At 69.7% G+C, this 110252-nt stretch carries 106 protein-coding genes, 1 tRNA gene, 1 pseudogene and 1 riboswitch (2 of these 109 only partly in view); of the genes and pseudogenes, 48 read left to right on the top strand and 60 right to left on the bottom strand.

Annotated features, from left to right (window positions below; all coding sequences use genetic code 11):
• From ACXJY8_RS23130 to ACXJY8_RS23120, 3 genes are all read right to left on the bottom strand, one after another.
• Positions 1–673, bottom strand: the 5' portion of a protein-coding gene (locus tag ACXJY8_RS23130) for an N-acetylmuramoyl-L-alanine amidase (protein ID WP_463774417.1). Its footprint begins 83 nt before the window's first position; only the first 673 of its 756 coding nucleotides appear in the window; it begins with the start codon at positions 671–673; its stop codon lies off the left edge, out of view.
• On the bottom strand, positions 670–1395 hold the full coding sequence (locus ACXJY8_RS23125) for a TerB family tellurite resistance protein (RefSeq protein ID WP_463774413.1): 726 nt from the start codon (positions 1393–1395) through the stop codon (positions 670–672). The genes ACXJY8_RS23130 and ACXJY8_RS23125 overlap by 4 nt, the downstream gene beginning before the upstream one ends.
• Positions 1396–1552: 157 nt before the next feature.
• Positions 1553–2443 carry a collagen-like domain-containing protein gene (locus ACXJY8_RS23120; RefSeq protein WP_463774410.1) on the bottom strand — a complete coding sequence of 297 codons (891 nt, stop codon included), beginning with the start codon at positions 2441–2443 and terminating at the stop codon, positions 1553–1555.
• A 368-nt stretch (positions 2444–2811) separates the two neighbouring features.
• On the opposite strand from ACXJY8_RS23120, the gene ACXJY8_RS23115 reads away from it, so the two are divergent.
• Both ACXJY8_RS23115 and ACXJY8_RS23110 read left to right on the top strand, forming a co-directional pair.
• Positions 2812–3534, top strand: coding sequence for an ImuA family protein (locus ACXJY8_RS23115; protein ID WP_463774407.1), 723 nt, complete (start codon positions 2812–2814; stop codon positions 3532–3534).
• Positions 3431–5017 (top strand): Y-family DNA polymerase, encoded by a 1587-nt coding sequence (locus ACXJY8_RS23110; protein ID WP_463774405.1) that lies wholly within the window; start codon positions 3431–3433, stop codon positions 5015–5017. Before ACXJY8_RS23115 ends, ACXJY8_RS23110 begins: the two co-directional genes overlap by 104 nt.
• Before the next feature lie 50 nt (positions 5018–5067).
• Here the strand turns inward: ACXJY8_RS23110 and thiC are convergent, their stop codons facing one another.
• Positions 5068–6960, bottom strand: a complete 1893-nt coding sequence (gene thiC / locus ACXJY8_RS23105; protein ID WP_463774403.1) for a phosphomethylpyrimidine synthase ThiC — start codon at positions 6958–6960, stop codon at positions 5068–5070.
• A 79-nt stretch (positions 6961–7039) separates the two neighbouring features.
• Positions 7040–7148, bottom strand: a riboswitch (TPP riboswitch).
• 149 nt (positions 7149–7297) lie between these two features.
• Between thiC and ACXJY8_RS23100 the strand changes: the two genes are divergently transcribed.
• Positions 7298–8020, top strand: a complete 723-nt coding sequence (locus ACXJY8_RS23100) for a BA14K family protein (protein WP_463774401.1) — start codon at positions 7298–7300, stop codon at positions 8018–8020.
• A 99-nt stretch (positions 8021–8119) separates the two neighbouring features.
• Here the strand turns inward: ACXJY8_RS23100 and ACXJY8_RS23095 are convergent, their stop codons facing one another.
• The gene (locus ACXJY8_RS23095) at positions 8120–8374 is read right to left on the bottom strand and encodes a hypothetical protein (protein ID WP_056354828.1); all 255 of its coding nucleotides are present in this window, start codon (positions 8372–8374) and stop codon (positions 8120–8122) included.
• Positions 8375–8576: 202 nt separating this feature from the next.
• Entirely contained in the window at positions 8577–9314 is a 738-nt protein-coding gene (locus ACXJY8_RS23090; protein WP_463774397.1) for a zinc metalloprotease, read from the bottom strand.
• Positions 9315–9635: 321 nt separating this feature from the next.
• On the opposite strand from ACXJY8_RS23090, the gene ACXJY8_RS23085 reads away from it, so the two are divergent.
• From ACXJY8_RS23085 to ACXJY8_RS23075, 3 genes are all read left to right on the top strand, one after another.
• A complete protein-coding gene (locus tag ACXJY8_RS23085; RefSeq protein WP_463774394.1) occupies positions 9636–10481 on the top strand; it encodes an alpha/beta hydrolase in 846 nt (281 codons plus the stop codon).
• Between the two features lie 25 nt (positions 10482–10506).
• On the top strand, positions 10507–10881 hold the full coding sequence (locus tag ACXJY8_RS23080; RefSeq protein WP_463774391.1) for a restriction endonuclease: 375 nt from the start codon (positions 10507–10509) through the stop codon (positions 10879–10881).
• A gap of 142 nt (positions 10882–11023) precedes the next feature.
• Positions 11024–12136: an acyltransferase family protein gene (locus ACXJY8_RS23075; RefSeq protein WP_463774389.1), complete on the top strand. Its 1113-nt coding sequence runs from the start codon at positions 11024–11026 to the stop codon at positions 12134–12136.
• Between the two features lie 4 nt (positions 12137–12140).
• On the opposite strand, the gene ACXJY8_RS23070 is transcribed toward ACXJY8_RS23075, so the two are convergent.
• Positions 12141–12998 (bottom strand): glutamine amidotransferase-related protein, encoded by an 858-nt coding sequence (locus tag ACXJY8_RS23070; protein ID WP_463774387.1) that lies wholly within the window; start codon positions 12996–12998, stop codon positions 12141–12143.
• Positions 12999–13143: 145 nt separating this feature from the next.
• Between ACXJY8_RS23070 and ACXJY8_RS23065 the strand changes: the two genes are divergently transcribed.
• Positions 13144–13431 (top strand): hypothetical protein, encoded by a 288-nt coding sequence (locus tag ACXJY8_RS23065; protein WP_463774385.1) that lies wholly within the window; start codon positions 13144–13146, stop codon positions 13429–13431.
• Between the two features lie 24 nt (positions 13432–13455).
• Here ACXJY8_RS23065 and ACXJY8_RS23060 read toward each other — a convergent pair whose 3' ends face one another.
• Positions 13456–13665 carry a hypothetical protein gene (locus tag ACXJY8_RS23060; RefSeq protein WP_463774382.1) on the bottom strand — a complete coding sequence of 70 codons (210 nt, stop codon included), beginning with the start codon at positions 13663–13665 and terminating at the stop codon, positions 13456–13458.
• A 178-nt stretch (positions 13666–13843) separates the two neighbouring features.
• Between ACXJY8_RS23060 and ACXJY8_RS23055 the strand changes: the two genes are divergently transcribed.
• From ACXJY8_RS23055 to ACXJY8_RS23045, 3 genes are all read left to right on the top strand, one after another.
• A complete protein-coding gene (locus ACXJY8_RS23055) occupies positions 13844–14167 on the top strand; it encodes a hypothetical protein (protein ID WP_463774379.1) in 324 nt (107 codons plus the stop codon).
• Positions 14168–14277: 110 nt separating this feature from the next.
• On the top strand, positions 14278–14727 hold the full coding sequence (locus ACXJY8_RS23050; RefSeq protein WP_463774375.1) for a GNAT family N-acetyltransferase: 450 nt from the start codon (positions 14278–14280) through the stop codon (positions 14725–14727).
• Positions 14728–14978: 251 nt separating this feature from the next.
• Positions 14979–17183, top strand: a complete 2205-nt coding sequence (locus ACXJY8_RS23045) for a transglycosylase domain-containing protein (RefSeq protein WP_463774373.1) — start codon at positions 14979–14981, stop codon at positions 17181–17183.
• A gap of 18 nt (positions 17184–17201) precedes the next feature.
• On the opposite strand, the gene ACXJY8_RS23040 is transcribed toward ACXJY8_RS23045, so the two are convergent.
• From ACXJY8_RS23040 to ACXJY8_RS23030, 3 genes are all read right to left on the bottom strand, one after another.
• Entirely contained in the window at positions 17202–18719 is a 1518-nt protein-coding gene (locus tag ACXJY8_RS23040; protein WP_463774369.1) for an FAD-dependent oxidoreductase, read from the bottom strand.
• A 119-nt stretch (positions 18720–18838) separates the two neighbouring features.
• Complete coding sequence (locus tag ACXJY8_RS23035) at positions 18839–20101, bottom strand: OprO/OprP family phosphate-selective porin (RefSeq protein ID WP_463774365.1); 1263 nt, start codon at positions 20099–20101, stop codon at positions 18839–18841.
• 84 nt (positions 20102–20185) lie between these two features.
• Entirely contained in the window at positions 20186–21025 is an 840-nt protein-coding gene (locus ACXJY8_RS23030; RefSeq protein ID WP_463774359.1) for an aldo/keto reductase, read from the bottom strand.
• Between the two features lie 270 nt (positions 21026–21295).
• Between ACXJY8_RS23030 and ACXJY8_RS23025 the strand changes: the two genes are divergently transcribed.
• Entirely contained in the window at positions 21296–22360 is a 1065-nt protein-coding gene (locus ACXJY8_RS23025; RefSeq protein WP_463774356.1) for an adenylate/guanylate cyclase domain-containing protein, read from the top strand.
• Positions 22357–22839, top strand: coding sequence for a YaiI/YqxD family protein (locus tag ACXJY8_RS23020; RefSeq protein WP_463774354.1), 483 nt, complete (start codon positions 22357–22359; stop codon positions 22837–22839). The genes ACXJY8_RS23025 and ACXJY8_RS23020 overlap by 4 nt, the downstream gene beginning before the upstream one ends.
• A gap of 64 nt (positions 22840–22903) precedes the next feature.
• Here ACXJY8_RS23020 and ACXJY8_RS23015 read toward each other — a convergent pair whose 3' ends face one another.
• The 19 genes from ACXJY8_RS23015 to ACXJY8_RS22925 all read right to left on the bottom strand — a co-directional run bounded on the left by ACXJY8_RS23015 (position 22904) and on the right by ACXJY8_RS22925 (position 43616).
• The gene (locus tag ACXJY8_RS23015; protein ID WP_463774351.1) at positions 22904–23161 is read right to left on the bottom strand and encodes a BrnA antitoxin family protein; all 258 of its coding nucleotides are present in this window, start codon (positions 23159–23161) and stop codon (positions 22904–22906) included.
• A 23-nt stretch (positions 23162–23184) separates the two neighbouring features.
• Positions 23185–23409, bottom strand: coding sequence for a hypothetical protein (locus ACXJY8_RS23010; protein WP_055956977.1), 225 nt, complete (start codon positions 23407–23409; stop codon positions 23185–23187).
• A 304-nt stretch (positions 23410–23713) separates the two neighbouring features.
• Positions 23714–24643 (bottom strand): DMT family transporter, encoded by a 930-nt coding sequence (locus tag ACXJY8_RS23005; protein WP_108035166.1) that lies wholly within the window; start codon positions 24641–24643, stop codon positions 23714–23716.
• Between the two features lie 73 nt (positions 24644–24716).
• The gene (locus tag ACXJY8_RS23000) at positions 24717–25985 is read right to left on the bottom strand and encodes an arsenic transporter (RefSeq protein WP_463774346.1); all 1269 of its coding nucleotides are present in this window, start codon (positions 25983–25985) and stop codon (positions 24717–24719) included.
• Between the two features lie 50 nt (positions 25986–26035).
• Positions 26036–27151, bottom strand: a complete 1116-nt coding sequence (locus tag ACXJY8_RS22995) for a metallophosphoesterase family protein (protein ID WP_463774344.1) — start codon at positions 27149–27151, stop codon at positions 26036–26038.
• 5 nt (positions 27152–27156) lie between these two features.
• Positions 27157–28482 (bottom strand): MFS transporter, encoded by a 1326-nt coding sequence (locus ACXJY8_RS22990; RefSeq protein WP_463774340.1) that lies wholly within the window; start codon positions 28480–28482, stop codon positions 27157–27159.
• Between the two features lie 167 nt (positions 28483–28649).
• Positions 28650–30182, bottom strand: coding sequence for a glucosamine inositolphosphorylceramide transferase family protein (locus ACXJY8_RS22985; protein ID WP_463774337.1), 1533 nt, complete (start codon positions 30180–30182; stop codon positions 28650–28652).
• 66 nt (positions 30183–30248) lie between these two features.
• A complete protein-coding gene (locus ACXJY8_RS22980) occupies positions 30249–31556 on the bottom strand; it encodes an NAD(P)/FAD-dependent oxidoreductase (protein WP_463774334.1) in 1308 nt (435 codons plus the stop codon).
• 84 nt (positions 31557–31640) lie between these two features.
• Positions 31641–32120, bottom strand: a complete 480-nt coding sequence (locus ACXJY8_RS22975; RefSeq protein WP_463774328.1) for a DUF2721 domain-containing protein — start codon at positions 32118–32120, stop codon at positions 31641–31643.
• A 310-nt stretch (positions 32121–32430) separates the two neighbouring features.
• Complete coding sequence (locus tag ACXJY8_RS22970; RefSeq protein ID WP_463774324.1) at positions 32431–34317, bottom strand: TniQ family protein; 1887 nt, start codon at positions 34315–34317, stop codon at positions 32431–32433.
• Positions 34314–35414, bottom strand: coding sequence for an ATP-binding protein (locus ACXJY8_RS22965; protein ID WP_463774320.1), 1101 nt, complete (start codon positions 35412–35414; stop codon positions 34314–34316). The genes ACXJY8_RS22970 and ACXJY8_RS22965 overlap by 4 nt, the downstream gene beginning before the upstream one ends.
• Entirely contained in the window at positions 35411–37582 is a 2172-nt protein-coding gene (locus ACXJY8_RS22960; RefSeq protein ID WP_463780923.1) for a transposase, read from the bottom strand. The genes ACXJY8_RS22965 and ACXJY8_RS22960 overlap by 4 nt, the downstream gene beginning before the upstream one ends.
• Before the next feature lie 5 nt (positions 37583–37587).
• Positions 37588–38487 carry a Tn7 transposase TnsA N-terminal domain-containing protein gene (locus ACXJY8_RS22955; RefSeq protein ID WP_463774316.1) on the bottom strand — a complete coding sequence of 300 codons (900 nt, stop codon included), beginning with the start codon at positions 38485–38487 and terminating at the stop codon, positions 37588–37590.
• Between the two features lie 106 nt (positions 38488–38593).
• Positions 38594–38878, bottom strand: coding sequence for a hypothetical protein (locus ACXJY8_RS22950; protein ID WP_463774313.1), 285 nt, complete (start codon positions 38876–38878; stop codon positions 38594–38596).
• A 220-nt stretch (positions 38879–39098) separates the two neighbouring features.
• Positions 39099–39278 carry a hypothetical protein gene (locus tag ACXJY8_RS22945; protein WP_463774309.1) on the bottom strand — a complete coding sequence of 60 codons (180 nt, stop codon included), beginning with the start codon at positions 39276–39278 and terminating at the stop codon, positions 39099–39101.
• Between the two features lie 335 nt (positions 39279–39613).
• A protein-coding gene (locus ACXJY8_RS22940; RefSeq protein ID WP_463774306.1) for an IS3 family transposase occupies positions 39614–40965 on the bottom strand; the annotation gives its coding sequence in 2 pieces (ribosomal slippage) (positions 39614–40629 and positions 40629–40965; 1353 coding nt in all).
• A gap of 475 nt (positions 40966–41440) precedes the next feature.
• Entirely contained in the window at positions 41441–42289 is an 849-nt protein-coding gene (locus ACXJY8_RS22935) for a metallophosphoesterase (protein ID WP_463774300.1), read from the bottom strand.
• A complete protein-coding gene (locus ACXJY8_RS22930; RefSeq protein WP_463774296.1) occupies positions 42286–42837 on the bottom strand; it encodes a metallophosphoesterase in 552 nt (183 codons plus the stop codon). The genes ACXJY8_RS22935 and ACXJY8_RS22930 overlap by 4 nt, the downstream gene beginning before the upstream one ends.
• Before the next feature lie 272 nt (positions 42838–43109).
• Complete coding sequence (locus ACXJY8_RS22925; RefSeq protein ID WP_463774292.1) at positions 43110–43616, bottom strand: DUF1003 domain-containing protein; 507 nt, start codon at positions 43614–43616, stop codon at positions 43110–43112.
• Between the two features lie 365 nt (positions 43617–43981).
• On the opposite strand from ACXJY8_RS22925, the gene ACXJY8_RS22920 reads away from it, so the two are divergent.
• From ACXJY8_RS22920 to ACXJY8_RS22900, 5 genes are all read left to right on the top strand, one after another.
• On the top strand, positions 43982–44998 hold the full coding sequence (locus ACXJY8_RS22920) for a sensor histidine kinase (protein WP_463774288.1): 1017 nt from the start codon (positions 43982–43984) through the stop codon (positions 44996–44998).
• A gap of 919 nt (positions 44999–45917) precedes the next feature.
• On the top strand, positions 45918–46457 hold the full coding sequence (locus ACXJY8_RS22915; RefSeq protein WP_463774283.1) for a hypothetical protein: 540 nt from the start codon (positions 45918–45920) through the stop codon (positions 46455–46457).
• 21 nt (positions 46458–46478) lie between these two features.
• Positions 46479–46790, top strand: a complete 312-nt coding sequence (locus ACXJY8_RS22910) for a hypothetical protein (protein WP_463774279.1) — start codon at positions 46479–46481, stop codon at positions 46788–46790.
• A 525-nt stretch (positions 46791–47315) separates the two neighbouring features.
• Positions 47316–47513, top strand: coding sequence for a polyhydroxyalkanoate synthesis regulator DNA-binding domain-containing protein (locus ACXJY8_RS22905; protein ID WP_463774273.1), 198 nt, complete (start codon positions 47316–47318; stop codon positions 47511–47513).
• 241 nt (positions 47514–47754) lie between these two features.
• The gene (locus ACXJY8_RS22900) at positions 47755–48012 is read left to right on the top strand and encodes a hypothetical protein (protein WP_463774270.1); all 258 of its coding nucleotides are present in this window, start codon (positions 47755–47757) and stop codon (positions 48010–48012) included.
• Between the two features lie 127 nt (positions 48013–48139).
• Here the strand turns inward: ACXJY8_RS22900 and ACXJY8_RS22895 are convergent, their stop codons facing one another.
• The 5 genes from ACXJY8_RS22895 to ACXJY8_RS22875 form a co-directional block, all read right to left on the bottom strand.
• Positions 48140–49531 carry a TAXI family TRAP transporter solute-binding subunit gene (locus ACXJY8_RS22895; RefSeq protein ID WP_463774267.1) on the bottom strand — a complete coding sequence of 464 codons (1392 nt, stop codon included), beginning with the start codon at positions 49529–49531 and terminating at the stop codon, positions 48140–48142.
• A gap of 125 nt (positions 49532–49656) precedes the next feature.
• Positions 49657–50097 carry a hypothetical protein gene (locus ACXJY8_RS22890; protein WP_463774265.1) on the bottom strand — a complete coding sequence of 147 codons (441 nt, stop codon included), beginning with the start codon at positions 50095–50097 and terminating at the stop codon, positions 49657–49659.
• Between the two features lie 7 nt (positions 50098–50104).
• On the bottom strand, positions 50105–50479 hold the full coding sequence (locus ACXJY8_RS22885) for a glycosyl hydrolase (protein ID WP_463774261.1): 375 nt from the start codon (positions 50477–50479) through the stop codon (positions 50105–50107).
• Between the two features lie 76 nt (positions 50480–50555).
• Entirely contained in the window at positions 50556–51017 is a 462-nt protein-coding gene (locus tag ACXJY8_RS22880) for a hypothetical protein (RefSeq protein ID WP_463774259.1), read from the bottom strand.
• Between the two features lie 273 nt (positions 51018–51290).
• Positions 51291–51494: a CsbD family protein gene (locus ACXJY8_RS22875; RefSeq protein WP_463774257.1), complete on the bottom strand. Its 204-nt coding sequence runs from the start codon at positions 51492–51494 to the stop codon at positions 51291–51293.
• 154 nt (positions 51495–51648) lie between these two features.
• On the opposite strand from ACXJY8_RS22875, the gene ACXJY8_RS22870 reads away from it, so the two are divergent.
• A complete protein-coding gene (locus ACXJY8_RS22870; protein ID WP_463774255.1) occupies positions 51649–52050 on the top strand; it encodes a PRC-barrel domain-containing protein in 402 nt (133 codons plus the stop codon).
• A gap of 36 nt (positions 52051–52086) precedes the next feature.
• Here the strand turns inward: ACXJY8_RS22870 and ACXJY8_RS22865 are convergent, their stop codons facing one another.
• Positions 52087–52314 (bottom strand): hypothetical protein, encoded by a 228-nt coding sequence (locus tag ACXJY8_RS22865; RefSeq protein ID WP_463774251.1) that lies wholly within the window; start codon positions 52312–52314, stop codon positions 52087–52089.
• Between the two features lie 269 nt (positions 52315–52583).
• On the opposite strand from ACXJY8_RS22865, the gene ACXJY8_RS22860 reads away from it, so the two are divergent.
• The 3 genes from ACXJY8_RS22860 (at position 52584) to ACXJY8_RS22850 (ending at position 53891) form a co-directional block, all read left to right on the top strand.
• Entirely contained in the window at positions 52584–53030 is a 447-nt protein-coding gene (locus ACXJY8_RS22860; RefSeq protein ID WP_463780920.1) for a phospholipase A2 family protein, read from the top strand.
• Positions 53031–53193: 163 nt separating this feature from the next.
• The gene (locus ACXJY8_RS22855) at positions 53194–53439 is read left to right on the top strand and encodes a hypothetical protein (RefSeq protein ID WP_463774248.1); all 246 of its coding nucleotides are present in this window, start codon (positions 53194–53196) and stop codon (positions 53437–53439) included.
• 35 nt (positions 53440–53474) lie between these two features.
• Positions 53475–53891 carry a DUF1236 domain-containing protein gene (locus tag ACXJY8_RS22850; RefSeq protein WP_463774245.1) on the top strand — a complete coding sequence of 139 codons (417 nt, stop codon included), beginning with the start codon at positions 53475–53477 and terminating at the stop codon, positions 53889–53891.
• 76 nt (positions 53892–53967) lie between these two features.
• Here the strand turns inward: ACXJY8_RS22850 and ACXJY8_RS22845 are convergent, their stop codons facing one another.
• The 3 genes from ACXJY8_RS22845 to ACXJY8_RS22835 form a co-directional block, all read right to left on the bottom strand.
• Positions 53968–54633 carry a sigma-70 family RNA polymerase sigma factor gene (locus ACXJY8_RS22845; protein ID WP_463780916.1) on the bottom strand — a complete coding sequence of 222 codons (666 nt, stop codon included), beginning with the start codon at positions 54631–54633 and terminating at the stop codon, positions 53968–53970.
• A gap of 413 nt (positions 54634–55046) precedes the next feature.
• On the bottom strand, positions 55047–56177 hold the full coding sequence (locus ACXJY8_RS22840) for a nickel/cobalt efflux transporter (protein ID WP_463774241.1): 1131 nt from the start codon (positions 56175–56177) through the stop codon (positions 55047–55049).
• Positions 56178–56190: 13 nt separating this feature from the next.
• Complete coding sequence (locus ACXJY8_RS22835; protein WP_463774239.1) at positions 56191–56469, bottom strand: metal/formaldehyde-sensitive transcriptional repressor; 279 nt, start codon at positions 56467–56469, stop codon at positions 56191–56193.
• Between the two features lie 91 nt (positions 56470–56560).
• Between ACXJY8_RS22835 and ACXJY8_RS22830 the strand changes: the two genes are divergently transcribed.
• From ACXJY8_RS22830 to ACXJY8_RS22805, 6 genes are all read left to right on the top strand, one after another.
• On the top strand, positions 56561–56773 hold the full coding sequence (locus ACXJY8_RS22830; protein ID WP_463774236.1) for a DUF1289 domain-containing protein: 213 nt from the start codon (positions 56561–56563) through the stop codon (positions 56771–56773).
• Between the two features lie 55 nt (positions 56774–56828).
• Positions 56829–57029, top strand: a complete 201-nt coding sequence (locus ACXJY8_RS22825; RefSeq protein WP_463774234.1) for a heavy-metal-associated domain-containing protein — start codon at positions 56829–56831, stop codon at positions 57027–57029.
• 88 nt (positions 57030–57117) lie between these two features.
• Complete coding sequence (locus tag ACXJY8_RS22820; RefSeq protein ID WP_463774230.1) at positions 57118–57561, top strand: hypothetical protein; 444 nt, start codon at positions 57118–57120, stop codon at positions 57559–57561.
• An 81-nt stretch (positions 57562–57642) separates the two neighbouring features.
• The gene (locus ACXJY8_RS22815) at positions 57643–58047 is read left to right on the top strand and encodes a FixH family protein (protein WP_463774228.1); all 405 of its coding nucleotides are present in this window, start codon (positions 57643–57645) and stop codon (positions 58045–58047) included.
• Positions 58044–59561, top strand: a complete 1518-nt coding sequence (locus tag ACXJY8_RS22810; protein ID WP_463774223.1) for an efflux RND transporter periplasmic adaptor subunit — start codon at positions 58044–58046, stop codon at positions 59559–59561. Before ACXJY8_RS22815 ends, ACXJY8_RS22810 begins: the two co-directional genes overlap by 4 nt.
• Complete coding sequence (locus ACXJY8_RS22805) at positions 59558–62731, top strand: efflux RND transporter permease subunit (protein ID WP_463774220.1); 3174 nt, start codon at positions 59558–59560, stop codon at positions 62729–62731. Before ACXJY8_RS22810 ends, ACXJY8_RS22805 begins: the two co-directional genes overlap by 4 nt.
• 73 nt (positions 62732–62804) lie before the next feature.
• On the opposite strand, the gene ACXJY8_RS22800 is transcribed toward ACXJY8_RS22805, so the two are convergent.
• Positions 62805–62963, bottom strand: coding sequence for a hypothetical protein (locus tag ACXJY8_RS22800; protein ID WP_463774218.1), 159 nt, complete (start codon positions 62961–62963; stop codon positions 62805–62807).
• A gap of 290 nt (positions 62964–63253) precedes the next feature.
• Here ACXJY8_RS22800 and ACXJY8_RS22795 point away from each other — a divergent pair, with 290 nt between their 5' ends.
• Positions 63254–63454: a hypothetical protein gene (locus ACXJY8_RS22795; RefSeq protein ID WP_056477376.1), complete on the top strand. Its 201-nt coding sequence runs from the start codon at positions 63254–63256 to the stop codon at positions 63452–63454.
• Between the two features lie 83 nt (positions 63455–63537).
• On the opposite strand, the gene ACXJY8_RS22790 is transcribed toward ACXJY8_RS22795, so the two are convergent.
• Positions 63538–64770, bottom strand: coding sequence for an adenylate/guanylate cyclase domain-containing protein (locus tag ACXJY8_RS22790; RefSeq protein WP_463774216.1), 1233 nt, complete (start codon positions 64768–64770; stop codon positions 63538–63540).
• 161 nt (positions 64771–64931) lie between these two features.
• Here ACXJY8_RS22790 and ACXJY8_RS22785 point away from each other — a divergent pair.
• Positions 64932–65869 (top strand): annotated as a pseudogene (locus ACXJY8_RS22785) (pirin family protein).
• Positions 65870–65904: 35 nt separating this feature from the next.
• Here the strand turns inward: ACXJY8_RS22785 and ACXJY8_RS22780 are convergent.
• The 9 genes from ACXJY8_RS22780 to ACXJY8_RS22740 form a co-directional block, all read right to left on the bottom strand.
• Complete coding sequence (locus ACXJY8_RS22780; RefSeq protein ID WP_463774212.1) at positions 65905–67482, bottom strand: gamma-glutamyltransferase family protein; 1578 nt, start codon at positions 67480–67482, stop codon at positions 65905–65907.
• Between the two features lie 20 nt (positions 67483–67502).
• Positions 67503–68432 (bottom strand): ABC transporter ATP-binding protein, encoded by a 930-nt coding sequence (locus tag ACXJY8_RS22775; RefSeq protein WP_463774210.1) that lies wholly within the window; start codon positions 68430–68432, stop codon positions 67503–67505.
• Positions 68429–69460, bottom strand: a complete 1032-nt coding sequence (locus tag ACXJY8_RS22770; RefSeq protein ID WP_463774208.1) for an ABC transporter ATP-binding protein — start codon at positions 69458–69460, stop codon at positions 68429–68431. The genes ACXJY8_RS22775 and ACXJY8_RS22770 overlap by 4 nt, the downstream gene beginning before the upstream one ends.
• Positions 69461–69462: 2 nt before the next feature.
• Positions 69463–70371, bottom strand: coding sequence for an ABC transporter permease (locus tag ACXJY8_RS22765; RefSeq protein ID WP_463774204.1), 909 nt, complete (start codon positions 70369–70371; stop codon positions 69463–69465).
• A gap of 313 nt (positions 70372–70684) precedes the next feature.
• Positions 70685–71629 (bottom strand): ABC transporter permease, encoded by a 945-nt coding sequence (locus ACXJY8_RS22760; protein WP_055957014.1) that lies wholly within the window; start codon positions 71627–71629, stop codon positions 70685–70687.
• A 16-nt stretch (positions 71630–71645) separates the two neighbouring features.
• Positions 71646–73136 (bottom strand): ABC transporter substrate-binding protein, encoded by a 1491-nt coding sequence (locus ACXJY8_RS22755; protein ID WP_463774199.1) that lies wholly within the window; start codon positions 73134–73136, stop codon positions 71646–71648.
• A 135-nt stretch (positions 73137–73271) separates the two neighbouring features.
• Complete coding sequence (locus tag ACXJY8_RS22750; protein ID WP_463774197.1) at positions 73272–74891, bottom strand: gamma-glutamyltransferase family protein; 1620 nt, start codon at positions 74889–74891, stop codon at positions 73272–73274.
• Between the two features lie 92 nt (positions 74892–74983).
• The gene (locus tag ACXJY8_RS22745; RefSeq protein ID WP_463774195.1) at positions 74984–76039 is read right to left on the bottom strand and encodes an EthD domain-containing protein; all 1056 of its coding nucleotides are present in this window, start codon (positions 76037–76039) and stop codon (positions 74984–74986) included.
• 48 nt (positions 76040–76087) lie between these two features.
• On the bottom strand, positions 76088–77164 hold the full coding sequence (locus ACXJY8_RS22740; RefSeq protein WP_463774191.1) for an SDR family oxidoreductase: 1077 nt from the start codon (positions 77162–77164) through the stop codon (positions 76088–76090).
• 97 nt (positions 77165–77261) lie between these two features.
• On the opposite strand from ACXJY8_RS22740, the gene ACXJY8_RS22735 reads away from it, so the two are divergent.
• The 3 genes from ACXJY8_RS22735 to ACXJY8_RS22725 all read left to right on the top strand — a co-directional run bounded on the left by ACXJY8_RS22735 (position 77262) and on the right by ACXJY8_RS22725 (position 78751).
• On the top strand, positions 77262–77639 hold the full coding sequence (locus tag ACXJY8_RS22735; protein ID WP_463774188.1) for a winged helix-turn-helix transcriptional regulator: 378 nt from the start codon (positions 77262–77264) through the stop codon (positions 77637–77639).
• A gap of 149 nt (positions 77640–77788) precedes the next feature.
• Positions 77789–78061 carry a hypothetical protein gene (locus tag ACXJY8_RS22730; protein ID WP_463774186.1) on the top strand — a complete coding sequence of 91 codons (273 nt, stop codon included), beginning with the start codon at positions 77789–77791 and terminating at the stop codon, positions 78059–78061.
• A gap of 63 nt (positions 78062–78124) precedes the next feature.
• Entirely contained in the window at positions 78125–78751 is a 627-nt protein-coding gene (locus ACXJY8_RS22725) for a DNA-3-methyladenine glycosylase family protein (RefSeq protein ID WP_463774184.1), read from the top strand.
• Here ACXJY8_RS22725 and ACXJY8_RS22720 read toward each other — a convergent pair whose 3' ends face one another.
• Together ACXJY8_RS22720 and ACXJY8_RS22715 are read right to left on the bottom strand one after the other, a co-directional pair.
• Positions 78752–80323: an amidase family protein gene (locus ACXJY8_RS22720; protein ID WP_463774182.1), complete on the bottom strand. Its 1572-nt coding sequence runs from the start codon at positions 80321–80323 to the stop codon at positions 78752–78754.
• A 127-nt stretch (positions 80324–80450) separates the two neighbouring features.
• Positions 80451–83633, bottom strand: a complete 3183-nt coding sequence (locus ACXJY8_RS22715; RefSeq protein ID WP_463774179.1) for an autotransporter domain-containing protein — start codon at positions 83631–83633, stop codon at positions 80451–80453.
• A 331-nt stretch (positions 83634–83964) separates the two neighbouring features.
• Between ACXJY8_RS22715 and ACXJY8_RS22710 the strand changes: the two genes are divergently transcribed.
• From ACXJY8_RS22710 to ACXJY8_RS22685, 6 genes are all read left to right on the top strand, one after another.
• Positions 83965–84903: a 2-hydroxyacid dehydrogenase gene (locus ACXJY8_RS22710; RefSeq protein ID WP_463774174.1), complete on the top strand. Its 939-nt coding sequence runs from the start codon at positions 83965–83967 to the stop codon at positions 84901–84903.
• An 84-nt stretch (positions 84904–84987) separates the two neighbouring features.
• Positions 84988–85311, top strand: coding sequence for a hypothetical protein (locus ACXJY8_RS22705; protein WP_463774172.1), 324 nt, complete (start codon positions 84988–84990; stop codon positions 85309–85311).
• 110 nt (positions 85312–85421) lie between these two features.
• Entirely contained in the window at positions 85422–87164 is a 1743-nt protein-coding gene (locus ACXJY8_RS22700) for an NAD(P)H-dependent oxidoreductase subunit E (RefSeq protein WP_463774169.1), read from the top strand.
• Between the two features lie 87 nt (positions 87165–87251).
• Positions 87252–90218: a formate dehydrogenase subunit alpha gene (fdhF, locus tag ACXJY8_RS22695; protein WP_463774165.1), complete on the top strand. Its 2967-nt coding sequence runs from the start codon at positions 87252–87254 to the stop codon at positions 90216–90218.
• Positions 90219–90456: 238 nt separating this feature from the next.
• Complete coding sequence (locus ACXJY8_RS22690) at positions 90457–91524, top strand: HD domain-containing phosphohydrolase (RefSeq protein ID WP_463774163.1); 1068 nt, start codon at positions 90457–90459, stop codon at positions 91522–91524.
• 82 nt (positions 91525–91606) lie between these two features.
• The gene (locus tag ACXJY8_RS22685; RefSeq protein ID WP_463774160.1) at positions 91607–92992 is read left to right on the top strand and encodes a TadE/TadG family type IV pilus assembly protein; all 1386 of its coding nucleotides are present in this window, start codon (positions 91607–91609) and stop codon (positions 92990–92992) included.
• 46 nt (positions 92993–93038) lie between these two features.
• On the opposite strand, the gene ACXJY8_RS22680 is transcribed toward ACXJY8_RS22685, so the two are convergent.
• Together ACXJY8_RS22680 and ACXJY8_RS22675 are read right to left on the bottom strand one after the other, a co-directional pair.
• Positions 93039–93686: a TadE/TadG family type IV pilus assembly protein gene (locus ACXJY8_RS22680; RefSeq protein ID WP_463774155.1), complete on the bottom strand. Its 648-nt coding sequence runs from the start codon at positions 93684–93686 to the stop codon at positions 93039–93041.
• 3 nt (positions 93687–93689) lie between these two features.
• Positions 93690–94364, bottom strand: a complete 675-nt coding sequence (locus ACXJY8_RS22675) for a TadE/TadG family type IV pilus assembly protein (RefSeq protein ID WP_463774150.1) — start codon at positions 94362–94364, stop codon at positions 93690–93692.
• 371 nt (positions 94365–94735) lie between these two features.
• On the opposite strand from ACXJY8_RS22675, the gene ACXJY8_RS22670 reads away from it, so the two are divergent.
• Together ACXJY8_RS22670 and ACXJY8_RS22665 are read left to right on the top strand one after the other, a co-directional pair.
• Positions 94736–97585: a hybrid sensor histidine kinase/response regulator gene (locus ACXJY8_RS22670; protein WP_463774146.1), complete on the top strand. Its 2850-nt coding sequence runs from the start codon at positions 94736–94738 to the stop codon at positions 97583–97585.
• Positions 97586–97711: 126 nt separating this feature from the next.
• A complete protein-coding gene (locus tag ACXJY8_RS22665) occupies positions 97712–97924 on the top strand; it encodes a hypothetical protein (protein ID WP_463774140.1) in 213 nt (70 codons plus the stop codon).
• A 13-nt stretch (positions 97925–97937) separates the two neighbouring features.
• Here ACXJY8_RS22665 and ACXJY8_RS22660 read toward each other — a convergent pair whose 3' ends face one another.
• From ACXJY8_RS22660 to ACXJY8_RS22645, 4 genes are all read right to left on the bottom strand, one after another.
• A complete protein-coding gene (locus tag ACXJY8_RS22660) occupies positions 97938–98732 on the bottom strand; it encodes an amino acid ABC transporter ATP-binding protein (RefSeq protein WP_463774136.1) in 795 nt (264 codons plus the stop codon).
• A 38-nt stretch (positions 98733–98770) separates the two neighbouring features.
• Positions 98771–99412, bottom strand: coding sequence for an amino acid ABC transporter permease (locus tag ACXJY8_RS22655; protein WP_463774131.1), 642 nt, complete (start codon positions 99410–99412; stop codon positions 98771–98773).
• Between the two features lie 9 nt (positions 99413–99421).
• Positions 99422–100084, bottom strand: a complete 663-nt coding sequence (locus ACXJY8_RS22650) for an amino acid ABC transporter permease (protein ID WP_463774130.1) — start codon at positions 100082–100084, stop codon at positions 99422–99424.
• A gap of 71 nt (positions 100085–100155) precedes the next feature.
• Entirely contained in the window at positions 100156–100944 is a 789-nt protein-coding gene (locus ACXJY8_RS22645; protein WP_463780914.1) for a transporter substrate-binding domain-containing protein, read from the bottom strand.
• Between the two features lie 198 nt (positions 100945–101142).
• Between ACXJY8_RS22645 and ACXJY8_RS22640 the strand changes: the two genes are divergently transcribed.
• The 6 genes from ACXJY8_RS22640 (at position 101143) to ACXJY8_RS22615 (ending at position 105507) form a co-directional block, all read left to right on the top strand.
• Positions 101143–101439, top strand: coding sequence for a hypothetical protein (locus ACXJY8_RS22640; RefSeq protein WP_463774129.1), 297 nt, complete (start codon positions 101143–101145; stop codon positions 101437–101439).
• Between the two features lie 105 nt (positions 101440–101544).
• Positions 101545–101727: a DUF3606 domain-containing protein gene (locus ACXJY8_RS22635; RefSeq protein ID WP_463774126.1), complete on the top strand. Its 183-nt coding sequence runs from the start codon at positions 101545–101547 to the stop codon at positions 101725–101727.
• Between the two features lie 76 nt (positions 101728–101803).
• Positions 101804–102070 (top strand): DUF6894 family protein, encoded by a 267-nt coding sequence (locus ACXJY8_RS22630; protein ID WP_463774121.1) that lies wholly within the window; start codon positions 101804–101806, stop codon positions 102068–102070.
• A gap of 82 nt (positions 102071–102152) precedes the next feature.
• Complete coding sequence (locus ACXJY8_RS22625) at positions 102153–102968, top strand: FkbM family methyltransferase (RefSeq protein WP_463774119.1); 816 nt, start codon at positions 102153–102155, stop codon at positions 102966–102968.
• Between the two features lie 227 nt (positions 102969–103195).
• Positions 103196–103447 (top strand): hypothetical protein, encoded by a 252-nt coding sequence (locus ACXJY8_RS22620; RefSeq protein WP_463774114.1) that lies wholly within the window; start codon positions 103196–103198, stop codon positions 103445–103447.
• Between the two features lie 1205 nt (positions 103448–104652).
• Entirely contained in the window at positions 104653–105507 is an 855-nt protein-coding gene (locus ACXJY8_RS22615) for a hypothetical protein (RefSeq protein ID WP_463774112.1), read from the top strand.
• Between the two features lie 903 nt (positions 105508–106410).
• Here the strand turns inward: ACXJY8_RS22615 and ACXJY8_RS22610 are convergent.
• Positions 106411–106495, bottom strand: a tRNA-Leu gene (locus tag ACXJY8_RS22610).
• Positions 106496–106643: 148 nt separating this feature from the next.
• Positions 106644–108059, bottom strand: a complete 1416-nt coding sequence (gene leuC / locus ACXJY8_RS22605; protein ID WP_463774108.1) for a 3-isopropylmalate dehydratase large subunit — start codon at positions 108057–108059, stop codon at positions 106644–106646.
• A gap of 257 nt (positions 108060–108316) precedes the next feature.
• Here leuC and ACXJY8_RS22600 point away from each other — a divergent pair, with 257 nt between their 5' ends.
• Both ACXJY8_RS22600 and ACXJY8_RS22595 read left to right on the top strand, forming a co-directional pair.
• A complete protein-coding gene (locus tag ACXJY8_RS22600; protein WP_463774102.1) occupies positions 108317–109282 on the top strand; it encodes a 2-hydroxyacid dehydrogenase in 966 nt (321 codons plus the stop codon).
• Positions 109279–110252: the 5' portion of an AprI/Inh family metalloprotease inhibitor gene (locus tag ACXJY8_RS22595; protein WP_463774099.1), read on the top strand. 16 nt of this gene lie beyond the right edge of the window; 974 of the gene's 990 nt are visible here — the first part of the coding sequence; the start codon lies at positions 109279–109281; its stop codon lies beyond the right edge, outside the window. Before ACXJY8_RS22600 ends, ACXJY8_RS22595 begins: the two co-directional genes overlap by 4 nt.

Here is a 110252-nt window from a genome sequence, read left to right as displayed (position 1 = left end):
GGAAATGGCGCTGGAACGCCGTCACCACCGCGCCCATGCAAGCATCGAAGGTGGCGCTCACCGGCAGGTCGTAGCCGTAGAGGGCGAACATCGCCTGCAGCGCCTCGATCGGCGGGCCGGCATCGCCCTGCGCGAAGAAGCGGCCGTCGCGGATCGGCGCCGGCGGCACCCAGTGGCCGATGCCGGCGCGGGCGAGGCTCTCCCAGGGGAAGTGCTCGCCCGGGTCCTCCTTGCGCTCGGGCGCGATGTCCGAATGGGCGAGGATCCGGTGCGGAGCGAGGTTCCAGCGCCCGGCGAGGTCGCCGCACAGGGCGATCACCGCCTCGATCTGCGCCGGCGGATAAGGCGGCAGGCCGCCGGCATGGCCGCCATTGACGATCTCGACGCCGAGCGAGCGCGAGTTCACGTCGCTGATCCCGGCCCAGGAGCCCTGCCCCGCATGCCAGGCCCGGCGCCCCTCGGGCACCATCTGCACCACGCGGCCATCCTCGAGCACCACGTAATGGGCCGAGACCTCCGCCACGGGGTTGGCGAGGCGCTGCAGGGCGGCCGCCGCGCTCTCCATGCCGGTGTAATGCAGGACGAGGAGGTCGACCGGGTCGGAGCGGCGCTCGCCGTGGTTCGGCGACGGGTGGACGCTGGTGGCGACGGGGCTCTCGGGGGTGGGTTTCACGTCAGGCCCCGCTCGGTGCTGATCCGGTCATAGGCGGCGTTGATGGCCGCGAGCCGGCGGGTGGCGATGGCCACCGCCTCCGGCGGCAGGCCGCGGGCGATGGCCCGGTCGGGATGGTTCTCCCGCACCAGGGCCCGGTGGGCCGCCTTCAGCCCGGCATCGTCGACGTCGTGGTCGAGGCCCAGCACGAGGTAGGGATCGTCGGAGAGGCGGACATGCCGGGCGGCGATGCGGCGGAAGGCGGCCTCGTCGTAGCCGAAGGTCTCCGCCACCGCGCGCAGGTAGCGCTCCTCCGCCTCGTGGATGGCGCCGTCGGCCTTGGCGATGTGGAACAGGCCGTCGAGGACGTCCTCCAGCAGGGCCGGCTCGTCGTGGAAGGTGGTGGCCAATTGCCGGGCATAGGCCTCGAAGCCGTTCGCCGTGCCCTTGGCGAGGTCGAACAGGCGCTGCACGCCGGGCCGGGCGCGCTCGTCCACCTGCACCACCTTGGCGAAGGCCTCGACCTCGGCGGGCGTCACCACGCCGTCGGACTTGGCCATCTTGGCCGCCAGCGCCACGAGGCCGGTGGTGAAGACCACGTCGCGCGGCGTCGCGCCGAACAGCGCGCCCTCGCGGTCGACCAGGAAATGCCCGGCCACCCCGCCGACGAGTCCGCCGAGGGGACCGCCGATGGCGAGGCCGAGGCCGGCCCCTCCGAGCTTGCCCCAGATGCCCACGCTCATCGGGCGACCCCGCGGGCACAGGGAACGGGGCCGGAAGAGTGAGGAAGCATAGACGGTATCGACACGGGCGGGATCGGCTTCGGCGCGGAACGAAGCGCGTCCTTACACCGGACGGCTCCGTTTCGGCGAGGGGCGATCGCCCGGGCCGGCCGGCTCCTCAGCGCCGGGCGCAGAGGCCGACGAGGCCTTGGGCTTCGCTGGGACAGGTCGCGCTCAAGGAGCCGTCGGCGCCCGCCGTCACGATGGCGCTGCCTCCCTTCAGGCACAGGGCCGAGGCCAGGATCTCGGTGCCCTCGCAGGTGATCGCGCAGCCCGAGGCCGGGCAGGTGTCCTGGCGCACCACCCGGAACGGGGATGCGGGTGCGGCGGCCGGCAGGGCGGCCGGACCGGCCTCGCCCTTCTGACCCGCCGGGCCGCGCTCGCCGGGCGACCCTTTCGCGCCGGCATCGCCCTTCGCGCCCATCTCGCCCTTCGCGCCGGCATCTCCCTTCGGACCCGTATCTCCCTTGGGACCCGGCTCACCCTTGGCACCCGGCTCACCCTTGGCACCCGGCTCGCCCTTCGGTCCCTGGGGACCGGGCAGGCCGGCGACGCCCTGCGGGCCGGCGGGGCCGGTCTCGCCCCTGTCGCCGGTCTCGCCCTTCTGGCCCGTCTCGCCCTTCGGTCCGGGCTGCCCGGCGGGGCCGCAATTGGCGATGACCGCCTCGCGCTCGTCCTCGCCCGCCTTCAGGGTGGCGATGCAGTTGGTGGGCACGTAGGGCAGGCGGAAGACGAAGCGGCCCCGGCTGTCGGCGATGATCGAGATATCCTCGTCGAGCACCACCACCGTGCCGGGCTTGCGCACGCTGCCCGAGATGCGCAGGTCGCCGTTCTCGAAGCGGGCATCGTAGACCTGGATCGGCTGCGACACGGCCTGGGGCCGGCGCGCCTTGGACGCCGCCCTGGAGTCTTCGCCCCTGGGTTGGGCCGCCGTCTGCGCGGCGGCGGGGAGCCCGCCCGCGACGGTGAGGAGGCCCGACAGGACCACGAGGGCACGAGCGAGACGCATGGAGTTCTCCCGGCTGATCCGCGTCTGCTGCGCGGCAGGCGAGGAGTGCTGCCCTGCCGCCGTCACAGGGTCAAGCGTGACCTGAATGCCGCCGCGGCGCCCGCTATCCACAGGCGTCCACAGCCTTCCACAGGCCAAGTCCCTGAGCCCAGGCGAAATTCCGAATCCCCCCGGAAACCGATTGAGTGTGTTCCTGTTTTGTTCTTAGCGTAGCGGGATGGAGCGCAGCCGATGAGACAGAGCCCTGAAGATCCTCCCGACGGAGAAACCGAGATCCTGCCGGCGGACCGGTCCGATGCGGATGGGCCGTCCCGGAACACGGCATCGCAGGATTCTCCCCCCTCGATCTGGCGGCCCTGCGCGACCTCGTGGCCGGCCGCGGGGGCGCCTCCGTTCTGCGGGGTGCCCTGCCCTTCGGCATCCACGACGTCGATTCGCGGCTCGCGCAGGGCGGCCTCGCCCTCGGGCAGCTGCACGAGATCGCCCCGGCCCAGGTCGGGGACGAGCCGGCGGCCCTCGGCTTCGCCCTGGCCCTGGTGGCGCGCCACCTCGCCCGGGTACGGGGCGAGGCCCTGCTGGTGGTGGGCCAGGGCCACCCCCTCCCCTACGGACACGGGCTCGCCGGCCTCGGCCTCGACCCGGGGCGGCTCCTGCTGTTCGAGGTCGCCAGCGACGGCGACGCCTACCGGGCCCTGGAGGAATCCCTGCGCGCGCAGGGGCTGGCGGCCGTGGCGGGTCTCGTCGACGCCGCCCTGCCCCTGGCCCAGAGCCGCCGGCTCCACCTCGCGGCCGGGCGGACCGACCTGCTCCTCCTCGTCCTGCGGCCTCCGGAGGCCGAGAGCCCCAACGTGGCCGCGACCCGCTGGCGGATCGCCGCCGGCAAGGCCCTGCGCGACCGCTTCGGCTGCATCGAGCGGCCGTGCTGGCAGGTGACCCTCGACCGAAGCCGCAACGGGCGGACCGGACACTGGCTTCTGGAGTGGGATCATGCCGCGCATCGTTTCGGTCTGGCTGGAGCATTGGCCGGTCACGCGGCTGAGGCGGGCCCGGGCGCGGGCCTGCCCGACCGACGCGTCCAGCGCTCGGGTTGAGGGCGCCCACGACGACGCTCCGCTCGATGACGGCCCCCTGGTGGTGGCCGCGATGGAGGCCAACGGCCTGCGCCTGGTCGCGGTGGACGCCGCCGCCCGCGCCCTCGGGCTCGAGCCCGGCGAGACCCTGGCCCGGGCCCGGGCCCGGATCGGCACGCCCGTCGCCGTCCATCCCGCCGACCCGGAGGCGGATGCCGCCGCCCTGCACCGGCTCTGCCTCTGGGCCAAGCGCTACACCCCCGTCGTCGCGCCCTACGGCCCCGCGGAGGGCGCCGACGGGTTCTTCCTCGACATCGCGGGGGCGAGCCACCTGTTCGGCGGCGAGGCGCAGCTGCTGGCGGATCTCGCCCGGCGCCTGTGCGAGGGCGCGATCCCGGCGCGGATCGCCCTCGCCGATACGCCCGCCTGCGCCTTCGCCCTGGCGCGCCACGGCGGAGGCGGCTTCGTGGCGCCCGGATGCAACGGCGAGGCCCTGCAGGCCCTGCCGGTCGCGGCCCTGCGCCTCGATCCCGGCACGGCGCAGGCCCTGGCCCGCCTCGGCCTGCGCCGGATCGGCGACCTCGCCGCCGCGCCCCGCGCGCCGCTGGCCCGTCGCTTCGGCGAGTCCCTGCTGCTGCGCCTCGACCAGGCGCTCGGCCGCCGGCCCGAGCCCCTCGTCTCGGCCGAGGACCCGCGTGATTTCGAGGCCGTGCGCGGCTTCCTCGAGCCGATCGGGCGGCCGGAGACCATCGTCGCCACGGCCATGCGCCTGATGGAAGGACTGGCCCCCCGGCTGGAGGCGGCCGGCCTGGGCGCCCGGGCGGTCCGGCTGTCCCTGACCCGCGTCGACGGCGTTCTGCGCACCCTCGACCTCGGCATGAGCCTGCCGAGCCGGTGCCCGGCCCAGCTCGGGCGCCTGCTGAGCCTGCGCCTCGACCGCCTCGGCCCGGCCCTCGAGGCCGGCTTCGGCTTCGAGACCGTGAGCCTCGCGGTCACCGCCACGGGCACGATCGCGGCGCGCCAGGGGACGCTGGTGGAAACGCCCGCCGGCGACGCAAGGGCCGAGCATCTGGGGGATGCCCTGCGCCAGCGCCTGGGACGGCGGATGATGCGGCTCGGCTTCCGCGCGACCCACCTGCCCGAGCGGGCCGAGATCGCGGAGCCCTGGCGGGCGGGTCCGCCTGCCCAGGGGGGGCGGACCGATCCGGCGCCCCGGCCGCCGCGACCGCTGGTGCTGCTCAGCCGGGGCGAGGCCGCCGAGGACGTCATCGCGCTCGCGCCCGACGGTCCGCCGCACCGCTTCCGCTGGCGCCGGCGCCTGCACCGCGTCGCCCATGCGGACGGACCCGAACGCATCGCCGACGAGTGGTGGCGGGCGCCGGGGCCGCTGCGGGACTACTACGTGGTGGAGGACGAGGCCGGCCGCCGCCTCTGGCTCTACCGGGAGGGCTTTCCCACGATGGAGACGCCCGCGCGCTGGTTCGTGCACGGGCTGTTCGCGTGAAAGGCCATGACCCGGCGCCTCGCCGTCCGGGTCATGGCTCTGCGACGCTGCTACTCCGCCGCGTCGACGTAGAGCTTGCCGCCCTCGGCCTGGAACTCGGCCGATTTCGCCGCCATGCCGGCCTCGCGCTCGGCCGCGCTCATCGGCGTCGCCTCTCCGAGCACCTGCCCGGCCGCCTCCATCGCCAGCACCTCGGCGCGCAGGTCCTGCGTGATCTTCATCGAGCAGAACTTCGGGCCGCACATCGAGCAGAAATGCGCGACCTTGTGGGCGTCCTTCGGCAGGGTCTCGTCGTGGTAGGCGCGGGCCGTATCGGGGTCGAGGGAGAGGTTGAACTGATCCTCCCAGCGGAAGTCGAACCGGGCCCGCGACAGGGCGTCGTCGCGCAGCTGCGCCGCCGGATGGCCCTTGGCGAGGTCGGCGGCATGGGCGGCGATCTTGTAGGTGATCACGCCTTCCTTGACGTCGTCGCGGTTGGGCAGGCCGAGATGCTCCTTCGGGGTGACGTAGCAGAGCATGGCGCAGCCGAACCAGCCGATCATCGCGGCGCCGATGCCGGAGGTGATGTGGTCGTAGCCGGGAGCGATGTCGGTGGTCAGCGGGCCGAGGGTGTAGAACGGCGCCTCGCCGCACTCCACGAGCTGCTTCTCCATGTTCACCTTGATCTTGTGCATCGGCACGTGGCCGGGGCCCTCGATCATCGTCTGGCAGCCCTTGTCCCAGGCGATCTTGGTCAATTCGCCCAGGGTCTCCAGCTCGGCGAACTGCGCCGCGTCGTTGGCATCCGCGATGGAGCCGGGGCGCAGGCCGTCGCCCAGCGAGAACGAGACGTCGTAGGCCCGCATGATGTCGCAGATCTCGTCGAAGCGCTCGTAGAGGAACGACTCCCGGTGACCGGCGAGGCACCAGCGCGCCATGATCGAGCCGCCGCGGGAGACGATGCCGGTGACCCGGCGCGCGGTGAGCGGCACGTGGGCGAGGCGCACGCCCGCATGGATTGTGAAGTAGTCGATGCCCTGCTCGGCCTGCTCGATCAGGGTGTCCTTGAAGACCTCCCAGTCGAGCTTCAGCGGATCGCCGCCGACCTTCTCCAGGGCCTGGTAGATCGGAACCGTGCCGATCGGAACCGGCGAGTTGCGCACGATCCACGAGCGGATGTTGTGGATGTTGCGGCCCGTCGAGAGGTCCATCACCGTGTCGGCGCCCCAGCGGGTCGCCCAGACCAGCTTCTCGACCTCCTCGGCGGCCGAGGACGTCACGGCGGAATTGCCGATATTGGCGTTGATCTTCACCAGGAAGTTGCGGCCGATCGCCATCGGCTCCACCTCGGGGTGGTTGATGTTGGCCGGGATGATGGCCCGGCCCCGGGCCACCTCGTCACGGACGAATTCCGGCGTGATGAAGGCCGGCAGGGAGGCGCCGAAGCTGTTGCCGTCGGCGAGTGCGGCCTGCGCGCCCTCCAGCATCGTCTGGCGGGCGAGGTTCTCCCGGTTGGCGACGTAGATCATCTCCTCGGTGATGATCCCGGCGCGGGCGAACTCGTACTGCGTCACCATCTGGCCCGGGCCGGCCTTGCGGATCTCCCGGGTGGCCGGACACGGGGCCACGAGCTTGTCCTCGGGCACGAACCCGTTGTCCTCGGGCTTGACCGCACGCGGCGTCACCGTGGCGTAGCCGCGCCGGGCGATCCAGGGCTCGCGCACCAGCGGCAGGCCGGCATGGAGGTCGATCCTGGCATCCGTCTCCGTGTAGGGGCCCGACGGATCGTAGACCCGCACCGGGGCCTCCTTCGGATCGCTGAGCGTGATTTCGCGGAACGGCACCCGGATGTCGTCGTGTCCGGCCACGGGCGCGTAGACCTTGCGCGAGCCCATGATCGGGCCGGTGGTCACCGCCTGGGGCTGGCCCTGCGGCAGATCCTTCGGGAGAACGGGTGCATTCATCGGGTTCGCTCCTGGCGTGGGAGACGATCCGGTTCGGATGCGACGGTGCCGGATGGGATGGCGCCTGGGGATTCGCGCCGTCTTTCGAGATTCCCGTCCCTCCGCCGGTACGAACCGGATCAGGTTCAAGGGTCAGGGCGACGCGCCCAATCTCAGCTCCCGTACTCGGAGCCCCCCTCGGAATGCTTCCAGATTCATGGTCGGCGGCCGGTTTGTCAATCGCCGGATCGGCAAAGCGACGCGGAAGGGGGTGTGAAACGAACTTTGTCGTCAGGCCCCGCGTTTGTTCACCAGAAGTTCGATCCTCGGGATCGACACGCGAACGACAGGTTCTCCCATGAAACGCATATTTCTGGCATCGGCCGCCCTGGTCGGTGCCCTCGCGATGATTCCCGCTTCCGCCGACGCGCGTCCGGGTGGCGGCGGCGGCTTCCGCGGCGGTGGCGGCGGCTTCCACGGCGGCGGCCTGGGTGGCGGCGGGTTCCGTGGCGGCAATTTCGGCGGCGGTGGCTTCCGCGGCGGTCTCGCCCAGGGTGGCGGTTTCCGTGGTGGCAACTTCGGCGGCGGCGGCTTCCGCGGCGGCCTCGCCCAGGGTGGCTTCAACCGGGGCGGGTTCAACCGCGGCGGAGCCATCGGCGTGGGCGCCGGTGCCGTCGGTGCCGGAGCGGGCCTCGCCGCCGGCAACGGCTTCCGGGGCGATCGCGGCGGGTTCAACCGCGGCGGCGCCTATGCCGGGCGCGGCTACGGCTATCGCCGCGGCTATGGCGGTCTCGGCCTCGGGCTCGGCCTGGGTCTCGCGGGCGCCGGCATCGGCTACGGCCTCGGCAGCGCCTATGGCGGCTATTACGGCGACGACTACTACGCCGGCGGCTACGCACCGGCCTATTACGGCGGCTACGCGCCCTACGGCGGCGGCTATGCCGCGACGGGCTACGAGGCCGGCCCGGAGGTCGCGACCAGCGGCGAGGACGTGGCCTACTGCGTCCAGCGCTTCCGCTCCTACGACCGCCCCACCGGCACCTATCTCGGCAATGACGGCCAGCGTCACGCCTGCCCGTAGCGGCCACGGGTGACCGCAGGATCGAAGGGCTCCGCCGCGAGGCGGGGCCCTTTCGCGTTTCGGGCCGTCAGGCGCGTGGAGGCCGGCGGCCGGTCCGCCTCAGGACCCCTGCAGGCTCTCGGCGAAATCGTCCGGCACCTCGCCGAAGCTGCCGAGAATGGTCGCGCTCTCCAGTTCGCCGGTCTCGTCGTCGGCCACGACCTTGATCGCCGCCGTGCCGGGGAAGCGCGCCGCCATGGCTTCGGCCTTCTTCAAGGCGCCGCTCTCCGTTACCGCCACCTCGCGGTCGCCCGGCGAGAGCCGTTTGCGCTTGAGCACGAAGGTCTGCACCAGGAACGTCGTCTTGAGGGCCATGACAGGGTCTCTCCACCGGGCGCGCCGGATCGGTCGGGTCCGGAGGCCAGGGCACCTAGCACGAAAGCCCGCGAGGGCCCCACGATGCCCCGATGCCGCGGCCGCGTCGCCCCGCCTTCGGGCCGCCCCCCTCCTGGCGGGGCGAACAGACCGGCGCGTCATCGCGCACATCCCGCCCCGTGCGCTTCCCGCGACGTCCCGCTCACCAGAGGCGGACGAGGCCGAATCCCGCGATGACATCCGCCAGATCGATGCCGAACGCCCCGGTCAGCAACAGGCTCACCCGAAACAGGGGACGGGTGAAGGCCGACGAGACCAGGAACAGGCCGAGCAGCACCAGACCGGAATGCCGGGCCATGCGGTCCGTCCAGGTCCAGAGGGCGGTGGCGTTCGCGGACAGCCAGGGCCGGAAGATGTCGTAGCCGTCGAGGCCCGGGACCGGCATCAGCCCGAGCACCAGGGCCGTGCCCTGGAACAGCACCGAGACGGCGAGCACCGCCCGCAGGGGCTCCGCCCCCGCACTCGACAGGGCATAGAGGAACGCCAGCACGAGCAGGAAGGCGAAGCTCATCGCCGGGCCAGCGGCCGCGATCGCCGATCGCCGGCCCCGGCCGAGGCCTTCCGTGGCAGAAGCCCCGACCCCGCCCGGGAACCCGACCCCACCCATGACGGTGAAGAGCACGGGCAGCAGCATGGTGGCCACCGGGTTGGGCGCACGCAGCGGATCGAGGGTGAGCGCTCCGGTCCGGGGCAGGCCCCAGACCCGCGCGGCGCGGGCATGTCCGTACTCGTGCAGGCACAATCCCAGCACCCAGCCGGCCATCAGGAACACGAAGGCGGCGCCGGAGCCCGCGAGCGCCCCCGTGCCGATGCCGAAGCCGACCCCGCTGAAGATCAGCCCGACGAGGAGCACGTTCGTGCTCAGGCCGGGTTCGTCCATGCTCCGCACATGGCCGGGCGATCCCGTCATGCGGCGGCGCGCCGCGCGGGCGCGACGGGGCGAGGACGGTTCCGAAGGAGCCGGCGTTCGGGGGAGACGGGGGCGGTGGCTGTCACGCGACGCAACATCGCTGGTGACACGGCAAAGTCCAGTCCCTAACTCTCGGCGACGCCCCGATGTCCCCCCATCCCCCGGGTCCGGTGCGATCCGGCGCCCCGTCGCGAAGGACCGGGACCGCCGCTCGGTCGCAAGCCTTTCCGGATCGAGCCCCGCCTTGGATCGAGCCTTGCCCCGGATCGAGCCTTGCCCCGGATCGCGCGCATGCGTCTCCTCGTCTCCCTCCTGGTCACCGCGTTCCTCGGCCTCTCTCTCCTGGCCGTGACCCTGCTGACCGTGTTTCAGCGCCACCTGATCTACCCCGGCGCCTACCGCGGCCGGGCCCCCGCGGCGGCGCGAAGGGCACCCGCGGGGACGGAGGCGGTCAGCCTGCCGACGGCCGACGGGGAGCGCCTGTTCGGGTTGTGGCGCGCGCCCGAACCGGGCTGCCCGGTGGTGCTGAGTTTCCACGGCAACGGCTCGCGGCCCGAGCCCGGCGCGGCGCGCTTTGCCGGCGCGCCCTGGCGCACGGCCGGATGGGGCGTCCTCGCCATCGCCTATCGCGGCTATCCCGGCTCGACCGGGAGCCCGAGCGAGGCGGGCCTGATCGCCGACGGAGAGGCGGCCTACGCGCTGGTCCAGGCCCGGGCTCCCGGGGCGGCGGTACTGCTGCACGGGCACTCCCTCGGCGCCGCGGTGGCGGTGGCCATGGCGACGACCCGGCCGCATCTCGGCCTCTACCTGGAGGCCCCCTTCGACTCGCTCGCCGCCATCGTCGCCGGACGCTTCCCGTTCCTGCCGACCCGCCTCCTCCTGCGCGACACCTTCCGGTCCGATGCGCGCATCGCCGCGGAGGGCGGCCCGGTCCTCGTCGTCCACGGCACGGACGACGCCGTGGTGCCGGTGGCCCATGCCGAGCGGCTAGCGGCACGGGCCGGGCCGCGCGCACAGATGACGGTGATCGCCGGCGACCACGTCTCCATTCTCGGAACGCAGGACGATCGGGCCCTCGACGTCATCCGACCGAACGAGTCCGCCTGCCGTCCACTTGTCCCGGCGGCGGTCCACTGACGAATCCTTCCGACGGGAGAGACCCTTGGGACGACGAGCCCGACTCTGGCGCGAAGACGATCCGGCGACGCACGGTCCGCAGGCCAAGCCCGCGGTGATCTGCCCGCTCTGCGAACGGCCGATCCCGCCCCACGCCAAATCGAGCCTGCACCACCTGACCCCGAAGCTGAAGGGCGGGGCGCGGGCCGGAACGGTGCGCCTGCACCAGATCTGCCACTCGGCGATCCACGCCCGATTCAGCGAGGCCGAGATCGCCCGCCGCCTGGCCGACGTGGATGCCCTGCGGGCGGCCCCCGAAATGGCGGAGTTCCTGGCCTGGGTCCGGACCAAGCCGGACGACTTCCATGCTGCGACCCGGATGACCCGCGGCCGCCGGGGGGCCAAGCGCGACCCGCATTGAAGCCGGCGAAGCGGGGGAAAACCGGCAAAGCGGGGGACGGCCTTTACCGCCTGTTCGGCATGATCCGCAGGCGTTGCAACCCGTATCCGCCTCCTTAAGACCTCGCGCCGAAGGATGTCGGTCCTCTGAGCGGGGACGGATCATGGCGGCGGTCGAGGCTGGGCAAGGAACGGAGCGGCGGGCGGCGGTCTCACCGGACGATGCGAGCCGGCTCGCCTGGGTGGACGTCGCCAAGGGCCTCTGCATCATCCTGGTGGTGATGATGCATTCGACGCTGGGCACCGGCATCGCCATGGAGGGCGAGGGTTTCCTCCACACCGTGGTGGCCTTCGCGCGCCCCTTCCGCATCCCGGACTTCTTCCTGCTGTCGGGGCTGTTCCTCGGGCGGGTGATCGATCGCGACTGGCGCCTGTTCCTCGACCGGCGCCTGGTGCACTTCGTCTATTTCTACGTGCTCTGGGTGCTGATCCAGTCGGCGTTCAAGTACGGCCAGATCGTCGACGGGGCCGGGCCCGGGGCCTTCGTCGCCCACCTCGCCCTCGCCGTGGTCGAACCCTACTCGACGCTGTGGTTCATCTACCTGCTGGCGGTGTTCTCCGTGCTGACGAAGGCGCTCCGCTCGGTTCCGGCGCCTTTGCTCCTCGGCGTCGCGGCCCTGCTAGAGCTCCTGCCGGTCCACACCGGATCGGAGCTGATCAACGAGTTCTGCGACCGCTACGTCTGGTTCCTCGTCGGCTATCTCCTCGCCGGGCGCATCTTCGGCTTCGCCGACCTCGTGCAGCGGCACGCCCGCACCGCCCTCCTCGGCCTCGCGCTGTGGGCCGCGGTCAACGCCGCCCTGGTCTTCGTCCCCACGGGCTGGCCGGCCGTCCCCGCCCTGGCGAACCTCCCGGGACTCGGCCTCGTCCTCAGTGGCGCCGGCGCCCTCGCGATCGTCGCCATCGGCGCCCTGATGTCCCGGGCCGGAGGACCGGTGACGGCGGCCCTGCGGGCCTGCGGCCAGCGCTCGATCGTGATCTACCTCGCGTTCTTCCTGCCGATGGCCCTGACCCGCACGCTGATCGTGAAGACCGGGATCATCACCGATATCGGCTGGGCGAGCCTCCTCGTGACGGTGGTGGCGCTCCTGGTTCCGCTGGCCTTCGAGCGGGCGATCCGTCACACCCGGCTGTCGTTCCTGTTCGTTCGGCCCCGGGCCTTCCACATCGTCGGCGCCCGCCCGCGGTCGGGCGCCCCGGCCCTGCACCCGGTCTGAACCGTCAGGCCGCGGCCTCGACACGCGGGCGCACGAGCCGGTCGAGGAAGTTGCCGATCTCCGCCCGTCGGCGGGCCGGCTCCAGCAGGTCGTCTCCGAGGCGATGGCGGGCGATCAGGTCCCGCTGCCCCGCCGGATTTTCATGGACGCGGCAGAGATCGGCCGCATAGGCCTCGACGGCGGCGTGATCGGACAATGCGCCGGCCTCCACCACGTCGTCGGCGCTCAGGCGCAGCATCGCCGCGAGCGCATCGAGGTCGAGTTCCGGGTGGTACTGGGTGCCCCAGAACACCCCCGCCCCATGGTGGATCTCGATCGCCTGGACCGACAGGACCCCGTTGCCCGCCAGGACGGTGGCATGGGCCGGCGGCGTGATGACGGCGTCGAGATGCATGGCCGGGGCGTCGAAGCGGTCGCGACGCCCGGCGAGGAGCGGATGCGTGCGGCCGGCCTCGGTCCGGACGAGGTCCCGCGAGAAGCCGTATTCCGGACCTTTCGGATTGCGGGCCGCATGGCCGCCCGCCACCACCGCGGCCACCTGCACGCCCCAGCAGGAGCCGAAGACCGGGAGCCCGGCGCCGAGGGCGTCGCGGACGAGATCGATCTGGCGCCGCACGGCGTCGGACTCGTCGCAGACATGCAGGGTGGACCCGGTCACGAACAGGGCGTCGAAGCCGGCGAGCGCCGCCCCGGGGGGCAGCGCCGCGTCGGAATCGGCCGGGTTGATCAGCGTGGTGGCGACCCCCGGCGAGACCTGGTCCAGCACCTCCGCGTAAGCCTCAGCGGAGGTGACGCCGGTACCCGAAACGTGAGCGGCCCGCCCCGCCCGGTCGTTTCCATCGGCCACGAGAAGGTGCAGCATGTCCTGGGTCCCATCCGGCCCGGGGGCCGGTCAAAGGGACGGGGAACGATCCCTGCACCCCCTCGTTCCCGTCAGGGTGGACGCCGCATCGCCGCATGACGACGCGGTGCCGATCCACACCCTGAGCACAGGATCGGAGCCTCCGATGGCCACGCGACGTCCCGCGACCGCCCCGCTCGATCGCGCCCGACCGGCGCTCCTCAGCCTCACCCTCGCGGGCTTCGCGCTGGGGATCGCGTCCGGTCCCGCCGCAGCGCAATACATGGCCCTGACGGCGCCGCCGCCGAAGCCTGCCGCGCCCGAGCCGCCGAAGCCGGTGCCGCCGACGGCCCGACCGGTCGAGCATGCCTTCAACGGGCAGTTGCCGAACCAGCGCACGGGCCAGGGGCGCCAGCGCGTGGTCCGCGATATCTGCATCGGCTGCGACCGCTGATCCGACCGCGGCCGGATCGCGGCGTCAAGGCTCGTCCCGGGCCCTGCGCGTGATCGCCTCCACCATGCCCTGGGACAGGCGCACGAACTGACCTGTGCCGTGCCCGCGCGCGTCGAGCAATTCGGCGAAGACGGGCTTTGCCGGCTCGTAGGCCAGGGCTTCGCGCGAGCGGGGCCTGCGGCGCTTTTCGCGGAGGCGGTCGGCAAGGGCGGCAGGAACGAACGGATCGCGCAAGTCCGGCAGGCTCCTCGGAAGGGCCCCGCGGGGCGGCCCCCGCGCGGCGAGGCCCGGGCTTAGGACCGTGCTGGTTGCCGGATTCTTAAGAACCGGCGCCGGCGACGGACCGGCCCGCCATGGCGGAACCCTATTCCGGCGGCCGAGGTTGGGTCTGTCGAACAGGGAGAAATACTTTATGCCTGACAGCGTGTTGGCCACCGTGACCGTTCCGTCCCTCAGGGCCGCCCGCGCGGCGCGGGAGCGCCTGTCGCGGGCCGGATTCGCGCGCAACAGCGTCGAGATCGACCGCCTCGACGACGATGGTTTCGAGGTTTCGATCGCGACCCGGCCGGAGAACCATGCCCGCGCCGAGCGCATCCTGAGCGGCTCGCCCCTGGGCAACGATCTCCGCGCGGCGGGCCAGGTCGCGGCGAGCCGCCTCCAGGACAATCGCGGCCTCGCCCTCGGCCTCGCGGCCCTGGCGGGCTTCGCCCTGTTCGGTCTGATGCGGCGAGACTAGAGCATTGTCTTCACGCGAGCCGGCATCCCCCTCGCTCTAGAATGCTCTAGAACGGCTCGAGGCCCCCTCGCTCCGCCGGCCCCGGCCGACGGAGCAGACCGGAGTGATGCGTGGCGAGCCGTTACGGCCTGGAAATCCGGGCGGCGCAGGGCGGTGACGCCGCGGGCCTCGCCGAACTCCTGCGCGCCTCCGGCCATCCCGTCGCCGCCGAAGCCCTGGCCGAGCGGATCGAGGCCCTGCGGCAGGGACCCGGCGTCGCCCTCGTGGCGGTCGAATGGGGTCCGCCGAGCGGCCTCATCGTCCTGCACTGGTATCCGTCCCTGGCCGCGAGCCTGCCGACCGCCCAGATCACCACCCTGCTGGTCGATCCCGATGCACGACGGCGCGGCATCGGCCGTCTCCTCCTGAAGGCGGCCTCCCAGGCGGCCCGCTCCTCCGGATGCGGCGACCTCCAGTTGCTGACCGGTTCCGGACAGGCAGAGTTGCAGGCCTTCGGTGCCGCCACAGGATTCAGCGACCAGGGCGCCCTGTCGGTCAGGCCGCTGCGCAAGAAGGGGTGAAGCGATCCGACGTTTCCCGGACCGCTCCGCAGCGCGGGGGCGTGGCCAACTCCCTTGTCCGCCCCGAGCGGATCGGCCTGCCTGACCCTTGGCCGAACATTCGCGGCACGGACCGCCGGAGCCCTGCAATTTCCCCTGATATTTCAAAGCGTTGAAAATTCGGCCGGTTAACACCCCTTAAACCCGCCGCAATTACCGTGCGCAAGCAGGGTCGCTCGAATCGCGAACGAACCTTGGGGCAGACGGGACGCATGGCGAAGGGACGCGCAGGCGGAGGCAGGGGGGAGCCGAACTTCGACGTGCCCGAGGGCCGCGTCGGGGACCCGGCCGATCTCGACCTGCGCCTCTCGCGATCCGATCGCGCGGGAGGCGGCGTGGCACGAGGCGAGTCAGGTTCGAAGGGCGGCCGCGGCGCGAAGGGCCGCGCATCCGCCGCCCCGCCGGCCCGGGCCCTGCGCAAGGCGCCGCGCCGGGCGCGCCGCTCGATCCTCGGGCGGCTGGCCTACGGCGTCCTCGTCCTGGGCCTCTGGGGCGTGATCGGCATCGCCGGGCTCGTGGCCTACCATGCCTCGCAGCTGCCGCCGATCGACCAGCTCGCCGTGCCCAAGCGGCCGCCCAACATCGCGATCCTGGCGAGCGACGGCTCCCTGCTGGCCAATCGCGGCGAGACCGGCGGCCGGGTCGTCAGCATCAAGGAACTGCCGCCCTACCTGCCGCGCGCCTTCGTGGCGATCGAGGACCGGCGCTTCTACAGCCACCTCGGCGTCGACCCCGTGGGCATCGCCCGGGCGGTGGCCCAGAACATCACCCGGCGCGGCGTCTCCCAGGGCGGCTCGACCCTGACGCAGCAGCTCGCCAAGAACCTCTTCCTGACCCCAGAGCGCTCGGCCTCGCGCAAGATCCAGGAGGCGATCCTCGCCCTGTGGCTCGAGCACAAGTACAGCAAGGACGAGATCCTCGAGCTCTACCTGAACCGCGTCTATTTCGGCGCCGGCGCCTACGGCGTGGAGGCGGCCGCCCAGCGCTACTTCGGCAAGCCGGCGAAATCCGTGACCCTGGCGGAGGCCGCGATGCTCGGCGGCCTCGTCCAGGCGCCCTCGCGCCTGGCGCCGAACCGCAACCTGCCCGCGGCCCAGGCCCGCGCCGCCCAGGTGCTCGCGGCCATGGAGGAGCTGGGCTTCGCCAAGCCCGCCGACGCCAAGCTGGCCCTGGCGAGCCCGGCCCGGCCCGCCGGCGTGCGCGGCGGCGGCTCGGCCAACTACGTCGCCGACCTCGTGATGGACGTCCTCGACGACTTCGTGCCGAAGTTCGAGAGCGACATCGTCATCAGCACCACCGTCGATACCGGCCTCCAGAGCGCCGGCGAGAAGGCGCTGGTGGACGAGCTGAACCAGAAGGGCGGCCGCTACAACGTCGCCCAGGGCGCCCTCGTCTCGATGAAGCCGGACGGGGCGATCCGCGCCCTGGTGGGCGGGCGCGACTACGCCCAGAGCCAGTTCAACCGCGCCACCACCGCCAAGCGCCAGCCGGGCTCGTCGTTCAAGCCCTTCGTCTATCTCGCGGCGGTCGAGCACGGCCTGACCCCCGACACGGTGCGCGACGACGCGCCGATCACCATCAAGGGCTGGAGCCCGGAGAACTATTCGCGCGACTACCGGGGGGCCGTGACCCTGCGCGACGCCCTCGCGCTGTCCCTCAACACCGTGGCGGTCCGCCTCGGCCAGGAAGTCGGCCCCAGGGCCGTGGTGCAGACGGCCCAGCGGCTCGGCATTTCCTCCCCGCTCCAGGCCAACGGCTCGATCGCGCTCGGCACCTCGGAGGTGACGCCCCTGGAGATGGTCGGCGCCTACGCCGCCTTCGCCAATGGCGGCACGGGCGTGATTCCCTACGTCATCGCCAGCGTGAAGGGCGCCGACGGCAAGGTGCTCTACAAGCGCAAGGATGGCGGCCTCGGCCGCGTCATCGACGCCAACGCGGTCTCGATGATGAACGCGATGATGCACGAGACCTTCGTCACCGGCACCGCCAAGAAGGCGGAGGTCCCGGGCTGGGACCTCGCCGGCAAGACCGGCACCAGCCAGGATTTCCGCGATGCCTGGTTCATCGGCTACTCGGCCACCCTGGTGACCGGCGTCTGGCTCGGCAACGACGACGGCGAGTCGACCAAGAAAGTCTCGGGTGGCAACCTGCCGGGCGAGATCTGGAAGGCCTACATGACCGTGGCGCTGAAGGGCCAGAGCCCGGTGATGCTCCCGGGCGCCAATCGCTGGCGCAACCGCGGCCCGTCCGAGCCCGCCGTCACCAACAGCACCCCGGGCGGCCTGATCGGCGCTCTCCTGGGCGAACCCCAGCCGGCGGCCCCGCCCCGGCCCACCGCCCGCCACGCGGATGCGAGCCGCGGCCCGAGCCAGGACGACCGCAACTTCCTCGAGAAGCTGTTCGGGGTCGGCGAGTAGACCGGCAGTCCCGCCGGATCAGGCCTCCGCCCCCCAGCGCAGGCCGTGCTGCGCCTGGAAGGCGGCCAGCGACGGAACGGAAGCCCCCGCATCGGCGAGGGCCACGTAGCCGTCGGGGCGCACGAGGTAGAGGGCGTCGCGGGCCAAGCCGACCCGCTCGGCCTCGGGGCTCCAGGTGATCACGCGCAGGAGCAGCCCCTGCTGCGCACACCAGCGCGCCAGGCCCGGCGGCGCCGTTCCGGGGACCTCCACCCGCCATCCCGGCGCGACATCGTCCGCGCTCGGCAACCAGGGCCACCGGTCTCCCCCATGGATCCGTCCCGCACGGCCGGCGCTCAGGGCGCTGTGCCGGTAGGACAACCCGATCTGCGAGATCGTCCGGAACAGGAAGCGCCGGAGGGCCGGCGAGCCGCCGATGAGGGGCGCGATCAGAGGCACGAGCCACGTCCGCCAGAGCTGCGCCGCCGCGTTCTCCGAAGTCGCCAGGGTGAACACCCGGTCCGTCGTCGCGACGAGGCGGCGGGCAAAGCCGATCCGCTCGGTCTCGTAGGTGTCGAGCAGGGCATCGCCGGCCCGGCCCCGGAGACAGGCGGCGAGCTTCCAGCCGAGGTTCATCGCGTCGCCGATGCCGGTGTTCATGCCCTGGCCGCCGGCCGGGCTGTGAATATGCCCGGCATCCCCCAGCAGGAACACGCTTCCGTCCCGGAAGCGGTCGGCGACCCGGTGATGCACCCGGTAGGTCGAGAACCAGTTCACCGTCCGCGGCGCGACGTGCAGGCGTTCCAGCGCCGTCGTGGCGATATCGTCGAAGCTGAGGCTCTCCCGGCGACCGGCGTGATCGTCGAGCACCGTTCCGACGAGGCGGGCCCGCCCGCGCGCCGCCAGGGGGAACACGGCGAGGAAATCGGCGGGTCCGCCGAGGTTGAGATGGATCTCGCCGTCGATCGCGGGACCGTCCGCGGCGATGTCGGCGACGTAGAAGAACCGGTCGTATGTGCCGCCGGGAAAGCCGATCCCCAGGGTCTCGCGCACCGTGGAGCGGGCGCCGTCGCACCCGGCGAGGTAGGCGGCCGCGACCTGCTCCTGCGCACCGTCGCCCGTGCGCAGGGTGGCCAGGATGCGGGCCCTGTCCCGCGTGAACCCGACGAGCTCGGTGCGTCGTTCGACCCGGACCCCGGCCGCCGCGAGGCGATCGACCAGGACACGCTCGTGCACGTCCTGCGGGGAGATCAGCAGGAAGGGATAGGGGGTGGAATCCGTTGGGTCGGCCGCGAAGGCCACGCGGGCGCGCTTCGTACCCGCGTTCCAGACGTTGACGGCGTGCACCGGGTGCCCGGCATCGACCACCGCGTCGGCGAGGTCGAGCAGACGATAGAGTTCGAGGGTGCGCGCCTGGATGCCGAGCGCCCGGGAGGTGGTGCCGGGCCCCTCCGTCCGGTCAATGATCCGGACCCGGATTCCGAGCCGCGTCAGCCACAGGGCGAGGACGAGGCCCGTCGGGCCGGCGCCGACGATCAGGACTTCCGTGCGTTCCATGGATCGTCACGCCGACCCGGAGCGCCGGGCGCGGCCCGGCTTTCGGGAGGCATCGTAGCACCGCCCCGGGGGCCGGCCGCAAGCCTGCCCGATGGGCTCGGACGGCCCGGAACCGGCGCCTACCAGTAGAGCTGGAACCGTCCGATGAAGGTGTCCGCGTCGATGGTGCGGCCGCCCTGCACCGCTGAGGGGCTGGTGTGGGAGCGGACGTAGTCGGCGACTACGCGGATGTTGCGGTCGGGATACCAGTTCAGCCCGACCGTGACGTCGCGCTCGATGCCGCCGCGGATGCCGGCATCGTCGAGGTCGATCGCGCTGAAGCGGGTGCCGAGCTCGAACACGCCGATCCCGCCCCGCGAGACCCGGTCGGCCTCCGCCACCTGAACCCCGGAGAAGATCGCGTAGGTGGCGCCGTAATCGGGCGCGAGCTTGTAGGCGCGGCCCTTGCCGTTGAGGATGACGCTCGCCTGGATGTAGCCGCCCTGGAAGCCGACGGACCGGGCGCCGGCATAGCGTTCCACCTCGGTGCGGATGTACTCGGCCTGGACCAGGAACGGCCCGTCGCGATAGGCCGCCTCCAGCCCGATGCGACCGACGCTCGACGCATCCCGGATGTCGCCGGTATCGACGAAGTTGCGCTGGTACAGGAAGGCTTCGGACCGGCTCGACAGGGACAGCCCCTGTCCGTCGCGGGGCAGATCGCGAAAGCTTCCGGCGAGGCCGAGATGCAGGATGCGGTCGTCCTCCCGGATCGGCGCATAGGTGGCGCGCGCCGTGGCGGCGACGCCCTCGCTGCCCACACCCGTGTTGGCATTGCCGCCGAAGACGCTGGCGACCACGGTCCAGTCCTCCCCGTGGCGGCCCAGCGCGAAGCCGAGATTGCGGGCCGGCGCGAAGGCGTCCGCCAGGGAGCGCTCGGTGAACAGGGTGTTGTTGTCGCTGGTCAGCTGGTCGAGGCTGAAGGGCTCCTTCATGTTGCCCACCGTCAGGAGGGTGTTCTCGAAGCCCGTATAGGCGGCGGCCGCGTCGTTGATCGGCCGCATCGGATCGGCGAAATCATACTGGAAGGCGAGTTCCAGGCTCTTGCCGAGGGTGAGGTAGCTTTCGATCCAGGCCCGGCGCACCGCGAAATTCTCGGGGAACGGCTCCGGAAACCCGGCCTGCCGGATGGCGGCCGCCCCGTAATCGAGCTGCAGCTTGCCGCCGATGCGCAGCTTCGCGACGTCGGGGAAGGCCAGGGTGATGCCCTTCTCGTCGATCGTCAGGGTCTCGCCGTTGGGCTGATCGGGATTGCGCCGGTCGGATTTGGCGTCCTCTGCCAGCGCCGGCGCACCGGCAAGGCAGCACAGGCCGAGACATGCCGAACCCCGCCATCGCGCCATCGCTCGCACTCCTCACACCGGCCCCGGCGCGGACCGTCCGCGCCGGATCGTTTCCGGCCATTGGCCACAACTTCGCACGGGCCGCTACAGCATCGGCAGGCTGCGCGGGCGCGGTCCGCGCGGGAAGGCCGCCTCGAGGGCCGCGAGATCCTCCGGCGTCAGGGTGATGGCCCCCGCCGCCGCGTTCTCCCGGGCCCGCTCGGGCCGCGCCGTCTTCGGGATGGTGAAGGTGCCCTCCTCCCGTGTCAGGAACGCGACGGCGATGCCGCGCGCCGTGGTGCCGTGCGTCTCCGCGAGGCGGGCGAGGACCCGGCCGCCGGCGCTTCCGGCCTCGGGAAAGTCGCCGCTGCCAAAGGGCGAATAGCCCACCAGGGCGACCCCGTTGCGCCGGCACCAGGGCAGCACCGCGTGCTCGATGGCGCGCTCCTGCAGATGGTAGAGCACCTGGTTGCAGGCGATCTCCCCCGGGCCGGCGATCGCCAGCGCCTCATCGAGATCGGCGACGTCGAAGTTGCTCACCCCCCAGGACAGGATCTTGCCCGCCTGCTTCAGGGCGGAGAAGCCCGCGATGGTGTCCTCCAGCGGATAGCGGCCCGGCCAGTGCAGCAGATAGGCGTCGAGGTGGTCGGTGCCGAGGCGCTTGAGCGAGCGCTCGCAGGCCGCGACCACGCCCGGGCGGCTGGCATTGCCCGGCACCACCTTCGACACCAGGAACACCTCCGCGCGCCGGCCCGCGATGGCCTCGCCCACCAGCGGCTCGGCCTCGCCGTACATCTCGGCGGTGTCGATATGCGTCATGCCGGCCTCGAGCCCCGCGCGCAGCGTCGCGACGGCGGTGGCGCGGTCCGCCTGGTCGAGGTGCCAGGTACCCTGCCCGATGACGGGCACAGCCCGGCCCGCCGCACCGAAAATCCTGCTCCGCATCCGCCTCATCCTCGCATGATGGTGACCCACCCTGCCAACGCGCGGCGGCCACACCGGTCCCCGATCCGGCGGCCTGCGTCACCTTGGCCTTACTCGCGCCATCATGCGACGATGTTCAGGACGGGGTTCGAAGCTCGGCGCGCCAAGGGGCTGCGCCGCCTGCGGGCCCATCCCCGAAGGGGCTCATCCGTTGCGCAGCGCTGCTCCCTCCCCCATCCCTGCCGGATCGCCGCCGGCCCCCGCCGGGGTGCCGCACGGGGGGCGTCGCTGATGCTGCCGCAGCACCGCTGGTTCTGGCTCCTCATCCTCATCGCCTGCGGCGGGGCCGGCCTCCTCTACAACGTGCTGTTCGCCGGGGGCGCGACGCCCCTCGCCGGCCTGACCTACGGCCTGGCGGTGGGCGGGACGACGCTCGCCTTCGACCGCGGCATGATCCTCGGCGGCCTGCAGGCGCGGATGCGCCGGATGCCGGCGAAGTTCTACGTGCCGGCGGCCGAGTTCGCCTACGTCCTGATGATCGCCGCCGGCATCGCGCTGGGGGGCCTGCTGGTCTGGGCCCTGGGCCTGACCGACGACGACCTCAGCCACGCCGTGCGGATCACGCCGCGGGTGCTGGCCTACTGCCTCGCGGTCTCGGCGATGCTCGTCTTCGTCATCCGCATGCGCGACCTCATCGGCGGCGAGGTATTCGTGAACTTCCTGGTCGGGCGCTACCACCAGCCCGTGCGGGAGGAGCGGATCTTCCTGTTCCTCGACGTCGTCGGCTCGACCGCCTTCGCCGAGACCCACGGCGACCTCAAGGCCCAGGCCTATCTCGGCGCGGTCTTCGCGGCGCTCGCCGAGCCGGTCCGGCGCAATGCCGGCTCCATCGACGATTACATCGGCGACATGGCGATGATCACCTGGCCGATGGCCCGCGGCCTGAAGGACGCGCGCTGCGTGGCCTGCGTGTTCGACGTGATGGACCGGCTGGAGGCGGAATCCGAGGCCTGGATGGCGCGCTTCGGCACCGTGCCGCGCCTGCGTGCCGCCCTGCACGGCGGCTCGATCGTGACGGCGGAGGTCGGCGTCGACCGGCACAAGATCGCGTATTTCGGCGATGCGGTGAACGTGACCGCGCGCATCGAATCCCTCTGCCGGCCCCTCGCCACCGAGATCCTCGTCTCCGACGACCTGCTGGCCCGGATCGAGCGCCTGCCCGCGGGCATCCGCGCGCATCCGCTCGGGGCCCACGCCCTGCGCGGGCGCGGGCAGCCCCTCAGCGTCTCGACCCTGGAGCGGATCGGGGCGGAGCCGGTGGACGCCGCCGAGCCCCGCGCGGTCGCCGCCCAATGAGCGAGGCGGCAACCCCACGCACCATCGTCGTCTACATCGACGCGGATGCCTGCCCGGTGAAGGACGAGACCTACCGGGTCGCCGGCCGCTACGGTCTCCACGTCTGCGTGGTCGCCAACAGCTACCTCACCCTGCCGCGCGAGCCCTGGATCGAGCGGGTGGTGGTGAGCGACGGGTTCGATGCCGCCGACGACTGGATCGCCGAGCGGGCGCGCCCCGGGGCCATCGTCATCACGGCCGACGTGCCCCTGGCCAGCCGCTGCGTGAAGGCCGGGGCGGAGGTGCTCGCCCCCACCGGCAAGCCGTTCAGCGAGAGCGGCATCGGCATGGCGCTCGCCACGCGCAACCTGATGCAGGACCTGCGCGAGGCCGGCGCGATCACCGGCGGTCCGAAGCCGTTCTCGGCCCGCGACCGGTCCGCGTTCCTCGGCGCCCTCGACCGCACCGTGATGCGGCTCAAGCGGGGTGGATTCGGCTAGACGCCGTCGGCCGGATCCCGGATGCGCGGGCGGGCCCCCGGCCTGGGGGCTGCGGCCCGCCGTTCTAGAGCCCGGCGGCGGCCTTGAGCGCCGCGTTGATACGGTCCTGCCAGCCGGGACCATCCTTCTGGAAATGCTCGAGCACGGCGCGGTCGAGGCGCAGGCTCACCATCTCGCGGGCCCCGGGCACGGACGAGGCCGGGGAGGCCGGAGCGGCCGAGACCGGCTTGGCGGTCTCGACGGGCTTGGTGGTGGCGGCCTTGAAGGCCGCTTCGGCGGCCTGTCGCGGGTCGCTCGGGCGACGGGAGCGATCGAATGCCATGGCTACTTCTCCGCCGGGCCGTCTCAGGAACGCTTGCGCTTGGGCGCAGGCGGCGGGGCGGCGGCCTTCGCCTCGGCGTCGGCAGCCTCCTTGGCGAGGCGCAGGGCCCGCAGCTTCACCGTCCGCTCGTCCACGGCCTTCACCGAGGCGAGGTGCTCGGCCATGGCCTGGGCGCCTTCCTTGGCCATCCGCTCGGCCCGCTCGGCACGCTCCTCGGATCGGGTCCGGGCGTCGGTCTCGTCGCTCATTGCATTCCTGTCCTTGAACCCTCCCGCACGCGCTCGGCACGGCGTCATGGATGACCGTCGGCGCGGCCGCGTGGGCGGTCCGGGCGCCGGATTCCGGTGACCGATCAGGTCGTGACGCGCGCCGGACTAGACCGGGAGACGGCAATCGGGCGGCACGAGAGGCAGTCCACACACCCTTGACGCGGATCGGCTCCGGGCGGGATCGTCGGAGGTTTAGCACGCCGGGCGCCGAAAAGGCCAACGTTTCCCGGCGGCTGCAACCGCTTGTCCTCAAGCTTCGCGTTTTCGAATACGTAGGGGCCGCTCAAAACACCGAGATCAGGACGATGCCGGCGACCATCAGGGCGGCGCCCCCGAGCCGGGCGGGACCGGCTTTGACCTGCTTCATGCCGACCCAGCCGAAATGGTCGAGGGCCACCGAGGTCAGGAGGTTGGCGGTGATGAGAAGGCCGTTGAAGGCGCCCGCCCCCACCTTGTCGACGAAGAGGAGGCCGCCGAACACCGCCACCGCGCCGGTGATGCCGGCCAGCGGCATCCACCAGCGCACGCCGGACACGTCCTGGCGCGTCGGCAGCGGCGTCGGGCGCACGAGGAACACCAGCACGAACACGAACACGACGGGCAGGAAGGAGACGGTGGCGGCGAGCCAGGGGTTCACCAGGGCGCCGCGCAGCTGCGAATTCCAGACGACGCCGACAGCCTGCAGGATGCCGGCGATGACGATGAAGGGGTAGAGCAGCTTCGGGTTGAGGCCGTGCCCGCCGTCCTTGTCGCCGCCGGTGTCGGCGGTGGTGCGGGCGATGAAGAACACGCCGATCGCCATCAGCAGTCCGCCGAGCCAGGGCATCAGCTTGAAGCCGCCGCCCTGGAGCCCGAACAGGCCGAAGGAATCCATGGCGAGGGAGGCCAGGATGTTGGCCGTGAGCGTCAGGCCGTTGAACGGCCCCGCACCGACCTTGTCGATGAAGGCGAGCCCGCCGAACACCGCCACCGCGCCGGCGACACCGCCGAGCGGCGCGTACCACGGCATCTTGCCGAGGGTCTCCAGGGTGGGGAGCGGCGTCGGCATCACGAGGAACAGCGTGGCGAACACGAACACGATGGGCAGGAACGAGACCGAGGCGGCGAGCCAGGGGTTCACGAGCCGGCCGCGCAGCTGCGCGTTCATCGAATTGCCGAGCGCCTGCAGGACGCCCGCGACGAGGATGAAGGGATAGAGCAGTGCGGCGTTCACGGGGGACCTTGGGCTAAGGGATTTTCGACCGGAGACTTCGGGCTGAGGACTTCGGGCCGAAGACGCGAGGGATCTAGACGAGGAGCAGGCCGGCCAGCGCCAGCAACAGGGCGGGCGGCATGACGAGCAGCCCGAGCTTGAGGAAGCGCCAGAAGCCGACATCCTGGCCCTCGCGGCGGATCGCGGTCAGCCACAGGATGGTGGCCAGCGAGCCCGTCACCGACAGGTTCGGGCCGATATCGACGCCGATCAGCACGGCGCCCGCGACCTTGTCGGGCACGTGGGCGGTCTGCACGGCCGCACCCGCGATGAGGCCGGCCGGCAGGTTGTTGACGAGGTTGCACAGCACCGCGATCAGGGTTCCGGCGCCCCAGGCGGTCTCGACGGGCGAGGCGGACGCCGCCTGCTTCAGCGCATCGGCGATCATCCGCAGGACGCCGGTTTTCTCCAGCGCCTCGACCAGCACGAATAGGCCGGCCACCAGGGGCAGCACGCTCCAGGACACGTCCTTGGCGACCTCGACGAGGCCGCCGCGCTTCATCAGCAGGACCGCGGCCGTGGTGAGGCCGCCGGCCACGAAGGTCGGGAGGCCGAGATCGAGTCCCAGGGCGGAGGCGCCGATGAGCACGCCGCCGGTGGCGACGATGCCGAGGCCGGCGACGAGTCCGGTCCGCGACAAGCGCACGGCCTCGACGTCGGTGGCGACCTGCTGGTCGCGCAGGACGGAATTCTGGGTCAGGCGCAGGGTGGCGTAGGTGGCGACGATGGCCAGCACGGAGGGCAGCGCGAACATCGCCAGCCACTGCGTCAGCGGCGGCATGTGCTCGGCGAAGACCACGAGGTTGGCCGGGTTCGAGATCGGCAGCACGAAGCTCGCCGCATTGGCGATGAAGGCGCAGATCAGGAGGTAGGGCAGCGGGTTCTCGACCTTCGCGGCCTTGGTGGCGGCGTAGACGGCCGGGGTGAGCACCACCGCGCAGGCATCGTTGGAGAGGAAGACCGTCACGACGGTGCCGACGACGTAGATCAGGGTGAACAGGCGGGTGGCCGAGCCCTTGGCCGCCCGCACCGCGATGCCGGCGAGCCAGTCGAACAGCCCCTCCTTCCGCGCCACCTCGGACATCAGCATCATGCCGACGAGGAAGAGATAGACGTCGGTGCCCTTGAGGACGCCCTCCCAGGCGGTCCCGGCCGGCATCAGGCCGAACACCACGAGGGCGGCGGCGCCCAGCACGGCCCAGATCGCCTCCGGCCAGGAGAAGGGACGGGTGATCACCCCCAGGGTGGCCACGGCGGCGATCGCCCATGTGACGAGGTTCGGGGTCAGCGTCAGCGCACCCATCGGGTTCGGAATCCTTGGTCGGAAAGAAAGTCGGGCAGGGCGGATGCGCCCTACCAGTGGCGCCCGTTGCGGTTCGGGCCGAGCTGGGTGCCGAGGATGCCCCGGTCCGGCCAGGCGCCGACGGAATCCGCGTCGCTGCCGAGGCCCTTGGAGCGGACGAGGGCGCCGACGTCGCCGGCCGGCTCGATCCGGTCCTCGCCGACGCCGCCCTCGGAATCCTGGGCGCGGACGGTAAGGCGTCCCGCGCCGGGGGGCCAGTCGACCGTGGCGCGGAAGCGGCGGTCGCCCTCGGCGCGCCGCATCGGGCGCCAGGGGCCGCCGTCGATGCTGAACTCGCAGACCGCCGTCCGGCCGGCGCCGAGCACCAAGGCGCGGATCTCGGTGGTACCCGAGACGATGTGATCCTCGGCGTGGGCGAGGCGCCGGTCGGCCGGCGCGGTGATCACCACGAAGGGCCAGCCCTGGGCCAATTCCTTGAAGCGCCAGCTCACCACGCCCCGGTCGATCGCCGCGACGGCGTAGCCGACCGGCCCCTCCTCGATCTGGCCCGTCGAGCGGGTCGCCGCGTAGATGGTCCGCCCGTCATTGGCGAGTTCGTTGTAGTGGGTGTGCCCCATCTCGACGAGGCGAATGCGCGAGCCGTGCACGATCTCGGCGACGGTCGCGGCCTCGCCCTCCCCCTTCAGGTCGGCGGGGTAGCTGTGCATGAACAGGGCGCAGTCGTGCCCTTCCGCCTCGGCGGCGTCCACCTCCCGCCGGAGCCAGGCGACCTGCCCGTCGCCGAGGCGGAAATCCGGTCCGCCGGAGCCCGGCCCGCACATGTCGAGGAACAGGCAGCGGGTGCCCGACACCGTCACCGCATAGGGCAGGCGCGGTGCGCCGAGGCCGACATAGAGGGCGTCGAGGCTGCCGCCCTCCATGTCGTGGTCGCCGGTGATCACGTGGACCGGCCGGCGCAGGCGGTCGAGCCCGGCCCGGACCAGGGCGTATTGCTCCGGCGTGCCGTTATCGGCGTTGTCGCCGGGCACGTAGACGAAATCGAGCCCGTCCACGGCGTTGATCTGGTCCACGATGGCGCGGAAGTCGCGGGCGTTGTCGGCCTCCGCGACGGTGAGATGGAGGTCGCCGATATGGGCGAAGGCGAGGATGTCGTCGGCGGCGCTCATGCGGGTCAGGCCGCCGCCGCGGGGACCGGCGTCAGGCCGCCGTCATCGGCGCCGGAGCGGCCGGGCTCGTAGCCCCGCGTCTCCGGCATCGCGAAGAGGTAGAGGGCGAAGCCGAGGGCGGCGATCGCCGCCAGCGACAGGAAGGCGGTGGAATAGCCCGCCGAGACGATGATGACGCCGGCGAGCGTCGCGCTCAGCGCCGCGCCCAGGCTCTGGGCCGTGGCGACCGCCCCCTGCGAGACGTTGAAGCGGCCGGTGCCCCGGGTCAGGTCGGAGACGATGACGGGGAAGAGCGCGCCGTAGATGCCGGCGCCGATGCCGTCGAGGAGCTGGACGCCCACGAGGTAGAACGGGTTGTCCGACAGGGTGTAGAGGACACCACGGATCGCCAGCACGCCGAAGGCGGCGAGGAAGATCGGCTTGCGCCCGATCGCGTCGGCCTTGGCGCCGACGAAGACCGCCACCGGCACCATCACCAGCTGCGCCGCCACGATGCAGATGGCGATCAGCGAGGTGGCGTTGTCCTTGCCGGAGAGCTTCGTCAGCAGCTGGCCCACCGAGGTGAGCATGGCGGCGTTCGACAGGTGGAACAGGGCGGCCAGGACGGCGAAGAGCAGCAGGTACTTGTTCTTGAGGAGGGCCGTGAGGCCGGAGGGCTCCTCCTGGCCCTCGGTGCGGGCCTGCGACTCGGTCTGGTCGAGGCCGCGGGCGAGATCGTCGTCGATGGCATCGGCCGGCACCATCAGCATGGCGCCGATGCTGCAGAGGGCCAGCAGCGCCATCAGCCAGAACACCACGATCGGTCCGAAGAAATAGGCGGTACCGCCCGCGATCGCCGCCGAGGCGGCGTTGCCCGCATGGTTGAAGCCTTCGTTGCGGCCGATGCGCTTGGCGAACATCTTGGGGCCGACGACGCCGAGGGTGATGGCGGCCAGCGCCGGCGGGAAGATCGCGCCCGCGATGCCGGCCACCGATTGCGTGGCGGCCACCACGTAGAAGTTCGAGATGAAGGGCAGGACGAGGCAGCTCAAGGTCACCGCCACCGCCGCGGCGATGACGATGGCGCGCTTGTGGTTGGTCCGGTCGATCAGAGCCCCGGCCGGCGTCTGGGCGATCAGGCCGGCGATGCCCGCGATGGTCATGATCAGGCCGGTGGTGGCCTCGTTCCAGCCCTGATCCGGACCACGGACCGCGATCAGGTAGATCGCCAGGTAGGGCCCGAGCCCGTCGCGGACGTCGGCCAGGAAGAAATTGAGCGCATCGAGGCCCCGCAGGGCGCCCGCCGACGGGTTTCGCGTCGTGACGGTACGGGAGGAGAGCGGCTCGGCCATGAGGGGGCCCTTCCGGACGTTCAAGCGGGACGATGTGAGATCGGGACCTGCGGAGGGCCGGATGCCCCGCCCCCACCGGCGCTGGCACAAGCGCGTGCGAAAGTGTTTGTTCCTCGGACGGGATTAAAATGTGTGTGATGACGTAAGTCGCTGAGGCAGGCCGGATTTCAGGAACGTCGGCCCGGCGCGGCGAAGCGCCGGCGGACGCGTCCGGCGCCGTCGATGAATTCAAAATGCGCCGTGCGGTTGAGGGTGTGCAGGCCGTTGCCCGGGAAGCGCGGCCCGGAGCGCAGGATCATCTCCACGCTCTGGTCATACCCCGTTTCGTCGAGCCGGCGGATGCGCGCCAGACCCAGCGCGCCGCCGTAGCCGTCGCGGCAATCCTGGACCGGCCGGAACAGGGCGCCATCGCGAGCGACGATACGGCCGCCGGAGCGGGCGGCGGCGATGTCGACGAGTACCGGATTCCGGGGATGGGGCGACCAGGGCCCCCGGAAATCCGGCGCGGACCAGAGATGGAGGCTGTCGGAATAGGAGCCCCAGGCGGCGAAGGGGCCGTCGTGCTCGCCGTCGTCCCGCACCGTCGCGAACAGCCACCAGCGGTCCTCGTGCCGGAGCAGGGTCGGATCGCTGGCGTTCAGGCCGGAGATCAGGGTCGCCTCCTTCACCCAGCCGCCGGGAAAGGCGGTGGCGCGGTAGAGGTCGAGGGTGCCGGTGGCACCGCTCTCCGGCACCATCCAGTGGGCGCCTTCCTCCGCGAAGACGAAGGGATACGAGAGGTGGTGGGCCGCTTCCAGCACCGGCACCGGGGTGCCGAGGGGGCCGTCCGCACCGAAGCGCACCGCCGAGATCACGCCCTTCTGAAGGACGTGGCTGAAATCCTCCACGAACAGCACCGTCCCGGCGGCATCCGCGATGGGAAAGGGATCGGCGTAGAAGCGGCGCCCGTCGTCGGGCAGGGTCCGCCAGCCCGTCTCGGGATGGGCCTGCAGATCGATCAGGTCGGGGCCGGAGAGCCGGCGCCAGCCGACCCGCCAATGGGGGGCCCAGGTGCAGAGGGCGTAAAGCCGGCGTCCGGCCATCCGGGTGCAGGTGCGTATCGCGCGGGCGGCGAGGTCGGCCGCCGTGAACCCCGCCGGGGCCGGGCCCGGGACCGGGGCGGTGGCGGGCGCGAGGTGCGGCCCCGATCCGTCGAGGGCGGCCAGGATCAGGCTCGCGGTGCGCACCAGGGCGTCCTCGAAGGCGGTCAGCATGATACCGCGCGCCTCGGTGCCGACCCGCCCGGAGGCGACGACGCGGCCGCCCTCGGTCAGGCTGACCACCGGCGGGCGCCCGGCGAGCAGCGAGGCGAGCAGGGCCGCCTCGCCGCAGGCTCCGTCGAAGGTGAGCCGCCAGACCGGGACGCCCGGTGGGCTCGCGGCATCGCCGTAGAGGTCGAGGACGAGGTCGGGGCGCCCGTCGGACGCGGATGCGAGGGCGAGCAGGTCCGCGCGATCCACCCGCAGGGCCGGCCCGGTGCGCGGCAGGCGCCGCAGCATCGCCTCGAGGCGGAACAGCAGCGCGGCATTGGGCGGCAGCCCTCCCGGGCCCGGCGCGAGATCGACAAAAACCGAAACCCCGGGGCGGCGTAGGATGCGTTCGATCAGCCGGAGGTGCCAGCGGCGGCACATGCCCCCGTCGAGGCGAACGCTCAGGCGCATGGAGACCGTTGTCCTCGAACGAGGGATGGGCGCGATCTCCCCGCATGGCCCCTCCGGCCGGAGGCGTCAATCCGCGCGGCCGCGCCCCCGCGACGGGCTCCAGCGCGGCCAGCCCAGGAGGCGCTGCGGCGCGAAGGGTGCGACCGGAATGGAGGGCGGGGCGCCGGTGGCGAGATCGGCCACCAGCCGCCCGGTGATCGGCCCGGTGGAGAGCCCGATATGGCCGTGGCCGAAGGCGAAGATCAGTCCGCGGTGCCGGGGCGCCGGGCCGATCACCGGCAGGCCGTCGGGGGTCGAGGGCCGCGCCCCCATCCAGGGCCGGTTGTCGAGGTTCGCGCCGAGGCGCAGGGTCCCGGCCGCCTCCTGTGCGGCCGCCTCGATCTGTACGTAGTCGGGCGGCGCCTCGCGGGCGTTGAGCTCGACCCCGGAGAGGACGCGTACCCGCCCCTCCCCCATCGGCGCGATGATCGAGCCGGCACCGGTGTCGAGGACCGGCCGGGTCAGCGGCGGGCTGTCCGGGTGGAGGGCGTAGTGGGCGTGGTAGCCGCGCTCGGCCGCGAAGGCGAAGCGGTAGCCGAGGCCGCGCGCGATCTCCCCCGAGGCGGCGCCCGCCGCCAGCACCACCTGCCGGGCCTGAACCATGCCGCCGTCGTGGCGGACCCGCCAGCCCTCGCCGTCGGGCTCGAGGGCGGTGGTAACCATCCGGAGGGTTCGGCCGCCGAGCCCGAGATAGAGCTGTTGATAGGCCTCCAGCAGGCCGCCGGGATCGCTGACCGCACCGGTTTCGGGCAGGAGCATCGCCTGCGCGTAGGGCCGGACCAGGGCCGGCTCGGCCGCCCGGATGTCGTCCGGATCGAGGATGTCGAAGGTCACGCCGTGGCGGCCCAGGATCGCGCGCTCCAGGGCCGCGCCGGCGAAGGCCGCATGGGTCCGGTAGAGCTTGATCCAGCCGCAGCGGCGCAGCAGGTGCCCGGCCCCGGCCCGCTCCGCGAGCGCGAGATGCGCGGGCAGCGCCGCGCTGGTCAGCGGCAGCAGGGACGCCGCGGCCCGCTCCCAGGCGGAGGTCCGGGCGGAGGCCAGGAAATGCGCCGTCCAGGGCAGGACGCGGGCGACGTGGGTGTGGCGCAGGCGCAGGCCCCGGTCGGCATTGCGCAGGTAGGTGGGCAGCTTGGCCCAGAGGGCCGGGCTCGACATCGGAAAGATCGAGCCCCGGCTGATCACGCCGGCATTGCCGAAGGACGTGCGCGCCCGCGCCTCGCCCGGGTCGCAGAGCAGGACGTCGAGGCCCCGGTCGCGCAGGGCGATCGCCGAGGCGAGCCCGACCATGCCGCCGCCGACGACCACCACCTCCGCCTTCACAGTCTCGCCACTCATCGGACCTCCGCCGCATCGCTCACCCGAGGGGAGGCGCGTATCAGGGTGCGGCCGGATGATCGAGACCGACTCCGGCGCGAGGCGTCACGGCGCGCCCCGTTCCCCCGCATGTTCCTGCTGCCGGTCGACCTCGTCGCGGATGCCGCGTCCGGCCATCAGGATCTCCACCAGGAAGGCGGCGACCGCGACCACGGTGCAGACCAGGGCCACGCCGAAGCAGGCGAACAGGATCGAGGCGGTCGCGGCATCGCGCAAGGCCCCGACGAAGAGGGTCAGCACCGCGATGCCGGTCATCACCGACCCGGTGGAGGCCAGCACCACGGCCCCGTCCAGCACGAAGGAGCGCCGCCGCAGGTAGGACAATTGCCGGGACAGCCGCACGGCCTCGTGCGCATCGGCGGTCCGCAAGGCTGCCGCCGCGGCGTCGACCTTGTCGGCCACGCGGCCGAGGCGCGTCGAGAAGACGTTGAGAAGGGTCGCCAGCGCCGTCAGCAGGAAAGCGGGCGCGAGGGCGATCTGGATGACGTGGGCGATGTCGTCGGGGGCGACGGGCGGCGTGGACATGGGGGGCTGATAGGCCAAAGCGCGGGCGGCCGGAATACGCTTCGTCCGGTTCCGCACCCGATCGATTGCGCGACCGGCCTCCGCACGCCGCGATCGGCCCTTTTCCCACGCTGCTGCGGTACCCATAATTTGACGAATCAGGCTACCCTAAGTCCTTGAAAAGAAGGAATGGGCCCCAGCGGATGCGCAGAAACTTGCCACTCGTGGGAAGGGAAAGTTGCCACTTCGCAGGCGTCCGCCATCAGCTCCAAAACAAAAAAGCCCCGGCGGCGAGCCAGGGCTTTTTGGAGTAAGATTGAATAATACAATATTATTTTGCTATCTTACCTCCCAATCGCACACGAGAGCGCGGCTTGTTGAAAGCATCCATTTCGGTTTTGTAGTTCAATACATCACTCTTGAGGTAGAATTCCGTATTTATGTCATCGAACGTGAGCGAGGGTCTCAATCCAGAAATCCTGAGGCTATCGTGACATGAGAAGAAGGCGAATGGACCATTTCTGCGGGTAATAGCATCGGTGTCGATGTATCTCCCGGCAAATGATGAAATCGAATCCTCAGTGACAATTATCGTTCGCTGCTTGGTCAAGGGGTCGATGCCCTGAATGACTTCCAGCGTGCCTGCTTCGATGAGCGCATCGACGACTTCGGGCTTCACCCTCAACTCACTCGAAGCCTCCGGCAGCGTCGGTCCTTCAACCGTCTGCGCCTGAACGAAGGCTCTTACCTCCGCAACCTCAACCCGAATCGAATCTATGCCGCGCTCGTCATCCATCACTGCGGTGTGTTTGAGCATGCGTCCCAGCAGCAGATGGATCACCTCGATCTCGGTGCAGCCTGACATGGCGGACACCTCAGAAACCCGAACCATGCTCGCGCTCAGTCCGCGGTTGGTTCGGCCATCCGGAACGAGCCGTCGAAGCAGCTCATCGAGCTCACTTCGAGCGAGCGCATGCTTCCACGAACTCCCGGGCATGGGAACGGGATGGAGGAGTGCGTGGACGATGAGGCATTGCAGCAGCGGCATGCTGCAGGCGAGGTACTCGACGGCCTCGCGGGTTGAGAGCGTGGCGCCTCTGAAGCATCCTACGCGCCCGAGAAGAGGAGCATTTCGAGGCATCATGATCTCGGTTGGATCGGCGAAGGGGAAGGACCGGAGGATCCTCCTGGGCCTGCACGCGGGAGCGCCCTTCCGCGTCAGAACGCTGGTGATGGACGGGGCGGTCCACCGTTTCGACGGATCGGAAGGTTTGTCCTCGATGTCGGCAATCCCGACCTCGTCGAGGAGGGGCTCCAGGAGTTCCCGGACCGGACGGTAGGCAGGATACTCGCGGATCGACACGAGCCATGTGCGGATGTTCGTCAGCGGCGCCCGGGGGCCCGACTTCACGCCGACGCCGTGGGGATTGTCACGCCGCAGCTCCGCGAGAAACGAACGGATGCCGGGGGTGCCCTCGCTGACGATGGCCATGCCAGCCGCGCCCGCGAGATGCCACTGATCCTCGTCAAGCGTCGAGAACGCCAGCCGACGCCCATGGATCGCGTAGGCCCCCAGCACCTCGCAGAGGCGGCCGACGACGTGGACCTCCAGTCCGTCGAGGAAAGGAAGCCCCCCTGGGATGCCGTCGAGGCGCCCCAGGACATAACGCTCAAGCTCGGACGCCGGTCGCCGCGGGGCTGCGTCGAACAGTTCGTCGAGCCGGTCCAGGTGGGGACGAAGCGCCGCGGCGAAATCCGCCCTTGCGAGACCTCGGCTGGATCCGAGGCTCACCAGGGCCATGCCGTGGACCGCGCAGGTACGGATGGACGACACGTGCCATACCAACCTGCCGCACGCGCTGGCGTGTGGCGCGAGTTCGGAGGAGGAGACATCATCCCGCAGACATGCGGGACAGACGTGGAACTCCGACTGGCGGAGCGACAACCGCGACATGCGGTTGCCGTGGATGAAGTAACCGTCCTCGGTCCGGCGGATGCTGCCGGTGACCAGCGCTTCCAAGGGGGCTCCCGAGAGCGCCGCGAGACGCGGCAGTTCCACGGGACACCCATCGAGGACCGCTTGGAACGACAGGCCGTAGTCGGCGCAGAAGTGGCGCGCCAACCGCACGCCGTTGCGCGCGGCCAGGCAGGACAGGAATGCCGAGGTGCTAGATCCATCGCGAAATGGAATCGTGAGCTCCAGCGCATCGGCGGTCATGCCTGGCCCCCCAACCTGCGCTTGCGCGGGACGCGCTTGGGCTTGGGGGCATCGGGCTCGCTCCGGGCCAGGACCCGGGTCGGATCGACGGCGAGGAAGTCGCGGGCGGCATAGGGGTTCCAGAGCGCGAAGCTGCCGGTCCGCATGGCGTAGGCATCGGCGAAATGTTCGAGGTTCAGGTGGGTCGGGTTCGGACGCTCCAGGGCCGTCCGGATCGCGTCGTGGATTTCCTCGATGACGATGCCGAGGAGGTTGCAGCCCGCGTGCACCAGGCGGGGGACGATGACCCGCACGGCGTCCTCGTCGACGCGAAGCTCGGCGATGGATGCCAGGGCGCGGACGGCGGAGCCGACCGCCTCGCCGTCCCTGGCCAGGTCGATCTTTTCGAAGACCTGCCAGGATCCGCGCCTGACGGACGACCGGTCGGGACGGATGAACGCCTCGAACTCCGGCTGACCCGAGATGATCAGCCCGACGGGGTATTGCTCGTCGACGAGAAGCGTCCGGAGGAGGTGGCGAAGCTTCGTCTGCTCGTCGAGCGAGAGCGTCAGGTGGGCGTCCTGGAACTCGTCGAGATGAAGGACGAGGATGCCGAGCGCCCTAAGGCGCTCGTGCACGATGCCCCAGATCTCGGGGCTGGACGCCTTGGTGCGCCCGAGCTTGTACCCGGTCGCACGCAGCACCTTCCTGCCCAATTCGCCGACGCTGCAGGGCGAGGGAACCCGAACGGTGAGGACACGGCAGCGCGCGCCGCCCTCCCCGTAGTTCGGGCAGAGGGGATGCTGTGTGAGGAGGCGACGGATGGCCGCCGACTTGCCCGCCCCGCTCTCGCCGAGCACGACCATCATGTTGCCTTCGAGGCGGGCGGCCCTGGCCTCGGGATCGGAGATGTCCTCGGGTTGGGCCGGGTTCCTGCGTTCGAGCAGATCCTCCATCAGGCGCTCGAAATGCTTCTTCACGACCGCGTCCCTCTGGGTCCGGAGATACGCATGCCGGACCTTTTCCATGATCGCGGAGCGCCGCCGGGCCTCCTCGGGGAGTGCGTCCCGCACCTGCGATGCGGGATCGAGATCGATTTCATGGCTGACGGACTTCATGATTCCACCTCATGGTCGTCGCCCTTGGGGGCGGAAATTTCGGTGCGTGCGGGTCCGGTGACCGCGATGCCGCCGTCCAGGGGATCGGCGCACCCAGGCTCGCCCCCCTGATGATCCGTGTCGGGCATGGTCCAGCCCAGCAGGAGCTCCTTTTCGGCGATGGCGAGATCCTCCTCGGTCGGCGGCAGCGCGGAGATGCCCGCCCGGGCCATGATCTCCTGCGTGATGACGCGGGCGGCACGGACGGCGGCATGGACCGCCGCCTCGGTCATGGCGGCTCCCGCCGCATGCTGGATGGAGAGGTCGCGGCGCGTCCGGATCCAGGCCTCCATGGAGACGTCCTCGACCCCCTCCCGGGTGCAGGCCGCCGCATGCCAGGCGGGCCCGATCCGAACCGAGATCTCGGAGATGTCGTCCGGGTCGAGGCACACCTCCATCTCCACCGGTCCCCGGTGGAGGAAGTGCTCCCGCAGGGGCTCGCACCAGTACCTGAGCCCCAAGACCCTGATGCCGCCGCTCCCGAGGGTGCGGGTCAGGTGGATCCCGAAGATCGCGCGGAGCTTGTTGCGGTCCGGCGGGGCCTGGAACGCGTAGGCACGCGTCAGGCGGATCCACGCATCGTGCGGGGTCTCGCCGCCGAGGCCATCGTGGGGACTGCCGTGGTAGGTGTCGACGATCCAGCGGGTCAGGAGCGCGACCAGCTCCGGCGTCTCGATGCAGGACAGGCGTTCGGCCTCGTAGCCCGCGCGGGCCACGACGTTCTCAAAGGTCTTCCCGGGCAGCCGGGCCACCGCCTGCGACGAAAGCCTACGGTAGAAGCTTTCCTTGGTCCCACGCAGCGAGGGGACGCCGCCGGATGGGAAATCGGGGCTTTGCCCGAGCATCGCGACCGCGCCGATGAACTCCGCGTTGTTGAACTGGGAGCCCCCGTCGGCATTAATGGCTTCGAAGGTCGCGTGCTGGTCCCACGGCAGCATCGCCCCGGCGGCCTGGGCATAGTGACGCTTGTCGGTGAGGGCCATCCGCAGCACCTTGAGCGCCGCGGCTGTCGAGGGCGTCTCCGAGAGGCAGGCCCCGACGATGACCTTGCTGGCCACGTCGATGGCCGAGCAGAACCACAACCGCGCCACCTGGCGACGGGTCCGGACATTGAGGCGATCCCACAGACCCATCAGCGTCAGGATGGACTGCAGGTCCACGAGCCAGCTGTCGATCTCGATCCGCTCGTAGGGCCGCACCACCACGACGCCGGACGTGATGATGGCGAACTTACGCTTGGCCTTCTCAAGGCCGTACCTGCCGGCATAGACATGGAACCGGCCGAGGCCTGCTATGTACAGGCTAAGGGCCTTCCGGGAAGGGCAGGCAATCTGCTCGGCGGGGAGGAGCGGCAGGTTGTGTCCGTCGACGGCGGCGCGAAGGTCTTCGTGCAGCTCGCTGATCCTGGGCCGGTCCGACGTCGCATAACGGTTGCCATGCTCCACCAGGAGTTCTAGCGCCTTGCCGGTGATCCGCGGGGTGCGGCAACCGCTGCGATGGCGGCCGTCGCGCAGGCTCGACGGCTTGTGGCCGTGCCTCTCCAGCAGCGCCAGCCAACGGAAGACCGTGCGCCTGTCTGGCGCGATCCGACACAGCATCCACGTCTTCGTTCCCGCGTAGAGCTTGCGTCTCGTCGGCTTTCGGCGGCCGGCTGCCTTCCCACGGGCAGCGGCCTTCGCGTTGCGCTTCTTCTTGCTGACCGGGGTGAGTGCGACGTCGAGGTCCTTGAGTTCCTCGAAGACCTCGGCGATGGCCCGATCCATGTCCTCGGGGGTCATCTTGCCCTTGGCGGCCTCGCGACGGCGGATGATCCGGCAGAGGAACTCCCACTTCCAGACGACATCGGGACGATCCTTTGCCTTCAGGTCGTCCAGGGTTGTGATGCCGGTCGCGAGGCGCGAGGTGGCGCTCTCGGGGGCGAACCAGTCGGGGTCCACCTCCCAGTCCCTGCGCTTGCTCAGGAGCCAGATCTCCTCGTGGGAGAACTCCTGGGCTAGGTCGGGGGCGTCGACGCGAAGGAGGATATGCCCCCCTTCGACGGACCTCGGGCTGTGGTACGCGACGGCGCCGATGCGGATCCGGTCATGCGGACCGAAGCGCAGCCGGGGAACGCGCGGGAAGTTCGACATGTCGTTCACGACTGATCCTCCTTCTTGGAGGCGAGCGCGACACGGGTGCCGTAGTCGATGCGGCCGCGGCCCAGGACGCGCAGGATGCCGTCGTCGATCAGCCTCACGACCGACCGGAATCCCCACCCTTCGAGCCCGCTGGCGGCGACGAGGCTTCCCACGGTCGTCGTGCCGATCAGCGTCAGCGCGATTTCCCTGATTACGCCGTCGTGCTTCGGCGCCTCGTCCGCGCGGGCGGAATGGATGAGCTTAGCGTCGTGAACGGCATGCCGGGACGCGTCCCACTCGGTCATCACGATGACCCTGTCGGCGACGGAGCGGGGGACCTGGGAGGCGATCAGGGTGATGAGGTCGGCGAATTCCGGGTGGCGCTCGATCCACGCGGATTGCTTGACCGCGATGAGGATCTTCTCGCCGCTCCGGCGGGTGACGAAGAAGTCGAAGGTGTGCGTGCACCTGGCGTTGGCCTCGTCCTTGTAGGCGACCGGCTCGACCTGCTCGCGGACTTCGACGACGTCGGGCCGGGCGAGGAGCACGAGCAGCACTCGCCGTTCGACGTTGCTCTCGTAGACGATGACCCGAGGAGCCTCGTCCCTGGTGACCAGGGCGCCGCGGAGGGATCCCCTCCCCGGGACCACGATCCTGCGGGACGCCGTCGAGAGCTGCGGTGGGATGAACGCGGGCGGCACGGGGCGAACGCCCCGGCTCTGATGGGCGGCTTCTGGACGCCGTTCGCGACCTGTGGACATCTTTAATCTGACCCTGTTTGAACCAGGGGAAGGACCAACGGAGCGAGACATTTCGCTTGCGCTCGGCATGCGGACGTGCACGATCGCTCCGTGCCCCGCCGCTGGCGGTGACCGGTCACCGACCGCAAGGTCGGTGGTGAAGACGCCGCCACGCATTGGCTTTTCCGGGCGTTGGCGTGACGGCGTTGGGAATTCGGGCGTCCTGGGGTAACCCCTCAGGACGTCCGTTTCGTTTGGGGGCTCGTCTTCATCCCAGTGCCTCTCAGGCCGGACCGGCGTGGATCGCCCGCCGCTTGGCGATGACGAGGGCCTGGGCGTGCCTGGCGTACCGCAGGGCGGCCTCAGAGCAGGTCAGGCCGGTCGGACCGAAGTACCGCCGGGTGCCGACTTCGAAGGCCATCCCGAATTCGGCATCGTCCTTCACCAGGAAGACGCGCGGCTCCCGCGCCCAGGCGCCGATGCTTCCGAGCGGCCCGCGGTCGGCCTCCGGGCACGCGGCATCGCTCTCGCGCCCGCCGATGCGGGCACGCTTGGTAGGCTTGCTCATTGTCGCATTCCTTCAGAGGTCGGCGCTCGGTGGTCACGACCCAGGCTCCGCCGACGGGAAGTCCGGATCACCATGCTCCCTTTCCCGGTCGCGGAACGCGGTGGGAAACGGCGTGTCGTCCAAGGGGCCTGGGTCCCAAGGACTTTTCTCGATAGGAGCCGAAACCTCGGTGTGACCTAGCGACAGGCCGGACCATGACTCGACTGGCCGCCGCTGTCGATCATCCTGTTTGGACCGCCGACGACCGCCAGACCCGTTTTTCAGGTGAATCGTCCTGAATCGGAAACTCAGGAAAAACCCCAACGATTTCAACGATCAAAGGATTGGCTATTGAATCCTTGAATGACCTTTCCACGCCGCGTTTCCGCAGCTGAGAGCCGGCCATGGTTCGCTCGAACATGCCCCGACATTCCAACCGACCCATTCGATCCAAGAAGCGGAATATAGGAATATAAGTGGGTCTCGGGGCGCTTCATTCCTGAAAGTTTTCCACAGGTTCTCTGTCACGACGCGGCTTTTGACCTTGCGCGGACCATGAAAACCCAACCTGGGCGCATCACGATTGGCCCCGGGGCGACACCGGAAACGGCACGACCACCCCTTCGCCGACACCTTGAGGTACCCGGCGGGCCATCAGCGCCCGCCTCTCGGCTTCGACCATTGTCCGTCGTCAGATGATTTGGGACATTCAGCGGTGTTCAGGAGCGGAGGCTCTGGTCCATCTGGGGTGAGAGGTTAGGCAGCGTGCGCGTGGCGGCGCAAGCGGCGATCCATGAATGTCTGGCGCTTGATGCGTTCCCGCTCGGCCAGGATCCCTTCACCGCGTCCGAAGTAGACGTCGGCGGGCGTGAGGTTGCTCAGGCTCTCATGGGCTCGGGCATGGTTGTAGTGTTCGACGAAGTTGGCAACCTGCGTCTCCAGCTCGCCGGGCAAGTAGGCGTGTTCAAGCAGGATGCGGTTCTTGAGCGTCTGGTGCCAACGCTCGATCTTGCCCTGCGTTTGAGGATGGCATGGCGCGCCGCGGATGTGGGTCATGGCCCGAATGCCGAGCCAGTCAGCTAGGTCGCTGGCGACGTAGCTCGGCCCATTGTCGGAGAGCAGGCGTGGCCGCGGCATCACCCGCGCCTGATCGAGCCCAGCCGCACCCAGCGCCAGGTCGAGCGTGGCGGTGACGTCGCTGGCCTGCATCGTCGTGCACAGCTTCCAGGCGACGATGTAGCGTGAGAAGTCGTCCAGGACCGTCGACAGGTAGTACCAGCCCCAGCCAACGACCTTCAGGTAGGTGAAGTCCGTCTGCCAAAGCTGGTTGGGCGCGGTGGTCTTATCGCGGAACTCGTCGGCGGCCTTGATGACGATATAGGCCGGGCTGGTGATCAGGTCCTGAGACTTGAGCAGCCGGTAGACGGTCGCTTCCGAGACGAAGTAGCGCCGCTCGTCGGTGAAGCGTACCGCCAGTTCACGCGGGCTGAGTTCAGGCTGCTCCAAGGCCAGAGCAACGATCTGCTCGCGGATCTCCGCAGGTAGGCGGTTCCAGACCCGGCTTGGCTGCGAAGGATGGTCATTCAACGCCTCGGGGCCGCCGCGCTGGTAGGCGTCGTACCAGCGGTAGAACGTCGAGCGGGTGATGCCGAGCTTGTCCAGGGTAGCGCGCACCGGCAGGTGGGATTGCTCGACGAGCCGGATGATCTCCAGCTTCTCGGGGGCCGGGTACCTCATGCCTCGTCGCCCCCAGCCCCGCTCATGCTTTTTTTGAGCAGACGGTTCTCCAGGACGAGATCAGCTACGACCTCCTTCAGCGCCCCCGTCTCGCGACGGAGGTCCCGCACCTCATCCGTAGTGGCCGCACGAGACGTGTCGCCGGACAGGCGCTTCTTGCCAGCCTCCAGGAACTCCTTGGACCAGCCGTAGTACATCGAGGCGGCGATCCCCTCACGTCGGCATAACTCGGCGATGCTGTCCTCGCCCCGCAAGCCTTCCAGCACCACACGGATCTTCTCCTCGGACGAGAACTGCCGACGTGTGGCCCGACGGATGTCCTTGATCACCGCTTCTGCCGGCTTCTTGGCCGGTCCGGATGTCTGCTTCATCTTCGCTCCTCAGGGGCTACGATGAACCAGCCATCCTCCGTTCGTGAAGACCCTCAATCTGTCCCATAGGTGCTGACGTCGGACAGACGTTGAGCACGGTCCGCGTGTCCGCATCGTAAATCGCGAATGTCACAGCTTTGGGCGCGGCCCTGATCCCAATGGTTCTCATCTTCCCCCCCGAACCTCGCCCATCCCCCGCGGTGGTTCCACGGCCGGCAGACGAAGCAACGTCACTTGGCCAGATTCGGGAACGTTTTCAAATCCGGCAACTGGCTCATGCCATGGGTTGTGGTCCGAAATCGCTCATTAGGTCGAGAATGAAGCTCGACACGCCGTAAGGTGGCCGAGCTTCCTGCATCCTCCGTTAACTGGCGTTTGCCCAACTGGAATGGGCGCCGCGCGACATCGTACCGGCCCGTCGACATGTGTTAACGGCTCGTCCCCGTTGGTAACGAGTAGCGAGTAACGTTATCCATTACGTGCGCCCCACCGAGTCTCCGTAAGGCTCCGCATCGAAGGGCACTTCCACCATCAGGGCGAGCACGAAACCCGACGGCTCTTCGAGGTGACCGCGGGCGTTGCAGACCACCCTGGTCCGGCCCACCAGGTAGTCCGAGGCACGGTGGATGTGCCCATGGACCCACAGGTCGGGTCCCCGGTCCAAGAGAAGGTCCGAGAGGTCCGAGGCATAGCACCACCTGAGATCATCGGCCTGTGAAGGCAGGCTGGCGGGCTGGGGGGCGTGATGGGTTACCACGACAGTGGGTCCAGGATGGCTGACGGCCAGGGTCCCATCCAGGAAGCCCAGCGTAGCCCGGTGCATCGCGAAAATCTCCTCGGGCTCGATGCGGTCGCGCGACCTCGGACCTGTACGGATCCGGCGGTAATCGACCATGCCCCCACGCCCCTGGGCGGACCTGAAGCCGTGGTTCAGGGAGAACGACCCGAGACGGAAGTCCGTCCAGAGGGTGCCACCCAGGAAGCGCACGTCCCTCAGGGTGACCACATCGTCCACCAGCAGGTGGATGCCGAGGGGCGCCGCACGCTCACGGCCACGCTCCAACAGGTCGGAGATCGTGTAGCGCTCCTCGCCACGGTCCCACCAGAAGTCGTGGTTGCCAGGGACATAAACCGTCGGAACGCCTGGTAGACGCTCGCCCAGCCAGTCAAGGGATCGCGTCAACGGCATGTGCACGTCGCCGGCAACCACGGCTACGTCGAAGCCTTCCGGAGGCGTGTGCACGGCCGGGTCCCAGGCGTTCTCGGGCCATTCCTGATGCAGGTCAGACCAAACCCACAGGCGGGTCGCCGATGGAACGCTCATGGTCGGCCTCCGGCCGCAGCGTTCTCGGCCAAGCGCTCGCGGATCCGCTTCAGGGTTACCGGCGCCAGGTCGAAGCAATCCACGCCGACGTCGGTGCTCGCGGCCGTGCCCGGCAGGGTACCGTGAGAATGCCCATAGAGGTGGATGTCGCCGCGATGCATGCGGGGCCAGACAACGTGCGCGTAATGGCTGCAGAAGACGCCCTGGGGCATTCCGGTGAACGGATCCGGGACCACGACATGCACGACATCGGTCACGGGCCCATCCCACGGCAGGCGGACCCCAATGCGGTCATGGTTGCCCCGGACCAGGAACTTGCGGCCGTTCAGACGAGCGAAGATCGACCGCGCATAGGCCTCGGAGCAGCGATAGGCGAAGTCGCCCAGGTGCCAGACGATGTCCTCGGGACAGACGGCGGCGTTCCAGCGCGCGACCAAGGTTTCATCATGCTCCTGGATCGAGGCGAACACCCGCGGGATGTGCATCCGAGGGCTCAGGATGCCTCTGTGGCCGAAATGGGTATCGGAGGTGAAATAGGTCTGGGACATGGAAGCCTCTCGCGGTTGCGGAGGCAAGGCACGCGGCATCGCTCTCCGGAATCAGTCGGTCGGAAGCGGCGGCATGCGTTTCATGGTTAATGATTCCTTTGGCTGACCGTGATCGCCTGGACTTCGGTCAGAGACAAGTCCTTGCCTCTTGCGTCCACACTGCGGATCGCGTTGCTGTGAGGCGAGCTGGCCACCAAGGACGGAAAAGGGATCGCATTCGCCCCACGCTCGAATGCAGATCGACGGCTTGGGCGCCCCTTGCCCGACGACAGTCAGGTCGCAGGACCGATGCCGACCGCCACGGCGATGGCCTCGACCCGTGCCAATTGCGCGGCCAACATGCCTTCGAGACGCTCCATCCGGATGTGGTCGAGCTTCTCGTGCAGGGCCATGATCTCAACCTCCGACTTCAGGTTGATCTCGTAGTCGAGTCCGGCTGCCAGCCGGTCGCGGGCCGCCTGGCGGTTCTGAGACATCAGGATGACCGGTGCCTGGAGCGCCGCGACCATCGACAGGATCAAGTTCAGGAAGATGTACGGATAGGGGTCGAAGCCGCCGATGTGGCCGAGGATGACGGTGTTGACGACCACCCACGCCACGAGCATTCCCGAGAAGACCAGGATGAAGCCCCAGGAGCCGCCAAGCTGGGCCACGCGATCCGCGAGGCGCTCCCCGAAGGTCTGGCGCTCGACGAGGACATGGTCCACGTCCCGCGACACGTGGCAGCGCTTGGCGATGTGGAGGATCACCCGGCGCTCGCGCTCGGACAAGCCTTCCAACCCGGCTTCCGCCAATTGGCGGGCCAGATATGCGACCGCCCCGTCGACGGGAGGCTTATCGCGACCGACCGCCTTGGCATCGCCGCCGGGAGGTGCCGTGGCGGTCGGCGAGGGAGGCTCGGACATCGATGGCTCACGAGGCGGCGGATGTGGCGGGATATATCCTGGATGATGCCCCCGGGAACGGGCTCGGCATCCGGCCATGACGGCAGCGTAGCAACAAATGAAATGGCTTCGGCCAGCCGTTCGTTCCTCCCTCGGAATGGGCGTGCGGTACCTTGTACGCTCGCGACGAAGCGATGTAGGTCTTCGGACGTTGAGCTTCCGGCATGGCGGGGGGGGGGCAAGGGGTTGCGACGGGTTTGATGAGAAAGCTCGCGGCGACACCGGCAGCCGACTGCGCTCCCTCCTGGACCGCGAGGCAACTGCGGCTAGCCATCGAGGCTGCCGGGGTCGCCCTGTGGTCCTGGAACGTCGACGACGACACCTTCGCCATGGACGCCCGTGGCTTCGGGCTCTGGGGACTTCCGCCGAGCCCCCACGTGACCTTCGAGGACCTGTCCTCACGCATCCATCCGGCCGACCGCGACCGGGTTCGGGCGGCCTTCTCGGCGACACGCGCTATCCTCGGTCCCTACGAAACCGACTTCCGCATCCTAGACGGCAGTGAGGTCCGATGGATCTCCGCACGCGGTCAAGGCGATGATCAGGGCATTGTCGGAGCGGTGATGTTCGGCATCTTCCTTGACGCGACCGGACGCAAGCAGGCTGAGGAGGGGCACGAGCTTCTAGCGGGCGAGATGAGCCACCGGGTCAAGAACCTGCTGGCCATCGCGACGGCCCTGACTGCCATCACCTCCCGCTCGACCACCACCACGGTCGACATGGCACGCGAGCTGACCCAGCGGCTTACCGCCCTCGGGCGAGCCCACGACCTCGTCCGTCCACTCCCCGGGGGCGACGGCAAGGCCGCCCTCCTCGGCGACCTGCTTGCGATCCTGCTGGCACCCTATGACGACATGGGGGCCTTCAGCGGCCGCATCCGCGTCTCGGTCCCGCGCATGGGGGTTGGTGAAGCGGCGGCCACGACGCTGGCTCTCGTAGTACATGAGCTGGCGACGAATTCCCTTAAGTACGGCGCCCTTTCGGTCCCGACCGGCACGCTCGACGTCTCGTCGCCGGCGCAGGAGGACGCGGTGGTGATCACCTGGACGGAACGCGGGGGTCCGCCGGTGACCGCGCCGGCCGGCCCTGGGGGATACGGGAGTAATTTGCTCAAGCGCGCGATGACCCAGCAGTTGGATGGGTCCATCGAACGCGAGTGGGACGCGGCCGGCATCGTCGTCACCCTTCGAATGAATAAAGCATACCTCGTGGCGTGATGGCTTGGGCATCGGGCCGCCCGGGACCTCCGTCCCTTGCAAGGTCCGCCCTGGCGTTTGGACACGATTGATAAGGCCTTGTCTCCACCGATACCGTTTCCTCGCATCGTCCCGCAACTTGGCGTGGGGTCATCTGAACGGGAGGATCGGCTCGATGTCGGAGAGGCGGGAACTCTACCAGAGCCCCAACGGAGACTCCTGGCAACTGAGCCGTGAACCGACGGATGGCCGGGCCTTCGTCATCAACCAGCCCAATGGTCCCTCGGGAGGACTGCTGCGTCACGTCGAGCTCGGAGTCTTCCTGTCCCACGGAACCGGCAAGCCGGAGCAGCAAGCCCTGCTTCGCCTGATCGGGACACTGGTCGACGTTCCCCATACGACAGCCGGACTGGCGGCCCGGAGCCGACGGAAATGAGGCCAGCTCCGGCCTGATCGGGCAGGCAAGCCGCCGACCCATCGTAAGCCGAACGAATGGGCCCCGCGCGCAGTGACGTGGCAGGACCGCTTAGGGACCGCTGGCACTCGCGCTGAATTCTTTTGACCCCCACTGGGAGAAAGCCCAGGCAGAGACCGCCCCTGTCTCGTCGCCGAGGGGCAAGTCGGGATGGAGTTCCGGCGCCTCAAGCCTGCCGTAAGGTCACTTTGGCCATCTGCGCCCACGCGTTCCAAGAACTTTGCTACCCCTTCATCCGAAGCGGTGCCGACATATCTAATTACCAAAAGTTTTAGAATGATGGGCAAAGCAGCTTTGAGTGGCAATCTGACGAATGTACAGTTTGCTCGGCCCGACGGCTCCGCAGTGTTCGGGCATTTCAATTGTGAATAGAAACTCAGGAGAGCGAAAAGACATCTTGATGGGATAGAACATATCTGCGACATTGTATTTCTAAAATATTCGCATTCGAGAGGGAGGTTCGCCATGCAGCGTTTTATCCCACGATACCTGATGGCTTTGGCAATCAGCGTCTTCGGCTTCCCGTCACTCGCCGACGAACTGCCTCGCTCCGGTGATTACAAGGTGCTTTTCACGGGTATCAATACATCCCCGATGAAGCCCCTCCCGATGGGCACCAACCGCACGGTGACGATCAGTCAATCAACCATGACCGCGCTCAACGTCGCCGGCAGTGGGTTTCTCCATAATATGGCGGGACGATGCGCTGGAATGGCGACGATGGACAATGAAGCCAAGACTTTCGAGAACCACGGCTACTGCGTCTATGCGGATGCCGGTGGAGATCAGATATTCGAGAAATACGATTATCCGGCGCAGCCTCAAGGCGGGACTCCACACGGAACCGGATCGTGGACCGGAGGAACGGGTAAGTTCTCGGGAATTTCCGGGGAAATCGAAATTCATAACGCACGCGTCAATCCCATGGCCGAGGGCGTTGCGCAGTTCACTGGCACCAAAATCGGCCGGTATACTTTCGAAGCAGTCACGGCGTCGGCTAAGTAAGATTATTTTCGAGTCGGGCGGTTGCTGCGGCCCGGAAATTTCCTGACGAAAATGAAAGGCTTTGTTTCGTACGACCTGGATCCCGGGTGGATCAAAGCCTTTCACTTCATCCAATCGAAGAGCAGACCAGCGGTTCCCAATCCCGGCCGGCCGCAGCAGGAACTCCGGCATCAGGGCGTCGTCAGACAGGCCGAGCGTCGCCTGACCCTCCTCAGCTTGTGCGGGTCAATGGCTGACGCCGGCTTTGATCCGGGCTATCTCGGCCTCGACGGGGGATCGCCAGACAGGCGCGACGAGGTCATCGCATTGGGGGCCCGCACGCCTCCCATCTGAGTTCGCCTCCCGTCGTGAGCCTGATCACAGGCCACATGGATCGCGGACATAGGTCGCAAGCCCTTCGACCGTCCCGGAACGAGCCCTTATGGGCTTGGTCGCCGGGAATCATGATCGCCGACTGGAGGAGGCGGTTCCATGCGCGCGCTCCACGGCGGTCCCAGTCAGGGACCGATGCCCCATCGGATGGACATGACGCCCGCGAAGCTGCTTGCCTGCATCTCGGGAGCGCCCTCGAATGATAACCGACCTTTTATCCCCCGTCGTCGGATCACGGGTCCCGCAATCACCCTCCTGATCGCGGGACGGCTTGTCCTTGGAGCCGGGGGCATCGGTCTGATTGCGGTCGGTGCAGTCCTGCTCGGTATCGGCAGATAGGACGCTCCGCCAGACGAGCAGGTTGGCGAAGGGATGCGGGATTTCAGGTTCGGCCTAATCCGTGTTGCGCCTGCCACGAACAGTTTGTAATCGTTCCAGTGTGAAATTTGCGCCCCTTATCGGTGGTGCCGACATCGACGTGGAACGATGACACGAACCGAGCCACCCCGGGTTCGACAACTGCGCCGGTACGCCGGTTGCCGTCTCTACGACCCGGAAAGCAAGACCTACCTGTCCGCCGACGATGTGGAACGCCTGAGGATGGATGGCCTGAGGGTCAGCGTCCGTGACGTCGAGACCGGCCAGGACGTCACGGACGAGGCCCTGGGTCGTCCTCGGCATTGAGGCCACGCAGGCACAGGGAGCGAGGGTCGATGCCCGACGAAATCAGCCGGACCCTGCGACCGCGTTGATCGTGTGCCGACAGACACTGGGATTGGGCTCCAGGGGTTGAAACGCACCTATCATGGTAGAGGGCCGATTGCAGGTCTCCATTGTTCCGGTAGAAATATAGGCTCGGAACCATTTTGGCGCCTGAGCCGTATCCATTCCACGACTCAAGAATAGATGGCATCGGAGAGACACCATGTTTCGTAAGCCTGCACTTCTATTGTTCTCAGCCCTGACACTGTCCGGTGGCATCCTCGGCACCTCGACGGCCGCGATGGCCGATCCGCCCTGGGCTCGCGGCGGCCGCGGCTTCGAACGGGGTGGTCCTCCTGCCTGGGCGCCCGCCCACGGATACCGCCGGCATCGCGAATTCGGTGGCTACGAGCGCGCCTACCGTGGAACGCGCTACGACGCGGGGCGTGGCTACGGTGGATACCGCGACTACCGCTACTGAGCCTGGCCCTCGCCCGAGGCATTCCATGATGCCTACCAGGAGTCCCTCCTGGTAGGCTCTTCCGTACTTGCGTCCCGGCCGTAGGGCATCGCGACCGGCGTCGGTCCGAACCCTGCCGGCGCGCAACTCACGCAATAGGCGTTGCGACCGGCGCCTCGGTGTCTCCGATTTCCGTCGTTCGGTTTTGACGATCCATGGCGCGCCGAACCGTCGAGCGCGTGGCATCGATGGCCACGTTGGCCGCCCCCAACATCCGCAGCTCGGTCGGTCGATTGAGGGCCTGGCGCGCGATGCTGGCGGCCAGATCGTCCACCTCGGCCGCCATCGCTTCCAGACGCTCGCGGTGGGTTTCCCGGGACACCGCCGCACGCAGTTCGAGCAGCCGGCTTGTCGCCACTTCGATCCGTTCCCGGCGGATGCGGCCCAAACGCTGGCGCAGCCAGGCGATGGTCGAACCGACGCCGCCGGCCAGGATGGCCACAAGGTAGATCCAACTTTCGTAGCGCTCGATAAAGGTCTCCTGCTCGCGCTCGTGGTAGTCGATGGCCCCGGGATGGATCGGCAGGTGCGCGCTGGTTGCGTCGGCGGTATCCTCGTAGGCCGGATGCGTGATCGCGTCGGCCGCGGGCACCGTGTCGGCCAGGGCACTGCGCATCTCGAACAGGTGCTGCGTCACCTCTGCGGCGAGGCTTCGCGACAGGTCGGCCCGGGCCATGAGACGGTAGGACGAGCCGACGGTGGCGATGTCTTCGTCAGGCAGCCGGGGATTGCCGCCGAACAGGGCCGCCGGCAGCGTGACTGCCTGCAGGCGCGGCGAGCGCGCCAGCACGGCCGTGGAGTCGGGCACCCCGAACAGGGAGATCTCGTCATCCTCGCTCTCGTCCTTGACGAGGGAGACAAGCCGTTTGGCGAGGGGCGAGGTCGGCGTCGTGACCATCACCAGCGCATCGACCCGATGCTCGCGCAGGGCGGGGCCCACGTCGGCTTCCTCCAAGGGCACGAGCGCCACGGCCTTCTTCGGGATGGCCCCCGTTTGCGGCTCCGTCAGGAGCTCCAGGTCGTAGTGGGCAAGGAGCGTGCCGACGAGGGTGCGGTCGGCCGTCCGGCTCGCCAGCATGCCGAGGCGCTTGCCGGCCAAGTCCGAAAAGCCTTTGATGCCTGAATCGGAAGTAGTCGTAATGAAGGCCGAGAGCTCGCGCAGGACGGCGAGCGTCAAAGCGTTCCCGGGCAGCGCGACGTCGGGCCGAACCACGGCAAGGTCGGCTGAGCCAACCCTCAGGGCTTCGGCGCTCTCACGAACGCCGTCGAAGGAGACGATCCTGAGCCGGACGCCGAGCTTTCTCCGGGCCAGCTCGTCCGCGTAGGCCTGGAGCAAGGCAGGCTCGCTGCCGCCCTTCGGGGCCACGGCGATGGTCAAGGTGGTGGGCCGCGTCAGATAGTAGGTCGCGAAGGCCACGAACGCGAGCACGAGGGCGAGGCCTAGCAGGAGCCAGTCCTGCCGCCGACCAGGAAGCGTCATCCTAGCCAAATCGGCTCCCCATCGTCCTGTTCAGTCCCGGCAAAAGCCCACCCCACGATGGGGCGGGTCTCGCCAGGGTAACCCCGAAGGGCTTTCGGTCGCCGTATCGAACGGGACCCGAGGCCTTATTGTCCGACGGTCGAGCCGGTCGTTGTCATCGACTTCACCGGCTTCGAACCCGGCTCATGCGACATGGTCTTGGTGCGGGACTCGACGCTCTCGCCGTCGCGGACCTTGGTCTTCGTCTGCGATTTCGAAAAGGTCCCGCCATCATGGGACATGGCCTTGGCTTGTCCATTCAGCCCGCCGTTCCCTGTCGCGTTGACGTGGGAGCGGTCCATGGTCTTGCCGCCCGCCGCGCTTCCCCCGGTCGCGAGAGAGGAGCCGCTGGCGCCGTTTGCCCCCGTGGACGTGCCGCCGGTGCCAACGGTCGAGGCGGAGGTACCGCCGACCGCAGCCGAGCCGGCGCTTCCGCCCGTGGCGCTGCCTCGGGCCTGAGCCTGAGCAAGCGTGGGAGCGAGAAGCAGGCCAAGGGTCGCCAGGGCGGGAAGGATCTTCGTGGTCATCTGGGCCTCACTTCCTGTTCTTGGGAGCAGTGACGACGCAGTCGCCGTCACCCGTGGTGGTCATGGTAGTGCCATTGCCCGAGCTCGAAGCCGAGCTGCTGCTCGATCCGTCGGCCGACCGGGTCGTCACCGAGCTTTCTCCCGTGGAGGAGCTATGTACGCCGTCAGGTCCGGCTGTGACCGAACTCGACACCGAGCCGTCGTGCGCACGGCCGTCTGAGTGGACAACCTTGCAGGGCTTGCCGTTCGGCCCCGTGGTGACCGTCGTGCTGCCCGAGACGCCATTCGGCCCCGCTGTCACGGTGCTGGTCTGGGCTTGGCTCACGGAAGTTCCGGCAAGGATGAGGGCGCCGCCGAGAAGCGGCAGGATCAGGCGCGCCATGGTGCAACTCCCCTTGGAAAGAAGTCGGGGACGGCTCCGACGAGCCGCCCCCAATAAGTCCCAGGCTCAGCAAGCCTCAGCGCTTGTTGTGGCCTGGCGCGTTCTCCGAATTGCCCGGGCCGCTCTTGTCGTGGCCCGGGGCGCTGCCCGACTTGCCGGCGCCGTCAGACATACCAGAAGACGAGCCGCCGGTGCCCATCGAAGAGCCGCTGGTGCCCTTGCCGGCCGTCGAGCCACCGGTGCCCACGGTCGAGCCGGAGCCGCTGCCCGTGCCAGCCGACGAACCGCCCGTGCCGACCGTCGAAGAGCTCTTGCCACCGCCTGCGGACGAGCCACCGGTGCCCACCGTCGAGGACGAGCCCGAGCCGCTCCCCGTGCCTGCCGACGAACCGCCCGTGCCGACCGTCGACGAACTGGTGCCGCCGCCGGCGGAGGAGCCGCCCGTTCCGACGGTCGAGGAGGACTGCGCCAGGGCCATGGCCGCACCGCCGATCACGAAGGTGGCGGTGAGGGCAGCGACGCGAATATGCTTCAACATGGTTTTCTCCGACTGCATCAAGCTGTACGGAGCAACAAACGGAGATCCCGAAAATACCGTTCCCAATTTTTGCAAGTTTTGTAAGCAAAGCGTCTAAATGAACGGCATGTTAACGACAGAGCTCTGTGAATAACGAAGAATAACCAGCACAAGGCCCGCAGCTTCATCGCCGCGAGCCGCCGCTGTAGCTACGGCATGGCCGGTCGCCGGATCGTCCAACGTAGTTCGCCGACGAATGCCAACGGGAATGGGGCGTGGCTTTCCCCTAACGGGTCAGTTCTTGCCGGTGACCTTGTCGGCGAGGTGCTTGGCGCCGTCCTTCACGTCGCCGGCAGTTTTCTGGGCGTCGCCCTTCAGCTCCTGAGCCTGGCCTTCCGCCTTCAGCTTTTCGTTGTCGGTGGCGTTTCCGATGCCCTGCTTGACGTTGCCGGCGGCCTCGTTGGCGAGACCCTTGATCTTGTCGCTGGTGCTGCTCATGGCGAGGTTCCCTGGCCGTAACCGGAGCGGTCACGGGGCCCAGGAACGGCGACACGTGCGATCCCGTTCCGAGGACGAAAGTCCTGCGGTAAGGCGGAACGGTTTGTCGCGGCCGACCATTACCGAGCCCCGTTCCGGGACACAGGAGTTCTCTATGCGTCGCCTCGTTCTCGCCCTCACCGCCGTCACCGCCCTGACCGGCCCCGTCCTCGCCAAGGACGAGGCTCCCGCGCCCCCGGCCACCGTCAAGTTCGCCCCCGTCCCTCAGGACGCCGTGCTGAGCTACAACCTCATCGGCCTCAACGTCGTCGACGGCACCAATGCCAACGTCGGCGAGATCAAGGATCTCGTGATCGAGAAAGGCAAGCTCGCCGGCTACGTCATGTCGGTCGGTGGCTTTCTCGGCATGGGTGAGCGCTACGTCGTGGTCGATCCGTCCTCGGTGGCGCTGACCTACGACACCGGCGCCAAGAAGTGGAAGGCGTCCGTGAACGCCAGCAAGGATGCCCTGAAGTCTGCTCCCGAGTTCAAGTACGACGGCAAGTTCAAGCGCTGATCACGAACCACGGGAGCGCTTCGGCGCTCCCGTCCCTCAGGCGAGTTCGAGTTCGAGGGCGACGTCGGTGAGGTAGAAGGCGATGCGGCGGGTGCCGCCCGGGTTCGGTCCCTCGACGCTGAAGCCGACCGTCATCGCATTGCCCTCGTACCGACGCAGCACGGACTCAGCCATGAGCGCCGCCTCGCGCTCGGTCGACGCCCGCAGGACCCGCCGTCCGTCGCAGGTCTCCAGCATCACGCAAAAGCATCGGTCGTTCAGCATGGACCCGCCCCCGGGACCGTTCGGCCGAAGGCCGTCCGTATCGAGGAAGGCAAGGCAACGACGATGCCGGCAAATCCGTTCCATTTCGACGGGGATATGGTCCCGTATCGTGCCTAAGGGACCCGCGCTGTCCCGTATCCGCATTCCTGCTCCCTGTCCGCTCGGACCGGCGGAGGAACGCTCCGAGCGTGCCTGGCATTATCGAAGCCCGTCCTGACGACACCGGGACGCGTATCCCGCGCTACGCGGGATCGAACCGAGGTGACCTCATGAGATTATCCGGACCTGCGGCCGCGGCCGTGCTCCTTGCCGCCATTTGCGCGCCAGCCGCCCTGGCCGGTACGACTCCGAAGGCGCTTCTCCACGGCAATTACTGCGGCCCGGGCAACAACGCGCCGCTCGCTCCCACCGATGCCCTTGATGAGGCATGCGCCCATCATGATGCCTGTACGCCGGACGGCGGCCTGCCGTCGAAGGCGTGCAACCTGCGCCTCCAATCCGAGGCCGAGGGCGTGGCCCAGGACCCCTCGCAACCCGACGACCTTCGGGCCATGGCCGGCATCGTCGCGTCCGGCGCGGCGATGATGCCATCCCGACCGGGACGACGCAGCCTGGCCCCCGCTAGCCTCTCCGGGCCTGGGCCGGCCCCCGCCCTGGACCAGCCAGGGCTGGACACGGATACCGGCGACGAACGGGACGACGCGGATACCGAATAGGCGTCACAGGGCCCTCCAGCGGCGAGGGAAAGCAACCGGGACGCTCGGGAAGTCGGTGGTCCGGTCGAACACCGGAATGGATCCGCGGCGCAACCGTTCTTCCGACTTCGTCATTCCTGGGCCAGACGCTGACGGGCAGCCCGTCGGCACAAAGGAGCTCACCATGCGCAAGCCAATTGCCCTCGGCTTCCTCGCCGTTTCCCTGGCCGGCTTCGCCGCGCCGGCGTCCGCAGAGGACACCACCGTCATCCGCCGCGACAGCGCCCCGGGCGTATCCGTCGAGCGCCGCGAAGGCGTGGTCGAGCGCCGTGAGGTCACCACCGGCAGCGTCGATTGCGGCTCGAAGACCGTCCACAAGGAGGACGGTATGGGCAACTCCAAGACCGTCCACAAGGAAGGCTGCAACTGAGCCACCGGCCCGCTGACGCTCCAGGAGATATCATCATGACGAACAAGCTTCTTCTCGCCCTCGCGGCGACCGGGATGCTCGCCCTTCCGATGGGGGCCCAGGCACAGGGCACGCTGCGCGGGGCCGCCGAGGGCGCCGAGCGCGGCGCCGATGCGGCCGGTCCCATCGGCGGCATCGTCGGTGGGGCCGTCGGAGCCGCCACCGGTACGGTCGGCGGTATCCTTGGCATCGACGACCGTCCCCGCTTCCGCTCCTATGTGCGCGAGCGCGGCGTGCGCTCCTACAGCTGGGGCGGCCCCGTCCAGGTCGGCACCGTGCTGCCCGACGACGAGGTGACCTACTACGACGTGCCCGACGACTACCGGGCCCGTCCGGGCTACCGCTACACCGTGGTGAACGACCGCCCGGTGCTGGTCGACCGCAGCCGCCGCATCGTCGAGGTCATCGACTGAGACCTGCGTCATCTCGGTGAGGTCACGAAGTCCGCCCGGCACGCGCCGCGGCGGACTTTTAGTTTTGCTGGACGCCTCAAGCCAAACTTCGGTCGTCCTCGACACCGAGCAGCCCGGCAAGCAGCGTCCGAGCTCTGCTGACGCGGCTCTTCATGGTGCCGACCTGGCAGCCGATCAGCTCGGCGGCGGCCTCGTAGGTCATCCCCTGCGCGCCTACGAGCACCAGCGCCTCGCGCTGCGAGGCCGGGAGCTTGCCGAGATACTGCCAGACCCGGCGCAGGTCGCTGCTGGCCTCTTGCGCGGCCGGCGTGGTGATCATCCCCGCCTGGACGCCGTCCGCATCCTCGACCTCGCGCCTGCGCTTGCGGCACTCGGTGTAGAACTGGTTGCGCAGGATGGTGCAGGCCCAAGCCTTCAGGTTGCTGCCGGGCTCGAAGCGGTGCCGGTTGGCCCAGGCCTTCAGCAGTGTCTCCTGGACGAGGTCATCGGCCGTCGTCTGGTTGATGGCGAGCGAGACCGCGAAGGCCCGCAGGCCCGGCAGCGCGGCCAGGAGCTCGGCGCGGAACTTGTCTTCCGAGCCTGCGGCGGCTGGTACGGGACCCGACCCTAGCTTCGCGATCAGGTCGAGAAGGGCATCGGGCTGCGGCTCCGCGAGGAAGGCGGCATAAAACGCCTGGAGCTCTGACCCGAGATGCACGCGAACGGCCTCGGGTATTCCCCGCGCGGAGGCGTTCGGCTCCATCGTTTCGCGGGTGGAATCCGGATGCATGAGCGTCGCGGTCTCGTGGGTGCTGCCAGCTGCCATGCTCGTCTCGGACCTCCGTTAAACCCTGTATCCACCCAGGCAATTTTGGCAGAATGCTCGGGAGGTTCTGGCAAACCAAGCCTGAATGGCTCCTAACGAATTCTTCATACGATCGACGCCCGAGCGTGGCGGTTCGGCTTGGCGGGAGGGACGCTACGCTCGGTAAAGCGGGCAAGCGTCCCGGATTTTGCCGTATGATCAGCCGGTTCCCATGAGTGGTCGAACGGGCCAGGGTTTCCATAACCGTGTGCGCCGAATCCGTAGCGGCGGCTGTGAACCGAAGGGCGCCAGTTGCCGGCCAAGGGCTTCGACGCAATCACCGAGGCGGAGGACCGACGCTACCGCCGCGGTCATCGAACCTTCGCGACCATGGCATGCTTGGCTTGGGCGGCATGATCCCGATGTCCGTGCCGAATGCCATCCCACCCGAGCCAGCCGGTATAGAGGCCGACCAGCACGATCAGGGCGGCGGAGGCGTACGGTGCCCGACGTGCGAATGCGCCGAACCCGGACCAGCGGCTGGCCACATGCTTCACGCTGAGAGCTGCAAGGACACCGGCCGACACCATCGTGACCGCCAAGCCGATGCTGAAGCACACCACGAGAACGAAGCCCAGGCTCAACTGCTTCAGCTGTATGCACAGCAGCAGCACGGTGATGGCGGCCGGACACGGGATGAGGCCGCCGGTCAGGCCGAACATGACGATCTGGCCTGTGGTCACGCTGCGGCCCGCGAAGCGCCGGCGGATATCGTCGGCGTGGGCGCGCGCATGCGCATCGTCCTCGTCGCCAAGGTTCATGTGGTCGTGGTCATGCTCCTCGAAGCCGATCTCGTGGGTCTCGATGCCGACCGGACCGTCGAGTCGTAGGCGCGCGGTGAACGCATGCGGCTCCGGGATCTCCTCAAGGCTCTCAAGGTAGCCGCCCCGGTCGGCGAAGGAGAACGCGTCGGCTTTCCCGCCTTCCCGGATGGTCTCGACGGTCAGGGCCTTCGCGTCCGGTAAAAGCCCGCGCTCGGCACGGACGCGCCATCGCGGCGGCACGCCGTCCTCGAAGACCTCCAGCGTCAGCAGGCCGGCGCGCGTGGTGACGTGCTTCACCGCCTCGCCGTGATGGTGGTGACCATGCTCGTCATGCTGCTCGCGCCACGTCCGCCAAGCCATCCAGGCGGCGATGCCGACGATAAGGAGGGCGGAGGCAAGCTGGAAGTAGGGCTCGCTCGCCTCCGTGCCCCATTCCTGGCCGAGGTACTGCCCCCCGAGCGCGATCAGCCAGACGACGGCGGTATGCGAGAGGGTCGCCGCCAGGCCGAGCAGGACCGCCTGTGCGACCGTCCCGCGCACCGCGATGATGAAGGCGGCCATCATCGTCTTCGAGTGGCCGGGCTCCAGCCCGTGAAGGGCGCCGAGCAGGATCGCGCTGGGTACGAACAGCCAGGCATGCGCGGTCCCCTGCTGGAGCAGGTCAGTCAACGGGGTCATCGGGTGGCCTTCGTCATTTCAGGTAGGTGCGGACGACCTCGATCAGCTCGGCCGCACCCCGGGCGCGGTCGGCATCGGCTTCGTTGTCCGGGTTCACGACGTGATGGCGGATGTGGTCCTCGACCAATTCCGCGGTCAGGCCGTTCACGGCGCCGCGCATCGAGGCGACCAGCATCAGCACGTCGGCGCAGCCGAGCTCCGCCTCCAGGGCCCGCTCGACGGCCTCGGCCTGGCCCTTGATCCGACGCACGCGGGCCAGGAGCTTCGACTTGTCCTTGATGGTGTGGGCCATGGGATCTCCTACCCTCACTGCTGGTAACATAGGGGGGTACCCTACATATGACTAGGGTGACGATGCCCCGACGACTACGAAGGTGCCTACCATGGCTAAGGATGACCCTTGCATCTCGATCTGCGAGTTCGACGGGCGGACCGGCTGGTGCCTGGGCTGTGGCCGTACGGTGCCGGAGATCCGGGAGTGGCGGAAGTTGACGCCCTACCGGCGCACAGCGCTTGCGCGTGCATTGCCTCGTCGGATCGCGCAGGTCGGCGGCATGGCGAGGACCCGCGAACGCGACCGGACCGGTGACCCTTGACCTTCCCACCATGGGAAGTCCCATCTGGTTGGGACGTTATCGGAAGGAAAGCGTCATGGTCAGCTTCAAGGTAGAAAAGATGGGGTGCGGAGGCTGCGCGAAGTCCGTCACCAGAGCCGTCCCGGCCGTCGAGCCGAATGCCCGGGTCGAGGTGGACCTGGGCACCAAACTCGTGACCGTGTCCGATGAGGCCGGGCCGGCCACGCGGATCGCCGGTGCCATCACCGCCGCCGGATTTCCGACCGTGCCCGCCTGACGGGCGCGTGTGATCATCCTGCCCCTGCATCGTTCGCGGAAGTCGGACCAGGCTTTCGCCCGAACGCAAAATTTGGCATCCTGACGTCGTGACCCTTTGGCTTGCCCTTAGGCGACTGTTGCCGCTCCTTGCGGTCCTCAGCCTCGCCCTGACGCCGGTGACCGCTCCCGCGGCCACTGCGGGCATGCACGCGTCCATGGCGGCTCGGGTCGCCTCCTCGCCCCCTGCCGGCCAGCATCATGGCATGGTCATGGACCATGCCGACATGGGCGCGATGGACATGGGTGCAGTGGACATGGCCGATATGGCCATGGACGACATGCCCTGCTGTCCGAAGGAAAATGCCGGGAAGCCCGACTGCGCCAAGGGATGCCCGCTGATGGCCCTGTGCCTCGCGAGCATGGCGTCGCTGCCGCCCGCCACACTCCCGATCCCGGCTCCTGTCGGGATGCGGGCGAGCCTAGCATGGCCCGCCTCCGCGTCTTTCGCCAGCGTGCACGGGACGCCGCTGCCCGAGCCCCCCCGAGCCTGAACCCGATGCCGCCGGCGTGAGCGCCGGCACGACGCCGCACGTCCACGTGCGGTCCGCCATCTCGTTCAGGAGACGACACCCGTGACCCAGAAGACCTTTTCGCGCGCCGTTTCGGCGGCGCTGCTCGGCGCCGCCCTGTCGGCGAACGCACTGCCGGCCCTTGCCGACATCAAGGACTACCACTTCGAGCTCGTCCAGCAGGAGGCCAAGGTCGGCGAGGCCGTCCTCTCGGTGCGCCTCCTCGACAAGCGCAGCGGCAAGCCCGTGCCCGACGCCGTGATCTTCGCCAAGCGCATCGACATGGCCCCGGACAGCATGGACGAGATGACCTCGAAGATCGAGCAGCTCCCCACGACCGAGCCGGGCGTCTACCGCTTCAAGGCGAAGCTGACGATGGCCGGCGGCTGGCGCCTGTCGCTCGGGGCCAAGGTCCAGGGCGAGACCGGCACGGTCGAGGACAAGCTGGTCTTCAAGGCCGTCAAGTGAGCCGGGCGGCCTGGTTCGCCGGGACCCTCGCCGCGCTCGCAGCGGGGGGCGCCGGCTACGTCGCGGGGCACGGGACCGATCCCGTGCCGGCGCTCGTCGAGCGTGCCCGGACGGAGCTCGCCAAGTGGGCTCCGTCCGTCTCGGCGTCCACCCAGGCCCCGGCGCCCGCCAAGGCGTCCGGGCCGGTGGTCTACTACCAGGACCCGGACGGGAAGCCCGTCTATTCGCTCTCGCCGATGGCCACCGATGACGGCCGCGAGTTCCGCGCCGTCCGCGCGAGCGAGGACACGCGCTTCGACACCGCGGACGAGGACGAGGCCAGCCCCTCCGTCATGGCCGGGCACGGGATGGCCTCGCACGACATGGCCAAGGCCTCCGACCCGAAGCTCGGCGCGACCGCTCGGCGCATCCGCTACTACCGCAACCCGATGGGGCTGCCGGATACGTCGGCGACGCCCAAGAAGGACTCGATGGGGATGGACTACATTCCCGTCTACGAGGGCGAGGACACCGACGGCGGCACCGTGACCCTCTCGCCGGGCAAGGTCCAGCGCACGGGCGTCCGGACGGAGGTCGCGGCACGGCGCGTCCTGTCCATGCCGGTGCGCGCACCGGGCTCCATCGAGGAGGACGAGCGCCGCATCTCGGTCATCTCGATGCGCACCGACGCCTTCATCGAGAAGGTCGAGGCCGTCACCACCGGCGACCACGTCCACAAGGGGCAGCCGCTCATGCGCCTGTTCTCGCCCGAGATGAACGCGGCCGCCGCGCAGTACCTTACTGGCATCGGCTACGAGGGCGCCCGCCGGCGCCTGGCGAACCTCGGCATCCCGCCAGAGGCCATCGACGAGATCGAGCGCATCCGGAAGGTGCCATCGACCATCACGTGGTCGGCCCCGCGCGACGGCGTCGTGGTCGAGCGCAACGTCTCCGACGGGATGCGCGCCAAGTCCGGCGACACGTTGTTCAAGCTCGTGGACCACTCGCGGGTGTGGATGCTCGTCGACGTGACCGAACGCGATCTGGCGTCCGTGGCCGAAGGGCAGGAGGCGACCGTGCGCACCCGGACGTTCCCCGACCGCACCTTCAGCGGAACCGTCACCCGGATCTACCCGCACCTCGCCATGGGTACGCGCACGGCCCGCCTGCGCATCGAGTTGACGAACCCCAATGGCGACCTGCGGCCCGGGATGTACGGCGACGTCGAAATCGCAACCGGGAACGCCAAGCCCGTGGTCGCCGTCCCCGACGGCGCCGTCATCGACACCGGAACCAAGCAGGTCGTCCTGGTCGACAGGGGCGAAGGCCGGTTCGAACCGCGGCCGGTCAAGCTCGGCGTCCGCGGCGACGGCTACGTCGAGATCCGGGACGGCATCGCGGCCGGCGACCGGGTGGTAACCGCCGCCAATTTCCTCATCGACGCCGAGAGCAACCTCAAGGCGGCGCTGCAGGGCCTCTCCGAGCCGAAGGCCGCCCCGGGTCCGCAGGTGGCGGCCGACGGGAGGGCGCCATGATCGCCCGCCTCATCGGCTGGTCGGCCCGGAATCTGGTGCTGGTGCTGATCGGGACGGTGTTCGCGGTGGGGGCCGGGCTCTATGCCCTGCGCACGTTGCCGCTCGACGCCATCCCCGACCTCTCGGACGTCCAGACCATCGTCTACACCGAGTATCCGGGCCAGGCCCCGCAGGTGATCGAGGACCAGGTCACCTACCCGCTGACCACCGCGATGCTCACGGTGCCACGGTCGAAGGTCGTGCGGGGCTTCTCGTTCTTCGGGGTCTCGTTCGTCTACGTCATCTTCGAGGACGGCACCGACCCGTACTGGGCCCGCAGCCGGGTGCTCGAATACCTCAACACGGCGGCCAGGCGCCTGCCGGCGGGGGTGACCCCGACGCTGGGCCCCGACGCGACGGGCGTCGGCTGGGTCTACCAGTACGTCGTGGTCGCGAAGGAGCGCACGCTCGCCGAGCTCCGGTCGCTCCAGGACTGGGTCGTCCGCTTCGGGGCGTCCCGCGCCGAGGGCGTGGCCGAGGTCGCGGGCGTCGGCGGCTTCGTCAAGCAGTACAACGTGGTCGTCGACCCAAGCCGCCTTCGCGCCCAGGGCATCACCCTGTCGAGGCTGAGGGACGCGATCCGGTCGAGCAACGCAGACGTCGGCGGTCGCACGGTCGAACTCTCCGAGTTCGAGTTCGTGGTCCGGGGTCGCGGCTATCTCAAGAGCGTTGCCGACATCGAGAGCATCGTCCTCAAGTCCGAGGGTGGCACACCGCTACGGGTGAAGGATGTCGCCCGGGTCGAGCTCGGCCCGGACGAGCGCCGCGGCATCACCGAGATGAACGGCGAGGGCGAGGTCGCCGGCGGCATCATCCTTCAGCGCTTCGGGGCCAACGCCCTCGACGTCGTCGCGAGCGCCAAGGCGCGTCTCGCCGACGTCGCCGCCAGCCTGCCCAAGGGCACCGAGATCCTGCCGGTCTACGACCGCTCGCACCTCATCGAGGCCGCCATCGAGACGCTCAAGGGCACCCTGATCGAGGAGAGCGCCATCGTCGCCCTCGTCTGCGTCGTCTTCCTGCTGCACGTCCGCAGCGCGCTGGTCGCCATCCTGATGCTGCCGGTCGGCATCCTCATGGCGTTCGCCGGCATGAAGGCGTTGGGGTTGGGTGCCAACATCATGAGCCTGGGCGGCATCGCCATCGCGGTCGGCGCCATGATCGACGCCGCCATCGTCATGATCGAGAACGCCCACAAGCACCTGGAGCGGGCGAACCCGGGCAAGCCCCGGGTCGAGGTCCTGGTCGAGGCGGCGAGCGAGGTCGGTCCCTCGCTGTTCTTCTCGCTGCTCATCATCACGGTCAGCTTCCTGCCCATCTTCACCCTGGAGAGCCAGGAAGGGCGGCTGTTCGGGCCGCTCGCCTATACGAAGACCTTCGCGATGGCGGCGGCCGCGCTGCTGTCGGTGACCCTCGTCCCGGCCCTGATGGTGCTGTTCGTGCGCGGCCGCATCGTGCCCGAGCACCGCAACCCGGTGAACCGGCTCCTCATCTGGCTCTACCGTCCCGTCATCGCCGGCGTGCTGCGGGCACGCGTCCTGACCATCCTGATCGCGTTCGGCGTGCTCGCCGCCTCTGTCTGGCCGGCCCGGCAGCTCGGGTCCGAGTTCATGCCCGACCTCGACGAGGGCACGCTGATGTACATGCCGACCACGTTGCCGGGCATCTCGGTGACCAAGGCCGGCGACCTGCTCGCGACCCAAGACCGCATCATCAAGTCATTCCCCGAGGTGGCTTCGGTCTACGGCAAGGCGGGGCGGGCCAACACGGCCACGGACCCGGCGCCGAGTGAGATGTTCGAGACCATCGTCAACCTGAGGCCGAAGGCGGAGTGGCGCCCGGGCGTGACGCTCGCCAGCCTAAGGGCCGAGATGGACCAGGCCCTCCAGTTCCCTGGGGTGTCGAATGCCTGGACGCAGCCGATCCGCGCCCGCATCGACATGCTCGCCACTGGCATCCGCACGCCCGTCGGCATCAAGGTGCTCGGGACCGACCTCGCCGAGATGGAGAAGGCCGCGCGCCAGGTCGAGGCGGTGATCAAGGCCGTGCCCGGGTCGGCGAGCGCCTACGCCGAGCGCGTGCAGGGCGGGTACTTCCTCGACATCACCCCGGATCGGGAGGCCCTGGGCCGCTACGGCCTGACGGTCGGGGACGTGCAGGACGTCATCGCCATGGCACTTGGCGGCGACAGCGTGACGAACACGGTCGAGGGCCGCGAGCGCTACTCCGTCAACGTGCGCTATCCCCGGGCCTTCCGGTCGAGCCCGCAATCCATCGCGACCGAGGTGCAGGTGCCGATTGCGGGCGGCGGCACGGTGCCGCTGGGCGAGGTCGCCAAGGTCGCGCTGACCCGGGGCCCGACCCAGATCCGCACCGAGAACGGCCAGCTCGCGGTCTTCATCTACGTCGACGTCTCCGGACGTGACCTCGGCGGCTACGTCGCCGAGGCGCGGTCGGCGGTGGCAAGCGAGGCGCGCCTGCCGCCTGGGACCACGCTCCAGTGGAGCGGACAGGTCGAGTACCTCGACCGTGCGACGGCACGGCTCAAGGTCGTGGTGCCCCTCACGCTCCTGACCGTGTTCCTGCTCCTCTACCTGAACTTCCGCCGGCTGACCGAGACCCTCATCGTGATGCTGTCGCTCCCCTTCGCACTGGTCGGCGGCGTCTGGCTGATGTGGTGGCTCGGCTTCAACCTGTCGGTGGCCGTCGCCGTGGGCTTCATCGCCCTGGCCGGGGTCGCCGCCGAGACCGGCGTGATCATGCTGGTCTACCTCGACCATGCGCTCGCGGAGGTCCGGGCCGAGTGCGGCCGGGAGGGGCGGCCCCTGTCGCGGGACGACCTGCGGCGGGCCATCATGGTCGGGGCGGTCGAGCGGGTGCGGCCCAAGATGATGACGGTGGTGGCCATCATGGCGGGGCTGCTTCCCATCCTTTGGAGCACAGGCTCCGGTTCCGAGGTCATGCAGCGCATCGCCGTGCCGATGATCGGCGGCATGGTCTCCTCGACCGTGCTCACGCTGGTTGTGATCCCCGCCGTCTACGGGCTGGTGAAGGGATGGGGGCTGCCTCCAGTCGAAGGCGGCGTCCACGAAGCACCAGCACGTGATGCCAGGGTCCCCCTGGCGGCCCAGTGACGGCCGTGGTTCGGGACAAGGAAGTCCGACGTGCGCTTCGGGAACCGCTCCAGCCACAGGGGGCAAAGTCCCGTCAACCGGCCCCGACGTCGAGGCTGGTGGGAGAGCCCGCAGCCTGCCGTGCGCGTTTCCAGGCATGCGGCTCCGGAATCTTGCCGAGGCTTTCGAGGAAGCCGTCCTTGGCTGAGTAAGCGAAGGTCCGCGCCTCGCCCCCGGCTTGGAAGGTCTTCACCGTCAGGGCCTTCGCGTCCGGTAGGAGTCCGCGCTCGGCGAAGGTGCGTCAACGCGGCGGAAGGGAAACTTCGGCGGCACGCGGCTCAAGACGATCATAGCCATTCGCTCGGGTGGCAAATGTACCTTCCCTTAGGTGGCACCCTTCCCAGCGCTAGTGACAACTTTTGGGGTGCGCGGCACACGCGAATGGGAACCCACCGCCGAAATCGCGGTTGACTGGTACATTGGACCTGTTCTAATTCGTAACTACGGGCGGCGCGGAAGCCGCGCAGGATGGAGATCACGGACATGGCGAACGCGAAGTGCGAGAGCTGCAAGTTCTTCGACGAGCACAAGGTCAACGGCGCCGCAGCGTCGGCCGACGAGGGCCTGTGCCGGTTCAACCCGCCGATCAGCCAGCCGGGTCCGTCGGATCACGGCCTCTGGCCTGTGGTCGGCTCCGCCGACTGGTGCGGCCACTTCTCGCCCGAGATGAGCGCCGCCGAGTAAGCAGCGGCCTCGAACCCGCTTCGACCATCCGGGAGGCCAGCCGCGAGGCTGGCCTTCGTCGTTTCCGGCCTGGTCCCTCGGCGTCAGGTCCCCGCCTCGGGCTCGTCGTCCGGGAAGGCCAGCACCTCCAGGGGGTCGCCGACCCCGCGCAGGGGGAAGGTTCCGAGCCGGACGAGCCGGTGCCCGTCGCCGGACCGCGCCGCGAAGGCGCCCGAGAACAGCACGCTGACGTCGAGGACCTTGGTCAGGCTCTCCAGCCGGGCCGCCACGTTCACGGCGGGCCCGATGATCGTGAAGTCCAGGCGCGAGCGCGACCCGATATTGCCGTACATCACCGCGCCGACATTGACGCCGATTCCGTAGCCGAGGCGCGGCAGCCCGCGCGCGGCCCGGTCCGCGTTCAGCGTCCGCATGGCGGCACGCGCCTCCCAGGCGGCCGACTGCGCCGCGGTGCAGGCGGCCGGCGTCTCGAGGTGGAAGATCGCCAGCAGGCCGTCGCCCATGAACTTCAGGATCTCGCCGCCCTGCCGCTCGATCGGCAGGGAGATCGCGTCGAAATAGTCGTTGAGCAGGGCGATCACGTCGTCGCGCGGCCACAGCTCGGAGATCTCGGTGAAGCCGCGCAGGTCGATGACCATGATGGCGGCCTCGACGGTGACGCCGCTGCCGCGCCGGGTCGCCCCGTTGAGGATCATCTCGCTGGCATGCGGGCCGACATAGGTGTCGAGCAGCAGGCGGGTCAGGCGGTTCTTGTGGCGGACCTCGGTCACCACCGACAGGGCCGGCAGGAGCGAGGCCAGGAGGTCGAGGTCGTCGGGCGCGAACCCGCCGGGCCGGTCGGCCGAGAAGGTGACGATGTGGCGCTTGCCGAGGGTGTAGTGCAGCGGCCAGGCGACGTAGTCGGTCAGGCCCTCCGCGCGCAGGTCGCCGTAGATGCCGTAATCGGTCTCCGGCTGCTCCGGCTCGTCGAGGCGCTTGCGCACCTGCTCCGCCCCGTTGAGGATCTCGGCGGCCGGGCTCAGCTTGTACTGGTCGGTGTCGACGATGCCGTACTCGACGTTCTGCAGCTCCGCCGACTCGGCGCCGGTGCGCCAGAGGATGCGGGTCCCAAGCCAGAGCGGGTGGTGCGTCCGCAGGTGGATCGTGCCCCGCGCGACCGGCACGCCCGCCGCGCGCAGGCGCCGGCAGAACGCGACGAAGATGTCGTCGAGGTAGCGCTCGCCCCGGGTGCCGGCGAGCAGCCAGTCCAGCATCTGCCCGCGCAGCTGCGCCCGCGCGAACCGGCGGGTCTCGTCCTGGTGCAGGGGAGTGTTCATGACCCGCGCCTCGCTCCCTGTCGGCGCGATCATGGACCGGTCGACGCGCCGACGCCAGGGCACCCCGACGATCGGCCGGCGCCTCGTGCGCGCCGGCGTGCTAGACTCTTGGAACCGGACGGGACGACCCGCCCTGAGGGACCCGCGCGGGAGGATTTCGGATGAGCTGGCACGGTGCGGACGATCCGATCCCGGGCGACCACTTCACCTGCGACGCGATCAAGACCCTGATCGTGCCGCGCTCGCGGGACCTCGGTTCCTTCGCGGTCCGGCGCGCCCTACCCTCGACCGAGTGCCGGATGGTCGGCCCGTTCATCTTCTTCGACCAGATGGGCCCGTCCGAGTTCCTCCTCGGCCAGGGCATGGACGTGCGGCCCCACCCGCATATCGGCCTCTCGACGGTGCCTACCTGTTCGAGGGCGAGATCATGCACCGGGACAGCCTGGGCACCGAGCTGCCGATCCGGCCGGGCGAGCTGAACTGGATGACGGCGGGGCGCGGCATCACCCATTCCGAGCGTACCGGCGCGGACCTGCGCCGGACCGGCTCGACCCTGTTCGGCCTCCAGAGCTGGGTGGCGCTGAGCGGCCAGGACGAGGAGACGGCGCCGGCCTTCGAGCATTACGAGGCCGGGGCGCTGCCGATCCTCGACGGCGAAGGCAAGACCGTCCGGCTGATCGCCGGCGATGCCTTCGGCGCGACATCCCCGGTGCGGACCTCGAGCCCGATGGTCTATGCCGACGTGATGCTGGAGGCCGGCGCGGTGCTGCCCCTCGACCCGACCTACGACGAGCGCGCCATCTACACGGTCTCGGGCGCCATCGACATCGCCGGGGACGGATTCGGCCCGGGCCAGCTCCTCGTCTTCCGGCCCGGCGACCGGATCAGCGTGCGGGCGACCGAGGCTTCGCGCTTCATGGTCCTGGGCGGCGAACCCATGGACGGCCCGCGCCATCTCTGGTGGAACTTCGTCTCCTCGCGGCCCGAGCGGATCGAGCAGGCCAAGGAGGATTGGCGTCGGGCCCGCTTCGACACCGTGCCGGGGGAATCCGAGTTCATCCCCCTGCCCGAGCAGCCGGCGCCGGTGCGCTACTCGTGAGCCGGCTTTCCGTTCCTCGGTAGGCGAGGCGCGCCTCAGTAGCCGAGGGCGCAGCCGTCCTTGCGCGGATCCGACCCGGCGACGCGCATCCCCGTCGCCGGGTCGATCCAGATGATCTGGCCGCCGCCGATCGGAACCGGTGCCGGCACCGTGACGTGACCGCGCGCGGCCAGCGCCTCGGCGAGGCCCGGACCGAAGCCGCCTTCCAGTTCGATGCCGCCCCCGTAGGCGAAGCTGCGCGGCGCATCGAGCGCCTCCTGCACGTCGAGGCCCCGGTCGATGATGCCGGTGAGGAGCTCGACATGGCCCATGGCCTGGTAGTGGCCGCCCATCACGCCGAAGGGGGCCACCACCGCCCCGTCGCGCATCAGCATGCCGGGGATGATGGTGTGCATCGGGCGCTTCGAGGGCGCGATGGTGTTGGGGTGGCCGGGCTCGACCCGGAACGAGAAGCCGCGGTTGTGCAGCAGCACGCCGCTCTCCGGCGCGGTGATGCCGCTGCCGAAGCCCTGGAAGATCGAGTTGATCAGCGAGATCGCGTTGCCGTCGCGGTCGACCACGCAGAGATAGACCGTGTCGGTGTGGCGGATCTCCGGCCACAGCACCGGCTCCTGGGCGCGGGCCATGTCGATGGCGCCGTGCGCCCGCGCCTGCCAGGCTTGGGACAGGAGGTGCTCGACCGGCACGGCGTTCATCACCGGATCGGCGAAGAGCGCGTCGCGGTGGTGGTAGGCCTGCTTGCAGGCCTCGGCGAAGAGGTGGACCCGGTCGAGCTCGGACAGCGCGCCGACATCGTATTGCGAGAGCACGTTGAGCATCATCAGGGCGGCGAGACCCTGGCCGCTCGGGGGACATTCGTAGACGTCGTAGCCCCGATAGCGGGTCGAGATCGGCGTCACGTATTCGGGCGCCGCGTTGGCGAAGTCCTCCAGCGTGTGCAGGCCGCCGAGCTCGCGCAGCCGCGCGACCATGTCCTCGGCCACGGGGCCCTCGTAGAAGCCGGGGGCGCCGTGCTCGGCGATGCGGCGCAGGGTGGCGGCGAGCTTCGGGTGGCGCATGGTCGTGCCGACCTTCGGCGCCTCGCCGTCGACGAGGTAGGCGGCGGCCGAACCCGGATCGGCCCGCAGCTTGTCGCGGTTGCGCGCCCAGTCGTAGGCGACGCGCGGCTGGACGGCGTAGCCCTCCACCGCATAGCGGATCGCTGGCTGGAGCAGTTCGCCCAAGGTCCGGGTGCCGTGGTCGGCGAGCAGCCGCGCCCAGGCCGCGACGGCGCCCGGCACCGTCACCGCGTGCGGCGAGGTCGGCCCGATGGCCACGTCGTTCTCGACATACCAGGCGTCGTGCGCGGCCGCCGGGCTGCGGCCGGAGCCGTTCATCGTGATCGGCACGGAGGCGCCCTTCGGCGCGTAGAGGGCGAAGCAATCGCCGCCGATGCCGGTCATGGCCGGCTCGACCACGCCCTGCACCGCCACCGCCGCGATGGCCGCGTCGACGGCGTTGCCGCCCGCTTTCAGGACCTCGACGGCCGCCAAGGTGGCGAGGGGATGCGAAGTCGCGACCGCGGCATGGGCGGCATAGACGGGCGAGCGGCCCGGTTTCGAGAAGTCTCTCACGGCGTCGGGTCCTCGAAGGGTCAGGAATAGCGGGTGTCGGCGACCCAGTGGCCGGGGGCGACCTCGACCAGGCCGCCGATGGCATCCGGGTCGGCGTGGGGCAGGAGGGAGGCGGCGCGCAGGCGGGCGCGCTCCTCCACCGGGTTCGGCACCGGCACCGCGCTGAGGAGGCGCCGGGTGTAGGGGTGACGCGGGTCCTCGTAGAGGGCATCCGCCTCGGCGAGTTCCACCACCCGGCCGTGCCACAGCACGGCGACGCGCTGGCAGAGATAGCGCACCATGCGCAGGTCGTGGGAGATGAACAGGTACGAGATGCCGAGTTCGTCCTGCAGGTCCTGCAGCAGGTTCACGACCTGGGCCTGGATCGAGACGTCGAGGGCGGCGATGGGCTCGTCGGCGACGATGAAGCTCGGTTTGAGGGCGATGGCGCGGGCGATGCAGATTCGCTGGCGCTGGCCGCCGGAGAACTGATGCGGATAGCGGCGGGCGAAGCGCGGATCGAGCCCGACCCGGGCCAGCAGGCCCTCGACCTCGTCGCGCCGCTCTGCCCGCGCCATGCCCGGACGGTGCAGCCGGAACGGCTCGGCCACGTAGTCGCCGATGCTCATGCGCGGGTTGAGGGCGGCGTAGGGGTCCTGGAACACCATCTGGATGCGGGCGCGCATCCGGCGCATCTCCGAGGCGCCGAGCTTGGCGAGATCGGTGCCCTCGAAGGCGACGGTGCCGGCGCTCGGCGGGTTCAGCATGGTCACGGCGCGGCCGATGGTGGACTTGCCCGACCCGGATTCGCCGACCAGCCCCAGGGTCTCGCCGGGGCGGATGTCGAAGCTGACATCCTGCACCGCCCGAAACACCGAGCCCTTGCCGCCCCACCAGCTGCGCAGGGGATAGTGCTTGCTGAGATTCCGCACCGAGAGCAGCGGGTAGCGGTCGGCGGATTCGGGATTCATCGCGCGGCCTCCTCGGCGGCGAGCCGCGCCGGCAGGTCGTACCAGGCGGCCACGAGGTGGCCCGGCGCGGCGCCGGGGGCCTGGGCGAGAGGCGGCGCCTCGGTCAGGCAGCGCGGGGTCGCGTAGACGTTGCGGGCGGCGAAGGGGTCCCCCGGCGGCGGATGGCGCATGTCGGGAGGCGCCCCCTCGATCTGGTGCAGGCGCCGGCGCCCGGCCCGGCCCCGGCTGAGGTCGGGCAGCGAGCGCAGCAGGCCGAGCGTGTAGGCACTGCGCGGATCGCGGAAGATATCGTCCACGGGGCCGCGCTCGAGGATGCGGCCGGCATACATGACCTGCACGGTGTCGGCGATCCCGGCCACCACCCCGAGATCGTGGGTGATCCAGACGATCGCCATGCCGATCTCGCGCTTCAGTTCCTGAACCAGGGCGATGATCTCGGCCTGCACGGTGACGTCGAGGGCCGTGGTCGCCTCGTCGGCGATGAGGAGCTTCGGGCGGCAGGACAGGCCGATGGCGATCATCACCCGCTGGCGCTGGCCGCCGGAGAATTCGTGCGGATACTGGTCGAGGCGCGCAGCCGCGTTGGGGATGCGCACGAGGTCGAGGAGGTCGCGGGCCCGTGCCCGCGCCGCGCGGCCGTCGAGGCCGAGATGGATGCGCAGGGGCTCGATGATCTGCGCGGCCACCGTCATGCCGGGGTTGAGCGAGCTCATCGGGTCCTGGAACACGAAACCGATCTGGCCGCCGCGGATGTCTCGGAGCTCGCGTTCCGGCAGGCCGAGGAGGTCGCGGCCCTGAAACAGCACCTGCCCCCCGGTGATGCGGCCGGGCGGGCGCGGGATCAGGCCCAGCATCGCGAGCACGTGCACGCTCTTGCCGGAGCCGGATTCGCCGACGATGCCGAGGGTCTCCCCCTCGGCGAGGGTGTAGGACACGCCGTTCACCGCGTGGACCGCACCACCCTCGCTGTCGAAGGCGACGGCGAGGTCGCGGACGTCGAGCAGGGTCTTCCGAGTCTCCTCCGCCATCGTCAGGTCCTCTGCCGGGGGTCGAGGGCGTCGCGCAGGCCGTCGCCCAGGAGGTTGAAGGCCAGCACCGCGAGGAAGATCGAGGCGCCGGGCCAGATCGCCATCCAGGGCGCCTGCTCGAGGAAGTTCTTGGCGACGTTGAGCATCGAGCCCCAGGAGGGCTCGGGCGGCTGCTGCCCGAGGCCCAGGAAGGACAGGCTGGCCTCGGCGATGATCGCGGCCGCGATGGTCAGGGTCGCCTGGACCAGGATCGCCGGGACGATGTTGGGCACGATGTGGCGGACGGCGATGCGCCAGGGCGGATTGCCGACGGCGCGGGCGGCCTCCACGAACTCCTCCGCCGCCACCGCCTGCACCTGCGCCCGGGTCAGGCGGACGAAGGTCGAGGTCGCCGAGAGGCCGATCGCCACCATGGCGTTGGTCAGGCTCGGACCGAGGAAGGCGGCGAGCGCGATGGCCAGGATGAGGAACGGGATCGCCAGCAGGGCGTCGGTCAGGCGCATGATCAACATGTCGATCACCCCACCCGCATAGCCGGCGAGCAGCCCGAACGGCAGGCCGAGCGCCACCGCGAGGGCCACCGAGGTCAGGCCCGCCCCGAGGGAGGCCCGCGCCCCGAAGACGATGCGCGAGAGCACGTCGTGCCCGACCTCGTCGGTGCCGAACGGGTGGGCCCAGCTCGGCGCGGTGCGGATGGCGCCCCAGTCGGTGGCGATGGGATCGTAGGGCGCGATCCAGTCGGCGAAGACCGCCATCAGGATCAGCGCCACCACGATGACGAGGCCGACCATGGCGGTGCGGCGCGCCTTCAAGCGCGTCCAGAATTCGCGGATCGGGCCCGGCTCGGCGCGGGGGACGGGCTCGGCGGCCGGCAGGGCGACGCCGGCCGGGGCGATGGCGGCCTTGGTCATCGACGCCTCCGCATTTCGGCCCGGCGGGACCGGTCGGACAGGTCTCTGCTCCGGCAAGCCAAGGCATTCGTGAATGGCACCACCGCGTCATTCCGGGGCGCCGCAGGCGAGCCCGGAATCCAGAGCCGCCGACAGTGTGAAGTCTTGCGCCACCTGCGTGTCTGGATCCCGGGCTCCGCTGCGCGGCCCCGGGATGACGCGGTGACAGCTCGGGGATTCTCGGACAACGCCGCACGAACGCGATCACACTGCCCAAATCGGGAGGCCGCACGGGAAGGCCAAGCATGCTGCTGCCGTGGACATGCCGCCATCCTCACGCGCGCCTCAGCTTCGGGTTGACGAAGGCCGCGAGGAGATCGGCCGCGAGGTTGAGGAGGACGTAGGTGGTGGCCGTGCAGATCACGACGCCCTGCACCGTGGCGTAGTCGCGGTTGAACACGGCATCGACCATGAGCTTGCCGAAGCCCGGTACCGAGAAGACCTGCTCGGTGAGCACCGCGCCGGAGAGGAGCTGCCCGAATTCGAGGGCGCCCAGGGTGATGATCGGGATCGCCGCGTTGGGCAGCGCGTGGCGCAGGATCAGGCGCAAGGGCGAGACACCCTTGGCCCGGGCGGTGCGGACGTAGTCCGAGCCGAGCACGCCGAGCATCGCCGCCCGGGTGTGGCGCATCATCACCGCCGCGATGGCGTTGCCGAGGACGAAGGCCGGCATCGCCATCGAGCGCAGGTTCTCGGAGAGGCTCTCGAAGGGCGAGACGTAGCCGGAGGCCGGGAGCCAGCCGAGCTGGACCGAGAACAGCAGGATCATCAGGATGCCGAGCCAGAAGTTCGGCACCGACAGGCCCCAGAGCGCGATGCCGTTGGCCAGGGTGTCGGCCGCCGTGCCGCGCTTCACCGCCGAGAGGATGCCCATCGGCACGCCGATGACGAGGGCCACCAGCATGGCCAGACACGCGAGCTCCAGGGTCACCGGCAGCTTCTCGATCACGAGGTCGATGACCGGCTTCTGCAGGCGGATGGATTCGCCGAGATCACCCTGGAGGACGCCGCCGGCCCAGAGGGCGTAGCGCACCGGCAGGGGCTGATCGAGGTGGTACTTCTGCCGGATGAAGGCGATGACCTCGGGGTCGCGCTCCTCGCCCGACAGGGCGGTCGCCGTGTCGCCCGGCAGCAATTGCTGCAGGGTGAAGATGATCATCGAGGCGATCACCAGGGTGGGGATCGCGAGCGCCAGGCGCTGGACGAGGAAGCGCAGCATCGGCCGGGCTCCCGCTTCAGTTCAGCGTGAGGCCGGTGAAGCGTACGAGGCCGTCGGGATAGGGCGTGAAGCCCGTGAGCTTGTTGCTGTAGGCCCAGAACAGCTTGCGGTGGAACAGGTAGATCAGCGGCCGGTCGGCCATGACCCGGTCGGCGAGATGCTTCCAGGCTTGCGCCCGCTGGGCCGGATCGACCGTGGCGCGCTCGGCGCTCAGCGCCGCGTCCGCCTCCGGGTTGCAGTAGCGGGCGTAGTTCAGCGGCGTCTTGCAGGCCAGGAAGCTGAAGGTGTTGCCGTCCGGGTCGGGCCGGCCGCTCCACGAGTAGAGATAGGCGTCGAAATTGCCCTTGTCGGCGGCGTCCAGCGCCGTGGTGAAATCGGTGGCCTGGAGCTTGACGTCGAATCCGGCCTCGCGGGTCATCGCCTGGATGACCTGCCCCACCTGGGGCGCCTCGTTGTTGGCGTAGACCGTGAGGGTGACGGAGGGCTTGGGGATGCCGGCCTCCGCCAGCAGGGCCTTGGCCTTGGCGACGTCGCGCTTGGGGAGGGGATAGTCCTTCACGTAGGCCGGGTGCTTCGGGGAGACCCACTGGTTGCCGGGCAGGAACTCGCCGCTGAACACCACCTGGTTCAGGGCGTTGCGGTCGATCGCGAGATCGAAGGCGGCGCGCACGCGCGGGTCGGCCACGGCCGAGCCGGCCCTGTTCGGGTTGAAGACGATGGACTGGAAGCCGAGCTCGATGGTCGACCCGACCTTGAGCTTCGGGTCGCGGGTCACCTGCGGCAGGTCGGTGGGGGTCAGGCGCTCCAGGAGATCGAGCTGGCCGGCGCGCAGGTTGGTCAACCGCACGGTGCCGTCGGGGATCGGCCGGAACTCGATGCGCTTGAGGTGGATCTGGTCCTTGTTCCAGTAATCGTCGAAACGCTCGACCACGATCCGGTCCTGCGGCACGCGCTCCACGAACTTGAACGGCCCGGCGCAGACCGGGGCGGTGGAGAACTTGTCGCCGAGACGCTCGGCGGCCTTGGGCGAGACCATCATCCCGGCCCGGTCCGTGAACTGCGCCATCAGCGGCGCGAACGGCGTCTTGAGGACGATCTTGAAGGTCAGGTCGTCGACGACCTCGACCCGGTCGATCGGCGCGATCTCGCCGCGCCGCTGCGAGCCGGGGAGCTTCAGGTGGCGCTCGATGCTGTACTTCGCCGCCGCCGCGTCGAGCTTCTCGCCGTCGTGGAACAGCACGCCCGGCCGCAGGGTCATGGTGAGCGTCTTCTGGTCCTCCGACAGGCTCCAGCCGGTGGCGAGCTGGGGCACCGGCTTCAGGTCGGGGCCGATATCCACGAGCTTGTCGCACATGGCCGCGAAGACCATGCGGCTGGTGAAGGTGCGCGCCAGCGTCGGGTCGAGGGCGTCCGGGTCCTCCATCAGGCCGAAGCGCAAGGTCTGGGCCTGGACGGGAGACAGCGCGGCAATGCCCGCGACGAGGCCGGCAGCGAACAGACGCAGCATCAAGTTTCCTTCAGAACTGGGATCGGTCCGGATCGCAGATCGGCCGCAGGTGAGGGCCGATCGGCGCGAGCCGGGAAGACGTTCGAAAGTGCATACATTATCCGTGCCAGCGGAGCGCTTGGCAACGCCCCGGGCTCACCAGACCGAAACCTGTCCATCGCGCCGGGGATCGCTGGCGCCGACATAACCTTCGGTGCCGGGGTCGCCCATGCGCCAGATGAATTGGCCGGCGCCGAAATCCTGGTAGCTGTCCTCGATGACGTCGACGCGGTGGCCGCGCTCGACGAGCCCCTGCAGGGTCGCGGCCGGCATCGCGGCTTCCGCGTTGATCTCCAGGCCGGCATTGAAGCGCCAGCGCGGTGCGTCGCAGGCGGCCTGCGGGTTCTGGCCGTGGTCGATCATCCGCACCAAGGTCTGCATGTGGCCTTGCGGCTGCATGTTGCCGCCCATCACGCCGAAGCTCATCACGGGCGCGCCGTTCTGCGTGAGGAAGCCCGGGATGATGGTGTGGAAGGGCCGCTTGCCCGGCGCCACCACGTTGGGGCTGGCCTCGTCCAGCACGAAACCGTAGCCGCGGTTCTGCAGGGACAGGCCCCATTCGGGCACGACCACGCCGGAGCCGAAGCCCATGAAGTTCGACTGGATGAAGCTCACCATCATGCCGGATTCGTCGGCGGTGGTGAGGTAGATCGTGCCGCCCCGGACCGGGTTGCCGGCGCCGAAATCCTGGGCACGGCGCGGGTCGATCAGCTTCGCACGCCCCGCGAGGTAGGCCGGATCGAGCATCGCCTCCGGGGTCACCTCCATGGTGCGGGCGTCGGCGACGTAGCGGTAGGTGTCGGCGAAGGCGAGCTTCATCGCCTCGATCTGCAGGTGCTGTGCCTCCGGCCCGTCCACGGCGAGGCCGGCGAGGTCGAAGGATTCGAGGATGCCGAGGGCGATCTGCGCGGCGATGCCCTGCCCGTTCGGCGGGATCTCGTGGAGGGTGTAGCCCCGGTAGTCCTTGGCGGTCGGCGTCACCCATTCGGGCCGGAAGGCGGAGAGGTCCGCCACATTCATGGCGCCGCCATGGGCCGCGGCGTGCCGGGCCATGGCCTCCGCGATCTCGCCCTCGTAGAAGGCGCGCCCCTTCGTCTCCGCGATGGCCCGCAACGCGCGGGCGATGCCCGGCAGGGTGACGCGCTCGCCCACGTGCGGGGCACGGCCGCGGGGCAGGAAGGTCTCGGCGAAGCCCGGCTGGCGCACGAGATCCGCGACCCGCGCGGCGGCGGCCCATTTCTGCTGCACCACCACCGGCGCGAGGTAGCCGCGCTCGGCGATGTCGATGGCGGGCTGCAGGAGATCGGCGAAGGGCAGCTTGCCGAAGCGCTCGCTTAAGGTGACCCAGGCGGCGACGGCGCCCGGCACCGTGACGGAATCCCAGCCCCGCATCGGCGGCCGCTCGGCCGCCCCGTATTTCCGGGCGAAGTAGTCGGGGGTCCAGGCCGCCGGCGCCCCGCCCGAGGCGTTGAGCCCGTGCAGCTGCCGGCCGTCCCACAGGATGCAGAAGGCGTCCGAGCCCAGCCCGTTGCTGCAGGGCTCGGTGATGGTCTTGGCCGCCGCCGTCGCGATGGCGGCGTCCACCGCGTTGCCGCCCTGCCAGAGCATGCGGATGCCGGCCTGGGCCGCGAGGGCGTGCGAGGTCGAGACCATGTTACGGCCGAAGATCGGCATCCGCACGGTGGGGTAGCCGGTGGTCCAGTCGAACGGCGTCATCGGAACGAACTCTCACGCATCGGGGAATCCGCCGATGATGGAGACAAACGCCGGGGCCGCCAAGTCGAGCGGGCGGCTCCGGCGGGTTTCGCTCAGCGTTCCGTCTCCCGTTCCGGCATCAGGCGGTTGATGACGCTGTAGTTGATCGCCGTCCAGAACTCGGAGGTCTCCGGATCGGCGAGCGCGTTCTCCGCCGCTTCGATCACCGCATGGTCGGGCGCCACCAGGAAGTCTTCCACGTCGTTGAGGGAGTCGAAGGACAGGACCGAGATCCCGTCGATCTTCGAGCCCTCGGGATCATCGGCCTGGGTCGAGCCGAACGGGTGGAGCTGGGCATAGCGGCGGACGTACTGCGCGGTCGCTGCCTGGGCGCGGACGAGGTCGGCATGGGCCCCGAGCCAGGCCGCCTGGAAGTCCGTGCGCGACAGGTGCGGCCGGCGCCGGTGGATCTTCACGAGGCTGACCGGATCGCGGTGGCGCGCGCTCGGGATCAGGATGTATTCCCGCGCCACCTCGCGGGTGACCATGCGGAAGGCGGTCCGCTCGTCCGCGATGATGCGCGTCGCGTATTGCTCCTGGCCGAGCACGGCCTCGATGTCGTCCGTCTCCGCGTAGGCGATGTAGGCGAAGCCGTCGAAGCTCGGGCGCCGGTAGGCCGGCACCTGCGCGGCCGGGTCGGGCACCAGCCGGCCCTCGGCGTCGACCATCGCCCGGTAGGGCGGCCGGAAGCCGGAGGACGGCCCCGATGCGACCCGGTGGACCTGATCGTAGCGCAGCACCCGGTCGTTCTGCGTGCCCGGCTCCTCGTAGGCGAATTTCGGCCCGTGCACCTTCCGCCAATACTCGTCCCAATGCTCGAAGGCGAGGTTGGGATCGGGCTCCAGTGCCACGGCCTCGGGATGGCGTTCGGGACGCATCACCGACCGGCCGTCGCGGCCGATATTCGACCCCTCGTCGCGCGGGCGCCGGTCGCGGGGCGTGTCGTCGCTGCGCGAGACGAAGGTCGGCGTCACGATCAGGGGCTTCACGGTCGAACGGGTCGCTCCGCCATGGGGCGGCCGCTGCAGCATGTCCGAGCGGGCGAGGTCCGGAACTCTGGCGGGATCGGTCTTAAGAGTCGGATCGGTCTTGGAAGTCGGATCGGTCATGGAAGGTCCTTCGCGCCGAGGGGATGAGGCGGGCGTCGGGGGCGGCCGTCAGGGGATGACCCGCTCGGCCCGCAGGCGCGCGAACAGGTCGAAGAACGCGTCGTCCGTGGCCTGGTAGTCGAGGAAGCCGAGGCGCCGGCTCTTGCTCATGTCGGTGACGACCTCGATCGGCCGGCCGAGATCCGCGTCCGTGTGCCAGGCCGAGGCGAGGCGCCCGAGATCGGCCTCCTTGAGGCCGTGCCGCGCGGCGAGTTCGGCCCAGAGCGGGGCGGCCCCGTCCATCTGCTGCTCCAGCGGCAGGATCGTGCCGTCGAAGGGCGCCGGCTCGACGCCGAACCACGCGGCGATCCGGCCCCACATCCAGCTCCAGCGGAAGACGTCGCCGTCGACGATGTTGAAGGCCTCGTTGCGGGCCGCCGGCGTGGTCGCCGCCCAGGCGAGCTGGCGCGCCAGGATGCGCGCGTCGGTCATGTCGGTCAGCCCGTTCCACTGGGTGGCCGAGCCGGGAAAGCGGAACGGCCGGCCGGTCTCCCGGCAGAGCGTGGCGTAGACGGCGAGCGTCACGCCCATGTTCATGGCGTTGCCGAGTGCGTAGCCGATGATGGTGTGGGGCCGGTGCACGCTCCAGCCGAAGCCGTCGCGCTCGGCGGCGGCGAAGACCTCGTCCTCCTGCGCATAGTAGAAGTTCTCGACGTCCAGTCGGCCCTGGTCCTCGCGGAACGGTGTCGCCGGCAGTGTGCCCTTCCCGTAGGCCTCGAACGGCCCGAGGTAATGCTTGAGGCCGGTGACCAGGCCGACATGCTGCACGCCGTCTCGCCTGGCGCCTTGCGGCCGCAGGGCGTCGAGGAGGTTGCGCACCATCGCGCCGTTGACGCGAATGTTCTCGGCCTCCGTCTCCTGGCGCAGCCAGGTCGTGATGAATACGTCGGTGGGGCGGATCTCTGCCAGCGCACCGCGCAGGCTCTCCGGGTCGAGCAGGTCGGCGGCCACCGGCGTCACGCCGGGCAGGTCGGACGGCGGGCGCCGGGCGAGGCCGGCCACGGACCAGCCCTCCGAGACGAGATGGCGGGCGAGGTTGTTGCCGACGATGCCGCTGACGCCGGCGATGAGGGCCGTCCTGGTCATGAATGTCTCCATCTTGATCTGAACCGGACCTATGGAGAGAGTGCAGCCCCGACCAGACGGCACCGGTTGGGGTCATAGGCACCGGAAGGTAACCACGATGGAGAGGCTGAGCGCGGATGCGGAGTGGCGCGAGGATTGTGCGCCGCGTCGGGTGCTCGAACTGTTCGCGACCAAGTGGACGAGCATGGTGCTGCACACGCTCCACGCCCGCCATGACGGGCGCGCGCGCACCGGCGTGCTCCAGCGCAGCCTGCCCGGCATCTCGAAGAAGATGCTGACCCAGACCCTGCGGGACATGGAGGCGAGCGGGCTCCTGACCCGGCACGTGGCCGGCACGGTGCCCCCCGCGGTGGAGTATCGCCTCACCGACCTCGGCGGCCGCTTCGTCGAGCCGGTGGAGCTTCTCTACGCCTGGGGTCGTGCCAATGCCGACGCCCTCGACGACCTGAAGCCCCGGCCGACCTCCCGGCGCTGACAAGCCGGAGTTCCGCCCGGGCCATCGGCATCCGCACGCGTTCTCACGAATTCTGTGACCTTTCCGCGTCTCGGCCGTTGAAGAGGCATGCCGAACCGGTCGCGATGACGTGACCGGCCATCCCGAACCAACGACGCGAGGTCCCTTTCATGAAGTCATTCGTCATCGCCACCGCCCTCCTCCTGACCCCCGTCGCCCTCGCCGGCACGGCCCAGGCCCAGGGCACCATCCGGGGCGCCGAGCGCGGCGTCGAGGACGGCAACCGTGCGGCCGGCCCGATCGGCGGCGTGGTGGGCGGCGCCGTCGGCGCGGCAACCGGTACGGTCGGGGGCGTCCTCGGTGTGGATCCGGATCGCCGCGAGGACCGGATCGAGCGGCGCGAAGAGCGCACCACCATCACGCGCGAGCGTCGCGACCGCTGAATTGACCGCCTCGGCCCCCGCTCGGGGGCCGAGGCCTTCCCGTGCCCGTCCCCGCCGGACCGCATGACGCCCGATCCCGATCCGCACGCGCACCTCCTGGCCACCGCCCGGGGGTTGTCCGACTCGCTGCACGAGGCTCTCGCGCGCCTGGGGCCGGTGCCGATCGACCCACCCACCCACGCGCATGTGGCCGACCGCCTCGCCGTAGAGGTCGTCAACCAGCAGCTCTCGACCCGGGCCGCGGCGGCGATCTGGGGCCGCGTCGAGGCCGCGGCGCTGCTGCGAGCTATGTCTCCCCGCGACCTCTTCGTCGAAGACCACGCCGAGACCCTGCGCGGCTGCGGCCTGTCCGGCGCCAAGGTGCGAGCCGTGCTGGCCATCCGCGCCGCGGACGAAGCGGGCCTGTTCGGGGCGCCCCTCGCCACCCTCCCCCACCCGGAACGCTCGGCGGTCCTGCGCAGCATCAAGGGCGTCGGGCAGTGGACCGCCGACATGATCGGCATCTTCCACTACCACGACCCGGACATCTGGCCGGCCGGCGACGTCGCCGCCGTCGGCAGCCTGCGGCGCCTGACCGGCTGCACCGACACGCAGGCCTACACCCTCCCCTTCGCGCCCTATCGCTCGCACCTCGCCCGGGCGATGTGGCGGGTGCGCGATCTCGTGCCGGCCCCGACCCTGGCGGCCTGATCAGCGCCCGGCGAGTGACGGGGTGCTCGCCGGCGGGCGTCGCGGGTTCGTCGCCTGTTCGAAGGCGTAGGCAAGGCCGAGGAGCTTCGATTCGCTCCAGGGCTTGCCGAGAAGGTCCATGCCAACCGGCACGCCCTCGGGCGCCGTCTCGGTGGCGGCCGAGAAACCGGCCGGGACGTCGATGGCGGGGAAGCCGGTGAGCCCGGCGACGATCCCGTTGCGGTCCGCCTGGTTGAGTTCGCCGATGGGCACCACGAGGCGCTTCTGCAGCGGGTAGACCAGCGCGTCGAGGTTCTGGGCCGCGAAGACTTCGGCGACATGCGCCTTCAGGGCGGCGATCCGGCCGAGGCGAGCCTTGTATTCCGGGTCGGCCATGCCGTCCCGGCGCGCGTCCGCGGCGGTCAGGAACTTCTCGAGGGCGGCCCGGTGGAACTGTCCGGAGGCCAGGATGCCGGCGAGATCCTTGTGCGGCGCGTTGGGAATGGTGGCGAGATACCCGTTCATCAGCGCCTTGAACTCGTAGGTCTGCACGTCGTCGTCGCGGTTGAGGGCGTCGGCCTCGAAAGCCGGGTCGTCGATCCGCACCAGGGTGGCGCCGGCCGCCTCCAGGGCGTCGAGGGCCTTCTGCATGACGCGGTTGACCTCCGCATGCTCCGGCTTCGTCCCGAACAGGGCGGTGACGACGCCGAGGCGCGCGCCCTTCAGGGCGTCGGGCTTCAAGGCCTCGGCATAGCTTCCCGCGACCTTTCCGGCGGCTGCGGCGGTGAGTGGATCGGCCGGATCGGTTCCCGCCATGGCCTGCAGAAGGGCCGCCGCATCCGCCACCGTGCGGGTGATCGGCCCGATGGCGTCCTGCGTCTTCGAGACCGGCATGATGCCGGCGAGGCTGATCAGCCCCTGCGTGACGCGCAGGCCCACGAGGTTGTTGGCCGAGGCCGGCGAGCGGATCGAGTTGACGGTGTCGCTGCCGAGGCCGCCGAGGGCGAAGCCGGCCGCCATGCCCGCGCCGACGCCGCCGCTGGAGCCGCCGGGGGTGCGGGTGAGGTCGTAGGGATTGCGGACCTGGCCGCCCAGGGAACTCACCGAGACGCCGCCGAGGGCCAGTTCCTGCATGTTCGCCTTGGCCAGCACGATGGCGCCGGCGGCGCGCAGGCGGGCCACCGAGGTGGCGTCCTGCGCGGGCTGCGCTACCGCGAGGGCGGCCGAGCCGCCGGTCGTCGGCACCTCGGCGGTGTTGTAATTGTCCTTCAGCAGCAGGGGCACGCAGCCGAGCGGCTTGGCCGCGCCCGCCGCACGGTCCGCATCGTAGGCCGCGGCCTGCGCCAGGGCCTGCGGGTTCACCGCCCGGATCGCCGCGAGCTTCGGGCCGGCCTGGTCGTAGGCGGCGATGCGGTCGAGATAGCCCTGGACGAGCGCGCGGCAGGTGATGCGGCCGGAGGCGAGCGCCTCCCGGACCCCGGCGATCGTCGCGTCCGCGACGTCGAAGACGGCGGGCACGGGGCTCTGCGCCGAGGCGGGTGCGGTGTGGGCGAGGACGGCGGCGAAGCCGAGGACGGCGGCAGGCTTGAACATGAGATCCCGTTGCTGATCGGTGATGCCTGCTCGGAGGCATTCTTCATACCAGGGCAATACGGACGGCGTCCGGCCGCCCGCACCCCGGTGATCGAGGCCCGCCGGCGCGGGCCGGCGGGCGGGCGTGTCAGAACCGATAGGTGAAGTTGCCCTTCACCGCGTGGTCCTGGGCACGGTCGCCGATCTGGCCGGTATACGCCACCCCCAGCGTGGTATCGCGGGCGATCCGCAGATCGAGTCCGGCTTCCGCCACAAGGGCATCCCGGTCGATCGGCAGGCCCGCCGTGAGGAAGGCCGGGCCGGTGCCGAAGCTCAGGAGCGCCTTCGGCACGACGTCGCCGTAGGCCCGACGATAGCCGACGAGACCGCGGGCCGAGAGCGGCAGGCCGAGGCCGAGATCGACGTTGGCCTGGGCGCGCAGGCCCACGGTCGAGGTGCCGATCTCGTAATCCTGCGCCGCACCGGTGAGGGCCGCGAAGCCGCCGGTCTCGGCGAAGCGGTCGCGCCCGATGCTGACGACGGCGCCTCCGACGAAGGGCTCGATGTAGGCCAGGGCGGCGCCGCCCGGCAGGGTTCCGGCGGTCTCGCCGAGTACGAAGCGGTAGCCGAGTTCGCCGAAGCCCTGGATGGTCGAGCCGCCGGTGCGGGCCGAGAGACTGTCGCCCAGGCCCGCCACCGAGACGGACCGGCGCAGGCGCGCGGCGTTGTCGGCATAGACCGCGCCGAGGCGCAGGGAGACCGGACCGGATTCCCAGCCGCCGTAGAGGCCGCCGAAGCCGCTCTCGATGGTGCCGGATTGCAGGCTGCCGGGGGTGTCGAGGCCGGTATTCGCGTAGCCGCCCGCCACACCGATGCGCAGGCCGTTCTCCAGACGGGCGTCGGCGCCGAGCACGAAGCCGGAGGTCTGGCGCGAGAGCCGCGCGGCGTTGCCGTCGCTGCGGGCCTCGCCGAAGGCGCCGAAGCCCTGGCCCCAGACGCCGAACACCCGCGGGTCGAGGACGCGCATGGGCACCGGCGCCACGGCCGCGGCCCGGCCGGGCAGGTCAGCGGTGTAGGTCGACGGCAGGAGGCCATAATCGGCCGCCTCAACCGAGCCGGGGGTCGGCCCCCAGCGCAGACGGTCGAGGATGGCCTCGCGCACGAAGAACGCCGTCTCGAACTCCGCCGAGACCAGGCTCGCATGGATGTCGCCGGAGAGGGACTGGAAGGCGTTGCGGGCGGTGGCCGGCGCCGTCGTCGTCAGGATGGTCTCGTAGAGCCGGCTGCCGGCGCCGAGCCCTTCGACCGCCGCACCCACCGACGCCTGGTTGCGGTTCACGCCCACCGAGGCGAAGCTGGTGCCGTTGCGCGCGACCGAGAGGTCGACGCTGTTGGTGCCGTAGCTGAGATCGGTGCCGATGAAGGTGTAGCTCGGCGTGGCGAGGTCGAAGCGGCCGCTGACGCCGCCGCCGGCGGTGAGGATGGTGTAGCGCTGGCCGAGGAGGCTGCGGGTCTCGGCGGGGCTGAGGGGCGCCGTGGCGTTCTCGAGGGACACCGTGACGGTGCCGCCCTGGATCAGGGCCGCGCCGGTGGCGGCGATCCGGTCGCTGCGCCCGGCGGCCGCCACCTCGACGGCGAAGAACGAGCCGGGCGCGAAGCTGACGGAGCCGGCGACGTTGAGGGTGCCGATGCTGTTGCCCGGCGCCACGGTGCCGCCCTGGCCGACACGGAGGCCGCCGACGCGGCCATTGCCCCCGAGGGTGCCGCTTGCATTGACGTTGGCGAAGGAGGTGATCGAGCCGTTGACGGCGAGCAGGCCGCCATTCACCTCGGTCGTGCCCGTATAGGTGCTGTTCCCGGTCAGTTGCAGGACGCCATCGCCGGATTTGGTCAGGCCGCCCGCATAGGTCCGGGTGAGGAAGGCCTGATCGCGGGCCTGCTTGTAGGTGTACTCGACCTGCTCGTCCGGGGTCGCCGTCGCCGGCAGGCCGTTGGTCCAGCCGCGGTCGGCCTTCGTCTGCAGCCAGGCCGCATGCTCGGCGCTGTCCTCCACGAGGCGCTGGCGCAGGGCCGCGTCCGAGATGTCGTTGGACCAGGTGTCGCTGACCCCGGCGCCGAGGCGGGCGTCGAAGCGGCCGAGGAACTGGCCGGGGCCGTTCATCGCCCGACCGAGGTCGATCTTGCCCCAGCCGAAGGTCTCGTTGGGGCGGTCGGCGGGGCCGTCGCCGAGATGGGTCGCGGTGGTCAGCAGAACGTCGCGCGTCTGCTCGTTGGTCATGTAGGCGAAGCGCTCCATCACCAGGGCCAGCGCCCCGGTGACGTGGGGCGCCGACATCGAGGTGCCGCTCTTCAGGCCGTAGCCCGCGACGCCGGTCGTGCTGGTGACGGTCGAGTAGACGTTGCGACCGGGTGCGGCGAGGCACCAGTACTTGGCGACGCCGCAGCGGTTGAAGGCAGAGGCATCCGTCGCGGTCAGGCCCGAGGCGGCGATCCAGTTCTTTTCGAGGTCGGGCTCGAAGTAGGGCAGCGCGGCCCGCACGGTCGGGTTGTTCACGCCCGCGTTGCCGGCGGCGAAGACCATGATGGTGCCGGCGCGGCCCGCCTCGGCGGCCGCATCGAGCCAGTCGAGCTGGCGCGGGAACTTGGCATAGGCCGAGAACAGACCCGCCAGGGTGTTGTAGTTCTCGGGCGGCGGCGGGCTGCCCCAGCTGCTGTTGATCGCCCGCGCGCCCTGCGCGACGAGGTTTCCGTAGGCGCTTTTGAAGTAGTTGTAGTCCTGGTTGGTGCCGTAGATCGAGGAATCGGTGCCGTTGGTGTTCGTGGCGAGCAGGGTCGCGCCGAAGGCGACGCCGTGCATGCCGACGCCGTCGCGATTGGCCACGATGGTGCCGTCGACATGGGTGCCGTGGTCGTCGTTGACGCCCTGGATCCAAGTGCCCGGCACCGAATAGGCGTCTCCGGCTTTGAAGAAACTCGATCGCACGCCCGCCGCCGTCTCGTAGCGGTAGCCGTCCGCCCGGAAGGTGCCGGTGTTGGTGAGCGCGGTGACGCGTCCGGCGAATTCCGGATGGGTGGCGAGGAAGCCCGAATCCACCGATCCGACCACGACGCCCCGGCCGGTGATGCCGCGCGCATAGGCCTGGTCGGCGTTCATCGAGGCGAGGCCGAAATCGGCGAGATATTCCGGCGTGCGCCAGCTCGCGGCATCGCCGACGCGGCCGGGATCCTGGTACCCGGCGCTCTGGCCGAAGGCCGCGTGCGAGACGCCGGCACAGAGGAGGAAGCTCAGCCCGGCGGCACGGAGCGGCCTGCGGCGCGAGGGATCGGACATAGATGTCTCCGAACGGCGTACAAATGAACGAAAACCGCCACAGAATGCCTATAGCGCGCGCAAAACCGATAAAACGCAGGCAATTTCCGCCAACATTTTCGGTATAAGTTTCGCTTTTTTGCGTCGGTCGAAAATTTGTATCTTGCTCAAATCTCACCGTTCAAGCGGGAAAACGCTGAGCAATGCGATAGAAATGATATGTTGCTTATCGGTCACGCCAACGTGATGCTGCGCGACCGCGGGGATTATTCGGCCGCTTTCATGCGGGTCTCGTCACCCGGGCTTGCGCCGGCGGTCTATGCAGGGGCGAGCCCACGGAGATTCCGATCCCATGCCCGCGCCCCTGCTCCTCGTGACCAGCCTGCCCGCCGCGGAGGAGACCGCTTGGCGCGAGGCCCTCGCGGCGGCGATGCCGGGGGAGCGGATCGCGGCCCGCGCCGAGGCGGACACCGCCGACAACGCCGAGATCGCCATCGTGGCGAACCCGCCGGCCGGCTCCCTCGCGGGCCTGCCGAACCTGCGCTGGATCCAGAGCCTCTGGGCCGGCGTCGACCGCCTCGTCCTCGACCCCACCCTGCCCGACGTGCCGGTGCGCCGCCTCGTCGACCCGACCCTCGCGCGGGCCATGGCGGAGGCGGTGGCGGCGGCGGTGCTCGGCCTGCACCGCGACTTCCCGCTCTACACGGCGCAGCAGCGGACGGGCACCTGGCACCAGCATCCGGTCCGACCGGCCGGCGAGCGCCGCGTGACGATCCTCGGTCTGGGCGAGATGGGCCGCGCCGCCGCCGACCTCCTCCGGGCCATCGGCTTTCCCGTCCGGGGCTGGAGCCGGTCCGGCGCTGCGTCGGGGGCCTTCCCGGTCGCCAGCGGCCCGGAGGGCTTCGCCCAGAGCCTCGCGGCGGCGGACATCCTGGTCAACTTGCTGCCGCTGACGCCGGCGACCCGGGGCATCCTCGATGCGGAGGCCTTCCGGCTCCTGCCGCCGGGCGCGGCCCTGGTGAATTTCGGGCGCGGCGCCCACGTCGTCGAGGACGACCTCCTCGACGCCCTGGCGACGGGCGCCCTCGGCCACGCGATCCTCGACGTTTTCCCCGAGGAGCCCCTGCCCCCGGAGCACCGGCTCTGGGCGCATCCCCGGATCACGATCCTGCCCCACGTCGCGGCCCCGACGGACCTGACCTCGGCCGCCGCCATCGTCGCCGAGGCGGTGGCCGAGTTCCGCCGGACGGGCCGGGTACCGGCCGGGATCGACCGGGGGCGGGGCTATTGACGACGCCGCATGCCTGAATGGCCGCGCCGCGCGTTGAGACTTCACACGCGCGAAGATCCACACGCGCGACTTGGAGCCGCATCGATGACCGAATCCCACACCTCTGCCCAGGCCGACTGGGCCGAGATCGTCGCCCGGGGCTATGCCGACGAGGCGGCGCCGCCGCTGACGCCGGAGCTGCTCGAGGCGGTGCGCGACACCCTGCGCGGAGCGGGCCTCGACCGTCCCCGGGCGGAGGCCCTCGGCGAGGACGCCGTGGCGCGGGTCAACGAGGCTCTCGACGCCTTCGAGCTCGACCTCGGCGCCGTGGTCGGCCCGCGCGTCGCCGCGCTGCCGGCCGACGCCGCGCCGTCCTTCGTCCAGCGCTCGGAGGCCGGCCGGCCGCTGCGCGCCTATGGCGGCCAGTGACGCAGGGCCAAAATCACATCGGAATTTTTATGATGTGCTGCTAAGGGGAGGCCTATAAGAACACTGCGCAGAATCTGGTATTTTGAATACCAAAGGGGTAGAATGAACGCATGAGTGCGCATGACATCGGCCACGACAAGGGCCATGACATCGGCGAGGTTCGCCGCTTCGATCACCCCGGCAAGGGGCGCAACCGCGCGCGACCGGTTCCGAAGGGACGTCAGGTCGAGCCGGTGGCCAAGGTCGAGATCGAGCGCCTGCTGGGTGACCGGTCTCGGCAGCGCGACCTCCTGATCGAGCACCTGCACCTCGTCCAGGACACCTACGGCCAGATCGGCGCAGCGCATCTCGCGGCGCTGGCCGACGAGATGGGTCTGGCCTTCGCCGAGGTGTTCGAGACCGCGACGTTCTACGCGCATTTCGACGTGCTCAAGGACGGCGACGCCGACCTGCCGGCGCTGACCGTGCGCGTCTGCGACAGCCTCACCTGCGCGATGTTCGGCGCCGAGCCCCTGATGGAGGCCCTGCGCGAGACCCTCGGCAGTGGGGTGCGCGTGGTGCGCGCGCCCTGCGTCGGCCTCTGCGACCACGCCCCGGCGGTCGAGGTCGGCCACAACTTCCTGCACAAGGCCGATGTGGCCAGCGTCAAGGCGGCGGTCGAGGCCGGCGACACCCACGCCCACCTGCCGGCCTATCCCGACTACGACGCCTACCGGGCCGGCGGCGGCTACGCCGTCCTCGACCGTCTGCGCTCGGGCGAGCTCGGCATCGACGTGATCCTGCAGGTCCTCGACGACGGCGGCCTGCGCGGCCTCGGCGGCGCCGGCTTCCCCACGGGGCGCAAGTGGCGCTCGGTGCGCGGCGAGCCCGGTCCCCGCCTCATGGCGGTGAACGGCGACGAGGGCGAGCCCGGCACCTTCAAGGACCAGCTCTACCTCAACGCCGATCCGCACCGCTTCCTCGAGGGCATGCTGATCGGCGCCCACGTGGTGGAGGCTGAGGACGTCTACATCTACCTGCGCGACGAGTACCCGATCTCCCGCGAGATTCTGTCCCGCGAGATCGCCCGGCTTCCGGCCGGCGGCCCGCGCATCCACCTGCGCCGGGGGGCCGGCGCCTATATCTGCGGCGAGGAATCCTCGCTGATCGAATCCCTGGAGGGCAAGCGCGGCCTGCCGCGCCACAAGCCGCCCTTCCCGTTCCAGGTCGGCCTGTTCAACCGTCCGACCCTGATCAACAACGTCGAGACCCTCTACTGGGTCAGGGACCTGGTCGAGAAGGGCGCCGACTGGTGGAAGAGCCACGGCCGCAACGGCCGGGTGGGCCTGCGCTCCTACTCGGTGTCGGGGCGCGTGAAGGAGCCGGGCGTGAAGCTCGCCCCCGCGGGCCTCACCATCCGTGAGCTGATCGAGGAATATTGCGGCGGGATCAGCGACGGGCACAGCTTCGCGGCCTACCTGCCGGGCGGCGCCTCGGGCGGCATTCTGCCGGCCAGCATGGACGACATCCCCCTCGATTTCGGCACCCTCGAGAAATACGGCTGCTTCATCGGCTCGGCCGCCGTCATCGTCCTGTCGGACCGGGACGACGTGCGCGGCGCCGCCCTGAATCTGATGCGGTTCTTCGAGGACGAGTCCTGCGGGCAGTGCACGCCCTGCCGGTCCGGCACGCAGAAGGCGCGCGTGATGATGGAGAACGACGTCTGGGACACCGATCTCCTGGGCGAACTCTCGCAATGCATGCGCGACGCCTCGATCTGCGGGCTCGGCCAGGCGGCGTCGAACCCGCTCACCACCGTGATCAAGTACTTCCCGGACCTGTTCCCGTCGCCGCAACGGATCGCGGCCGAGTAGCGATCCGTCCCCGATCCGACGGCGCGGCCGCCCCTCGCGGCGGCTGCCCGACCCCCGATTTTCCTGCGCCATGACTGGAGCGGAACCATGAGCAGCGGCACACAGAACTCTGGTCTCAGCGGAGCCCACGCCACCACCCCCACCGGCCCGCAGGATGCGGGCGGCAAGGCGGACGGCGCCAACCCGGGCGCCGGGAGCACCTATTCCGAGGGCACCCAGTCGGGCGGCCAGGCGGGTCCGGCCCCGAGCGGCACCTTCGGCCTCAAGGAGATGCCCGCCGGCATTCCCGGCGTGATCTTCGAATTCGACGGTCAGCAGGTCGAGGCCGCGCCCGGTGAGACGATCTGGGCCGTCGCCCAGCGCCTCGGCACGCACATCCCCCACCTCTGCCACAAGCCCGCCCCGGGCTACCGGCCGGACGGCAATTGCCGCGCCTGCATGGTCGAGATCGAGGGCGAGCGCGTGCTCGCCGCCTCGTGCAAGCGGGTGCCCGGCGTCGGCATGAAGGTGAAGTCCGCTTCCGAGCGGGCGACCAAGGCCCGCGCCATGGTGATGGAGCTCCTGGTCGCCGACCAGCCGGCCCGGGAGATCTCGCACGATCCGACCTCGCATTTCTGGGCGCAGGCCGACCATGTCGAGATCAGCGAGAGCCGCTTCCCGGCGGCCCAGCGCTGGGAGGGCGACTGGAGCCACCCGGCCATGCGGGTGAACCTCGACGCCTGCATCCAGTGCAACCTCTGCGTCCGCGCCTGCCGCGAGGTCCAGGTCAACGACGTCATCGGCATGGCCTACCGCTCGGCCAGCGCCAAGCCGGTGTTCGACTTCGACGACCCGATGGGCCAGTCCACCTGCGTCGCCTGCGGCGAGTGCGTCCAGGCCTGCCCGACCGGCGCGCTGATGCCGGCGGCCTACCTCGACGACAGCCAGACCCGCACGGTCTATCCCGACCGCGAGGTGGATTCGCTCTGCCCCTATTGCGGCGTCGGCTGCCAGGTCTCCTACAAGGTCAAGGACGACAAGATCGTCTATGCCGAGGGGCGTGACGGGCCGGCCAACCAGAACCGCCTCTGCGTGAAGGGCCGCTTCGGCTTCGACTACGTCCACCACCCCCACCGGCTCACGAAGCCGCTGATCCGCCTCGACAACGTCGCCAAGGACGCCAACGACCAGGTCGATCCGGCCAATCCCTGGACCCACTTCCGGGAGGCGACCTGGGAAGAGGCGCTGGAGCGCGCCGCCGGCGGCCTCAAGCACATCCGCGACACGGTCGGCCGCAAGGCGCTGGCGGGCTTCGGCTCGGCCAAGGGCTCGAACGAGGAGGCCTACCTCTTCCAGAAGCTGGTCCGCCTCGGCTTCGGCTCGAACAACGTCGACCACTGCACCCGGCTCTGCCACGCCTCGTCGGTGGCGGCCCTGATGGAGGGCCTGAACTCGGGCGCCGTCTCGGCCCCGTTCTCGGCGGCCCTCGATGCCGAGGTCATCGTCATCATCGGCGCCAACCCGACGGTGAACCACCCCGTGGCCGCGACCTTCATCAAGAACGCGGTCAAGGAGCGCGGCGCCAAGCTGATCATCATGGATCCGCGCCGGCAGGTCCTGTCCCGGCACGCCTACAGGCACCTCGCCTTCAAGCCGGGCTCCGACGTGGCGATGCTCAACGCGATGCTGAACGTCATCGTGACGGAGAAGCTCTACGACGAGCAGTACATCGCCGGGTACACCGAGAACTTCGAGGCCTTGCGCGAGCGCATCGTCGAGTTCACGCCGGAGAAGATGGCGCCGGTCTGCGGCATCGACGCCGAGACCCTGCGCGAGGTCGCCCGGCTCTACGCCCGCTCCCGCGCCTCGATCATCTTCTGGGGCATGGGCGTCAGTCAGCACGTGCACGGCACCGACAACTCGCGCTGCCTGATCGCGCTCGCCCTCACCACCGGCCAGATCGGCCGTCCCGGCACCGGCCTGCACCCCCTGCGCGGCCAGAACAACGTCCAGGGCGCCTCCGATGCCGGCCTGATCCCGATGGTCTATCCGGACTACCAGTCGGTGGAGAACGAGACCGTCCGCGACCTGTTCGAGACGTTCTGGGGCCAGTCCCTCGATCCGAAGAACGGCCTGACCGTGGTCGAGATCATGCGCGCCATCCATGCAGGCGAGATCAAGGGTATGTTCGTCGAGGGCGAGAACCCCGCGATGTCGGACCCCGACCTCAACCACGCCCGGCACGCCCTGGCGATGCTCGACCACCTCGTGGTGCAGGACCTGTTCCTGACCGAGACCGCCTTCCACGCCGACGTGGTGCTGCCGGCTTCCGCCTTCGCCGAGAAGGCGGGCAGCTTCACCAACACCGACCGGCGCGTGCAGATCGCCAAGCCCGTCGTCCCGCCGCCGGGCGACGCCCGCCAGGATTGGTGGATCCTGCAGGAACTCGCCCGCCGCCTCGGCCTCGACTGGAACTACACCGGTCCGGCCGAGATCTTCACCGAGATGGCGCAGGTGATGCCCTCTCTGAAGAACATCTCCTGGGAGCGGCTGGAGCGCGAGGGCGCCGTGACCTACCCGGTCGACGGTCCCGACCAGCCCGGCAACGAGATCATCTTCTATGCCGGCTTCCCGACGGCGAGCGGACGGGCCAAGATCGTCCCGGCCCACATCGTGCCGCCGGACGAGGTGCCCGACACCGAGTTCCCGATGGTGCTCTCCACGGGCCGCGTGCTGGAGCACTGGCACACCGGCTCGATGACCCGGCGCTCGGGCGTCCTCGACGCCTTGGAGCCGGAGGCGGTGGCCTTCATGGCGCCGAAGGAGCTCTACCGCCTCGGCCTGGAGCCCGGCGACACCATGCGCCTGGAGACCCGCCGCGGCGCGGTGGAGCTCAAGGTCCGGTCCGACCGCGACGTGCCGGTGGGCATGATCTTCATGCCGTTCTGCTACGCCGAGGCCGCCGCCAACCTGCTCACCAACCCGGCCCTGGATCCCATGGGCAAGATCCCGGAGTTCAAGTTCTGCGCCGCCCGCGTCGAGGCGGTCCGGCCCAGGCAGATCGCCGCCGAGTAGGGCGCCCTCTCCACCACGAACCGGCCGGGGGCCGGATGCGCGGCTCCCGGGCCGCGCATCCGGCCCTTTGCATGAAGGCGTGTCTCGCGGCCGACCGCGACAGGCGGGGCGGAACGGTCACGCGAGGCAGAGACGAAGGGCGCCCTCTTCACAACAATGAGAAAGTCAGTTCAACCATTTGTAGAGGAGCATGCCCCATGAGTGGAGGTTAGGGCGATCGTCTGATGGTTGAGTTTTGATGTATGTTCTGATCCTCGACGACGACCCGCTGAACAATGTTCTGATGGGCGAGGCCATCCGCGGCCTGCCCGGCTGCGAGACGGTGGCGTTCACCGAGCCCACCGCCGCCCTGGCCTTCGTCCAGGCCCAGGCCGAGACGATCGGCGTGGCGATCTCCGACTTCGACATGCCGGGCATGAACGGCCTCGCCTTCCTCAAGGCCGCGCAGGCGGTTCCGGGCTTCGCGCACGTGCCCTTCGTCATGGTGACGAGCATGAGCGCGCGCGCGTTGCGCCGCGAGGCGCTCGAGAGCGGCGTCACCGACTTCATCGGCAAGCCCTTCGAGGCGTCCGAGGTCCGGGCGCGGGTCACCAATCTCCTGGCCCTGAACCGCGCCCGCCTGGAGCAGCGGGACCGCGCCGCCTGGCTCGACCGCGAGGTCAAGGCCGCGACCGCGGTGATCGAGGCGCGCGAGCGCGAGATCGTCACGATGCTGATGAAGGCGGCCGAGCACCGCGACACCGAGACCGGCGACCATGTCGCCCGGGTCGCGGCCTACGTCACCGTCACGGCCCGGGCCCTCGGCCTGCCCGAGGCCGAGGTTCGCGAACTCGGCCTCGCCTCCACCATGCACGATGTCGGCAAGATCAGCGTGCCCGACGCGATCCTGCTCAAGCCCGGCCCGCTCACCCCGGTGGAGCGCAGCGAGATGGAACTGCACGCCGAGCGCGGGCGCCGCATCCTGGAGGGCAGCTCGTCGCCGCTCGTCCAGCTCGCGGCGGAGATCGCCGCCACCCATCACGAGCGCTGGGACGGCACCGGCTATCCCTGGGGCCTGCGCGGCGAGGCGATCCCCCTGAGCGGCCGCATCGTCGCCGTCGCCGACGTGTTCGACGCCCTCACCTCGAACCGCCCCTACAAGCGGGCCTGGTCCCAGGAGGAGGCCTTCGCCTTCCTGCGCGACCAGGCGGGCACGCATTTCGACCCGCGCTGCGTCGACGCCTTCCTGCGGGCCCACGGCCAGGCGCCGCTCCGGGCCGGTGCGGCGGCGGACCGGAGCGACGCCGAGGTCCGGCTGGCCTCCTGAAACGGCAGCCCGCGACGGATGAACGGGATTTTCGACAATCCGCTTCAGCCTCTGGCAACCCGGCTCTGCCTATGAGGGCGCGATGACGATCGGCAGCCCTCTTCCTCTCCTCGCACGGCTGAAGCGCGACCGAAGCGGCGGCGTCCTCGTGATCGTCGCGCTGCTGTTTCCGATCCTGACCGGTCTGAGCGCGGCGGCCATCGACTACGCCTCCCTGGTCAAGCGGCGGGCCGAGCTCCAGCGTGCCGCCGACAGCGGCAGCATCGCCGGCGTCAACCAGTTCAAGCTCGCCAATGCCGACGACGCGGCGGCGATCCGCACCGCACAGGCCATGGCCCTGGCCCAGGCCCGGGGCAGCAGCGCGACGCCCCCGGCCGTCACGGCCACGGTGCTCAACAACCATTCGGGGATCCGGCTCACCCTGACCGAGCAGGTCGCCCTGTCCTTCGGCAAGCTCCTCAACATCCCGAGCCTCGAGGTCAGCGTGACCTCGACGGCGAAGCTCGCCGGCACCACGCGGCTGTGCCTGCTCGCCCTCGACCGCCAGGCGATCGGCGCCTTCCACCTGGAGAGCGCGGCCCGCATCACCGCCACCGACTGCTCGCTCTACTCGAATTCCACCCACCCGGAGGGCATCCAGGGCGAGAACGCGGCCGTGGCCACCGCCCTCTCCACCTGCTCAGCCGGGGGCTATTCGGGCTCGGGCGCCAACTTCACGCCGCCGCCGGCCACCGGCTGCCCCGCCCTGCGCGATCCCCTGCTCGACCGGCAGGGCCCGACCCCGGGCTCCTGCATCAACCTCGGCTTCTTCGTCGACCCGAAGAAGTTCGTCGACGGCATCGACGACCTGATCTACGGGGTCAACGTCGTGAGCGGGAACGTCACCCTGCAGCCCGGGACCTATTGCGGCGGCCTGCACATCACCAAGGGTGCCGTGGTGACGCTGATGCCCGGCATCTATATCCTGAAGGACGGCCCCCTCGTCGTCGACAAGGGCGGCAGCCTCAGCGGGGTCAACACGGGCTTCTACTTCACCGGCCTGCGCGGCGGCCTGCTCTTCGACGAGAAGAGCACCGTGAGCCTCACCGCGCCGAAGGACGGCCTGCTGGCGGGCCTGCTCTTCTTCGAGGACCGCAACGCGACGATCCCCGCCATCCTTCCCGTCCCGCTCAGCGGAAAGGGCAAGGCCAAGCCCGCCCCGGGCGGCATCGTCGCTCTGCGCGAGTACCGCATCATCAGCGACAACGCCCGCACGCTGCTCGGAACGATCTACCTGCCCCTCGGCCGCCTCATCATCGATTCGAAGAAGCCGGTCGCCGACCAGTCGGCCTATACGGTGATCATCGCCCGGACGATCAATCTCTACGACGGCCCCAACCTGATGCTGAACGCCCGCTACGGCAGCAGCGACGTGCCGGTGCCGGCCGGCGTCGGACCGAGCTCGGCCGACACGCAGCTGACGCAGTAGAACCCGCTCGGCCGGGCAGGCGGCGGGCGGGCCGTGAGGGGCCGCGTCAGCGGGGCGGACAGGCGGCGCCGTTCCCCAGGACGACCTCGGGGCTCATGCTGGCGTAGCGCCGGCCGTAGCGGACGGGCCACAGGGTCTTGCGGGTGATGGCGAAGCCCGCGCTTCCCTCCTTGAAGAAGGCCGAGCCGGCCACCGGCTTGTAGGTGGCGCTGATCTCCACGAGGAGCAGGCGCGTCCCCTTGGGCTGGATGCTGTCGGCGTCGGCGACGGGCGCCGGGGTGCCGGGGACCCGGACCGGCGAATCCGACGCGGCGACGCTGGAGCAGACCCGGAGCGGGCCGGTCTCGCTGTCGCCGACCACCCCGACCGCGCTCACGGTCATCCGCACGCCGGTGCTGTCGAAGGGCGCGAGCACGATGGGGGCGACCTGGAACACGTCGTTGACCTCGGCCGCCGTCGGCATCGTGCGCTGGGACAGCGTGTCGCCGATGGTGCGGGACAGGATGTCGACCTTGCGGATGTTGCGCATCGCGCTCGTGAGTTCCACGGTCCCGAAATAGATCAGCAGCAACACCGGCACGATCAGGGCGAACTCGACGATCGCCACGCCGTCCTCGGCCCGCGCGAAACGCAGGGCGGGCCCCTCACCCATCCGGCGGATCACGATCACGGGGCGGGAACGCGCGCGGGACATGCCTCAGCAGCCGGAGCCGCCGGTGGAATTGCCTTCGAGCTGCAGCACGGAGGTGGCGTTGATGAGCCAGCTGCCGTTCTGGAATTGGTTCTTCACCACGCCGAACTTCTGGAAGGTGTGCTGGGCGAAGGCGGCCTGGACCACCACCACGCTCCCCTTCGTGAGACAGCCGTGCTGGATGCCGAAATCCGTCCGCCACGTGCCCGATGCGGCATCGATGGGGCTGGTGCGGTCGATCCGGGTGAAGCTGTCGTAGACCCCGATATCGACCTTCAGGTTCTCGCAGCGCACGAACGGCGAGACCTGGCGGCAGATCTCGCTGCGCACGGAATCGACCAGCGAGGTCGCCGAGCCGCCGGACTGGACGTAGAACTGCCGCATCGAGGCATCGAGGCCGTTGTCCAGGGCCGAGGTCAGCCAGAATACCAGCGCGGTCTCCAGGACGAAGAAGATCAGCACGCAGAGCGGAAACAGGATCAGGGCGAACTCGACCGCCATGGCACCGGACTGATCCTGCCGGAACCGCCCGGCCCGGCCGCGGGCCGCGCGCACGCGCAGGCGCCACCGCGCCGCGCCGCGGCCGGAAGTTGCCGAGCCGGGACCTTCGGCGCCGAGACCTTGGACGCCGAGACCTTGGACGCCGAGACCGTCGGCGCCCGGATTTTCAGGATCGCACATGGGGACGGGCGGAGAACGGATCGGGCGACCTGCCGAGAGAGGATGGGGACGGGCTGTCGGTGGCCCAGTCTCGCTGTAGATGCGAGCGCTTAAGAATCCGGCAAACCGAGCCGAAAGGATCCCCTTCGTGATGAAACCTGAAGGGTTCGGTCCGCGCCGCGATGCATCTGCGCGGCCCTGTCCACCGTCATCGCAGATCTCGGAGACGGCCGGTGAACGCCTGATCGTCCCGTCGTCTTCCGGTTCACGCCGTGATTGCACGATGCCGGCGTTCGAACCACGCCACGCGGCGCGTTCATCCGGCGATGCGGGAGCGTTCACCGGCGACGATTAAGACCCTTCCAACCAACATCCTCTAGCCTGGCGCGACCATGACCGACCCACGGCCCGCGCCCGCCCGCTCCGGCGATCCTCACCCGTCCGCCCGGCATCCGCGCCGGAAGCGCACCCTGGCCGGACGCCTCGCCCTGGCGGTGTTCGCCTCCGTGGCCCTCGCCTTCCTGGCCGGAACGCTGCTCTCGCTCTGGCAGGAGGTGAACCGCTACGCCAACGACAAGCGCGACTCCCTCGTCGCCATCGCCAACGTGCTCGCCGCCTCGGGCGCCCGGGCCACGGCGGCCGGGGACGCGGCGGCGGCGGGCCGCGTCCTGAACGCCATCGGCAAGTTCGGCCGGGGCGATCTCGAACCCGACCAGGACCCGGCGGACGACCGCGCCGGCGGTGACCGCGGCGCCTCCGAACTCGTCTACGCCGCCATCGAGCGTCCGGACGGTTCGATCCTGGCGGATCGCGGCCTCACCGCCCGCCTCGCCGACGATTTCGACCTGCGAAAAGGGCAGTCGCCCCTGGCGCTGATCACCAGCCGGACCGCCCTGGTCGCGGTGCCGATCGATGAGGCGGGCCGGCGGGTCGGCAGCCTGATCCTCGTCTCCGACCTCGCAGACCTCCCCGAACGCCTGCTGGCCCTGCTGCGGACCTCGGCCCTGATCTCCAGCCTCGTCATGGTCCTGGGCTTCGCGATCTCCTACGCGATCCAGCGGGCGATCACCCAGCCGATCGCGGCCCTCGCCGGCACCATGGACCGCGTCCGCATCGGGGAGGATTACAGCCAGGCCGCCACGATCGTGCGCGACGACGAGGTCGGGGTGCTGGCGCGCTCGTTCAACGCGCTCCTCGAGACCGTGCGCGAGCGCGACGCGCGCCTGGCGCGGCACATGCAGCGCCTGGAGGCCGACGTCGCGGAGCGCACGGCCGACCTGCACGAGGCCAAGCAGGCGGCCGAGGCCGCCAATGCCGCCAAGTCGTCCTTCCTCGCCACCATGAGCCACGAGATCCGCACGCCGCTGAACGGCATGCTGGTGATGGCCGAACTCCTGGCGGCCTCCGAGCTGCCGCAGCGCCAGCAGCGCTACGCCGAGGTGGTCGCGCGCTCCGGGCAGAGCCTGCTGGCGATCATCAACGACATCCTGGACTTCGCGAAGGTGGAGGCGGGCAAGCTCGACCTGGAGCGCATCCCCGTCGACCCGTCGGAGATCGTCGACACGGTGATCTCGCTCTTCGCCGAGAAGGCCGTCGAGAACGGCCTCGACCTCGCCGCCTACGTGGCGCCGGACGTGCCGCGCCGGGTGACCGGCGACCCGGTGCGCCTGGGCCAGATCCTCGGCAACTTCGTCAACAACGCCCTGAAGTTCACCCCCTCGGGCTCGGTGCTGGTGCGGCTGGAGCCCGGCGGCGCCGGGATGCTGCGGCTCAGCGTGCGCGATACCGGCGTCGGCATCCCGGCCGACAAGGTCGGCAGCCTGTTCTCGGCCTTCGCGCAGGTCGATCAATCGACCACCCGGCGCTTCGGCGGCACCGGCCTCGGCCTCTCGATCGCCCATCGCCTCGCCCTCGCCATGGGCGGCCGCATGGGCGTCGAGAGCGTGCTCGGCGAAGGCTCCACCTTCTGGGCCGAGCTGCCCCTGGAGGCGATCGACGTTCCCGCCCGGAACGTGGATGCCGGCGGAGCCCGGATCGTCGTCGCCGTGCCGGGCGAGGCCACCCGCGACAGCCTCTCGCTCCGCCTCGCCGGGGCCGGGTTCTCCCCCCTGGCACCGGAGAACGACGCGGCCGGCATTGCCCACTGGATCGCCGACGCGGCGACGATCCTGGCCCTCGGACGCCGCCCGACCGGTGCCGGGCGGGTCCTGGCCCTGGCCCGCCTCGGCGACCCCGCCGCGGCCCCGATCCTCGAGGCGGGCTGGGCCGACCACCTCCTCGCCTGGCCGGTGGTTCAGGAGGAATGGCGCACCGCCCTGGCGGCGCTCGCCGACGGGACGCCGTTCGCCACGCGCGCGGCCGGCCCGGCCGTCCGCGCCCGCCTGCCGCAATTCCCCTCCGCGCGCATCCTCGTGGCCGATGACAGCCCGGTGAACCGCGAGGTCGCCCGCGAGGCCCTGGCCCGCTGCGGCGTCACCGCCGTCACCCTGGTGGAGGATGGGCGCTTGGCCGTGGAGGCCTGCCGCGACCACGCCTTCGACCTCGTGCTCATGGACGGCAGCATGCCGGTGCTCGACGGCTACGCCGCGGCCGAGACCATCCGGGCCGAGGCCGTCGCGCAGGGCCGTGCCCGCACCCCCATCGTCGCCCTCACCGCCCACGTGGTCGGGGCCGGTGCCGAGGCCTGGCGGGATGCCGGGATGGACGCCAAGCTCGCCAAGCCCTTCACCCTCGCGGCCCTGGCCGAGATCCTCGCGGGCTTCCTGCGGCCCGAGGCCGAGACCGCGCGGCTGCCGCAAGCCGAGGCTCCGGTCGCCCCCGCCGCCGCTCCGGCGCCGGAGCCGGATGCCGGCGGTCTCCTCGACGAGGACGTCGTCGCGGGCCTGGTCGACATGGCGGCGCGGGCCGGGGGCGATTTCGCCGCCCGGGTGCTCGGCCTCTACCGCGAGCACGCCCCGAAGGCGCTCGCGGACCTGCGGATGGCGGCGGTCGGCGCCGATGCCGAGGCGGTGGCCCGCACGGCGCACAGCCTGAAGTCGATGAGCCTCAACGTCGGCGGACGCGCCCTGGCGGACGCGCTCGGCGCGATCGAGGCCGGGGCACGCTCCGGCTCCGTGCTTCCGGCCGAGGCGGAGATCGCCGGCCTGTCGCCGCTGCTGGACCGGACCATGGCGGCCGTCGATGCCCGCTTCGCGCCGGCCTCGACCCCGGAGGAGCCCGGCGCGGCCCGGCTTTCGGCCTGAGACGCCTCCCGAGCGCCGGGTCTGACCCGCCCGCCGGGCGGCGGGGCGGCATCGCCCTGGGGATCGCCCTGAACCGATGCGAAGGTTGGCCGTTGGTCCTCGTGGATCGCGAAACCAGGAGTCTCGATGTCAGCCAGCCCTGATTCCCAGCCCGGAGAGTCGGTGGCCGTCACCTTCCGCGGCCGCGGCTTCGCCCGCCTGCGCGGGAACACCCTGTCCGTGCTGGTCTGTCCCCGCTGTTCGCAGCGCAATGCGCCTAAGGCGGCCGACAAGGGCTACTGCCACTGGTGCGCCTACGAGCCCTCGCACGAGGATATCGAGCCCGCCCAGGCGGCCTGAGGCGAGCCCTCCCTCAATCCTGCAGCGAGGACAGGAATTGGCGCAGTTCCGGGGTTCGCGGCGCCCCGAAGATCTCGGCCGGCGGCCCGATCTCGTGGACGAGCCCCTGGTGCATGAAGATCACCCGGTTGGCGACCTTGCGGGCAAAGCTCATCTCGTGGGTGACCATCAGCAGGGTCATGCCCTCCTCGGCCAGGGATTCCACCACGCGCAGGACCTCGCCGACGAGTTCCGGATCGAGGGCGCTGGTGATCTCGTCGCAGAGCATGATCGCCGGGTCCATGGCCAACGCCCGGGCGATCGCCACCCGCTGCTGCTGCCCGCCCGAGAGCTTGTCCGGCATCGCGTCGAATTTTTCGGCCAGGCCCACGCGGGCGAGGAGCTGGCGGGCGCGGGACTCGTTCTCCGCCCCAGGCCGCTTCTTCACGAGGTGGGGGGCCAGCATCACGTTGCGCCCCACCGAGAGGTGCGGGAACAGGTTGAAGTTCTGGAAGATCATGCCGACGCCCTGGCGCAGTTCGCGCATGGCCTTCGGGTTGTCGTAGAGCAGGTGCCGGCCGTCGACGATCAGCGAGCCCTGCTGGAACACCTCCAGGCCGTTGATGCAGCGCAGCAGCGTGCTCTTGCCCGAGCCGCTCTTGCCGATGATCGCCACCACCTCGCCGCGCGCCACGTCGAGGTCGATGCCGCGCAGCACCTCGTGCGTGCCGTAGGACTTGCGCAGGGCCGTGATGCGCAGGATCGGGGCACCGACCCGGGTGTGCGGCTCGCCCGGGCCGGCCGGCGTCGGGTTCGGGGCGACGCTCATGCGGGGGTCCTCATTCGAAAATCCTCATGCGCGTTTCCTCATGCGAGTTTCCTTTCGAGGACGCGGGCGGTGAGGCTGATGGGAAAGCACAGGACGAAGTACATCAGCGCCACGCAGGCATAGGTCAGCATCGGCTCGTAGGTGACGTTGGCGATCATGCCGCCGGCCTTGGTCAGCTCCACGAAGCCGATCACCGAGGCCAGCGCCGTGCCCTTCACCACCTGGACGAGGAAGCCCACCGTCGGCGCCACCGCGATCCGCAGGGCCTGGGGCAGGATGATGTGGCGGAACTGCTGGCCGAAGCTGAGGGCGAGGCTGGCCGAAGCCTCCCACTGCCCGCGCGGGATCGCGGCGACGCAGCCGCGCCAGATCTCGGTGAGGTAGGCCGAGCTGTAGAGCGTGAGGGCGACGCAGGCGGCGAGCCAGGCGGAGGTGTCGAAGCCCACCACGGCGAGGCCGAAATAGAGCAGGAACAGCTGCATCAGCAGGGGCGTGCCCTGGAACAGCTGGACATAGGCGCCCACGGCCCGGCCGAGCCAGGGCCCGCCGGAGAGCCGGGCGAGCAGCAGGCCGAGCCCGACCAGGGCACCGCCCAGGAACGCCACGAGGGAGAGGGCCACGGTCCAGCGCGCCGCCAGGGCGAGGTTGCGCAGGATGTCCCAGAGGGTGAATTCCGGCATGGCGCCCTCCTACCGGCCGAACAGGAAGCGCGGCCCGGCCCAGTTGAGCAGGGTCCGGACGAGGATGGCGAGGCCGAGATAGGACAGCGTGCCGACGATGTAGGCCTCGAAGGCGCGGAAGTTGCGGCTCTGGATCAGGTTGGTGGCGTAGCTGAGCTCGGCGGTGGAGATCTGGCCGCAGACGGCCGAGCCGAGCATGACGATGACGATCTGGCTGACGAGGGCCGGCCAGACCCGCTTCAGGGCCGGCGGCAGCACCACGCGGGTGAAGACTTGGGCCCGGGTGAGCGCGAGGCTCTCGGCCGCCTCGATCTGCCCGCGCGGGGTGGCCTCGATGCCGGCGCGCAGGATCTCGGTGGCGTAGGCGCCGAGGTTGATCGTCATGGCCAGGATCGAGGCCGTCGCCGGCGAGAGGCGGATGCCGATCTCCGGCAGGCCGAAGAAGATGAAGAACAGCTGCACGATGAAGGGCGTGTTGCGGATGAGCTCGACATAGGCCCCCACGAGCCAGCGCAGGGGCGCCGGCCCGCCGGAGCGCGCCCAGGCGCAGCCGACCGCCACGGCGCCGCCGAGGAGCGTCGCCAGAGCGGTCAGACCCACGGTCCAGGCCGCGCCCTGCAGCAGCAGGGGCCACTGGACGAGGATACTCGCGAAATCGAGCTGCAGCGGCATGGCGGCGAACGGACCCGGCGGGCGGCGGTCGGGCGGTCCGCACCCGGGCGGACCGCATCGGCGGGCGTCGATCAGAGCGGCAGGTCGCCGATCCCGCGCTTGAGCCACTTCTGCGACAGGGCCTCGAGGGTCCCGTCGGCCTTGGCGGCCAGGATGATCTCGTTGACCCGCTTCAGGAGGGCGTCCTCGCCCTTGGCGATCCCGACGAAGCAGGGGCTGTCGCGCAGGAGGAGCTTGTACTCGGCGCCGAGATTCGGGTTCTTGCGGCTCAGGGCAGCGATGTTCGAGACGCTGGTGGCGATGACCTGGGTCTGGCCCGCCGCGAAGGCCGCCGTGGTCGCGGCCTGGTCCTCGAAGCGCTGGATCTGGGTCGAGGCCGGCGCGACCTTGCCGAGCATCTCGTCCTCCATGGCGCCGCGGGTCACCGCGACGGACTTGCCGGCGAGATCGTCGAAGCTCTTGATGCTCGTCGCCTTCAGGGCGAACACGCCCTGGTAGAACGGCGCGTAGGCGGCGCTGAAATCGATGATCTTCATGCGCTCCTCGTTCTTGCCGAGGGTCGAGACGATGAGGTCGATCTTCTTCGTCTGCAGGTAGGGGATGCGGTTGGCGCTCACCACGGGCACCAGCTCGACCTTGGCGCCGAGCTTCGCCCCGATCAGGTTGGCGACGTCGACGTCGAGGCCCATCGGCTGCAGGTCGAGCCCGGCGAAGCCGTAGGGCGGGTAGTCGGTGGGGATGCCGATCTTGACCATCTTGGTCCGCGTGATCTCGGCCAGGGCCTCCTGCGCCCGGGCGCCCGCGGCGGACAGCAGGGCGGCGCCGAGGCCGAGGGCGATGAGGAGGCGACGTGTGGTCAGCGACATCGGGGAATCGACTTTCTCGGGCTGCTGGCTCGGACTGCGTGAGACCTGCCTGTGCAATTTCTGTGCAGCCCGCCAGATGCCCGCCGCCCTGTCCACAGCGATCCGGGGCACCGGCGGGCCTGCCCGAACCGCCCGGGCCGGCGTGAGGTTACCCGTGGCGAGCCCCGCGCTCGCGAACCCGGGAGAAACGCCATGATGGCACAGACCCTGAGGGCCTTCGCCCTCGCCGCCGCCCTCGCCACGCCCCTGGCCCTCGGATCGGCCGCCCTCGCGGCCGAGGGCGGTTCCGGCACCAGCCGGTCCGGCACCGCGAACGCCACCGGCCCGAACGATGCCGGCGCCGGCGCCACCCCGGGCGCCGCCGGCAGCGGCCCCTCCACGGGCGACAAGAGCCGCTCCGGCACGGCCAACGGCACCGGCGCCAACGATGCCGGCTCGGGCGCCTCGCCGGGTTCAACCGGACGGGGCACGGGCGCGCCGACGCGCTGACCCCCGGGCGGCGCGGGCAGGCGGGTCCCGCGACCTCGCGCCGGGCCGCCCGGCATCCCATATCCCGGTCCGGCGCATTCCGCCGCCGACCGGACGGGATCTCTCATGGCTGGCCTCAAGGACAAGCGCGGCTTCATCGACAAGGAGCGCCTCGACCTGTCCGAGCGCAAGGCGGTGGAGTTCTGGATGAAGCGCTGGGGCGTCACCCAGGACCAGCTCACCACCGCCCACCGCAAGGTCGGCCGGATGACCAAGGACATCGCGGCCGAACTCGGCAAGAAACGCTGAGCCCCCTGCCCCGCGGCCGCCCGCGCGCCTATCTGAGGGGAGCGCCCGGCAGCGGGCGGCGACAGGATCGGCATCGATGCAGCGCTACTTCTTCCACACGCATATCGGCGACGACGTGGTGGTGGACCCCGACGGCCGCGAACTGCCGAACGCGGATGCCGCCTGGACTGCGGCCCGGCTCCTGGCCCGCCAGCTCCTGCAGGGCGCCGACAGCGACCCGCAGCTCCTCGGCGCCGTGCTGTTCGTGGAGGACGCGGAGGGGGAGATCGTGCTCGAATTTCCCCTGAGCGAGGCCGTCACCCTCGAGCCCGTCCCGGAACCGACCGCCGGCACGCGGCACTGAGCATCCGGCCCTCCCCGGCCCGTGACGGGGCGGGACCGGGCCCTCGAGGCCGCGCGCCGTCCTGTCTCCGGAGACCCCACGCATGAGCCTGTTGGACCGCGCCGTTCGCTCGGTGAACCGCCTGCTGTCGCAGAATTTCGGTCCGCTCTCGAGGGCTGCCTATCGCGTGGCGAACGCCTATGCGAGGGGCTACAACAACCTGAACTACGACATGAAGACCAACGGGGAGTACCGCCTCCTCGACAGGCTCGCGCGCCTCGAGACGACGACGATCTTCGATGTCGGCGCCAACAAGGGCGCGTACGCCAGGGCCTGCCTGTCCCGCTTCGCCGGGGCCGAGCTGCACGCCTTCGAGCTGGTGCCCGAGACCTACGCCAAGTTCGTCGCCAACGTGCGCTCCGACCGGGTGGTCGCGAACGATTTCGGCCTGTCGGACAAGCCCGGCCGCGTGGAGATCAACGTCAACCCGAGGAAGGACGGCCTGAGCTCGCTGATCGAGGGCACCGCCATCAACAAGGGCACCTGGACCAAGCGCAGCGTCGAGGTCATCCGCGGCGACGATTACTGCGCCGAGCGCGGCATCACCCGGATCGACTTCCTCAAGGTCGATGTCGAGGGCGCCGAGCACTTGGTGCTGGAGGGCTTCTCGCGCATGCTGGCGGAGGGGCGGATCTCGGTGATCCAGTTCGAGTACGGGATGATCAACATCTACTCGAAGTTCCTGCTCCTGGATTTCTGGCGCCTCCTGACCGAATACGGCTTCGTGCTCGGCCCGATCATGCCCCGCGGCGTCGCCTTCCGGAGCTACGATGCGCGCGACGAGAACTTCCAGGGCCCGCCGAACTTCGCGGCCGTCCACGCGTCGAAGCCGGAGATCATCCGGGCGGTGACGCTCTGAACCGATCCGGCGCGGGCTGTCCGTGCGGCCCCGGCTTGCCCTCCCCCCGTGGTGCGGGCGCGGTGCGACGATCCTGCGCGGGCCGGACCGTCCCCGAAGGCCGATCTTGGGCGAACGGCGGCTTGGCCCCTCGCGCCGAGGCCGCTACCCTGACGCGGATCGCTCGCGGGCGGGGCGCCCTGTCGGCCCGGAGCGCTTCGTGGGGCGCTGAGGGAGAGGGACCCTGGATGAGCAACGCCGTTCGCTACCCGCAGCTCATTCCCATGGTGCAGGCCGTGCTCGACACCCTGGCGGAGGGCATCGCGTCGGAGGAATCGGCCGCCACGGAACTGGCCAGGCTGGCGGACGGGATGCGCGACTCCCAGAACCTGATGGCGGCCGCCTTACTCGGGACGAGCCGCGGCCATGCCATCAAGGCGCTGGCGCTGCGAGGCCGGCGGGCGGCGCTCCTGGCCGAATATGGTCTGGAGCCGGAGTGATCAGCCCCAGCCCCGCCGGCGCGGCCACCGCGATCTCCGGAAGGCCCCGGGCGTAGAGCTTCGCCACGGCGGACCAGAACATCCCGCCATCGTCCTCCGCGAGGAGCCGCAGCCGGGCATCGATGGCCTCCCGCGCGGCCCGCGCCATCGCCTCCAGATCCTCGGCGGCTTCGGTCACCAACGACATCGCGGCCTCCTCATGCTGTGACGCACAACCGGAAACGTCCGCGATGCACAAACCGATCCATGCGGGTGGGGATGTGCGTGGGGGGATCGGACGGACGAGCGTCGTCTGAGGGAACCAGAAAAGGCGACGGGATCATGCGCCGTGAACGGCCATCATCTGGATTCGGCCGCGGCCGGATCTACGAAGTTATGGCCGCCGCCATGGCGATATGGTTCCGGGCAGTCAGTGGAATCGAGGCGGGACGCCAAGCACCGTCGGCTGCATGCCAGACGGTCACGAGGCGACGAAGCAGGCTGCGGTAGATCGGGTGTAGGCGCCTTGGGCGATGGTGGGACCGAAAAACCCGCCGCGACCGGGCCGAGGCGGGCGAACGATCATCGGCCCGCGTCACGCCAGTTCGGCGACGGGCGACCGTCCCGTCGGTCCTCACGAAGCACGGCGTCATCCGCACCGGGTACGCGCGGGGTTCAACGGGTCAGGGCGACCGAGCGGCCTGTGTGCCCCGCATCACGCACGTCCCACGCAGACCGCACGCGTCGCACAACCGAAGGCCCGAAAGCACGGCGAGTAGCGCTTCGAAGCAGCGCTGGAATTCTGGGAGAGGATGACCAATACGCGAACCGCAGGGATTGTCCGGCTGGCGCGTCAGGTTCCTCTTCTATCCTTCACGGATCGACAGAGCGGAAGGAATCGGAGGAAATCTTGATTTCGAAGTACAGAAATCAAGCGGCGCCTAGGAAAATTGTCGAATGACTCGATTAATTCAAGGGCAATTAGCTCAGGTGCGGGATAAGCTGTGCCTTTGATTTCAAAAGACTTCTTCCTGAGCCTCCCGCACCGTTCGAGCTTCCGAGGCCGCCGGAGCATGCGACTTTCAGAATCGTCGTGTCATATGTGGGCTCAGAAAGTTGACTTGTATTCAAAGCGCCTAGCCAAAGCCTGCGTTCATTGGGTTTATCTTAAAAACGTTTAATCTCCTCAGACTCCTGAGCCTGTGGGCTCGCAGGGCATTGAGCACATGACGACCGAACCGAAACCTATATGCGGGATAGTAATGCCAATCTCTGCGATCGACGGGATGGACGAAGGGCATTGGGCAGACGTTCTTAGTATTATAACTGAAGCAGTTGATGTAGCGGGATTTAACGCCAATCTTGTTAGCAACTCGGAAGACGTTGGCGTCATACAGAAACGGATAGTTCAGAATTTATACGAGAACGAGATTGTTGTTTGCGATGTCAGCGGAAAAAACCCGAACGTAATGTTTGAGCTAGGCATCAGGCTAGCGTTCGACAAGCCAACGATAATTATAAAGGATGATAAGACAAGCTACTCGTTTGACACATCGCCCATTGAACACCTCAATTACCCAAGAGATCTACGTTTTGACAAAATTGTCGACTTCAAGAAGAGGCTGGCAGCTAAGATCTCTTCCACGTTGAGATCCGCGAAAGATAGCGATAGCTATTCGCCTTTCCTAAAACATTTCGGAGACTTTAAAGTTGCCAAGATTGATACGAAAGAAGTTTCTGGCCAAGAGTTCATACTCGAAGAGATCAAAGCATTGAAGCAAACGATTGTGAGTGCTTTGAAAGCAAACCGGCCCCAGAACCCGAGCCGCAGTAGAGATGAACTCCAGGATTTTATAATAATCTTTAGCGGTTTGGATAGAATGAAGGTTGCATATCTTACAAATGCAATGAGGGAACATCCGGATGTAGATAGCGCAGAAGCCAATTCTATAGGTGACAATGAATATAGATTCGCTGTGAGCGTAATAGGTCTACGCCCTATAACAAGATCGACGCTTCTCTCTTTTTGTTATAAATACATCGTCGATAATGGCGGCAATATTCTTAACCCAGAAGCATAGATCCTAGGATGTAACTATTTTTATTTACACGTAATCTTGGCCAAACAACCGTCTTGTAAGCGGTAGCTCGAGGGTTCAAGTCTTTCGACCGGCACCGTTTTTTCATGACCCGAGTTGAAGCTTACGATTCCAGTTTTAACTCGGGTATGAAGGCAGCTTCAGACACCCCGTCGTATCGGTCCCATGATGGATTGGGCCGACGCAAGACGTTTTGCGGACGGGATCGTCCTGAACTTAAAGGTGGCGCTGTAGAAAAATCTGTAGTGATGGCTATCACCTGGGCCTGCACATGGCCCGATTAACGCGACGCGCGGCGCGGCTTTGTGGCCACGGATGATGGGGTTTGGGCCGGCCGGATCTACTACGTCGAGACCGCCACCGGCCCGTCCTAGTTCTGGGCGGCCAACAGGATCGACGCGACGCCAAGCATCGTTGGATGCACGCCAGGCGTCACGAGGCGACCAAGCAGGCCGCGGCGGACTCGTGTGAAGGCAGACCTGACGATATGTCGGGACACGAAAAACCCGCCGCGGCCGGAGCGGGGCGGGTGAACGATCATCGACCCGCGTCACGCCAGTTCGGCGACGGGTGATCGCCCCGTCGTCACGAAACACGGCGTCATCCGCAGCGGGTACGCGCGTGGCTCAACGAGTCAGCGCGACCGAGCTGCCTGCCTGCCCCGCATCACGCACGCCCCACGTAGACCGCGCGCGTCGCGCGACCGAAGGGTCGAAAGCACGGCGAGCGGCGCTTCGGAGCAGCACTGGAATTCTGGGAGAGGATGACCGATACGCGAACCGCAGGAATTGTCCGGCTGGCGCGTCAGGCTCTTTTGCTGACCTGCAGGGGTCGACAGTGCAGGAAAACCGCGGAAAATCTTGATTTCGACAATCGGAAATCAAGTGGTGCCCAGGAAAGGACTCGAACCTTCACCTCTTGCAAGACTGGTACCTGAAACCAGCGCGTCTACCAATTCCGCCACCTGGGCTCGTCGGGGCCGCTGAGCGGCGCCGACGCGGTTTCGTTTAGGCGGGGCCGGGCCGGCCGTCAATCCGCTTGTGCGGGGATTCTTCGCCGCTCGCGCGGGGATTCTTCGCCCCGCGCCGGGATTGCCCGGCCGACCCGGCGCTCGGGGCTCAGGCCTCGCTGCGCCACTCGCGGATGTCGACGAAGCGGCCGGCCACGGCCGCCGCCGCCGCCATGGCGGGGGAGACGAGGTGGGTGCGGCCGCGATGGCCCTGGCGGCCCTCGAAGTTGCGGTTCGAGGTCGAGGCGCAGCGCTCGTTCGGGCTCAGGCGGTCGGCGTTCATGCCGAGGCACATCGAGCAGCCCGGCTCGCGCCAGTCGAACCCGGCCGCCTTGAGGATCCGGTCGAGCCCTTCCGCCTCCGCCTGCTGCTTCACCAGGCCGGAGCCCGGCACCACCATGGCCGAGACGTTGGCGTGGACCTTCCGGCCCTCGACCATCTTCGCCACCGCCCGCAGGTCCTCGATGCGGCCGTTGGTGCAGGAGCCGATGAAGACCCGGTCGAGGGTGATGTCGGTGATCTTGGTGCCGGGAGTCAGGCCCATGTAGTCCAGGGCCTTCTCCTTCGACTGGCGCTTGTTCTCGTCGGCGATCCGCGACGGGTCGGGCACGGCGCCGGAGATCGAGACCACGTCCTCGGGGCTGGTGCCCCAACTGACGATGGGCGGCAGGTTGGCCGCGTCCAGGCGCACCTCACGGTCGAAATGGGCGCCCGCGTCGGTCACCAGGCTCTCCCAGTAGGCCTTGGCGCGGGCGAAGGCCTCGCCCTGGGGCGCCTTCGGCCGGCCCTCGACATAGGCGTAGGTGGTGGCGTCCGGCGCCACCAGGCCGGCGCGGGCGCCGCCCTCGATCGACATATTGCAGATCGTCATCCGGCCCTCCATCGAGAGGGCGCGGATGGCCTCGCCGGCATACTCGATGACGTAGCCGGTGCCGCCGGCGGTGCCGATCTCGCCGATGATCGCCAGGATGATGTCCTTGGCCGTCACGCCCGGCGGCAGGGTGCCGTCGACGCTGACGCGCATGTTCTTCGCCTTCTTCTGCAGCAGCGTCTGGGTGGCGAGCACGTGCTCCACCTCCGAGGTGCCGATGCCGTGGGCGAGCGCCCCGAAGGCGCCGTGGGTCGAGGTGTGGCTGTCGCCGCAGACGATGGTCTGGCCCGGCAGGGTGAAGCCCTGCTCCGGCCCGATCACGTGGACGATGCCCTGGCGCCGGTCCAGCGCGTCGTAGAACTCGATGCCGAAGTCGCGCACGTTCTCGGCCAGCGCCTCCAGCTGGATGCGGCTCTCCGGGTCCTCGATACCGAGGCGGCGGTCGGAGGTCTGCACGTTGTGGTCGACCACCGCGAGGGTCTTCTCGGGGTGGCGCACCCGGCGCCCGGCCACGCGCAGGCCCTCGAAGGCCTGGGGGCTGGTGACTTCGTGGACGAGGTGACGGTCGATGTAGAGGAGCGTGGAGCCGTCGGGCTCGACATCGACGACGTGGTCGTCCCAGATCTTGTCGTAGAGGGTGCGCGGCGCGGTCATGGCGTGGCTGTTCTGGTTGTTCTGCGGGAAACGGGTCTTCGCCTCCTTTAGTAGTGTTCCAAGGCGCGCAGCGGAAGTGGGGCACCGCGAAACGGGCGCCCCGCCTGCGCCGGGCGGATGGCAGCCCGGAGGCGCCCGCATGGGGGCTCCGGGCCCCGCTCCGGGGTCACTGGACCGGTCCGGACCCGCGGCCTAAAGCTGTCGGAATCCCGGCCCCGCCGGGCCCCGCGCCACCTCCGAGCCCCGGCGAGATCTCCATGCAGCCCATCGACGTCCTGATGCTCAAGGCGATGCATCCCGAGGTCATGGACGCCGTCGCGCGGCGCTTCACCCTGCACCGGCTCGACACCGTCCCCGATCGGGAGGCCTTCCTCGCCGAGACCGGCCCGCGCATCCGCGGCCTGGCGACGGGGGCGCAGGCACCGGTGGACCGGGCCCTGCTCGCCCGCCTGCCGGGCCTCGAGATCATCGCGAGCTTCGGCGTCGGCTACGACACCATCGACACGGCGGCGGCGGCCGGCCAGGGCGTCGTCGTCACCAACACCCCCGACGTCCTCACCGACGAGGTCGCCGACCTCGCCCTCGGCCTGCTCCTGGCCACCGTGCGCCAGATCCCCCAGGCCGACCGCTACCTGCGGGCCGGCCACTGGCCGCGCCAGACCTACCCGCTCACCCCCACCCTGCGCGGCCGGACGGTGGGCATCCTCGGACTCGGGCGGATCGGGCGGGCCATCGCGCGGCGGCTCGAGGGCTTCGGCGTCGCGATCGCCTATCACGGCCGCCGGCCGCAGGGCGACGTGCCCTACGCCTACCACCCCACCCTGCTCGGCCTCGCCGAGGCCTGCGACGTGCTCCTGGTGGTGGCGCCCGGCGGGCCGGAGACCAACGGGATCGTCGACGCCGCGGTGCTGGAGGCGCTCGGGCCGCAGGGCCTCCTCGTCAACGTCGCCCGCGGCAGCCTCATCGACGAGGCGGCGCTGATCCGGGCGCTCCAGGCCGGCACCATCCTGGGCGCCGGCCTCGACGTCTTCGCCCGCGAGCCGCACGTGCCGCCCGAACTCGTCGCCCTGGACCAGGTGGTGCTGCTGCCGCATGTGGGCTCGGCCTCGGTGGAGACCCGCGCCGCCATGGGCCGGCTCGTGGTGGACAACCTCGTCGCCTGGTTCGACGGGCGCGGCCCCCTCACCCCGGTGCCGGAGACGCCCTGGACGGCCAAGGCATGATTCGTCGGAGCATGATCCGCGCCGGCCTCGTCGCCGGCCTGCTCGTGGCGGCGGCCCCGGCGGGCGCGCAGGAGACGGCCCCGCCGCTGGACCCGGCCTCGCGCCCGGACGCGACCACGCGCCCGGACGCGACCACGCGCCCGGACGCGACCACGCGCCAGGACACGACCACGCACCAGGACGCGACCGCGCCCCAGGACCCGGCCGCGCGGGCCGAGACCGCCCCGCCGGGCACCGGGCCCGAGCGGCCCTTCGTCGAGAGCCTGCCCCGCGACATCGCCGGGGTGCCGGGCACCTGGGACTTGTCGCGGGACGGCAGCACCCGGCGCTGCGTGCTCACCCTGTCGGGCGCGAGCGGCCCGGCCGGCCGGCGCCTGTCCTTCCCGGCCGGCTGCCGCCGCGCCCTGCCGATCCTCAACGGCGTCGCCGGCTGGCTCTTCACCAACGGCAACCTGCGCCTCGTCGACAAGGACGTCCGGCCGGTGCTGCAGTTCGCCGCCCGGGCCGATGCCCGCAGCCTGGTGGCCGCCGCGGGGGACGACCATTTCAGCCTGGTCCCGCTCCAGATCGTCGCGATGGTGCCGCCCACCGACGCGGTCCCGACCAGCCCCGGGGCCGGCTATGCCGGGCCTGGGAGCGCCGCCCCGGACGCGCGCAGCGCCCCGGGACCCGAGGCCGGGCCGCCGGGCGAGGCTCCGGCGCCGGGCACCTATGCCCTCGACCGCTACCGCGAGCAGGACGTCTGCCGCATCGAGCTGACGCCCGGAACCGCGCCGGCGCCGGTGCGCATCCTCGACAATTGCCGCGACGGCGGGCTGACGGTGTTCGATCCGGTCGCGTGGCGCTTCGCCAACGGGCACCTCACCCTCAGCGCCCGCCGCGGCCACGTCGTGAACCTCGTCGCCACCGGCGACGGGCGCTGGCGCCGCGACCCGGAGGTCGGCACCACCTTCGTGCTGCGCCGGGTCGA

Source organism: Methylobacterium sp. TK31 (assembly GCF_055361545.1).
Note: the sequence above shows the minus strand (reverse complement) of the source record. Positions and strands in the feature narration are given on the sequence as shown.

What these genes read in the sequence shown, in the direction of transcription:
- ACXJY8_RS23125 (WP_463774413.1), bottom strand. Translation starts at nt 1,395, where the DNA reads ATGAGCGTGGGCATCTGGGGCAAGCTCGGAGGGGCCGGCCTCGGCCTC.
- ACXJY8_RS23120 (WP_463774410.1), bottom strand. Translation starts at nt 2,443, where the DNA reads ATGCGTCTCGCTCGTGCCCTCGTGGTCCTGTCGGGCCTCCTCACCGTC.
- ACXJY8_RS23110 (WP_463774405.1), top strand. Translation starts at nt 3,431, where the DNA reads ATGCCGCGCATCGTTTCGGTCTGGCTGGAGCATTGGCCGGTCACGCGG.
- thiC (WP_463774403.1), bottom strand. Translation starts at nt 6,960, where the DNA reads ATGAATGCACCCGTTCTCCCGAAGGATCTGCCGCAGGGCCAGCCCCAG.
- ACXJY8_RS23100 (WP_463774401.1), top strand. Translation starts at nt 7,298, where the DNA reads ATGAAACGCATATTTCTGGCATCGGCCGCCCTGGTCGGTGCCCTCGCG.
- ACXJY8_RS23095 (WP_056354828.1), bottom strand. Translation starts at nt 8,374, where the DNA reads ATGGCCCTCAAGACGACGTTCCTGGTGCAGACCTTCGTGCTCAAGCGC.
- ACXJY8_RS23090 (WP_463774397.1), bottom strand. Translation starts at nt 9,314, where the DNA reads ATGGACGAACCCGGCCTGAGCACGAACGTGCTCCTCGTCGGGCTGATC.
- ACXJY8_RS23085 (WP_463774394.1), top strand. Translation starts at nt 9,636, where the DNA reads ATGCGTCTCCTCGTCTCCCTCCTGGTCACCGCGTTCCTCGGCCTCTCT.
- ACXJY8_RS23075 (WP_463774389.1), top strand. Translation starts at nt 11,024, where the DNA reads ATGGCGGCGGTCGAGGCTGGGCAAGGAACGGAGCGGCGGGCGGCGGTC.
- ACXJY8_RS23070 (WP_463774387.1), bottom strand. Translation starts at nt 12,998, where the DNA reads ATGCTGCACCTTCTCGTGGCCGATGGAAACGACCGGGCGGGGCGGGCC.
- ACXJY8_RS23065 (WP_463774385.1), top strand. Translation starts at nt 13,144, where the DNA reads ATGGCCACGCGACGTCCCGCGACCGCCCCGCTCGATCGCGCCCGACCG.
- ACXJY8_RS23055 (WP_463774379.1), top strand. Translation starts at nt 13,844, where the DNA reads ATGCCTGACAGCGTGTTGGCCACCGTGACCGTTCCGTCCCTCAGGGCC.
- ACXJY8_RS23045 (WP_463774373.1), top strand. Translation starts at nt 14,979, where the DNA reads ATGGCGAAGGGACGCGCAGGCGGAGGCAGGGGGGAGCCGAACTTCGAC.
- ACXJY8_RS23040 (WP_463774369.1), bottom strand. Translation starts at nt 18,719, where the DNA reads ATGGAACGCACGGAAGTCCTGATCGTCGGCGCCGGCCCGACGGGCCTC.
- ACXJY8_RS23035 (WP_463774365.1), bottom strand. Translation starts at nt 20,101, where the DNA reads ATGGCGCGATGGCGGGGTTCGGCATGTCTCGGCCTGTGCTGCCTTGCC.
- ACXJY8_RS23030 (WP_463774359.1), bottom strand. Translation starts at nt 21,025, where the DNA reads ATGCGGAGCAGGATTTTCGGTGCGGCGGGCCGGGCTGTGCCCGTCATC.
- ACXJY8_RS23025 (WP_463774356.1), top strand. Translation starts at nt 21,296, where the DNA reads ATGCTGCCGCAGCACCGCTGGTTCTGGCTCCTCATCCTCATCGCCTGC.
- ACXJY8_RS23020 (WP_463774354.1), top strand. Translation starts at nt 22,357, where the DNA reads ATGAGCGAGGCGGCAACCCCACGCACCATCGTCGTCTACATCGACGCG.
- ACXJY8_RS23015 (WP_463774351.1), bottom strand. Translation starts at nt 23,161, where the DNA reads ATGGCATTCGATCGCTCCCGTCGCCCGAGCGACCCGCGACAGGCCGCC.
- ACXJY8_RS23010 (WP_055956977.1), bottom strand. Translation starts at nt 23,409, where the DNA reads ATGAGCGACGAGACCGACGCCCGGACCCGATCCGAGGAGCGTGCCGAG.
- ACXJY8_RS23000 (WP_463774346.1), bottom strand. Translation starts at nt 25,985, where the DNA reads ATGGGTGCGCTGACGCTGACCCCGAACCTCGTCACATGGGCGATCGCC.
- ACXJY8_RS22995 (WP_463774344.1), bottom strand. Translation starts at nt 27,151, where the DNA reads ATGAGCGCCGCCGACGACATCCTCGCCTTCGCCCATATCGGCGACCTC.
- ACXJY8_RS22990 (WP_463774340.1), bottom strand. Translation starts at nt 28,482, where the DNA reads ATGGCCGAGCCGCTCTCCTCCCGTACCGTCACGACGCGAAACCCGTCG.
- ACXJY8_RS22985 (WP_463774337.1), bottom strand. Translation starts at nt 30,182, where the DNA reads ATGCGCCTGAGCGTTCGCCTCGACGGGGGCATGTGCCGCCGCTGGCAC.
- ACXJY8_RS22980 (WP_463774334.1), bottom strand. Translation starts at nt 31,556, where the DNA reads ATGAGTGGCGAGACTGTGAAGGCGGAGGTGGTGGTCGTCGGCGGCGGC.
- ACXJY8_RS22975 (WP_463774328.1), bottom strand. Translation starts at nt 32,120, where the DNA reads ATGTCCACGCCGCCCGTCGCCCCCGACGACATCGCCCACGTCATCCAG.
- ACXJY8_RS22970 (WP_463774324.1), bottom strand. Translation starts at nt 34,317, where the DNA reads ATGACCGCCGATGCGCTGGAGCTCACGATTCCATTTCGCGATGGATCT.
- ACXJY8_RS22965 (WP_463774320.1), bottom strand. Translation starts at nt 35,414, where the DNA reads ATGAAGTCCGTCAGCCATGAAATCGATCTCGATCCCGCATCGCAGGTG.
- ACXJY8_RS22960 (WP_463780923.1), bottom strand. Translation starts at nt 37,582, where the DNA reads ATGTCGAACTTCCCGCGCGTTCCCCGGCTGCGCTTCGGTCCGCATGAC.
- ACXJY8_RS22955 (WP_463774316.1), bottom strand. Translation starts at nt 38,487, where the DNA reads ATGCGTGGCGGCGTCTTCACCACCGACCTTGCGGTCGGTGACCGGTCA.
- ACXJY8_RS22950 (WP_463774313.1), bottom strand. Translation starts at nt 38,878, where the DNA reads ATGAGCAAGCCTACCAAGCGTGCCCGCATCGGCGGGCGCGAGAGCGAT.
- ACXJY8_RS22945 (WP_463774309.1), bottom strand. Translation starts at nt 39,278, where the DNA reads ATGTTCGAGCGAACCATGGCCGGCTCTCAGCTGCGGAAACGCGGCGTG.
- ACXJY8_RS22935 (WP_463774300.1), bottom strand. Translation starts at nt 42,289, where the DNA reads ATGAGCGTTCCATCGGCGACCCGCCTGTGGGTTTGGTCTGACCTGCAT.
- ACXJY8_RS22930 (WP_463774296.1), bottom strand. Translation starts at nt 42,837, where the DNA reads ATGTCCCAGACCTATTTCACCTCCGATACCCATTTCGGCCACAGAGGC.
- ACXJY8_RS22920 (WP_463774288.1), top strand. Translation starts at nt 43,982, where the DNA reads ATGAGAAAGCTCGCGGCGACACCGGCAGCCGACTGCGCTCCCTCCTGG.
- ACXJY8_RS22915 (WP_463774283.1), top strand. Translation starts at nt 45,918, where the DNA reads ATGCAGCGTTTTATCCCACGATACCTGATGGCTTTGGCAATCAGCGTC.
- ACXJY8_RS22905 (WP_463774273.1), top strand. Translation starts at nt 47,316, where the DNA reads ATGACACGAACCGAGCCACCCCGGGTTCGACAACTGCGCCGGTACGCC.
- ACXJY8_RS22900 (WP_463774270.1), top strand. Translation starts at nt 47,755, where the DNA reads ATGTTTCGTAAGCCTGCACTTCTATTGTTCTCAGCCCTGACACTGTCC.
- ACXJY8_RS22895 (WP_463774267.1), bottom strand. Translation starts at nt 49,531, where the DNA reads ATGACGCTTCCTGGTCGGCGGCAGGACTGGCTCCTGCTAGGCCTCGCC.
- ACXJY8_RS22890 (WP_463774265.1), bottom strand. Translation starts at nt 50,097, where the DNA reads ATGACCACGAAGATCCTTCCCGCCCTGGCGACCCTTGGCCTGCTTCTC.
- ACXJY8_RS22885 (WP_463774261.1), bottom strand. Translation starts at nt 50,479, where the DNA reads ATGGCGCGCCTGATCCTGCCGCTTCTCGGCGGCGCCCTCATCCTTGCC.
- ACXJY8_RS22880 (WP_463774259.1), bottom strand. Translation starts at nt 51,017, where the DNA reads ATGTTGAAGCATATTCGCGTCGCTGCCCTCACCGCCACCTTCGTGATC.
- ACXJY8_RS22875 (WP_463774257.1), bottom strand. Translation starts at nt 51,494, where the DNA reads ATGAGCAGCACCAGCGACAAGATCAAGGGTCTCGCCAACGAGGCCGCC.
- ACXJY8_RS22870 (WP_463774255.1), top strand. Translation starts at nt 51,649, where the DNA reads ATGCGTCGCCTCGTTCTCGCCCTCACCGCCGTCACCGCCCTGACCGGC.
- ACXJY8_RS22865 (WP_463774251.1), bottom strand. Translation starts at nt 52,314, where the DNA reads ATGCTGAACGACCGATGCTTTTGCGTGATGCTGGAGACCTGCGACGGA.
- ACXJY8_RS22860 (WP_463780920.1), top strand. Translation starts at nt 52,584, where the DNA reads ATGAGATTATCCGGACCTGCGGCCGCGGCCGTGCTCCTTGCCGCCATT.
- ACXJY8_RS22855 (WP_463774248.1), top strand. Translation starts at nt 53,194, where the DNA reads ATGCGCAAGCCAATTGCCCTCGGCTTCCTCGCCGTTTCCCTGGCCGGC.
- ACXJY8_RS22850 (WP_463774245.1), top strand. Translation starts at nt 53,475, where the DNA reads ATGACGAACAAGCTTCTTCTCGCCCTCGCGGCGACCGGGATGCTCGCC.
- ACXJY8_RS22845 (WP_463780916.1), bottom strand. Translation starts at nt 54,633, where the DNA reads ATGGAGCCGAACGCCTCCGCGCGGGGAATACCCGAGGCCGTTCGCGTG.
- ACXJY8_RS22840 (WP_463774241.1), bottom strand. Translation starts at nt 56,177, where the DNA reads ATGACCCCGTTGACTGACCTGCTCCAGCAGGGGACCGCGCATGCCTGG.
- ACXJY8_RS22835 (WP_463774239.1), bottom strand. Translation starts at nt 56,469, where the DNA reads ATGGCCCACACCATCAAGGACAAGTCGAAGCTCCTGGCCCGCGTGCGT.
- ACXJY8_RS22830 (WP_463774236.1), top strand. Translation starts at nt 56,561, where the DNA reads ATGGCTAAGGATGACCCTTGCATCTCGATCTGCGAGTTCGACGGGCGG.
- ACXJY8_RS22825 (WP_463774234.1), top strand. Translation starts at nt 56,829, where the DNA reads ATGGTCAGCTTCAAGGTAGAAAAGATGGGGTGCGGAGGCTGCGCGAAG.
- ACXJY8_RS22805 (WP_463774220.1), top strand. Translation starts at nt 59,558, where the DNA reads ATGATCGCCCGCCTCATCGGCTGGTCGGCCCGGAATCTGGTGCTGGTG.
- ACXJY8_RS22795 (WP_056477376.1), top strand. Translation starts at nt 63,254, where the DNA reads ATGGCGAACGCGAAGTGCGAGAGCTGCAAGTTCTTCGACGAGCACAAG.
- ACXJY8_RS22790 (WP_463774216.1), bottom strand. Translation starts at nt 64,770, where the DNA reads ATGAACACTCCCCTGCACCAGGACGAGACCCGCCGGTTCGCGCGGGCG.
- ACXJY8_RS22775 (WP_463774210.1), bottom strand. Translation starts at nt 68,432, where the DNA reads ATGAATCCCGAATCCGCCGACCGCTACCCGCTGCTCTCGGTGCGGAAT.
- ACXJY8_RS22770 (WP_463774208.1), bottom strand. Translation starts at nt 69,460, where the DNA reads ATGGCGGAGGAGACTCGGAAGACCCTGCTCGACGTCCGCGACCTCGCC.
- ACXJY8_RS22765 (WP_463774204.1), bottom strand. Translation starts at nt 70,371, where the DNA reads ATGACCAAGGCCGCCATCGCCCCGGCCGGCGTCGCCCTGCCGGCCGCC.
- ACXJY8_RS22760 (WP_055957014.1), bottom strand. Translation starts at nt 71,629, where the DNA reads ATGCTGCGCTTCCTCGTCCAGCGCCTGGCGCTCGCGATCCCCACCCTG.
- ACXJY8_RS22755 (WP_463774199.1), bottom strand. Translation starts at nt 73,136, where the DNA reads ATGCTGCGTCTGTTCGCTGCCGGCCTCGTCGCGGGCATTGCCGCGCTG.
- ACXJY8_RS22750 (WP_463774197.1), bottom strand. Translation starts at nt 74,891, where the DNA reads ATGACGCCGTTCGACTGGACCACCGGCTACCCCACCGTGCGGATGCCG.
- ACXJY8_RS22745 (WP_463774195.1), bottom strand. Translation starts at nt 76,039, where the DNA reads ATGACCGATCCGACTTCCAAGACCGATCCGACTCTTAAGACCGATCCC.
- ACXJY8_RS22740 (WP_463774191.1), bottom strand. Translation starts at nt 77,164, where the DNA reads ATGACCAGGACGGCCCTCATCGCCGGCGTCAGCGGCATCGTCGGCAAC.
- ACXJY8_RS22735 (WP_463774188.1), top strand. Translation starts at nt 77,262, where the DNA reads ATGGAGAGGCTGAGCGCGGATGCGGAGTGGCGCGAGGATTGTGCGCCG.
- ACXJY8_RS22730 (WP_463774186.1), top strand. Translation starts at nt 77,789, where the DNA reads ATGAAGTCATTCGTCATCGCCACCGCCCTCCTCCTGACCCCCGTCGCC.
- ACXJY8_RS22725 (WP_463774184.1), top strand. Translation starts at nt 78,125, where the DNA reads ATGACGCCCGATCCCGATCCGCACGCGCACCTCCTGGCCACCGCCCGG.
- ACXJY8_RS22720 (WP_463774182.1), bottom strand. Translation starts at nt 80,323, where the DNA reads ATGTTCAAGCCTGCCGCCGTCCTCGGCTTCGCCGCCGTCCTCGCCCAC.
- ACXJY8_RS22715 (WP_463774179.1), bottom strand. Translation starts at nt 83,633, where the DNA reads ATGTCCGATCCCTCGCGCCGCAGGCCGCTCCGTGCCGCCGGGCTGAGC.
- ACXJY8_RS22710 (WP_463774174.1), top strand. Translation starts at nt 83,965, where the DNA reads ATGCCCGCGCCCCTGCTCCTCGTGACCAGCCTGCCCGCCGCGGAGGAG.
- ACXJY8_RS22705 (WP_463774172.1), top strand. Translation starts at nt 84,988, where the DNA reads ATGACCGAATCCCACACCTCTGCCCAGGCCGACTGGGCCGAGATCGTC.
- ACXJY8_RS22700 (WP_463774169.1), top strand. Translation starts at nt 85,422, where the DNA reads ATGAGTGCGCATGACATCGGCCACGACAAGGGCCATGACATCGGCGAG.
- fdhF (WP_463774165.1), top strand. Translation starts at nt 87,252, where the DNA reads ATGAGCAGCGGCACACAGAACTCTGGTCTCAGCGGAGCCCACGCCACC.
- ACXJY8_RS22690 (WP_463774163.1), top strand. Translation starts at nt 90,457, where the DNA reads ATGTATGTTCTGATCCTCGACGACGACCCGCTGAACAATGTTCTGATG.
- ACXJY8_RS22685 (WP_463774160.1), top strand. Translation starts at nt 91,607, where the DNA reads ATGACGATCGGCAGCCCTCTTCCTCTCCTCGCACGGCTGAAGCGCGAC.
- ACXJY8_RS22680 (WP_463774155.1), bottom strand. Translation starts at nt 93,686, where the DNA reads ATGTCCCGCGCGCGTTCCCGCCCCGTGATCGTGATCCGCCGGATGGGT.
- ACXJY8_RS22675 (WP_463774150.1), bottom strand. Translation starts at nt 94,364, where the DNA reads ATGTGCGATCCTGAAAATCCGGGCGCCGACGGTCTCGGCGTCCAAGGT.
- ACXJY8_RS22670 (WP_463774146.1), top strand. Translation starts at nt 94,736, where the DNA reads ATGACCGACCCACGGCCCGCGCCCGCCCGCTCCGGCGATCCTCACCCG.
- ACXJY8_RS22665 (WP_463774140.1), top strand. Translation starts at nt 97,712, where the DNA reads ATGTCAGCCAGCCCTGATTCCCAGCCCGGAGAGTCGGTGGCCGTCACC.
- ACXJY8_RS22660 (WP_463774136.1), bottom strand. Translation starts at nt 98,732, where the DNA reads ATGAGCGTCGCCCCGAACCCGACGCCGGCCGGCCCGGGCGAGCCGCAC.
- ACXJY8_RS22655 (WP_463774131.1), bottom strand. Translation starts at nt 99,412, where the DNA reads ATGCCGGAATTCACCCTCTGGGACATCCTGCGCAACCTCGCCCTGGCG.
- ACXJY8_RS22650 (WP_463774130.1), bottom strand. Translation starts at nt 100,084, where the DNA reads ATGCCGCTGCAGCTCGATTTCGCGAGTATCCTCGTCCAGTGGCCCCTG.
- ACXJY8_RS22640 (WP_463774129.1), top strand. Translation starts at nt 101,143, where the DNA reads ATGATGGCACAGACCCTGAGGGCCTTCGCCCTCGCCGCCGCCCTCGCC.
- ACXJY8_RS22635 (WP_463774126.1), top strand. Translation starts at nt 101,545, where the DNA reads ATGGCTGGCCTCAAGGACAAGCGCGGCTTCATCGACAAGGAGCGCCTC.
- ACXJY8_RS22630 (WP_463774121.1), top strand. Translation starts at nt 101,804, where the DNA reads ATGCAGCGCTACTTCTTCCACACGCATATCGGCGACGACGTGGTGGTG.
- ACXJY8_RS22625 (WP_463774119.1), top strand. Translation starts at nt 102,153, where the DNA reads ATGAGCCTGTTGGACCGCGCCGTTCGCTCGGTGAACCGCCTGCTGTCG.
- ACXJY8_RS22620 (WP_463774114.1), top strand. Translation starts at nt 103,196, where the DNA reads ATGAGCAACGCCGTTCGCTACCCGCAGCTCATTCCCATGGTGCAGGCC.
- ACXJY8_RS22615 (WP_463774112.1), top strand. Translation starts at nt 104,653, where the DNA reads ATGACGACCGAACCGAAACCTATATGCGGGATAGTAATGCCAATCTCT.
- leuC (WP_463774108.1), bottom strand. Translation starts at nt 108,059, where the DNA reads ATGACCGCGCCGCGCACCCTCTACGACAAGATCTGGGACGACCACGTC.
- ACXJY8_RS22600 (WP_463774102.1), top strand. Translation starts at nt 108,317, where the DNA reads ATGCAGCCCATCGACGTCCTGATGCTCAAGGCGATGCATCCCGAGGTC.